Here is a 115,343-nt window from a genome sequence, read left to right on the forward strand (position 1 = left end):
CAGTCGCTGGGCTGCGAAGTGTCGGAATCCGGAAGCATTGTGGCCGATCGGATCGGCAAGACCAATATCCCCGGTGTATTCAGTGCCGGAGATGCCGCTTCTGACATGTATCAAGCCATTGCTGCGGCTTCCATGGGCGCGTTGGCAGGCATGGGCATCAATGCCGAACTGTTGGATGAGGCATGGAAATCGGTTCGCTGAATCGCAGCCGATGGAACCATTCTTTTGCCAGGTTTGTGAAATCGGAATTTTTTTGCGAAAAAAGGTTTACGTCAGGCGTAACTTCCGATATTATAAGCGTAATGTAAGAACCGTTAATTTGAAATGCGATGAAGAGAAGAGTAGGTAAAGGAAGCATTTCCCAGAGAGCTCCGTCCGCTGAAAAGGAGCATTGAGTCCTTTATTGAATAAAGCCTCTGAGCAGCACGCCGGAACCCGATGTTCAAGGAGAGGATGGTGTGCCAGGAGCTCCTGTTACAGAGCTAGAGTATATGCATCAGTTGACTGATGCCGTACTCGAAGAGGCTAAAATGGCGACATTTTAGCGAATCTGGGGTGGTACCACGAGTATGATATCTCGTCCCTAAGACGGCAGTCTTGGGGGTGGGATTTTTTATTTTTTCGTCATGATCCTGTAAATATCGCTGCTCACAGGCGGAAGGGCACACCAATTCAAACGGTTTGAATAGTGTCTAATAGACGGTTTAACGAGCCTTGCCTGTCACCATAGTATTTGTTTAGCAGACAACATCTCATACTCTACTTCGAAAGGATTGGAATCACTCATGTCACAAAAACTTAAAGTCGGTATTGTCGGTGGAACCGGCATGGTTGGCCAGCGTTTCGTACAGCTCTTGGATCAGCATCCTTGGTTCCAAGTGACCGCGATTGCGGCAAGCAGCAGTTCCGCCGGTAAAACCTATGAAGAATCGGTGCAGGGAAGATGGAAACTGGCAACGCCGATTCCCGAGGACGTCAAGCAGATTGTCGTTCAGGACGCTTCGAAGGTCGAAGAGGTTGCTTCGGGAGTTGACTTTGTTTTCTGCGCCGTGGATATGAAGAAGGACGAAATCAAAGCGCTTGAAGAAGCGTATGCCAAGACGGGTACGCCTGTGATATCGAACAACTCCGCACACCGGTGGACGCCTGACGTGCCTATGGTGATTCCGGAAATTAATCCAGGCCACATCGGCGTAATTGAAGCGCAAAGACAGCGGCTCGGTACCAAGACCGGGTTTATCGCGGTCAAACCGAACTGCTCGATCCAGAGTTATGTGCCGCAGCTGAACGCGCTGCTTGATTTTAAACCGACTCAGGTCGTTGCGTCGACTTACCAGGCGATCTCCGGCGCAGGCAAAAACTTTACGGACTGGCCGGAAATGCTGGATAACGTCATTCCTTACATTGGCGGTGAGGAAGAGAAGAGCGAGCAGGAGCCGCTGCGCATTTGGGGCAGCATCGACAACGGGCAAATCGTTAAGGCGTCCTCTCCGATCATCACGACCCAGTGTATCCGCGTTCCTGTGACAGACGGACATTTGGCGACCGTGTTCGTCTCTTTTGAGAAAAAGACGTCGAAGGAAGAAATTATTGAGCGCTGGCGCGCGTATCAAGGAAGACCGCAGGAATTGGGCCTTCCAAGCGCACCGAAGCAGTTCATTACGTATTTTGAGGAAGAAAACCGGCCGCAGACGAAGCTGGATCGCGATATTGAACGCGGCATGGGCGTTTCGGCAGGCAGACTGCGCGAGGATTCCATTTATGATTTCAAATTCGTGGGTCTTTCGCATAATACGCTGCGCGGCGCCGCAGGCGGGGCAGTGCTGATTGCCGAACTGCTGAAGGAAGAAGGGTATATTCAAGCCAAGTAACAAGTCCAAGGGATCGGATCGGGGTATCCGGTCCCTTTCTATTTGTTTTCACGAACTTTAGGACAAGTTCTCAAAATCCCTGACCGTATCTGTCAGTGATTATCGTCTATACTGATGATAGTTGCGAGGGAATGAATTACATGTACGAGTTGTGATGAAGGGGAGGACGAGAATGGAAAAATACGCTATGTTCGGCAAACTGACAGCAAAGCCGGGACAGCGCGATGAGCTCGCGAGAATGATGCTGGAATCCAGCGGGACGCTGGAGGATATGGAAGGCTGCATCTATTATATCCTGCATGAAGCGGAGGACAATCCGGACGATCTTTGGATTACGGAACTATGGGAAAGCAAGGAAGCTCACGCGGCCTCGTTGAAGAATGAGAAGGTGCTGGAGCTCATCGGACGCTGCAGGCATCTCATTGCTGAAGCCGGCGGCATCAAGGTCCGGCCGATCGGAGGCAAAGGATTCTGATTCCTGATACAAACCATGTATGACAGGCAAACCGCGGATGCCGCGGTTTTTTTGTTATCTGGGGAGCGTGATGAATAACACCGCATGCCCCCGTACATAGTATAAGCGAACTCTACTCAACATTTGGAGGCATTACACAATGAACGTTCAAAGAGCGCAGGAAATCGCATCCTCGCCAGTCATGGCAAACGTACTGCTGGATGGAACCCCCATCTATATACAGCATGTGGACGAGCTGAGCGAAACCGCACGCGTCTATCCGCTCGACAATCCGGAAGCTGAGCGGGAAGTACCGCTGTATTCGTTAGAGGAGCAGGATCATTTTCTGGGATAAAAAGGAGAGAATTGCGATGAAAGAAGTGCCTAAACAAAATGAAAAAGAGGCGGATCGGTTGAACGACTATGACGTCACCGATGATGTGGTACGGGAAGTTCCCGCCACGACCGATGCCAGTGATGCCGTCGCGGCCATGACTTCGCATATTAATAAGTATGATGTCCCCGATGAGCTGGAGGAAAAATAATCGACAAAGCTGTTAAAGCGTACAGGCGAACCTGTGCGCTTTATTGTTGTTCCCGATCGAATGTATTCACTTTTTATGCAAGTTTAGCAATCGGGAATAAATCCGGCTCGTGATGATTTGATAGAATCAGCAAGAGAACGAGTGTTTCTGATCACATTTCAAAAGGGAGAGATGGACGATGAATCAATGGGGAGCTAAAAACATCGATGTCATCACGTTGTTTGTGGAAGATCTTCCGGAGGCCAAATCATTCTATGAGCGGGTATTCGGCCTTTCCTCCGTCTACGAGGACGACAACTCGGCAGTATATAACTTCGGGAACATGAGTGTCAATCTGCTGAAAATAACCGAAGCGGACGAGCTTACGCATCCGGCTCCGGTGGCAGACCGCGGGGCAGGAGCGAGGTTTGTGTTCACGATCCGTGTTGATGACGTAGATGCATTGTGCAGAGAGCTGAATTCAGCCGGCGTTGCGCTGCTGAACGGTCCGATGGACCGCCCATGGGGAATCCGTACGGCAAGCTTCCAGGATCCGGGCGGGCATATCTGGGAAATCGCGCAGGAGCTGCGTTGATTTCTACGGAAATGGATTGCAGGGAATTGTGGAAGACGGACAGAGGTTTAAAGATGATGATAAGCTGAACCGCATACGCTGAACCCAATGGGTTCGGCGTATTTTTTTCATTGACTAACCGTTCAACCAATAGTAATATAATGACATGATCAGGTAAATGATGGATGGAGGGATCCGGGATGGATTTGTATTATGAGATTCATGGCAGTGGAAAGCCCGTCATTTTTATACACAGCGGAGGCACGGACAGCAGGCTGTGGTCTTTCTTGGCACCATTAGTCGCCAAAGAATACCAGGTCATTACTTATGACGGCCGTGGTGCAGGCAAATCTCCTTCTCCCAAGGAACCGGCGAACTACGTCGAAGACTTGCATGAGCTGATGGATGACCTTCACCTGGATACCGCCGTCCTCATCGGCCATTCAGGAGGCGGCCAAATCGCCACCGACTTCAGCCTTCAATACCCGAATCGTGTTTCGAGCTTGGTGCTCATTGGCCCATCATTGACGGGCTATAAGCCATCACCAGAGTTTGAGCGCTGGATGAGTGAGGTGAACGCGGCCGCCCCGGATGCCGATAAAATCATGGAGCTTGCGTTCAGCGCTCCGCTGTACCGGGTCGTGATGTCCAGTCCGCAGCGCCGCTTGATGATTGACATGTTCAGGCATCACCTGGCCAAAACGGCCGAGTGGGGGAGCTTCGAATCCGTTTGGCCGCAGCCTCCGGCCATCGGTCGATTAGAAGACCTTCACATACAAACCCTGTTTATGATCGGCGATAATGAGATCCCGGATAATGAACGCGTCGCAGAGCTGTTCCGGAGCTTGCCGAATGTTCGTTATGTCCAAATTCCGGGGGCGGACCATATGATGCCTTTAACCCATCCGGAGATGATGTACAGCTATATTGCCGAGTTTTTGAAGGAGAGACGTTAAATGCCTCGCACCCAGGAAGAGAATGAACGGATACGTCAGCAGGCCAAGGCGAAGATCCGGGAAGCAGCCATAGAGCTTTTTATGAGAAAAGGTTATCATGCCACCTCGATCGATGACGTCTCCAAACACGCCGGTGTGTCCAAAGGGCTTCTATACAACTACTACAAAGGGAAAGAAGAATTGCTCGGGGCCATGGTCGAAGCGAGAATCGGGGAATTGATACAGGTCATGGAGAAGGCAGAGGCATTGGAGACGCCGGCAGAGCAGCTGAAACATATCGTTGAAGGGGCCGTCGATAATGTGCGGCGTTCTCCTGAGGTGTTCCGGTTCTACCTGCACCTGCAGACCCAGCCGGAAGATGATGAAACCGTCGCCAAATACGGCAAGCTCCTAATTGAGGAAAGTGCCCGCCAGTTTCAAATCCAGTGCCGCATGTTCGAAAAACTGGGTGCATCCGACCCGGTAGCGAGGTCATTGTATTTTTCCTCCGCACTGCAGGGAATCATGCTCATGATCTCGACATATCCGGATCAATTTCCGGTCGAGGCTATGAAACGGCAAATCATAGAGGATTTCTGCCAAGTTTAGCGCAAAATGTAAGACGGCAATCACCCGCCTTTTATAAATCCAAATGAACAGGGAACAGCTGCTGATGCAGCTGTTTTTTTGCTGATCGAGGTCGTGTCTTAGGGGGCGTTTAAAGGATAAAGTTTATTGATATAGGTGGTAACTATCGGACAAAACGAGTAGAAATACTTCATGAAAGCTTTTTTGCCAGCAGAGGTGTTTTTCTCTATCAATCTATTGACTTCTACGATTAATGACCATATAATCAACTAAAGTGACCCGACGTGTAAGGAGACCTGACATGGTTATTATTGATGAAGTGTACCGCAATATCAGTTTTGATATGCCGGAACAGGAATTGTTTATTTTACTCGAACGCGTTAAAGCGAAGAAGGAAGAAGACATAGAAGAGTTGAAAAACAAAATCGATAAATACGAGCAGAAACGCCGGGCGGAAGAGGCACTGTATCAATCCATGTCCCCGATCCGGCGCTTGTTTACAGGGCGGCCAGCCAGCCATCATCAGGCAGTTGAGTATATGGTCCATGTCAAAGAACGGTTCAAGAAGATCGACGCGATAAAGCGCAGTATCCGGGAACTGGATCAGGTGCTTGATAGGCTGCGTTTACCGATAAGGGATTCAAACGAGGTATTTCTGTCTCCTGAACTGATCCGGGAAATCAGACTGCTTCAGGAAATGGAGGCTTCACAGGAATGAATTTAACGCTTGAATCTTTAGGTACGGGAATGGATACCGTATGGGTCGTTCTCAGCGCCGCCATGATTCTGCTGATGGAGGGCGGGTTCGCCCTGCTTGAGGCAGGATTTGTACGTTACAAAAACAGCGTCAACATTATTATGAAGGTGTTCGCTGATATCACGATCGGCACGTTGGTTTTTTATGTATTCGGATTTGCGCTCATGTACGGAAAGGACGCCGGAGGGATCATCGGGACGAGCGGATTTGTCCTTGGGGGCGATTTATCCCACCTCCAGCTGCCAGTGTCGCTGGATACGTATTGGCTGTTCCAGGCGGCCTTCACCATCGCCGTCATCTCGATCGTATCGGGTGCTGTGGCCGAGCGGATCAATTTTAGAGCCTATTTGCTGTACATCGTCCTGATGACCGGCCTGATCTATCCGATCGGCGGCCACTGGGCCTGGGGCGGCGGATGGCTGACGAAGCTCGGCATGCAGGATTTTGCCGGCTCTGCCGTCATTCACGCGCTCGGCGGCTTCTCGGCCCTGGCGGCTGCGCTGATCGTGGGTCCCCGGAAAGGCAAATTCAATAAAGCGGGCGCCAGCACGATCGCCCTGCCCAGCAACCTGCCGCTCGCTTCGGTAGGGGCTTTCCTTCTCTGGTTCGGCTGGTTTGGCTTCAATGCGGGCAGCACGCTCAGTGCAACCGATGTCCGCATCGGACATATTGCGTTGACAACGATGCTGTCTGCCGCTTCCGGCGGCGCGGTCACACTGGTGTATACGCTGTTCCGCTACCAGCGCTCCGACGCGCCATCCGTGATTAACGGCTCCTTGGCAGGTCTGGTCGGAATTACGGCCGGATGCGCTTTTGTCAGCGACAGCGCCGCCATTCTGATCGGTGCGATCTCGGGACTGCTTATGATGGCGGCAACGAGCTGGCTGGAGGGACGACGGATTGACGATCCCGTCGGCGCCTTCCCGGTCCACGCCGTATCCGGTGCGTGGGGAACCCTTGCCGTTGGTCTGTTCGCGACAGACGGGGGCCTCTTTTACAGCGGAAGCTGGCATTTGCTTGGCGTTCAGGCGCTAGGACTAGCTGCGCTGGCGGCATGGGGATTTGTCCTTACTTGGGTCGGCCTTAAGCTGATTGGTCTCCTCGTCCCTGTTCGTTCCAGCGAGGAGGAAGAGGAAATTGGCCTCGACATCAGTTATCACGGCATCATGGCAGCGGACCGGTCCCACGAGTTTATCGATCATGAAGTCCGCTATTCGATGAGCGAAGAACATCGGAATGTATAGCTGTTTGTATTGTTCAAAAGGAACACTTCGAATCACCTTCGAAGTGTTCCTTTTTATTTTGCAGCATTTATTTAGATTCCGGGATTGCGTCTAAGCATCACACCGCCATATTCCAAGTTAGCAATCAGTAAGAAACGGAAGGTGATCCGCTGTGATACGCTGATCTGGAAGAGTTAACAATCCACAGGGAAAGGAAGTATTCAAGATGGGCGTATTGAAACCTTTTATTTACTCGGAAGACGCAAGAAGTCAGGCGGATTTCTATATCCGTTCGCTTGGCGGCAATCTGGAATCCGTTATCACTCATGGGGAGTCGATGGGAGTACAGAATGACTTGCAGGATAAAGTGATTCATATGTGCTTATCGGTAGCTGGAGGCAACTATATTTTTATGTCGGACTCCATGGAATCGAATCTTCAAGGCAACAATATGTCGCTGAATATAGACTACCCTTCGTCAGAGGAAGCCCGTGAGGCATTCTCGAAGCTTGCGGATGGAGGTCATGTCATTTATCCGTTTGAACAGCAGCCGTTCGGGTTGTACCTGGGCGAACTTACGGACCGGTTTGGTGTCCGTTGGATGATTACTGCACCGTCGGTATCTACCCAATCCTAAGCGTTCCACAATTCAATAGGCCGTATCCGGAAACCCCGCTTGAACCTGTAGGTTTAAGCAGGGGTTATTTTGTTGTTCCGGCAAATTCCCGCTGGTGGGTGCTTCTGTTATTTTAATGAGCGGAGCTCTCTATCGGGCTGTAGAGTTATGCCTGTAATGTGAAGGAGTCAGGCCGACAATCTGTTTGAATTTCCGGTGAAAATGAGGCATACTGTCAAACCCGCAGGCCGGGGCGATGCTGCTGATGCTGTCGTCGGTGTGAAGCAGCAGCTCTTTGGCCCGGATCACCCGTTTGACGTTGATGTAATCCGTTACACTCATCCCGGTCAACTGTTTGAACACGCGGCTGAAATGGGCGGAGCTAACGGAAGCGAGACGGCTTAAAGAGCTTAGGCTGATCTGCTCGCAGTAATGCCCATCGATATACAGCAAGCTTTGCCGCATCCAGTTCGGACCAACGAACGGGCTGCGGGAGCCGCTGCTCCCGGCACTTTGTTCCCGGTGGATCAGCAGCAATAGGTACTGAACGTACAGCACGATCGAGTGGCGATAGGCCGGGGGTTGCCCCGTGAGCTCGGACTGAATGGCGGCCAGCTTGTCTTCGAGCTGCGACTCCAGCGCAGCAGGGCATTCCAGCTTATAAGCATGGTTCGAACTGCAGCTGTCAAAGCACTGTAAGTAAGAAAAGGATTCTCCCAAAGAAGACTGCCGGACGAGTTCGGGACTAAAAAACACAGCAGTGGACGTGACCGGATCGTCTTTGTCCGGGAACGCCTGATGGATCGTGCTGCCAGGGATGATAAACAGATCCCCGCGGCGCATTTCGTAAATCGTCCGGTCGATAAAAAAGGAACCCTTGCCTGAGTGGACATACACCAGCTCATGCCAATCGTGAAGGTGGTGCGGCAGTTCCAGCTGCGCCGTCTTGCGGTCGCGGTAATTGAATGAGAAAGGAAATTCCGGCTGCGCGTCAAATTGTTTGCGAATGGGATTCATAACGTTGCCCCTTGAGCTTATTGGGAACCATCAGCCGAACCTTCACCTTCCGTAAACGATTCATAACAGAAGAGGAGGGTCAGCAAATGGGTTCGTTGTCTTGAAGATATCAAAATCGGATATGATTGTGCAAGATTTCGTTCTTTTAGAACCGATCCATAGTTGTTATATTGAGAAAAGAACTTCGGTCTACAAGAATGGAGGGAATTGCAATGCGAATAGACGCTCACCAGCATTACTGGAGTATCGCCCGGGACGACTACGGCTGGATTACGCCGTCCATTCCTGTCCTGTACCGGGATTATCAGCCGTCGGATCTGCTTCCGCATCTGGCAGAACATCATCTCGACGGAACGATCCTCGTGCAAGCTGCGCCAACGTATGAAGAAACCGATTATATTCTTGAACTCGCGGCACACGATGATCGGGTTCTGGGCGTGATCGGATATATGGATCTCGCGGATGATGATCACAAGGACCATTTTGAGCGCTTCGCGCAGCATCCCAAATTCGTCGGCTTCCGCCTCATGATCCAGGATATGGAGGATGCAGATGCGATCCTGGAACCTTCATACGCAGCTTCGCTCAAACACTATGCGAGCCTTGGTGTTCCGGTCGATCTGCTCGTCCGGTCCGATCAATTGGATACGCTGGTCCGGCTGATCGAGCAAATTCCGAATCTGCATGCGGTGATCGACCATCTGGCGAAACCGCGCATCGCAGCAGGGGAAATGGAGCCTTGGGCCGGATCCATGAAAAGGCTGGCATCTTACCCAAACCTGTACTGCAAGCTGTCCGGCATGGTGACCGAGGCGGAACATGACGGCTGGAAGCCGGATCAGTTTACGCCTTATGTCCGTCATGTTCTGGACAGTTTTGGCGCAGACCGGGTGATGTTCGGCAGCGACTGGCCGGTATGCCTGATGGCTTCGAGCTACGACGGTGTCGTGGATGCTCTTATGAAGACGCTTCCACCTACTTGGGGGGCAGAGGAGAGTTTGAAATTGTTCGGGGGCAACGCCGCAGCATTTTACCGGCTGAAGAATGAGACAATATGACACGCATCGCTGCGGGAGAAATGACTGAATAGAAGGGTTGGGTGAAACCGGAATGAAATACCGTAAACTAGGAAAAACGGGTCTGGAAGTATCGGCGCTCAGTTTTGGCGCCTCCTCGTTAGGCTCCGTATTCCGCGATACGGATGAGCAGGAGAGCCTGCGAACCGTCCACGAGGCGATCGACAGCGGGATCAATTACATCGATGTCTCGCCTTATTACGGATTGACTAAAGCCGAAACGGTACTCGGCAAGGCGCTTAAGGACATTCCGCGCGACCGGTACCTGCTGTCAACCAAGGCCGGACGCTACGGGGAGCACGAATTCGATTTTTCCCATAACCGGATTCTTACGAGTCTGGATGAAAGCCTGAAGCGGCTGAACGTGGATGAAGTGGATATTCTGTTCCTCCATGATATCGAGTTCGTCCCGGCGCAAATCATCCTGGAGGAAGCCCTACCTGCGCTTGAAAAGCTCAAGCAGGCGGGCAAAATCCGGTTTGCGGGCATATGCGGACTGCCGCTAGCGCTGTTTGAAACGCTGCTGCCGCAAATCGATGTCGACGCGATCATTTCCTACTGCCATTATTCGCTGAATGACACCAGTCTGCTGGACTTACTGCCGCTTCTTGAGGAAAGGAATACGGGGCTCGTTAACGCCTCCCCTATCTCCATGGGACTGCTGAGCACCCGGGGAACGCCTGCCTGGCATCCGGCCGATCCGGAAATCAAGGAGGCCTGTTTGAAGGCGGCACAGTTCTGCGCGGACCAAGGGGAGGATATCGCGAAGCTCGCGGTACAGTTTTCCACGTCCAATGAGCGCATTCCCACCACGCTGGTGAGTACGGCCAATCCGGAAAATATCCGCAGGAATGCTTCCTGGGTGGAGGAGCCGGTGGATGAACGTCTGCTAAGCGAAGTGCTCGCCATTTTGGAGCCCGTGCATAACCGGACCTGGACCAGCGGAAGGCCAGAATATAACACGAAAATAGGGGAGGCGTGAGATGAAAGGCATCATATGTTCAGCCGTCGGCCGATTTGACATGGCGCTGGATCTGCCGGAACCCATGATGGAGCCGGGGCATGCGGTGGTTGAGATCAAGCGGGTCGGGATTTGCGGAACCGATCTGCACGCATTCCGCGGCAACCAGCCGTTTTTTACGTATCCGAGAATCCTAGGCCATGAGCTGGCAGGTATCATTAAGGAAATCGGCCCTAACCGTGATGGGCTTGAAGCCGGCGATCAGGTGAGCATCATCCCTTATTTGCACTGCGGGACATGCATTGCCTGCCGAAGCGGGAAGACGAACTGCTGTACGGATATGCAGGTCCTTGGCGTTCATACGGACGGCGGCATGCGTGAGCGGATTGCCGTTCCGGTGACCCACTTGATTCGCACGAACGGGTTGACGCTGGACCAGACCGCGGTCATTGAACCGCTGGCCATAGGTGCCCATGCCGTGCGAAGATCGGGGCTGACGGCCGGCGAGACGGCGCTCGTCATCGGGGGCGGGCCGATTGGGCTCGGGGTCATGGCCTTTGCAAAGGCCAGCGGTGCCCATGTGCTCGCGATGGATGTGAATGACGAACGCCTTGCTTTCTGCAAGCAATGGATTGAGGCGGATGCGCTGGTGAACGCATTGCAGAATCCCGATGAACAAATTGCGGCGGCCTGCGGCGGGGAGCTGCCTTCGGTGGTGTTTGACGCTACGGGAAACGCACAGTCGATGACTGACGCGTTCCGTTATACCGCCCATGGCGGAAGATTGGTCTATGTCGGATTGGTCAAAGCGGATATCCGGTTCCACGATCCGGAATTCCATAAACGGGAGCTGACGCTGCTGGCCAGCCGCAACGCAACGCGCGAAGACTTCATGCACGTGCTGCATACGATCCGGTCCGGCGGGATCGACGTCGCTCCATACGTCACGCACCGGACTGCATTTGACGATATGATTGAACAATTTAACCATTGGCTGGACCCGGCTGCCAAGGTCATCAAAGCGATGGTAGATATGTAGGTTCATAGCTGGATGAAGCACTAAAGAGAACGGCCGTCTTCAAAGACGGTCGTTTTTCTCAACTTAGCGGTGATTGGCAGGAACAAGCCGCACGCGGCTGACTCATTCGATATCCATGAAAGGTCAGGTGGTTCCATGAAACAGGTGTGGCTGAACATTTCGCCGGTATTTCGCAGATTCCTTATGTCGTATCTGATCGTGCTGATGATCCCGCTGATTGCGGGATATGTGTCTTACCGGACGTCGATCGATGTAGCGGAGCAAAGTTCCCTGAAGACCAGCATCATGACGCTGCAGCAGAGCAAGGATCTGATGGAGCGCAGGCTCGCAGAAGTACAGGGTTTTACCAAACAGCTCGCCATTAATCAGGATTTAGCCAGGCTCATGACTGCGCGTTCGGACGAGCAGAATTACGACGTATACGGTCTGTGGAAAATGATGCGGGACATCGCAAGCTACAGCCAGACCAACGACTTCCTTTCGAATTTTTACATCTACCTCCGCAACAGCCATCTGGTGCTTACGCCAAGCACGGTCTATTACCGGCCGGAGCTGTTTTACGAATCGAACCATTATGAAGGCATGACCTTTGAGACTTGGAAAAAGAACTTTCTCGAGAAGAGCAACCTCAGCATGGTCGTTCCCCAGCACGATTACGTGACAAAGACACATCAGCAAACGGTGGTTACCTTCGTGCAAGCCCTGCCCCTGAACAGCTTCGATACACCTCTCGCTTCCGTCGTGGTCCTGATCGATACGAAGAAAATGTCCACATACCTATCAGGGATAACCGATCAATATGGAGGTTGGGCATTCGTCAGGAACCATGATGGGGAAACCGTCCTGTCTGAGGGGATCACTGGCAGCGACATAGCCAAAATCCGAAATATTCCTTCAGGTAAACCCGGCGATATCAGCCGTGCGGTGGATGACATGCTGCTCATATCCATCCGGGATGAATTAAGCGGCTGGGTCTACACGGCCGGCGTCCCGAAATCTGCCCTCATGATCAATGCGAACCGAATCAAGAACATCACCGGAATACTTACCGCGATTTCATTAATTTCCGGACTTGTCATCGGACTTGTGCTGGCATACCGGAGCAGCGCTCCGATCAACAATCTGATAAATTCACTCAAGAAACAGCTTGGATTGGAACTCAGTACAGGTATCCAAGACTACGATTTTATCGCGGGAAACATCTCAAGCCTGATTGCGAGCAACAGACAGCTGGAACAAGAGCTCCACAACCAGGTGCCGTTGATCCGTGACGCTTTCATCAAACGGCTGTTGGTCGGAGAATTTTACAACGGAGAAGAACTGGCCGCTGCTTCCGCGCAAGCGGGTGTGAACATTAAGGGTGACGCAGGTTACGCCGGCCTGGCTAAAATCAACACCTATGGGGGTTCTGACAGCCGCGAATCGCTCGCAGAATCCAGTGTGGCCCGCCTTATTGTACGTCAGTCTCTCATGGAGGCTGAGCCCGATATGCTGGTAACGGATTGGGGGCAGGATAAGCTGGCCTTTTTGCTGCTGCGCACAAGCAAGCTGGCCCCGGATGAGGCTTTGGTGATACAAAGGCTGCAGGATCTAGCAGGCACGCTGTTCAGCCATTATCACATGCCCGTCCAGTTCGGAATGGGGAGGCCCTTCGAGGCGCTGGCGGATGTCGGGCGTTCGTTCGGTGAAGCGGCGGAGGCTCTGGACTATGCGGCATTCACCGATGAGGGAGGCGTCATTCGGTATGAGGATTCAAGCAGGGACGCGTCGCTATTCTATTATCCGATCGAAACGGAAACGCGACTGCTGAACACGATCAAATCTGGAGATGGCAAGGAAGCGATGCGGATCCTCGAACACATTGCCGTACGGAATTTTCAGGAGAGGGAGCTGTCCCGTGAAATGACAGAGCAGCTGATCGGCGAACTCAAGGGAACGCTGCTCAAGCTGCTGGATCAAAAGGCGGGAGATGATCCCGAGTTCACAGAGAATCTCCAGTGCCGGATCGCTCAAATCCAGCCGTTCGAAGGGACCGACAGGCTGCTCGGACAAATAGGCGAAATGATCGGCCTCTATTGTTCGATGATCGAGGAGAAAAAGAACGCCCTGCATCATCAGACGGTACGGCAGGTGAAGGATTATCTTGAGTCTGCGTACGGGGATGCGGACTTGACGCTGTACCACATCGCGAAGCAGGTTGGAAGGCCGGAAAAGTATGTCTCCACGGTATTCAAGGAAAGCGAGGGGGAGCCTTGGTTCGATTACCTGGAACGGCTGCGCATCGATAAAGCGTCCGAGCTGCTGCTGAACCGGGCTTTGAAAATCGACGATATTGCCGAAAGGGTCGGCTATAACAGCGCACATTCATTCCGGCGGGCATTCAAGCGGGCCCGGGGGATCTCCCCGAGCATGTTCCGGGAGGCTGCCGAATTAGGGGACTCGCATTGATTCAGTACTGATAGAATGCGCTTTCATCGCAAAATGTACGCTTGATCGCGGATTGTACGGTCGGGTTGTGGATGCATCCGCCGCAATTGTACCTTTACGGTCGTGGAGCGGAGATTTTACCATGAATTCTGTAAGCGCTACCATTACAAACGGCTCCGGAGTCGTAACGTGAAGGGGGAATATGCTTGTGAAGGCTGTATCGGTTCAGCCGCAGACGGGAACCCGGGAGAGGAGCACTTCCAAAAATTATTGGAAGGAAGCCAAGAAAAGTCTGAGGAAGCACTGGCAGCTGTATTTACTGGTGATACCGCCGGTGCTGTTCTTTATTCTTTTCAAATACCTCCCGATGGCGAACGCGGTGCTTGCATTCAAGAACTATCAGGTGACCAAGGGAATATGGGGAAGCCCATGGGTGGGGACGAAGTACTTCGACATGCTGTTTAACAACCCGCAATTCTGGATGCTGATCAAAAACACGTTGTTTCTGTCTCTGTATCAGCTGGCAGCCACTTTTCCGATCCCGATCATTCTGGCCCTGCTGCTCAATGAGGTGCGAAGCCTCCGTTTCAAAAAAGCGGTTCAGCTGATTACGTATGCGCCGTTTTTTATTTCGACCGTCGTCATGGTCTCCATTATTATGATCTTTCTGGCTCCGCGGCTCGGACTGCTGAACGTGATTCTAAATGCAATGGGCATGGAATCCACGAATTTTCTCGGCGACCCGACCAAGTTCAGATCCGTTTACGTATGGTCGGAAGTGTGGCAAACCACCGGATACTCTTGTGTCATTTATTTGGCGGCATTGGCTGGCGTGGACCCGTCGCTCTATGAAGCGGCCAAAGTAGACGGGGCTTCCAGGCTGCAAAAAATCATCCATGTGGATATTCCGGGCATTCTGCCGGCCGCCGTCATCATCCTGATCCTAAGCGTCGGCAATATCATGTCGCTGGGCTTTGAGAAAGTATATCTCATGCAGAACCCGTTAAACCTGCAATCTTCAGAGATCATATCCACGTATGTCTACAAAATCGGCTTGCTGAACGCCAATTACAGTTTTGCCACAGCCGTGGGCTTGTTCAATTCGGTGATCAACCTGATTCTGCTCGTGGCGGTCAATGCCGTCTCGCGGCGGATATCCGAGAACAGCCTATGGTAATTCCAATGAACAAGGAGGGGAGGCCATGGCTGCTGTACAGACGACCGCTTCCATATCGACAAGGGGGAAAATTCGCGAATCCGCGGGGGACCGCATTTTCCTCGGTATCACCTACGTCCTGCTCAGCTTGATCCTTGTTGCCGTACTTTACCCGCTCATTTATATCGTCAGCTCATCGATCAGCAGTCCGCAGGCCGTCGCATCCGGCAAAGTCTGGCTGTGGCCGGTTGATATCTCATTTGCCGGATATAAAACGGTCTTCAGCAACGACCAGATTCTGGTCGGCTACGGAAACTCGCTGTTCTATACCTGCTGCGGGACCTTGATCAGCGTCATCCTGACGGTGGCGATCGCTTATCCGTTATCGAAAAAGACGTTTTTTGGGCGCAATGTGCTCATGATGTTCATCACGTTCACTTTTCTGTTTTCCGGGGGCCTGATTCCAACGTATCTCGTCGTCAAAGGCCTGCATCTGATCGATACAAGGTGGGCGCTGCTGCTGCCGAATGCGATCTTTGTATTTCAGGTCATTATTGCCCGCACCTTTTTTAAAGCGTCCATTCCGGAAGAGCTGAACGATGCCGCCGAAATCGACGGCTGCAGCGACATTCGCTTTTTGCTCAGCGTCGTCATTCCGTTGTCCAAGCCGATCCTGGCCGTGTTGACGCTGGTGTATGCGGTCGCGCAGTGGAACGCCTTTTTCGACGCGCTGATCTATCTGAAGTCGCAGCATTTGTATCCGCTCCAGCTAACGCTGCGCAGCATTCTGATTCAAAATTTCTCCGGCGGCAATATGGACGCAAGCGAGCAGGTCAAGCGGCAGGAGCTTGCCTATTTGATGAAATATTCTCTCATCGTGGTCGCAAGCCTGCCTGTGCTGATCCTGTATCCCTTTATCCAACGGTATTTCGTTCAAGGGATGCTGATCGGATCGATTAAGGGCTAAACCGCATAACAGTGGATGAATTAGCAGGGGAGCTTTTCAATTTTTGAGGAAAAGGGGCGTGTCGTGTTCATGAAGAAACGTGTTTACCGAGGCTGGTTCAGCTTGATTGCACTGGTGCTTGTCCTTGCAGGCTGTTCCGGGGGGGCATCACCGAATGATTCAGGAGCGGAGGGCGGATCTGCGGGTACAGGCGGGGACAGCGGAACCGTTCCGATCAGCGTGTTCGTCAATACTGACGGCAACATCGACTATAAAACAAACCAGTTCACCAAAGTGCTGGAGAAAAAAGCAAACGTCAAGCTGCAGTTTACCGAGGTACCATATGACGGCGCAGCGGAGAAACGCCAAATTTCCCTCGCCAGCGGCGACTACCCGGATTTGTACATGCTGATCCCGTGGGTCGACAAGTTCTCCCAATCGGATCTGGTGAAGTTCGGGCAGCAGGGCGTGATTCTTCCCCTGAACGATTTAATCGATCAATACGCCCCCAATATCAAGAAGGCGCTGGACGACCATCCGGACTATAAAGCGATGTCCATCGCTCCGGACGGCAACATCTACGGGTTGACCATGCTGAACGAGTGTTTTCACTGCTCTTACCCCAACAAAATGTGGGTTAACACCAGCTGGCTGAAGAAGCTCAATTTGGAGATCCCTAAAACGACGGAAGATTTCAAGAAGATGCTGGAAGCCTTCAAGACCAAGGATCCAAACGGCAACGGCAAAGCCGACGAGGTTCCTCTGAGCGGTTCCATCGAAAATTTTGGCGTGCACATTCTACCTTTTCTAATGAACGGCTTTATCTATGATGACGATAAATACTATCTGACGGTGAATGGCGATAAGGTGGACATCGCGGCCAATAAGCCGGAATGGAAGGAAGGACTTGCCTATGCCAGGTCGCTGTATGCCGAAGGCTTGATTGACCCGGGGGCATTCACACAGAACGCCGACGCGTTCAAGCTGATCGGCAACAATACCGCAACCGAGCTTCTGGGTGCGGGAGCATCAATGCATCCGGCGATATTCACGGATACCGGGGAGGGCAACAAGTACAGCTCCCATTACGATGCCATTCCTCCGCTGCAGGGACCCCATGCCGCATATGCCACGTTCAATTACCCGGTCGAGCCGGGAGCTACCTTCGTCTTGACCAACAAGGCAAGCAAAGAAGTCCAAATCGCTGCTATCAAAATGCTGGACTACATTTATACCGAAGAGGGACAGCTGCTGGGCAACTATGGCGAGGAGGGCAAGGATTGGGTGAAGCCGAAAGAAGGAGACGTGCCATTGAACGAAAAGGCGAGACCGATTTTCAAAACACTGGAGCAGCCGGCGGGCTCCGAGCCGCGAAACAGTGCGTGGGGAGCCACCGCCCAATACGACCATACCCGGGAGTTCCGCGATGGCTGGATTCAGGAAACCGATATTTATAAAAATTCGGGTTATGAGCGCAGATTGCAGGAAGCGACCTACCTGTACGAGAATAAACAACCTAAGGAGGTCTATCCCAATTGGTCGGTCTGGATCGATCCAGCGGCTGCCGACGAGCAAAGCATGCTTCAGCAAAATATAAAGGACTACGTGGATCAAAATGCCCTGCAGTTTGTGACCGGCGCCAAGAACCTGGACAAAGACTGGGATGCTTACGTCAAAGGGCTGGACGCATTAAATTTGAAGCGGTATTTGGAAATCATGCAGCAGGCGTATGACACGACCAAAAAAGCAGAATAATACGAACCTTTTTATCGAACCGGAGGGGAAGCATGAAACTTCAATATGACAAACCTGCTACAGTATGGACGGAAGCGCTTCCGATCGGCAACGGCCGGATTGGCGCCATGGTGTTCGGAGGCGTGGCCGAAGAGCGGATCCAGCTGAACGAAGACACGCTGTGGTCGGGATATCCGCGGGATACGAATAATCCGGAGGCTTTGGAGGTATTGCCCCGGGTGCGCGAGCTGATCCGCAGCGGGCAATACGAGGAAGCCGACCGCGCGGCGAAAGGGATGATGGGGGCCTACAGCCAGTCCTATCTTCCGTTCGGTGATCTGCATATCGAGTTGGAGCAGGATCGAGAAGCTACATTCACCGGCTACAAAAGAGAGCTGGATCTCGCTGATGGTATTACTCGTGTTGAATACACGGTTCGCGGCGTGGTATATACCAGGGAGATGTTTGTATCCCATCCGGACCAGGTGCTGGTCGTCCGCTTGACTTCCAGTGAGGCAGGGAAGCTGAATTTTCGGGCAGCGCTCAGCAGCCCGCTGCGCAGTGTGACGGAGGCGGAGAGCGACGCCCTGGTCCTCCGAGGGACCGCACCGGAACAAGTGTGGCCCAATTACTACCGCAGCGATGATCCCATTATCTATGGTGATCCGGATACGACGGAAGCGGTGCGTTTTGAAGGACGCCTGGCAGCTGTAACGGAGGGCGGCAGCGCAGCGGTCAGCGAATCCGGCATCCGCGTTCAAGGCGCAACGGCGGTAACCCTTTATTTCAGCGCCGCAACGAGCTTTAGCGGTTTCAACAAACTGCCCGGAAGCCAAGGCAAAGATGAGAAACGGGCCGCCAAGGACGATTTGGACAGAGCTATTCAAGGCAATTATGAGGGTCAGCGCCAGACGCATATTGCCGATCACCGCTCGTTGTTCGACCGCGTCCAGTTGTCGCTTGGGGCAAGCAAGGCAGGAGAAGAACTATCGACAGAGGACCGGATTGTCCGCTATGGAGCCGGTGACCCGGGGCTGGTGGAATTACTGTTCCATTATGGCCGATACCTGATGATCGCAAGTTCGAGGCCCGGAACCCAGCCGGCGAATCTGCAGGGAATATGGAACCAGGAGATGCGCCCCCCGTGGAGCAGCAACTGGACGCTGAATATCAATGCAGAAATGAATTACTGGCCGGCCGAAACGGCGAATCTGTCCGAGCTGCATGAGCCGCTGCTTCGCTTTATCGGCGACTTGGCCCGGAACGGCGGGACAACGGCCCGGACTCACTATGGCGCCCGCGGCTGGACCGCCCACCACAACTCGGACATTTGGGCGATGTCCAATCCCGTAGGCGATTACGGGCATGGCGATCCGGTATGGTGCATGTGGCCGATGGGCGGTGTCTGGCTGTGCCAGCACTTGTGGGAGCATTTTGCATTCAGCCGTGACGAGAAGTATTTGCGGGAACATGCCTACCCGGTGATGAAGGAAGCGGCTCTGTTCTGCCTGGATTGGCTGCATGACGACGGCAGCGGTCGGCTTATCACTTCGCCGTCAACGTCGCCGGAGCATAAATTCAGAACACCGGCGGGCGGTCTGGCTGCGGTCAGCGAAGCATCGACGATGGATCTGATGCTGGTCTGGGACCTGCTCACGAACTTAATTGAAGCGTCCGAGACGCTGGAGGAAGACGAAGTGCTGCGGCAGGAGTGGCTGGAGGCCAGGGAGCGTCTCCTGCCGCTGCAGGTCGGAAAGTACGGACAGCTTCAGGAATGGTCCAAGGATTTCGAAGACGAGGATGTCCACCACCGTCACGCGTCTCACATGTTCGGCGTGTATCCGGGCCGGCAGCTCACCAAGCGGCAGTCGCCGGTTTTCTTCGAGGCCGCCCGGCGTTCCCTGGAACGGCGGGGCGATGACGGAACAGGCTGGAGTCTCGGCTGGAAGGTCGCCCTATGGGCCCGGTTCGGCGAAGGCGACCGTTCGCTTGCTTTGCTCTCCAACCTGCTGCGCCTCGTCCGCGAAGATGAACCGGATAATTATCACCATGGCGGGGTGTATGCGAATTTGTTCGACGCCCATCCGCCGTTCCAAATTGACGGCAATTTTGCGGCGACGGCCGGCATTGCCGAAATGCTGCTTCAGTCGCATCAGGGATATTTGGAATTCCTTCCGGCTCTGCCTGCTTCATGGCCGAACGGATTTGTGAAGGGCCTTCGCGCGCGCGGAGGGTTTGAGGTCAGCCTGGATTGGAAAGATGGAAGGCTTGCGGAAGCTGAGATTGTCTCCCATGCCGGAGCAACCCTGTCCATCTATTCGCTGAATCCGCTGACGATTTCGGCGGATTCAGGTGAGATTCCTGTTCAACAGATTGAAGAGAACTTGTACTCATTCCCTACGACTGCGGGTATGACGTACCGTTTAGTGCTTGAGCCATCCGTTCAACAAGGAAGGCTCTGATTGTTGAAGCTCTGCCGAAGGTTCGGCAGGGCTTTTTCATTTGGAAATGGAGCTGGTCAAGCGAGGGATGCCTTCGTTTGAATGCCAAAGATCCAGTCTGCTTCATTCCCTGCGCCGAAAACCGGCGCGGTAGCTGCGGGCAGACATCCGCGTGACCGACTTGAATACTTTTTCAAAATGCGAAAAGTTCTCGAACCCCACATCCTCCGACACCCGAATGATGCGTTCGTCTGTTTCGCGCAGCAGACGCTGGGCCTCCTTGATCCGGGTAATGCCGATATATTCGATCAGGCCAAACCCGGTATACTTCTTGAACGACCGGCTCAGATGGCTGGGGCTCAAGTAGAACTGTTCACTCAGGCCGCTCAGGGTCAGGGGCTCCCGGTAATGCACCGAGATGTAGCTGGCGATGGCGTTCATGCGAGCTGCTGCGGGAGAGACCGTATCTTCGGGCGCCCCCTGCTTGTACGCTGCGGACTGCCTGGCCGCAAACAACAATGCCTGTCCCGCAGCATGCCGGACGGCCATCCGGTAACCGGGCGCCTCGTCCTGGATTTCCCGGAGCATTTCATAGAGCAACTGCTCGATCCGAAGCTTGTCCTGATCCGGTAAATGCACCACGCGGTGGGGACCGTGAAACGGAGCAAGCAGCAACTCGGCCTCATCCGGGCGGAGGGGCTCGAAAAACGATTCGTTGACATAAATGACGATGCGTTCATGGTTCGGCACACCGGTGTCCGAGGTTTTATGCACTTCATTACCCGGGATGAACACCAAATCTCCGGATCGGACCCGATACACCCGGTCTTTAATAAAGTAAAAGCGTTCGCCGCCAAACAAATAATACAGCTCGTAATGTTTGTGCATATGATCCTCCGACATGGAGAAGTGTCCTTTGCGGCGGTTATATTCTACAGAAAACGGATCGGACGCGTTTCCGTACCGCAGCTCCTGGTGTAAAGGCATAATCGTTCCTCCAGATGCGCAATAAATGCGGGATTTTCATCATTCTAGCATAAAATGCGGGGACAATAAGCGAATTTTGCAGTAATCTGCAAATAAACAGATTCATAGAAGGTGAGGGAATGATATGGCCAAAAAAACATATGTGCAGGTCGGAGCAGGCGGGAGAGCGGAATTCTTTTATGGTGCGATTGCCCAGCGTTTCCGGGAGTCGGCGGAGCTGCTCGCTTTTTGCGACGTGAACCAGACTCGCATGGATTATGCCAACAAGCTGCTGACGGAGAAGTACGAATATCACGCGGTACGAACGTATAAAACCGAAGCCTTTGACGAGATGATCCGGACCGAGAAGCCGGACTTCGTCATCGTAACCAGCGTGGACCGAACGCATCACCGTTATATTATCCGGGCGATGGAGCTCGGCTGCGACGTGATCACGGAAAAGCCGATGACGGTCGACGCGGCCAAATGCCAGGACATTCTCGACGCGGTGGAGAGAACGGGACGTAACGTTCGGGTCACCTTCAACTACCGTTATGCGCCTCATCATACGAAAGCCCGAGAGCTGATTGCAGACGGAACCATCGGGGATGTGACGTCGGTTCACTTCGAGTGGCTGCTAAATACGCAGCATGGCGCGGATTACTTCCGCAGATGGCACCGGGACAAGCGCAACAGCGGCGGACTGCTTGTACATAAGTCGACCCACCACTTCGACCTGGTTAATTTCTGGATCGGATCTGAGCCCGAAACCGTCTATGCGATGGGAAACCTGCTGTTTTACGGACGAGAAAATGCCGAGAAGCGCGGAATCACCAAGTTTTATGATCGGGCCACAGGCCATCCGAACGCTAAGGACGATCCGTTTGCGCTGTCGCTCGACAGCAACGCGCATCTGAAAGCAATGTACCTCGACGCGGAGTGGGAGGACGGCTATCGCCGGGATCAAAGCGTATTCGGCGACGGGATTTCGATCGAGGATACGATGAGCGTTATGGTCCGGTACAAAAATAAAGCACAGCTGACCTATTCGCTGAATGCTTACATGCCGTGGGAGGGATACCGGATCGCCTTCAACGGCACCAAGGGCCGGATCGAAATGACGGTAATCGAGCAATCCTATGTCAATTCCGGCGGAGACAAAGCGCTGGAAGGAGCGGTCAAGGGGGTCAATATCCTGGTATTCCCCATGTTCGGCGAGCCTTACAAGGCGGACTTCGAGGAAGGGGCCGGCGGGCACGGCGGCGGCGATCCTGTGCTGCTGAACGACATTTTCGGCGTGCCTGTGGAAGATAAATTTCACCGGGCAGCAAACCATATTGACGGCGCGCGTTCGATCCTGACGGGCATTGCCGCCAATCAGTCGATCTCCACCGGACTTCCGGTGAAAGTCGACGATCTGGTAAGGTTTTACGGGGCAAAGTAATATGCTCCACGGACAAGGGGGGAGGCCACCTGAGCGGCAGCTAGGGTGGCTTTTGGCTTCCCGATGCGGTAAGAGTTACAAAGACACTGACCGGTATAGATCAGTGTCTTTGTCATTTTCGCCGATGGTCCGGGGACATACTGCTGCCGGAAATGGAGTGCAATAGGTGGCTTCCCTAACGGTTTGATGCCGTGGTCACAGAAACGGGGCATGGACCCTAGGATCATACGGAGCGCAACCATGCGGATTGGAACCGAGCAGATGTATTATTTATGTGCTAATAGCGACCTCCCACCGGGACACGTGGAGTTGTATTGGATTGCAAACAAAATCGGACTCCTCATTCTATCGAGTCCAATCTTCAGATATCCAATAAAAGATAAATGTGTAACATTAAAGAAAGACTCCGCCAGTCATGCTGGCAGAGTCTTTATGAATGAACCGATTGAACGCGTTTGACGGTCCAAAAGGGGACGATGACAGGCTTACGGTCATTAGAAACGATAACGAATGTCCGGGGGTCGTCGGTTCTATGGCAAACTCCGGTATAGAACTCTCCGCTCACCAGATGAATCGTAATTTCTGTATTCGTTTCCGCTGCAGAAAGAATCATTTCCTTGTTCAAATTGGAATGGTCACCCCCATACACAATCGTTAATCAACTATAATTAAACAGAATTCCAGAAATTAATCAAGATTTTTGTCGAATTATTAGAAAATCTTTTAACAATGTACATTTAACGGAGCCAGACCGCATTAACAGGTATTTTTCTGGCGAATTTTGCGATCAGAGGCAGCCAAGTCCCGGATATATTTTAAAAAAAGAGCCGACTACTTCCTGTAAAGGGAGCAGCAGCTCATAAGAAATTACTTCACTTCGGCAATCTTGTTGAACAAATCGCGGAATACGGCATCCCGGTTCACATGGTAAATATAACGGATCTGATGCCGCGTAGGGTCATTTACCCAACGGAAATCTTCGGAAATTCGCGGGCTGGGAATCAAAATGCTGGGGCAGGCTTCCGGAACAGCCAGCCAGGCGATGACAGAGATGTCCCAAATGACGCGGGAATACGCGTAATGATCCGGCGAACAATTCAGGTACGTGTCGTAGAGATATTGTCCCACTTCACCCTTATGCTTCATATGGGTTTCCAGTTCCGAGAGGGTCGTCAGGAGATGAGATGCCGTTCCCATGCACGGCACGAGAATAAGAGGGACACCGCAGCCGAGCAGCAGTCTTGAGCCATGCAGATCCTGTGCGAGGTTGAACTCGCGCGTATCCGGCCAATGCAGCGAATGGCCGCCCAGCCATACAACAACGATCCGGTTGATAATCTCCGGTTCCAGCAGAATGGCCGAGGCCACATTTGTGATGGCTCCGATCGCAACGACGTACAGCGGATCGTCCGGTGCAGAGGCCAGAGCCCGTTGGACCAGATCCCGTGCCGCATCGCTGTCCACAGGCACATCAGCGCCGGGAAGATAGCTCCCTGATCCCCGGTGCACGGGGATATCCTCCCGCTGGGCAAGCTGACGGATTTTCAAGATCTCCTGGTAGCTTTTTTCCATGCCGTCCAATGGGCTTTCCGACAGTTCGTTGTAAAAAGGTGCGGCATACAAGGCCTCAACAGTAATGCTGGTGCTTGATTTCATGGCATAGATGACAGCGAACTGATCATCGATTTCGTTAAAGGTGTCCGTATCCAAAACGATTCTTACCGGTCTTCCGGGATGCTGCAGCCGCCTGATTCGCTCATCGTCTGTGATCTGAGGAAATGTGGTCACGCTTTACGTCCTCCTATTCTCCACTGCATGATTTGGACTTCCAGCTTTAACCTCAATATATCACAGAAACGGTGGGGCAAGCCGGTTAAATGCAGCTAAATTTTCAGCTCTTTAGGTGACGGATCATCCCCGGAACTTACAAGTGTGTAAGATAGGTGTAAGTGAAATCAATAGGTGGCAAGCTGGTTCACATGTATACTTTGAATAAATAAGGAAAGGGAAAGTGAAGGTGAACCGTAATGGAAGACAAACAAGAAAACCATCTATTGAATATCGCACTTTACGTCATGCTGTTTATCATTCTGATTTCCTGCTTCGGGCGGCTGATCGATCACTCGGTCTACTTCGCAGAGAATGCTCTAAGTATGCTGGTACGAATCATGGAACGTATTTTATCCTTTTGAGTCCTAGAGCTTGAATCATTGGAATCAATAATCTACAGCTGCGATCCGTCGCAGCTTTTTTGTGCAGATCATTTTAAGGTGGAATAGGGATTGGGGAAATAGAGACCGGGGTCAGCAGGGCAGTACACCTCCGTTAAAAAAGGGTAAGCCTAATGGCTTACCCTTTTTGCAGAGGATTCGAGTTATACCCGGAACTTGCTGATGATTTGCGACAGGTTGCGTGCCATCGTCAGAAGCTGCTCGGAAGAGCTCGCGATTTCTTCCATCGATGCGAGCTGCTCCTCGGAAGAAGCCGCAACGCGCTGTGTTTGCATGGCAGAGGAGGTGGTGATGCGCTCCAGCTCTTCCAGCGAAGCCGCAATTTCCTCGCTGCCCGCGGACATCTGCTCCGAGGCAGCAGATACTTCCTGAACCTGGGCGGAGACTTCGCGGATGGCCTGCACGATGGCGCGGAAACTGTCGCCGGCCTGCAGCGCGATCTGCGTGCCCATGCGGGCCTCGTCGGAAGAACGCTGGAGGGAAGCTACCGCCTCATTCGTCCGGTCTCCGATGCCTTCGAGGATTTCTTTCACCTGTTCGGAGGAATTTTTCGACTGCTCTGCCAGCTTGCGGATTTGCTGGGCGACCACGGCAAATCCGCGGCCGTGCTCGCCAGCCCGGGCCGCTTCAATGGAAGCGTTAAGGGCCAGCAGGTTCGTCTGGTTGGCTACATCCGCAATGAGGGCCAGAATTCCCCCGATTTGCCGGCTCAGTTCTTCCAGCTCCCGCATGGTTCCAACGGAATCGGACAAATTGTTCTCGATCGTCTGCATCTGCTCCACTGATTTCATCATGACGGATTCGCCTTCAACTGCGCGCTCGGTCGTATGCGCAGCAAGATCCGAGACAACGCTGGAGGACTCGGCGATACGCTGGATGCCCACGGCCATTTCGGACATAGCCCGCTGGCTTTCCGTCGAGCTATGAAGCTGCGTCTCCGAATCGGCGGCGACCTGGCTGATCGCTTCGGTAATTTCGTTAGTGGCCTGTGCCGTCTGCTGGGCACTTTCCTGCATCAGTTTGGCTTCATCGGTCACTTCGAGGGAAGTATGCTGAACATTGCCAGCCAGCTCCCGCAAACTCGAAACCATACTATTAAACGCATCTGCCGCTTGGCCGATCTCGTTTCTGCTCTTGACCGGGACACTGACGGTCAAATCGCCTTCGGCGGCCATTTGGGACACTTCCGCCAGTCGGCGAAGGGGTTTAAGGGCATATCGGACAGCTACCGATACGATAATGATGGCTGCGACGAGGAACACGGCTCCACCTGCCAGGCTTGTCCATAGGATTTCGGAGAGCCGATTCTGAATTCCATCATAGTCGAAATCGATGCCGAAGACCGAGACGATGTTCCCTTGTTCATCTGTCACGGCTGAAAGATAGGTCACCCAGGTCCCCAACTCATCGTCGTAAGGCACGGTTACGGCAGAGCCTTCTTTTAGCGTCTGATCAAAAGCATGCTCAAAATAAGCAGGCATCACGTATTCCGTTCCCGGCTGCAGCATCTGATCATCGGGGCCTTGCAAATTGATAACGGCTCTGTTACCGTTGCGTTCCATTTTTTCCGTGGCCAGAATATAGGCGTTGCCAATGCCTTGGTCTTTGCTAACCATCGCCTTCAGCTGACGGCGGATGACCTGAAAAGGCTCCGTATCCGTCGGCCCATGATTGGCCACCGCCTGGGTAATCTGCTTCACTTGGCTTATATTGGTATCCAGCTGGGACTCGAGGACGCTTCCGAGCCCCATAAATCGTTCCTGGAACAGACTTTTCTGCTCATTATAGGAGATCCACGTTTGAGCGCTGATGACGACGACGAACAGAACGGCCAGCAGCAGCGTGCTCAGCGCCATTAAACTCCGGAATCTGAATAACTTCTTTGACTTCACGTATGTGCACCCTCTCGGATTGGAATAACCAATATATCGGTACTGTGCACTCGTTTATTTAGCAGAGAAACCAGCGAAAACGGAGGTAATATATTCCACCCGAGAAACAGTTCAAAGTCCGCATTACTGAACTTGTCAGGACTTCGAAACGGCTGAAGGAGGATAACCTTTGATCGACTTAAATACGTTGCTGAAATACGATATATCATGGAATCCGCAGCGGTCCGCAACCTGGGTCACCGTGAAGCCCCCGGTGGACAAGAGCATTTCCGCTTGATTAATCCGGATCTGGTTCACATATTCCTTGAAGGAATATCCCGTGACTTGTTTGAACAATTTGCCGAAATAAACGGGGTTCAGGTTGACGATATCCGCCATCCCGGTTAAATGCAAATCCTCCGGATAATGGTCGATAATATATTCGAGCACCTTGTTGACGCGTGGATCAACAGGGTGATGTCCGGCGCTGCGGTAGGTATTGGTGATGAGGACATGATGGACGATAAGCATAAACAGCGCTCTTGCATGCATGATATAGCCCGGATGCTTGCGCATCCATACCTGGGTGAACTGCTTGATGTAACCCAGAATTTCGCTCGTGATGAGATTTTTCGTAACGGTCTGAAGTGGAAGCGCTTCCGATCTGCCAGGCGCAAGCCATTTGAAGTTGAATGCGTAAGAGTGCATGGGACAGTCTGCAAACGTGTAAGCTTCGCGAACGCTGCCCACGGGTATGTAAATCACATCCCCGGCTTCCACCGTATATTTAACGCCATTAATAAAATAATTGGATTTTCCTTCGACAACAAACGTCAAATCCTGAAAATTGATCGTCTGGCGAATAATTTCCCATTGTGGGAAACAGCGCCTGTCAACGAAGAAAACAACGTCTGGAACGAGATTTTGCAGCCTTTTCAAATCCATGCGGAATCCCCCTTGTTCCGTTTTATCCATATCCGGACGGCATGATGAAATCTATACTTAATAATTTAATAATTACAAATAATATTTAGTTGCTCTATGGATTCTAAAAATGGTTTACTTTTATAATAAGCATAGTTGTAATGAAGAAATTCAGTCATCATTAATTATTGCAAGCCGGATCACAGGCTTATGGATGTGAAAATTCCTGTTTACTTGTTACAAATTTTATTATAGTTTAGTGGAGCATACTTGAGTACCATATCATGAATGGTGCGTTCGATTCAAACCGTTTTTGTAAGCGATTACCGAAATATTCAGCTCTCTGGCTTGCTGCGGTCGCTTGCCGGAATTGTCATGTTCAGAAAACGTTTTTGGTGAGACAGCGTCAATAAATTTTTTATGGATAAGGGGTTCGCATGACAAAGGATACGATGCTACAGGAACTATTAAATTTGGAAGCCCATTTGAAAGAAATCACCCATGGCCTTCGGCAGATGGACAGCACGTGGAGTGACCATTTTGACCCGGCTGATCCGGACGATATGTATCTGTGTTCGACATTCGCCAAAGTGGAAGACAAGCTATCCGCCGTCCGCCGCCTGATTCAAGGCATTGGGGCACAAGTGATTGCCCAAGGCACGCTGATAAAAAACGCTGATGGACAGTATGCCATCGGAAACACAGGTATCATGTTAACTGCGGGTTCTGCCGTCGAGGTCTTGTTCCGCAGTTCGGAGCAGGATGCCGAATGGATTGAAAGCGGTATCGAATTGTGCGGTGAGGAGTATGCATTAACGGGTTTTCCCAGACTTGATTTAGAGGGTCTAACGGTAAGGGTCAAGCAGTATCCCTCCGAATAGAGAGCGGTGCGGTGTATAACACGCCCACGTTTGTCACGTGAAGATCGGATGTGCTAGAATGGCAGCAGCTTTAAGCACTGGGAATGAGGGGGCAGCGTGAGTGGAAGTTATGTTAACTCAAGTAAACACCGAAGAGGAGATTGCAGCACTGGCTGATCTAGCCTATGGGATTTGGCACGAGTACTTTATCAGCATCATCACACGGGATCAAATCAACTACATGGTCGACAAATTTCAATCGGTTCCCGCGATAACCGACCAAATCCAACATCAAGGATACGAGTATTATTTTATCAATGTTGACGGGTCCCATGTTGGGTATATCGGCGTCAAGCAGGAAGAGGGCAAGCTGTTCCTGAGCAAATTGTACATTGCCAAGGAGTACAGGGGGCATGGGTACGCAAGCCGGGCTATGGAGTTTCTGACAACTCTGTGCAAAGATCGGAACTTAAGCGCCATTTGGCTTACCGTGAACCGACATAACGACTCGACGATTGCGGTCTATGAGAAAAAAGGGTTTAGAACCGTGCGCACGCAAGTGGCCGATATCGGAAACGGTTTTGTCATGGACGATTATGTGATGGAAAAGCCGATCGTGTAAAACAAATGAAAGCACCCTGCGGGTGCTTTTTTGCTGTTCACAGCATCTTGATATACCAGGCGTCACAGGCAAAATGCTCGGTCGCACTCAGCGGCTTGTCCATCGGAACAAACCCGTGTTTGAGATAAAATTTGTTGGCCGCCGTCATGTTGTGGAATGTTTCCAGGTAGCACTGCTCGTAATGCTCTTTAGCAAAATCGAGCGCAACCCGCAGCAGCTCCGCCGCGATCCCCGTTCCCCTGGCTTCTTGATAGGCGTACATTTTCTGCAGCTCGCAAATGTGCGGGAAACCTGGCACCGGTCCAATGCCGCATCCGGCGGCAATACGGCCCTCATTTTCGGCCACCCAATATTTTGATCCTTCAGGGCGATATACGTGATAAAAGTTACCTAAATCGGGATCGGCCCAGGCGGTTCCGGGCTTGTTCGCACCAAACTCAATCAAGCATGTCCGGATTAGCTGCTCGACCGGCTTATTGTCTTTTTCCTCGATTTCTCTGATGATCATGATGACAAACCTCCAATACTGAAAAAACCAATCTACCGTACTATCATACGACCTAACTGGAGATTCTGTATACCCCGCTAAAAAGAGTGGATCAGAATTTTGAATTAGCAATCGAATTTATTAATCCCTACTTGTTGAATCGGATTTAGAATGATAAAGTGCTGTCATATATCCAAGTAAACGGGTAGGAAAATATTGTTTCTTGTCGGCATCATTTGATTTCTAAAGGGAGGCAGAGCATATGGCGGAGACTTTGCTAAACATCACGGCGCTGAGTAAAAGCTTTGATACAGCCAAAGGACGTGTTGAAGCACTGCACAAAGTGGATTTGAACATCCGGGAAGGAGAGTTCATTACGGTCATCGGTCCGAGCGGCTGCGGGAAAAGCACGCTGCTGCGCATCATCGCGGGGCTGGACGGACAGTATTCCGGCACCATTACACTAGCCGGCCAGAACATTACGGGACCGGGAATCGACAAAGGTTTTATTTTTCAGGAGCATCGTCTATTTCCTTGGCTGACGGTGGAGAAAAATATTGCTGCGGATTTGTCACTGCGTAATCCCGAGGTTAGGCGCAAGGTCGATGAACTCATCGAACTGGTCAAACTTGGGGGCTTTGAAAAAGCCTATCCCAAGGAGCTGTCCGGGGGAATGGCCCAACGGGTGGCGATCGCAAGGGCGCTGCTGCGCAATCCCCGGGTACTGCTGCTGGATGAACCATTTGGTGCACTGGATGCCTTCACCAGAGCGCATATGCAGGATGTGCTGCTGGATATTTGGCGCAGAAATCAGACGACGATGATTTTTGTCACCCATGACATTGATGAAGCCGTATTTCTGGCCAACCGGGTCGTCATTCTCAAGCCGCGGCCGGGTCAAATCAAAAGCATCGTGCCGATCGATCTTCCCTATCCCCGGAAGAAAACGACGTCATCCTTTCAAGAGCTTCGGCTCCGCGTACTTAAGCTGCTGGATTCCTTGGATGAGTTAGAGCTTACGGATGGGGCCGGTATATAAAATTGTTGTACTCATGTCAGAAAGGCAGGTGATTGTATGAGTCACGAAATTTCAGCAGCAGGACCATCCCTGAGAGCGGGCTTCGGAAGGTGGAAGCTTCTCGGACTGGGACTGATTCTGCCGGGAGCCGTCCTTGTTTTGTGGCAGATCTTCGGACAGCTCGGGTATATATCCGATTTGCTGTTTCCGACACCTCTCGTCATTCTGAAAGCCTTTATCGGCCTCGCCCAGTCCGGTGATTTATGGGACCATTTCCGGATCAGCGCCGTGCGGGCACTTGCAGGATTTGCGCTCGGGGGGAGCTTGGGACTCTTGTTCGGAATACTGGTCGGTCTGTTTGCGAAAGTCGAAAAGATGCTTGATCCTACGCTTCAAATGATCCGCATGATTCCGAGCCTTGCCGTCGTGCCGCTGTTTATTCTTTGGTTCGGAATTGGCGAGGAATCCAAAATTCTGTTGATCGCCAAAGGGGCCTTCTTCCCACTCTATATCAATACTTATCTCGGTATCCGTAATGTGGATAACAAATGGTTCGAAGTGACCCGTGTGCTCGGGTACAGCCGCATCCAGCAGATCAGAAGGCTGGTGATCCCGGCGGCGCTTCCTAACATTCTCCTGGGGATCCGGTTATCGATCGGGTTATCGTGGCTGGGTCTGGTCGTAGCCGAATTGATTGCTTCGACTTCCGGGGTCGGTTATATGATGTCCGATGCCCGCCAATTTGCCGATACACCGGTCGTTTTCGTAGGCATTATCGTGTTTGCGGCCGCGGGACTCATTACGGATTATATCGTTCGGCTGGCGGAGCGCAGGTTGTTAAGGTGGAAGGAAAGCTATACCAGGTAAGGAGGTATTCAAATGAGCCTGCAAAGCGAAATACCGATTCTGCAAACAACGGTTAAGCAAGATCATGATATCCATTCACCTCCGCATTCAAATCCCGCGGCTGGGGAGGCTGCAGTTAAGGTTACAGCGGACATCGTACAAACAAACAGGCGGCCGAGGAGCTCCAAGAGATGGTGGGCCGATCTGTTGTGGGCATCTATTATACCGGTTGTGGTGGTGGTGTTATGGCAATGGGCAGGCGGCGCAGGCTGGATATCGCCCGAATTTATGCCGACGCCGTGGGTCATTCTGAAATCGTTGATTCATCTCATTGCCTCGGGTGATCTTGCCTACCAGATTGGAGTGAGTATACAGCGTACGCTCCTCGGATTTGCGATCGGAGGGTTGCTTGGACTGGTGTTCGGATGTTTGACCGGTATGTTCCGCAAGGCAGAATATTTGCTCGATCCCAGCATCCAGGTGCTGCGGCTGGTTCCACATTTGGCCATTGCGCCCTTGATCATATTGTGGTTTGGCTTTGGCGAAACCTCCAAGATAGCCATCATCATTTCCGGTTCTTTTTTTCCAATGTATATCAATACATACGCTGGGATTCGCCAAGTGGACGGTAAATGGTTCGAAGTGGGCAAGGTGCTCGAATTCAAGCCGTATCAACGCTTCACGCGGCTGATTGTTCCCGGGGCACTGCCGAGCATCCTGCTTGGCGTCAGATTGTCGCTGGCTGTATCGTGGATCAGCCTTGTCGTTGCGGAACTCGTAGGTTCTACGGCCGGGATCGGTTTTATGATCAATGAAGCCAAGCAAAACTCGGATACCCCGGTTATTTTTGTCGGCATTCTGATCTTCGCGGTTGTAGGCAAGCTGATCGATTCGCTGGTTCGCCTGCTGGAGCGCAGGTGGCTTCATTGGCGTGATTCCTATCGTGGTTAAATCCCATTCCGAAAAAATAGGAGGCGTGGCAAATGGCAATTCAGGAACAGGCGCAGCATTTGAAAACGGACGTATTGGTGATCGGCGGGGGACCGGCGGGTACTTGGGCCGCCGTTACGGCAGCAGCCAAGGGAGCCAGAGTGGTGCTGGCCGATAAAGGATATTGCGGCTCCAGCGGGGCAACGGCGCCCTCTGGAACGGGAGTGTGGTATGTAAAGCCGGATGAACGGCTGAGGGAAGAAGCCAAAGCCAGCCGCTATGACATGGGCGGAAGATTGGCGGAACACCGCTGGATGAACCGGGTGCTCGACCGCACCTATGCCAATATGAATCAGTTGGCAGGCTGGGGGTACCCGTTCCCGCTGGATGACGAGGGCAATCAGCACCGGCGCAGCCTGCAGGGGCCCGAATATATGCGCCTCATGCGCAAGGTCGTCAGGAAGGCGGGCGTGACGATTCTGGACCACAGCCCGGCGCTGGAGCTGCTGGCCGACGAGCATGGCGTGGGAGGTGCTGCGGGAGTCAATACGCAGACGGGTATCCCGTGGACGGTGGAGGCCGGAGCGGTTGTGATCGCCACAGGCGGCTGCGCCTTTCTCAGCAAAGCGCTCGGCTGCAACGTCCTCACAGGCGACGGGTATCTAATGGCCGCTGAGGCCGGGGCGAATCTGTCCGGCATGGAATTTTCCAACGCCTACGCGATTTGCCCGACATTCTCGTCCGTGACGAAGACGGCTTATTACAGCTATGCCAGCTTCTATTATGAAGACGGCACGATTGTCGAAGGAGCCGGTTCCAAGCGCGGGCGCTCCGTGATTGCGCGTAATCTTATGGAAGGCCGGCAGGTCTATGCCGTCCTCGATCAGGCGCCAGAACACTTGAAGCCGCTGCTCCGGGTGGGCCAGACCAACTTCTTCTTGCCGTTCGACCGCCGCGGCATTGATCCGTTTACGGACCCGTTCCCGGTTACGCTTCGCCTGGAAGGGACGGTCCGTGGTACCGGCGGCATCCGGCTGGCGGATGAGCTCTGCGCAACCGATGTGCCCGGACTCTATGCTGCAGGAGACGCTGCCACCCGGGAGCTGATTTGCGGCGGGTTTACCGGAGGAGGGAGCCACAATGCAGCTTGGGCTATGTCCTCCGGCTCCTTCGCCGGAGAAGGTGCGGCGGCCTACGTCAAGAAGCTGGGTGCCCGTGATGGAAGCCGCAATTTAGAGCGAAAGTCCACCCAGCCCATCGTGGAGGAAGGCAAGGGCAGCGTTACACCAAGCCGGGCAGCGGAATGGGTGCAGGCCGTCCAGGATGAGGTCAAACCTTATGACCGCAACCTGTTCCGGACCGGTGAGGTGATGACCCGGTCTTTGAACAGGCTGAACGGCTTGTGGAACGAGCAGCGGGAGCAGGCTATTGAGCACACCGTGGATGGCGTCAAAGCAAGGGAAGCGGCCGCCATGACGGCAACGGCCCGTTGGATGTACACATCTGCCTTGGCGCGGACGGAATCGAGGGGCATGCATAAGCGCAGCGATTTTGCCGGGATGGACGACAATCAGCACTACCGCCTGATCACAGGCGGATTGGACCAATTGTGGGTTCGTCCGGAACAAGTCCGTAAGGAGGTCGTCGTCCATTGATCGAAGTTATCAGTGAAAGCAAATGCATTGCCTGCAATCAATGCGTGTCTGTATGTCCTACCAACGTATTCGATCGCGTGGCTGACGGGATTCCCGTGATCGCTCGGCAAAGCGATTGCCAGACCTGTTTTATGTGCGAGCTGTATTGCCCTGTCGACGCCTTGTATGTCGCCCCGGAATCCGAATCGGTCATCGGTGTCACGGAAAGCGAGCTGTCAGAACAAGGTCTAATGGGAGGATACCGGGAGAAGGTTGGCTGGGGTAAAGGCCGCAAGCCTGTCGCCAGTCACGAATATATGTATCAGCTGTCCAAGCGGAGCGGATTTTAATTATCGACTGAAGTGGGGGAGCCAATCATGAAGACAACGCATCGTAAAAACACCAAACACGGCCGCTTTTGGAAGTCAGCTGTCATTCTTGCAGGTCTGCTAGCCGTCATCGTGGTTCAGGGCTGCTCGCCATCCAAGCGGACCGGGGATGCTGCCGAAGCTGCCGCGGATAAGCCGACGGTGCTCAATTATGGCTACATCGGAATCAATAAATTAAATGTGCCGTCAAGCGGAGCTGAAGGCTGGGGATTCCATAAAGGGATTATTCAGGAGGAACTGAAGAAGCATGGGATTGCGCAGGTGAACCTGACCGGCTTTCCCAACGGACCCGACCAAACGGAATCGTTAGTCAGCGGCCGGCTGGACGCGGGCAGCCTTGGCGATACACCGGCGATCATCGCTTACGCCTCCGGTGCGAAAACACGATTGATTTCCCAGCCATCGACCTATTCCATCGGGTACTTGTTTGCCAAAAAAGGCGGAGCTAAGTCCATCAAAGATTTGGAAGGCAAAACGATTGCCATTCAAAAGGGATCTTTTATGCACCGCTATGTCGTTGGCTTGCTCAAGCAGGAGGGCGTGAAGGATTATAAGCTGGTTCACATGCTGATTCCCGATGCGCAGGCAGCTTTGGCAAGGGGGGATGTCGACGCGTTGACCAACAATGGCGTGCAGGCGATGAAGCAGATTGACGAAGGTTATCCGCTGCTTGACGATGCTACCAAACATCCCGATCTGATCGGTACGAGTGCTACCGTCGTTTCGGACGCTTTTCTGGCCAAATTCCCCGACTTTCCGAAAATATGGAACGAAGCGCGCAAAAAGGCGCTGGATGACTTAAAGCAGCACGAAGACGAATACTACCAGTTTGTCGCGGATGCGCAGGGAACGACTCCGGAAGTTATCAAGAAGATCAGTCCGATCAGCGAGATCAAGGATACTCCGTTTACCGATGACGGCTTAAAGCTAATTGAAGGAACGAAAGACTTTCTGGTTGAAGAAAAGCTTGCGAAAAAAGATTTTGATATGAACGACTGGGTGCTGAAATAACCACGTACAGGACGATAGGGGGATTGCAGAGGATGGCACCCAAAATGGATATTCAATTAACCACGGATGTACTGGTTCTTGGTGGCGGGCCAGCTGGTGCCTGGGCGGCATGGAGAGCCGCGTCCAAGGGAGCAAGGGTTGTGCTTGCGGATAAAGGCTTCTTGGGCAGCAGCGGTGCGACGGCGCCTGGAGGAACAACCCTGCTGGTGATTCCTCCGATTGCCGAGCTGCGGGAAGATGCCGTGCAGAGCAGGCTCAAGGCAGGCGGCTATCTGTCGGAGAATGCCTGGATTCACCGGGTCCTGGATGAGGTGGAGACCTATTTGGAAAAAGTCGGAGAATGGGGATATCCCTTTCCGAAAGATGATAAAGGGAATACGCTCCGCACGCATTTGCACGGCCCCGAATATATGAAGCTGATGCGCCGGGCGGTCCGGCAGGCCGGTGTGCGCATCTTGGATCAGTCCCCTGCACTGGAGCTGCTGCACGATGCGAATGGCGTCGGGGGAGCAAGAGGCGTGAACCGGCTGACGCGCCAAGAATGGGAGGTGCGCTCCAATGCGGTCGTTCTGGCTACTGGGGGCTGTGCGTTTCTGAGCAATGGATTGGGCTGCAACGTACTGACCGGCGAGGGGCTGCTAATGGCTGCCGAAACGGGAGCCGAGCTTTCCGGGATGGAATTCAGCCGCCAATATGCGCCGAGCGTCGCCTTTGGCAGTGTGACCCGGGGGAGAATGCTGGCTTGGTCTACGCTCTATGATCAAGAAGGACGCGTGATCGGCCGGGGTGACCGCGCCTTCGGCAGTCTGCAGCAGCATCTCCTGAAAGGACCGGTGTACGCCTCGATCAATTTGGCCGACACAGAGGAGAAGCGGCGGTTTCTTCGTCATGCGCATCCGATCTTCTTTATGCCGCTCGAGCGCGCGGGCATCGATCCGTTCCGGGATAAGTTTCCGCTCACGCTGCGGTACGAAGGGACGATGCGCGGGACGGGCGGGCTGCGGCTCACCGGGAATGACTGCCGCACGAGCGTTCCGGGTTTATACGCAGCGGGCGATGCCGCCTCGCGAGAGAAAGTAACGGGCGCCATTTCAGGCGGAGGAGCGTATAACGCTTCCTGGGCGATATGCAGCGGAAACTGGGCGGGCGAAGGTGCTGCGGAGTATGCATTAATCCAATCCGTGGATGCCTGTAAGCGGGATCTGACGCCGGCAGGACGATACGGCTTGGTGCAGCACTCGAACGCCGACCGGCTGATGGACGTCCCGCAAATCATCTCGGCCGTTCAGCGCGAGGTGTTCCCCTTGTCGATCAACTTTTTTCGCAGCGAACCGGTCATCCGGGCGTCTCTCGACCGTTTGCACGGGCTTGTTCCTTTTTTGCGTGACAGCGTATCTGACGATCACCGTCATCGTGTGCGTGCCCGGGAAGCGGCAGGCATGGTGGCTACGGCGAGATGGATGTACTCGGCCGCCCTTGCGCGCAAAGAGAGCCGCGGGCTGCATGCCTTTGCGGAATATCCCCAGCTGGATCCCCGCCAGACCCACCGTCTCCTGGTGTCGGGGGTCGACCGAATCCACATCCGGGCGGAAAAGGTCCCTCATGCGTCCGAACTCACGCCGGAGGAGGGGATGGTCTTATGATCGAGCTGGTCAGCCGGGAGCGGTGCATCGGTTGTTCCATTTGCGTAAAGGTCTGTCCGACCAACGTGTTTGATATGCAGGATGGACAGCTTGTGATCGCCAGGCAGGAAGACTGCCAGACATGTTTTATGTGCGAAGCGTATTGTCCAGTTGATGCTTTGTATGTTGCGCCTTATGCAGACCGATCCGTAGAGGTCAGCGAAGAGGCGTTGTTGCACCAAGGAATGCTCGGCAGCTGGAGGGCAGAAATCGGATGGACCACGGGCAGTGAAACGACGATGGCCGCCCGGGATACTACGCCGTTTTTTGAACAATTTACGAAAACCCACCGGGCAAAGGAAAGCTAGTGCGAAGTGCTGAAGCATATGGATGTGTAAAGCCACCCTTATTTCAAACAAGGGTGGCTTTTTTGGCGCGCTGATCGGCTGCCGGCGGATGGGTGAGTTACAAATTTGTTCTAGAGTCCTCAGTTTTCACTCAAATGTTGAGGTTTTAAATATGTCTTGGGTACAAGGCAATACACAATCACAAATTTTTCCTGATTATCTATTGCGCTATAAAGTAAAATAAATTACTATACAAAGTAAGGAGGTGCTAAAAAATGGATGAGGAGTTACAGCTTAACGTTCCGCTGCTGCGCCGACGCGTACCCAATCTAACGACGGCGGCACGGGAGGCTGGTCTAAGAGCGGCAACGGTTTCCAATCTATGTACAGGTAAAATCCCCGTCGGCCGCGCTGAAGTAAGGACGTTGGTGGCTCTTGCTTCTTTGGCGGGATGCAGTCTTGATGAACTCATAATTAGAGGGAGTGGTGTTCGTATGATCGAGACAGGTGTAAAAGCGTTGGATTTGCTCGCCCCGGTAGTTCGCGGGGGAACCGTTGGATTTGTGGCACGGCCGAACATGGGGCAGCTCGTTATGCTCGCAGAGCTGATGCTCCGCATGAAGAAACGGGGATTCGCAACCGTGTTCTGGGACCCGCAATCGGACATTTCGGGCGTCGAGCTGGTTCAGGAGCAATCCGAGTTTTCCCATTCGGCCAAAGAGGACGTTTATCAGCAAATTGTGGAGCTGCGCGGGGAAAAAGATATTCTCCTCGGCGTTGATCGGAGCAAAGTTTTATCCGGCGAGTTATTATCCTTGCGAGATCGACTTAAAGAGGTCGGAGCACGGCCCATCACGATCGCCCTTGTAGATATTAAGTGTGAAGCGGCTGACGATGATAATGCGTATGGACCTTTGGACACCCTGTGGAGATTTGACACCGATCTGATCAGCAGAGGCATTTATCCGGCTATCGATCCGATCGGATCGACCTCTACCGTTCTGGAGGGAGCGCATCTGGATGCCGTTCATCTGACCACTCAGCAATCGGCACGAAAACTGCTCCGCCGTTACAGAGAGCTGAGATCGCTGGTGACCGTATTGGGCGTGGAGAAAATTTCCGATAGTGATTTGCAGCTGTACCAACGTGGCGAAAGGCTCGAAGCTTATCTTGCACAACCTTTCTACGTATCCGAGCCCTATACCAAGAAACCGGGTGAATGGTTGACGCTTTATGATACACTGGCTGATGTAAAACGAATCTTGGATGGCGAAATGGATACGACCGAGCCTTCCGAATTGTTTTTTAAAGGGCGGCTGGAAGTCACCAGCTGAAGCGGGATGATTGAGATCTGGTAAACGGTTGCATGGGGCCGGTCCAGCTGACCGGCTCTTACGTATCGTATCGAATGGTTATCGAAAGAGGTGAACGGCTTGATTCGCGGCGTCATACTTGAGGGCTTATCCACAACTGGGAAAACATCCGTATTTTCTGCATTAAAAAGAGTACATAGTTTAAGTTCGCATGCCGAGCGAACGATGGTCGCGCTAAGTGAACATTATTCGCAAATCCTGCATTCCGATCACGGCGTGCTGAGGTCCTTGGATCAAAATGAACATATCCAGCTGTTAAATCAGCATATCGCTTATCTTGAACAGCTGTACGGTTGGATTGAATCTCTGGGTCAAACGAAACCGTCTAACGGAATTTTTTTCATCTTGGAGAGATTTCATCTTAATCATCGTGCGGCATTCGCAGATCATTCAGAAATTGAGGCTTTGGAACAGCGATTGCTGCGTCTCAATGGAAAATGCGTTCTTTTGACCTTATCTCCGGAAGCTGTTCCGACCCGATTTGTTGAAAGCCGAGGTGAAGCCTGGCGGTCCTATGTCATGGCGAATCATCCGTCTGCAAACGATGCTTGCCGCAAGTTTGTTGAGGATCAGGAAAGGCTGCGCACATGTATGAAACAATCGCTCATTTCTGCAATAGAAGTCAACACCGACGAAGCAGCGTGGGATGATTATGCGAATCAAATTTTGAAGGCGTTGGACGAATAAGCACTATAATACATACCAGGTGAAACAAGCTGCAGGCTGCCGAACAACGGCGGCCTGTTGGGGTTATAAAGGGGGACATTCCTGAACAAAAGGAGATGTGGTGCTTCGTAACGAAGTAATATTATGGAAACGGTATAAAATCGTGGCAGAGAATGGATTTACCAAAGGAGAGAATCGACAATGAAGAAAAAAATAATGGTTATATTCGGCACTCGGCCTGAAGCGACGAAAATGTGCCCAGTGATTCAAGAATTGCGCCGTCATCAAGAATGGTTTGAGACGAAGGTGGTAGTTACCGGCCAGCACCGAGAACAACTATCTCAAGCTCTTTCACATTTTAATATTCAACCCGATGTCGACTTGGCTTTGATGAAAGAAAATCAATCACTGGCCTATTTGACTTCAGCTGCGATTGTTGGACTCGACAACATCATTAATGAGGATAAGCCTGACATGATACTGGTTCATGGAGATACGCAGACTGCGATGTGCGGAAGCTTGACAGCATTTTTTCATAAAATCCTGGTTGGGCATGTCGAAGCAGGCTTACGTTCTCATCAAAAATATTCGCCTTGGCCCGAAGAAGTAAATCGCAGAATTGTCGATGTTGTTACAGATTTACTATTTGCGCCGACATCTGTTAGCAAGAACAATTTGAATAGAGAGGGTTATGATTCCGAACATATTTTTGTTACCGGTCAAACTGCCGTCGATGCAGCAATTCTAACCAACAAAGCTGATTATAAATTTCATAATGAACAATTAAACGATCTTGTCCAACTTCAAGGAAGATTGATTACTGTAACGGCTCACCGCCGTGAAAATTATGGAGAACCTATGCAGCAAATGTTCAAGGCGATCCGACGTGTGGCTGATGAACATCCAGATGTCCATATCGTTTATCCGGTTCATTTGAGTCCTTATGTCCAGGATACCGCATTTGCTATGCTGTCCGGTCATGATCGGATCCATTTGCTTGATCCCATTGAATACCCTGATATGATCAATCTGTTATCCCGTTCTCATCTTGTATTAAGTGATTCAGGCGGACTTCAAGAAGAAACACCCGTTTTTAATAAACCGTTGATCCTGATGCGAGATACTACAGAACGGCCAGAGGCTGTTGAGGCGAATGCCGTTTTCCTGTCCGGAACCCAAGAGGATTCTATTTTTAACATAGCCAATAAACTATTAACGGACCCGGATCTCTATCATCAGATGGCAAATGCGAGAAACCCATTTGGGGACGGGCTCGCCTCCAAAAGAATCGTACATATTATTGCCCATCATTTCGGATTAACTCAAGACCTGCCAAATGAATTCGAGGAGTAAGCCTAATGACTCAATACTACTATATCGCTTCAAGCCATGAGCTTCCTACTGGCTCCTTCGGGAAGAACAAAACGGTAATGACCATTCGGGATTACATTGAAAAAGTGAACCCATCCGCGAAAGATCAGATTGTGATGCAAGCGCTGCTGGAAAAGGACCCGGAGGGGGATCAGCTGATGGATATCTACGAAACGGAATTGGACGCAGCCGGCTTGTATGTAGCGGGTCCTATGAAATCAGTAGACGCTTCGTGCCCGTTCCGGCAGCCATTCATTTATCAGGTAGACCCTGATGGAGGATCTTTCGAGAAATGAATGACGAGAAGAAGCTGTCTTCGCCTGAATACTACCAATGCAGTAGAAAATGCATAACCGAGCTGTTCGAGTATATGGGACGTCATTTAGAGATTGGTGAAGAGCTGGAGCTGTACTCATGCACCGCATATGGGTGTGAAAGGTTTAGTGACTTGCCTAACCAGGATGATCTTATGATTGATTTGTCCACTTTCGAATTGGAGGACAATTTTGAGTGGAAAGAGCGCCAAATGATACGCGTAAGAAAGTAAAGTGTCTGACGAAAAGAACATGCCAATTTGTCCTCCATCCACTGGGATATCGTGCTGAATCAGTGCGGGGAGTGGGGTGGCGGCCGGCTTTGGTTTAATGACGTCTTAGTCCGGGAGAACGGCCGGTTTGTATTGGATGAGCTGCAGGGTTTAAATCGTGAATAAGGCGGGATAAAGAAATGGACAAAACAAATCTGGCGAATTCGTATGATATCGATTCACACCGAAGAGCAAACGCGCATCCGGCGGATTGGAAGGTGATCGAGAGGGACAGGTTTCTTAACCACCTACAGGATTCAGATGAAAGAAAACTTCTGGAAATCGGTGCCGGGACAGGGATAGACAGCCTATACTTTAAAGATCATGGTCTAAAGGTAACCAGCATTGATTTATCCAGTGAAATGGTGCGTTACTGCAGAGAAAGAGGGCTGCAGGCGTATGTGATGGATTTCTATCATCTAACATTTGAGGACGATTCGTTTGATGCTGTCTACGCCTTAAACTGTCTGCTGCATGTGCCCAAAAATGAAATCGGCGGCGTGCTGTCGAAATCAAACGGGTGATGAAGCCTGGTGGATTATTTTATATGGGACTATATGGAGGTACTGATTCCGAGGGGGTTTGGGAAAACGACTGGTGTGAGCCAAAACGATTTTTCGCTTCTTATTCAGATCGTTCCATCCGAGCGCTAACCGGGCAATATTTTAAGGAAATCAGCTTTCAAACCGTTCCTTTAAAAGAGGGTGAGCCCTATTTTCAGGGACTCCTGTTACAGAAATAAAAAATGAAATCCAAGGTGGGCAGTAACTCGGTTCGAAAACATGAAGATACGGAGGTTTCAAATGCTCACAGCGGATATTTTGTCCAAAGCTGCCGCATCGTTTGACTTTGATGTGAATACGCTCGAGTTTGTTAGCCATTCAACGAATGAGGTTTACCGGTTTTCGAAAAACAATGAATATTATTTCCTGCGGATATCGGTTAAGCCTCTCGCCTACGCAGAAAAGTTACACGCCGAATTGGAATGGGTTCATGATTTGGTACACCATGGCGTAAACGCCTCTTTGCCGATCTTAACGAAGGATCAACAGTTAACCGCCGTGTATGAAGAAGACGGACTATGTTTTATTGCCGCTGTTTTTCGCATGGCACCGGGAAAATTCTTCGAGAAAGACAACCCTCACTTATGGGGGACGGACATCTATCATGCATGGGGAGAAACCATGGGGAAGATGCACAAGCATTCAAAATCCTATAAACCTTTGGTGAAGGGCAGCCAAAGAGATCACTGGAGCAAGAGCGAGTTCAGCAATCCGAATTTGCAGCATGGGATGTACAGGGTGCTTCTCGATAAATTACAAAGCCTTGAAGATCAAATCGATTCGCTCCCTCGGGAGGACAATGCTTATGGGTTGATCCACAATGATTTTCATCCCTACAATTTCATGATCGACGGAGATACGATTACGGTATTTGATTTTGACGACTGCATTTATGGCTGGTACTCGCTGGACATTGCCATTGCGGCAGCACATGCGGTTTGGTGGGGGTCCCCTGGAGAAGACCGGAAGTCAAAAAATGAATTTGCCCGGAGATTTTTGGATGATTTTCTTGCAGGGTACTTCAAGCATCATCCGTTGGACTCTCATTGGATTCAGCGGATTCCCCTGTTTATGGATTACCGAAATATATGTTCCTTCTTCTGGTGGCTGCAGGATTGGGATGGTGATGAAAGTAAACTGAGTGATTTTCAGAAGAATGCAATAACGGAGGCGGTTAAAATCATCGCGGATGGCCGCTCCTTTGACGGCTGTGAGATTGAAATGTAGCTTTACCAATTTCAAAAGCCGGATATTCCCGTTGAAGGAATTCCGGCTTTGTTTTGCTACCTTGATTTATGCTTAGGCTGTGAGCTCCTTCAAGATTTGTTTCGGCAGAATCCCGGATTCCTGGTAAACGAGCTTGCCATCATTGAATATAAGGGTGGTCGGTATGCTCATAATCTGAAATTGGGAAGAGGTCACCGGGTTATCATCTACATTCACTTTAATCACGTGAACCGAACCGCTTGTTTCCCTTTCAAAATCCTCCAGAATGGGAGCAAATATTTTACAAGGACCGCACCATGATGCCCAAAAATTCACGACCGTTACGCCTTCTGTCTGCATCATATTTTTAAACGTTGCGTCTGTTGCATGCTGGATTGCCATCGTTATCTTCCTTTCAATAATAGATTTCCCGACTCAAATCTCTCTGGTGTACATGTTCTGATCCTGCAGTCGAATCAGTACTTTGCCAAAACGCCCGCCCTGTTGGAAGGTTACTTGTCCAGACGGATATGCTTGGTCCAGATAGTCTGCAACGATGGTTTGGTTGCGCTCATCGACAGGAAGACCATGTCTGCGAAGCCAGCTCATCATCTCCTGCAGCGCCTCTTCTTTCGACATCTCTACCGTTTTCGTTTCCCGGGTGACCAGGGACTCATAGGAATAGCCTTTGAGATACAGCAGATGGAGCAAATATCCCATTTCCGCTGGTTTGGACTTGTAAGGTTCGCCAGTGACGAGCGGCCAAATTTCGTTGACCAGACTATGTTCTGCGGAAGAAACAGGCAGACTGATATAACAGAATTTTCGGGCACATTGGAGCACTTTCTCTACGCTCTCCCAGTCGCGAATGACCGGGCACATCGAAACGAAGACGAGATCGAAAGCCTGGCTCAAGCCTTTTTCTTGAACGTCGATTTCCTCAAACGGTACGGGGATAATCTTTATTTGGCCTACGTCAAACTTGGCTATGTGTTCCTTCAGCAATTCAACTTGTGGTGGAGAGGACTCGACGGCCGTTACACGGGCTCCCCGCTCTGCAAACGGCACCGAAAATACGCCCGAAGCGGCGCCGATGTCCAGCACAGAGGCATTTTTAAATGATACCCCTTGTCCCTCAATCCAGTTCAGGATCCGATTAGTTCGTTTTCTTCCCTCCGGGCTAAATGACTGCTCATGGAAAGCCTTGGCTTTATGATCAAAATCTCGAGACGGGTCGATGCCGGCCTGTTTGGACCTGTTTATATAGGTGTCAGGATCTTCTTTCCACGCTTTTTCCCAGCGGGCTTCATTAAAAAAATCGCTCATGATCTTTTAAACCTCCATAGATCTGTTATATCCATAATTGGAGCAAAAAAATAAATTTGGCTGTATGTTTAAAACACTAAGGCTCTTGCTTGACCGAAACCATCGTAAACCTCACAACAAAGTACCACTAGAGAAGAGGGATGGTTCAAGTGAGATCCTCCTTTCTGTTCGGAAACATTATAGACCTACAATATCCATAATAAAATATACTCCAAGGATTTGCAATGCCTACTTCGGAAAAATTCATTGTATAGCTGTTCATATCCCTTCATAATTTTGATACGAGAGACTAAGATCTTAATTAATGAACGTTAATGTTTGACAAAGGAGGAGTCATTTGATGTACAAGGCTATAGTCAATGATGATACATACATTTCGATTCTGGAAGACAGGCATGCTAACGAGCTTTATCATTTAATTGACAGCAGTCGTGAATCTATACGGCAGTGGCTTCAGTTTCCTGATCTTACGCATAAAGTCGAGGACACAAGAGCCTTTATAAGCAGGTCATTAAAAAGATTCGCCAATAACGATGGGTACTGGGCTGGGATATGGTATAAGGAACAGATTGCAGGGTCCATAGGTTTTCTAGGGATCGATTGGGAAGCGGGTCGGACAGAAATAGGCTACTGGCTAGGCTCATCATTTGAGGGGAAAGGTTTAATGACTTCTGCATGCAGAACGTTTGTCGCTCATGCATTCCATGATCTGCGGCTTCGTAAAGTCGAGATCGGCGCAGCTGCAGGCAATATCAAGAGCCGAGCGATTCCGGAACGATTGGGCTTCACGCAGGAAGGGATTATCCGGAATTACGAACGTTTACATGACCAATATTTAGACAGAGTCGTTTACGGTCTTATGCAACAAGAGTGGTTAGACCAGCAAGCCATGTCCTAATTGGCTATCCGATCATTGGTAACCACCAAAACGAATATAAACGAATGTTACCAAATAAGTGTAACGTAAAATGGTAAAATCAACCTGTTAGAGTAGTGTTATAGATCATAAAAAGTGAGGTTCGTGAATGACACTGATTGAAGTCCGCCAACAGGGCATTGCCAAGCATTTGCTGCACCAAGCGCTGATCTATCTCAAAAATATCGGATGTGAGTCTGCCGAACTGCAGGTTGAAACGGCCAATTCATCGGCCTTATCCTTGTATCATGCCGTGGGGTTCAAAGAGGTGTTGGAGGAAGTACGATATGAGCGTGACTTGTAATTAAAAAACTATCAGGCAGCCCGATCGTTTTGTCGACCGGCTGCCTGATTCGTCATTAGGATGCTTAATTTTTATTTATGCATCGTATCATCCAAGCCGGGCTGTGGGGCGAACCACCAGCTCGTTCACATCGACGTCCGCCGGCTGCTCGATCGCATAGGCGATGGCTTGGGCAATAGCGGAAGCAGGAAGAGCGTTACGCCGGTACGTTTTCATAAATTCCCTTGCCCCGTCATCCGTAATGCTCTCAGCGAGCTCGGATTCCGTTACGCCGGGAGAAACGAGCGTTACCCGAATGTCTGCATCAATTTCCTGCCGCAAACCTTCCGTGATGGCGCGAACGGCGTATTTGGTTGCACAGTATACCGCCGCCGTCGGCGTCACCGAATAAGCCCCGATGGAAGCTACGTTAATCATATGACCGAATTGCTGCTCCTTCATTACGGATAAACCTGCGGCAATACCGTGCAGAACTCCGCGGATATTGACGTCGATATCCGGTTCCATTCGTCGATTTTCAAAGCTTCCAACGGTGATAGCGGCATCACGCCGGCATTGTTTACGATGACATCGACCCGTCCGAATCGGCTTTGCGCCAAGCGGATGATAGACTGCATTTGCTCGATACTCGTCACATCAAGCTGTTGATATAAGGCGGACCCTCCTTCTGCCTGAATGAGGGAAGCCAGTGCTTCCAGTTTTTCTACGCGTCTGGCCCCCATGACGACATGGGCGCCCCGGCTGGCGAGAAGCTTCGCTGTAGCTTCGCCGATCCCGCTGCTTGCACCAGTAATCACAACGACTTTTCCATTGATTTCGGACATTGAACATTTCTCCTTTGGATTTGATTTATGCTAAGTTGCTCGATTCGAACTCTTGTGATGAAAAAGGGGCATCTCCCCGCTAATTTTCACGATAGAGAATCATGCCGGCGTGGTAGAGCACCGAATCGCGGAAGTCGCCGTCCGCTGTAAACCCTGTATCATCCACATATTCGATATGGTCGCCTACAATGGTGTACCTGCCTTGATATGCGCTCTTCCGATCACCGCGCGCTTCGTCATACCGCCCGTTCGGCAGCAGCTCATGCCGGATGTAACCGTCTTTTGTCACCCACATGCCGATATACGGATGGGATTGTTCGTTTTGTGCAGTCATTGAATATTCTCCTTTCCTTTGCGAAAGCCGGATTGAATCCTGCCTTGTCATCGTTTTCTACAGTAAAGTTATCCGGACCATGTTTCGCATTTCTTACATGTTCATTATCGTTCCTTCGGGAAGAGAGACGGTAGCCGGATCATACAAGATGATTGCCTAATCCTCCAGAAGCGGATAAAGTTAAGCTAATCATGTAGATCAAAGGGGGAAGAAAAGGATGGATGAATGGTTCGAGAAACAAAGGAAAGAACTGCTCCGGATCATCGAGAAGTTCACACCGAAGGACGGTACGCATGATACGGAAGTTCCCGGTTTGCGCTTCATTCGCTCTTCCCGGTTATCCGAACCGGTATATTCTGTCTATGAGCCATCCCTTTGCGTCGTAGCGCAGGGTTCCAAGGTGGTTATGCTGGGACAAGAGGTGTATCAGTATGACCCGAGCAGTTACCTAACCGCTTCAGTCCAATTACCGATTACAGGGCAAGTGATGGAGGCATCGAATGAAACGCCGTATTTAAGCCTGCAGATCCTTTTTGATATGAACCAAATTCTTGATGTGATTCAAGCATCCGATGATGCGATCCGAGCTGGGAATGAGACCAGCCGGGGGTTGAAGGTAAGCCAGCTCAACGATACGCTTTTGGATGCCGTGCTGCGGCTTGTGAAACTGGTTGAGACACCACGTGATATTCCGGTGCTTGCTCCTTATGCCATGCGGGAAATTATTTACCGGGTGCTTCAGAACGAGCACAGCGCATCTCTGATGCAATTTGCCGTGATCGGAAGCCACGCCCAGCGTATCGCGGGGGTGGTTGAGAAGATTAACCGCGATTTTGCCCTTCCTCTTCGCGTAGAAGAATTGGCTGCGGAGGCCCGTATGAGCACTTCGTCTTTGTACGATTATTTCAAGGAAGTCACAGGGATGAGTCCGATCCAGTACCAAAAGCAGATCCGTTTGCAAGAGGCACGCCGGCTGCTCTTCTCCGAATCGATCGATGCGGCGGAAGCTGCGTTTCAGGTCGGATACGAGAGTCCGTCGCATTTTAGCAGGGAATATGCCCGGATGTTTGGGATGCCGCCGGTCCGGGACCTACGCCGATTGCGGAGCACGATTGTTGATGAAATGACGATTTCGGCGGAAATCAAATGAAAGGAAATGAATTTATGGATTTTAAGTTGTGCCCTATTCCTTATGAAGATAAGACACTGCTGTACAATCTCATACAGCTATACCGCTACGACAGCAGTGAGTTTGATGGGCATGTGCTGAACAGGCACGGTCAATACTTATACAAATACATTGATCACCAGTGGACGGATGAATACAGAAGACCCTTTATGGTAACTGTGGACGGGGAAATCGCGGGATTTGTTCTGGTCAGTCTGGATGTACCACAGGAGCATATGAAATTGAGCAAGGCTGAGAAAACAAATTTAATCAGCGACTTTTTTATCATGAGAAAATACAGGCGGAGAGGGGTAGGTAAAAAAGCTGCCTATACCCTATTCGAGGAGTTCAAAGGGACATGGGAGATCAGGCAAACGGTTGGCAACAAGCCGGCGTATGCTTTTTGGAAACATGTGATTTCAGAGTATGCACAACACGATCGTTATTGCGAAGAATTTCTTCAAAACGAGCAGTGGCATGGTCCGGTCTTTGTCTTTAATTCTGATACAGCCGAGTCCGATGAAATACAGTGACATGAGGTATAAGTGTAATCAAAATAACAAGTTGTTGGCTTGCAGATCGTAAGGGTTTAACAATACTTTTATCATCGTGTTGACATATCGGGAATTATCGATATAATAAAAATCATGAAATCACTTGAACCTATTGAAGTGTTTAAAGCATTGTCTAATGAAGCGCGTTTACAAATTTTAGAGTGGTTGAAAGATCCTCAAGCCTATTTTGGCCCCCAGGGAGGGGTGGAACTGATCGAAGTTGGGGTTTGCGTAAGCCAAATTACAGCCAAGCTGAACATGACTCAATCGACCACATCCCAGTATTTGTCCGTGCTGCAGCGGGCAGGTCTGATCCATGCAACCCGAATTGGTAAGTGGACCTATTACAAAAGGAATGAAGAAGCGATTCAGGCCATCGCCTCGTACATCCAGAAAGACCTGTAATGATAGAGACTGGATTCAATTCAATGAATTCAGTTTTTATATACAAAACAAATCGATAATTCGAGATATGTAATATCAATTTTATTTTTTATCCAATACATCGACATATCCCGAATTATAATTTAAAAATAAGGAGATGTTTTCATTGACCAACCCTTCCATCTTGACCAACGATACACATTCCAGCCAAACGAACCGATCCTCAAGGACAGCCACGCTTGTGATCGTTGCTCATCCCGATCTGGAGCATTCCCGGATCAACAGGCGACTGGCCGAAGAGCTGGAGCGGCGGGGCAATGTGACCGTACATCGGCTCTATGAAGCCTATCCGGACGAAAAGATCGATATTGCAAGCGAGCAGGCGCTGCTTCTGGCGCACGACCGAATCGTGCTTCAATTTCCTTTTTTCTGGTACAGCTCGCCTTCCCTGCTGAAGAAATGGATGGATGAAGTGTTCGAGTTTGGATGGGCCCATGGACCAGGCGGGGTCAAGCTGAATGGAAAAGAGCTAATCATCGCCATCTCTTCCGGAGGTTCTCCGAGCATGTACCAGGCCGGCGGCTTTCATAATTACTCTTATGGCGAGCTGCTCCGTCCGTTCCAACAGACGGCAAACCTGACCGGGATGATCTATCGGTCGCCGTTTGTTATTGGCCGAATCCGCGAAGTCAGCGATGAGCAGCTGGAGAAGTATGCCGCAGAATACGCGGACTATGTTGAAGGCGAGAAAGCCTTATCAGGCACAACAAGTGCTTAACACGGTAAAAGATTAGTTCTCACGAATAGGTTAAAGCCCCTTCCAGGCGCCAAGCGCTGCTGTGAAGGGGCTTCTTTCGTTTAGCTGGTAGAACTTCCGCTATGAGGCACATTTTTGCGCGAATGCAATCCGTTTTACAAGAAAGCCGGCTATTGTACCGCTTTTTGCTGGCTCGTAATCGTTCCCAGGTGGATAGCTTCGTGCATCAAGGCGAAGTTGAACAACTCGGCAGCGGTCGTGAATTCAAAGGGTCCCAACACGAACGGGGACTTCAGATCCTGCTGAAGCATATCCGGCGTAATCTCCGAAATCTGGGACAGCTGATTGGCAAGCTGCTGCACCAATTCTTCTTGGGATGGCGGAGCAATCGTCCAGTCGGCCGGCTTTGTACCGCTGTTGAACAACGTTTCGTAGGATGCTGGAATAGTCGACGCTGAACCGAAGCACAGCTGCTGATATCGATCGAGCCAAAATACGATATGACCGACGTTCCAGCGGATCGTATTTCGAAAACCTGCCGGCGTTATGTCGAAGAGCGATTCAGGTATGCCCTGTACCTGACCGATCACCAATTGATGCAGCACCTTGCCCGTATTCACGATAGATTGTGTACTCATTTGTAATTCCTCCTTAGTGGTTTGTGGGGTGGTTTATTTCGTTCTTGTTACCAAGTTTACCGGTCCAGACCATAAGCAACAATCACGTAATTCCGATGGTATGAATCGTTTTCACTAATGGATCTTTCATCGTATGGGAAATCCTTCCGTCCTCCGTTATACTGGATATAGAACTTAACATGGCAGCATACGAACCAATGGGAAGGAGACGTCCATGGAACTTCGACAGCTTGAATACTTTGCAGCGATATGTAAAGAAATGCATTTCTCCCGGGCCGCCGAGAACCTCTGCACGACACAGTCGAATTTGAGCCAGCAAATCAAGTTTCTGGAAAAGGAGCTAGGGATGCCTCTGTTTGACCGGATCGGCAAAAAGATTGCCTTAACCGATGCCGGCCGGATCCTGCTCGAACAGAGCCAGCTGATCTTTGAGAGGGTGGATTACATTCAAGGGGCCATCTCGGATCTGAAAAAAATGGAGGGCGGCAAGCTGGACATCGGCATTTTGCCAGGGGATGGGGACCTGCTGTTCGACGCGTTACTGCTTGATTTTCACCGGGCTTATCCCAAACTGTCCATTTCGGTCAGCGAAACGACGAACGTATATGAAGAGGTTTTGGCCGGGAACAGAGACTTGGGCGTCACGACGATGCCTGAGCGGCCCGACGACCGTATGGCCATCATCCCGCTGTTTCATGAGGAGTTTGCGCTTGCCGTCCGATCGGATCATCCCGCTGCCCGATTAAAGGCCATCCCCTTTGAACAGCTAAAAGAGCTGGATATGGTCACATTCGGCCCCGATCACCAGATCACGAAGCTGATTCGATCCTGCTGCCAGGAAAAAGGGATGGAGCTGCATCACGCGATGGTGACCTCGACGCTTTCGACGCTTATCTCTATGGTAGAGCAGGGAATTGGAGCATGCATTCTTCCCCGGTTGCTGCTCGACAACCTTGGCCGGGAACAAATCACCGCAGTCACGCTCTTGCATCCAACACCGAGCCAGGAGATCTGCATCATTTACCGGACGGATAAGTACTTGGGGAAGGCAGGCCGCATATTCATTGAGGCATTACAAGCTTACATACAACGCGTGATTGAAAGCGCAAACCGTTCACTTGGGTAGATGGGGTATCAAATGAAGTAGGGGGAGTCCCATTGGAAGCCTTTCATAATCAACCACAATCGGATTTTACAGGGATCAAGCTAGTGTTGATTTATGTTCTGAATGTGATGACAATGAACAAAATTCCTTGGACACGCAACACGCTTGCGGCTATGAAAATGAAGTTGGATCATCAGAAGCGAATTCATATGTACAAGTAAACGATTGTCACTATGCTTACCAAAGAGGAGAGACGACATATGCGCATCCAATTGGACCGTTTTCCTAACGGTGTGAATAAGGCGGTGACGCTCAGCTTCGACGACGGGCGGGACCATGACCGCAAATTAGTCGGTCTGCTGAACGACTATGGCCTCAAAGGGACGTTTCATCTGAACAGCGGTAATCTCGGCAAAGCAGGACATATTGACAAAACGGAAGTCGCGGCATTGTTTGAGGGGCATGAGGTTTCGGTTCATACGGTGGACCATCCCTTTCTGGAACAGACGCCCCCGGATCAAGTGCTGGAGCAGGTGGTGGCAGACCGCAAGGCATTGGAGGAGCTCGTCAACTATCCGGTCAAAGGGATGAGCTATCCGTTCGGCACCTACAGCGATCAGGTTGTGAACATATTGCGGTCCATCGGTATCGAATACGCCCGTACGGTGAACAGTCATGGCGGCTTTCATAAGCCGGAAGACTGGCTCCGCTGGCATCCGACCTGCCATCATAAGCAAATGGTCGAATACGTCGATCAATGGATTCATACGGAGCAGCGATATTCAAGAATGTCGCTTTTTTACGTCTGGGGCCACAGCTATGAATTCGACAACGACAATAACTGGGACTTGGTAGAGAGGTTCGGTGAGATGATCGGCGGCAAGGACGACATTTGGTACGCGACGAATGCGGAAATTTACGCCTATTGCAAGGCCGTGGAAGGACTCCGGTACTCTGCCGATTCACGCCTCATTCATAATCCGTCGGCCCAATCGGTATGGATCAGCGTAGATGGGGACCCGATCGAAGTCCGTTCCGGAGAAATCGTCCGTTTATAACCAGACTATATGAGTCAGACCCTTTTACGAGGAAGCCGTTAGGTACGGCTTTCTTTTTTGTTGCCACTCCAGGTTGGCCCGGATTGTCGTTTCGTAACAAATTCCATGTCCATCGTAACTTATTCATACTGGCAGCATCCCGCACACGATTAAGATAGACATGGATTCACCATTAGCCGTGATAGTTTAAGGCTATCACACACGCAGGGAGTGCAGGCCAGTGAAAAAAGCAGTGGGATCTCCAAACATCAGCATGCGTGAGCATGTCTCACGGGCGGATTTGCATTACCGTCATACCGTGGAGCGAAGTGAGGGCGGCCTTCCGCTCGGAAACGGCCGGATGGGCAGTCTCATCTGGACTTCCCCCTCAGCGCTCAAGTTTCAAATCAACCGGGCCGATGTGTATGCGAACGACAGCCGTACCAACAGCTTCAACCAGCGGCACTCGGATTATGCTTACGGCTGCGGCTTTGTCGATATCGATCTTGTGGATTATGGCGAAGATGTATTTAATGACAAAGGAATTCGCCAGCATCTAAGCCTGTATGACGCGACAGCAGCGATTTCGGGGATTGGGGTGGCGGCGGAGGCCTTTGCTGCGTCAGGGCATGATGTGTTCGGCGTCCGGATCCATGATCGGCGGCCGGTGCCTCAAGTGGTCAACATTAAGCTCAAAATGCTGCGCCCGGCAGAGGTCGTGACCAAAAACCACTCTGCTGTGTCACGCCTCATGATAAGGGACGGCATGATGGTGCTTCATCAGCAATTCCGCGAAGGCGACTATTTCTGCGCTTCAGCGGTCGTTATTGCGATAACGGGAAGGGACGCGCAGGTAAGGATGAACGACGAGTACGGCGGCCGGAAGCCAGTAGGCGCTTATCGGGAAAGTCTGGTCATCGGGCAGCCGAATGAGACGGAAATGCGCCTATGCGTCCAACCGGGAAACGGCAGTTTTGATATTTTTATGAGCAGCGCAGCCAGCTTTGATGAGCAGGAAGATGTCATCGGGGAAGCGATCCAAACGGTGCGGCATGCCATGCAAGCGGGATATGACGCGCTGCTGGCGGAGCATCGCAAGTGGTGGCATTCCTTTTGGGACAAATCATATATCCGCCTTCATAGCGAGGACGGGCGTGCCGAATTTGTCGAGCAGCATTACACGTATTATGTATACCTGATGGCATCCAATTCGCGGGGTTCACAATATCCTCCGAATTTCGGCGGCATGCTGCTCAGCCCGCGCGGAGATCTCCGGCATTGGGGAGCCATGCATTGGTGGAACAACATGAATTTGTATTATAACGCCGTGCTGCCAACCGGGCATAATGAACTGTTCCATCCGTATTTCAACATGTATTCAGCCATGTACGATTCGTGTGCAGCCGCCGCAAGGCAGCAGTGGGGAAGCCATGGCATTTATATTCCGGAAGTCGTGTCCTTTGATGGCGTTGAGGAGCTGCCGGAAGACATTGCCGAAGAAATGAGGGACCTCTATTTGCTGCGCAAGCCGTGGGAGCAAATGACCGATCGGTTTCGCGAGTATGCTTACTCCAAGCGGCCGCATGAGAGCCGTTGGAACTGGAAGTATCACGAAAAATATGTGGATGGCAGATTTACATACAAGGAACGAGGTTACGGCCCCTTTGGATTCACGACGCACATGTTCGCCACCCAGGTCGGGATTGCATACCACTACTGGTTGTACTATGAGTTCACCAAGGATGAAGAATGGCTGCGTGAGCGCGCATATCCGATCATCCGGGGCGTCGCCGAGTTTTTCCGCCACTATCCCAACCTGCGGAAGGATGAGGACGGACTGTATCACATGTATCATACGACCAGCGACGAAAAATATTACGGCGGCAAAGACACGATGGATTCGATGGCGGGCATGCATACAATCTTCCCGATCGTCCTGAGGGCTTCGGACCTACTCGGATTGGATCGCGATATCCGGCCGGCGTGGCAGGAGCTTTACGAGCATCTGGCCCCGCTTCCGCGAAGCGATCAAGCAGACGCCGTCCTGAAAACGGGAGAAGGGGAAGCGGCCGTATGGGTCGGCGCTCTCGGTCCGGTATTGGATCAGAAAAGCCATATCGACGTGAAGCCTGCCTATTTCGGCAGCCTGTGTTCACTAGAAACTGCCGTGAGTAACCCAGACATGTTTAAGACGACTATGGCGACGGTTCGGTACCAGGAGGAGCTTCTCGATCACGACTGGAGCCGGGCTGCCTCTGAAATGTCGGGGATGGCACGCGTCTTGGCCAATATGGGGCTTGCCGAGCCTTTTAAGCAGGTCGTGCTGGCCCAGTTGGAATGTGTCAACGCGGAGCGGGATTACTGCTATTTCAACGATACGGGCCGAATCAAATCGTTTGAAAACCGCTTGACCGTCAGGGAAGGGGTGAACTGCATCAGCATTCAGCGTCTTGGTAACGCCGCAGCTGCGCTGCAATCGGCGCTGTGCCAAAGCCAGCCTGCAGGCCCAGGCCAGGATTCGGTTATCCGTCTGTTCCCTGCATGTCCTGTGGATTGGGACGCCGAATTTTCGCTATGGTGTCCTGGTGGATTTAACGTCAAATCGGCTGTTCAGGGCGGCGATATACCATATGTAAGGATCACGTCTTCCCTGGGAGGAATATGCCGTATCCGGAATCCATGGGGAGAAGGCGAAGTACGCCTGCAGAAGGTAGGAGGCGAGGTTCACATGCTGGAAGGTTCGCTGCTCCAGTTTGAGACGGAGTTAGGTGATGAATTCGAACTGTATCCGAATCGATAAATGAGTTGGAAAAGGCCGATTCACAGCGATGTGAATCGGCCTTTTTGGATGTGCTGCTGTTACTTTTACTATCGAACGGTTCATAGGTTCATGAATTCCTTACGCCGTGCCAAGCATTCCCATCGTTTGGGTTGGGCCTGACAAGCCTTATGCTCCGGTAATTCTCGGCATCGGCATGGACTCTTTGCCGAGCTCCGCCCAGGCATATTTAAGCAGAAGTTCGGTTTTGAGCGGCGCATGCTCCGGATCGTCCCATAAATTGTTCAGCTCTCCGGGGTCTTCCTGCAGATCGAAGATTTCACCGTAGGTCTGGTTGTAGTAGACTGTGATTTTATAACGCTCGTCGACGTACGTTTTTTGGTGGATGGTGGTCGGTTCATGCCTGAACTCACAGATAGCGTGATCCCGCGCCTGTGCGGTTTCGCCGAGCCATACCTTTTTCTGGTCGATGCCCGTCATGGCATAAGGAACCGGCAGATCGCACAGGGACAAGAAGGTCGGAGCCAGGTCCACCAAAGATTGAATGGCGCTGCTCCGCTTGCCGGCCGGCACTTCACCGGGATACCGGACAATAAACGGCAGCTTGATCAAGTCCTCGTAATGAAACCCGCCCTTGGCCTGCAGACCGTGCTGTCCGAAGAAATGCCCGTGATCCGTCGTAAAGACGACGATCGTGTTATCGGCCATTCCCAGTTCCTCCAGCTTATCGAGAATATGCCCGATGTACTTATCCATCATGCTGATCATGCCGTAATAGACGGCGACCAGCTTTTTCTTGTCATACTCCGTCAATCGCTTCCTGCTGCCGTACTCGTAATAATGATGCGAACGGTAACCGTGGATGCCATGACCCGTTTCCTGCAGGTCCGTGAAGTCGGGTTGCTCTTCCTGCGTTTTGGCAAAATGTGGCGGGTTACGGTCATGTTCGCCCGGAACCATCTCGGGAATGGTGAGCTGCTCGGGATCGTACATCGTATCCCATGGCTGGGGAACGAGGTATTCCGGGTGCGGGTCGAAGAAGCTGGACCACAGGAAAAAGCTTTCGTCGTTTTCATGATATTGTTCCAGTAAAGCATTGGTCCGTTCGGCGATCCAGGTGTTGTAATGGTACTCTTCGGGAATCGGCCATTTATATGTTTGATCCCGGTCCATGGTACCTGTCGGCGGCAGGAAATAGTCTCTCCAGTTATGGCAGCCTTTTTCTTCCATCCACAGCGCATAATGCTGCCCGACATGGGCTTCATTGGTGTGATTCCGTGCCAGCTCCACATGCTCAAAACCGTAGAAACCGTCTTTGTAATTTTTCCAATACTCCAAATCCTGAAGAACGGGATAGGCTTCAAGCGACGGAAATTCCTCGGTCGATGTGAGCGGCTGAAAATGTGCTTTACCGATCAGCCCGGTCCGGTAACCGGCTTGCTTGAAATCTTCGCCTACCGTATGGCGGTCCTCCAGCAATTTGGTGCCGAGCGTCCACGCGCCATGCTGGCTCGGGTACATGCCGGTAATGATCGAGGCACGGCTCGGCGTGCAGGTCGGATTGGGGCAATACGCCCGGTCGAACGTCGTCCCTTCCCGGACAAGCCGGTCCAGATTCGGGGTATGTATTTCAGGATTAAAGGCGCCAATCGTATTCCAGTGCTGCTGATCGCTGGTAATTAACAAAATATTAGGTTTCTTCATCCGTCAACCTCCTCGAACTGATTATATGTAAAGGGGTGCCCAAAGAGAATGGCGTATTGTATGATAGATTTATCATTTTGTCAGTTCATGTAAGGAAGATGGGGAGGGTGAGAACGTTATGCTGCAGGAGTATGACCACGAATTCGCGGAGTTTTTATATTACACGCCGACCAGGATCGACAAAGGTACCCCGTTCTGGCTGGTCAGGGCGGGTCAGAGTACAGCCAAGCCGGGATACCGGATCGGTCCGCGCAGAATTGAATGTTACAGTATTCATTTTGTCAGGGCAGGCAGCCTGATGGTTGAATATGAGGGGCACACTTACAGGCTCAAGACAGGGGATGCCTTTTGCATGTATCCGAACCGCACCTATATGTATTACAAGCCGGAAGACGATCATTCTCTGCAGTTAACATGGCTGGCCATGGATGGACCGGGCATGGAACCGATGCTGAATCTGGCAGGCTTTCATCCGGATGTACCCTGCTCCAGAGGGCTGTGGAGTCCAGAGGTAGCGAACTTGATCCGGCGTCTGTTTGCGGAGTGGAAGGATGGGAAGACGGATCAGGTCGCCGCCGCCCTGAACCTGAAAGGACTGCTGTACCAGGTGTTATCCCAGCTGATCGCAAGCGCCAAAGCCGTGGACGAGCCTCATCGTCCTGCTGCGACAACGATAAAAAATAGTAAAGCATCCCAATGGACCGAGTACATCGAATGGCATGCCGCCGAGGGGATCACCGTACAGCAAGTAGCCGAGTATGCTGGCCTGAACCGTACCTATTTTTCGACACAGTTTACGAGGTTTGTAGGCATGACGCCAGCCGAGTATATTGCCAAGGTCAAGATGGACAAGGCCAAGCAAATGCTGTCCGGGACGTCGGCTGCCGTTACGGAGATCGCTTATTCCCTTGGGTATCCGACCCTGTTTGCATTTACCCGTGCTTTTAAAAACTACTGTTCGATGTCCCCGTCAGCGTACCGGAAGCAGCACTGAATTGAAGAACGGATGATGCGTTAAAGGACGCCATTTGCATTGGCGTCCTCTTCACCTTGCTCTTACTATTGTCTTACACCCGGCTAATGAACCACCTCGATAAATCTTGTCGCCGCCGCCGATATCGGCATGTTACGCATCACCATAAGGCCCACCTTGGAAGGAGGGATCTCCACATCCAGCTCAATTTCAAAGAGAGAGCCTTCCTTCAGCTCTTTGGCTACAAATTCCCGCGTGACATACGAAATGCCCAGTCCACGCTTGGCGAATTCGATCAGCAAATCGACGCTTCCCACCTCGATGTCGGGCTTCAGCTCGTGTCCGTATTTTTCAAACAGCTCTGTGATGGCCATACGCACCCGGCTGTTCCGTGAGAACAGAATAACGGGATATTCCATCAGCTGTTCCATGGACAGCGCCTGCCCTTTCAGCTCCTCATACCGTTCGCCCGCCACAAAGCAGTCCTGCAGCTCAATGCTTTCCGTTACCTCCAGCTGCGAGTCGAAGATCGGCATTCGGACAACGCCAAGGTCGATCCGTCCCTCCTTTAGATAGGAGATCACTTCCGGTGTCGTGCCGTGATTCAGGTGCAGCTTGATTCCCGGATACTTGACGTGAAAGTCCTCGAGAAAAGGAAGCAGGTAGTGCTTGAACAACGAATCGCTTCCGCCGATCCGCAGCTCGCCGCTGTCCAAATTTTTGAGCGCCACCATTTTTTCTTCAGCGAGCGTAATGAGAATTTGCGACTGCTCTATATAGGAAAATAAAATCTTGCCTTCCTGCGTCAGGCTTACACCTTTGGAGTTGCGGTAAAACAGCGTAACGCCGATCCGCTCCTCCAGCTGTTTGATGGCATGGCTGACGCTTGGCTGAGTCAGGTACAGCGCCTTGGCGGCCTGCGTTAAACTTCCTGTCTTTGCGGCCCAATAAAACACTTTATACAACTCGTAATTGTTAGTCATAGATATGGTCTATATCTCCTCAGAAATATATTGATTACATGTATGGCACATATTTGTATTATAGTGAATCCAAGACACAGAAACCAGAGCTTTTTCGACAGAATGAGAAGTGGAAGTCGCGGAGCTTTGAAAGGAAGGAGCAATTGAGATGAATCCTACAACTTTTGTATTGTTTGGAGCGACTGGCGATTTGGCCAAGCGCAAAATATACCCTGCTCTGTATCATTTATATATCCACGGAAAGCTTCCGGAAGCTTTCTCCGTGATCGGCCTCGGCCGTAAAGAAATGACGGATGAAACGTTCAAGGCTCACGTCAAGCAGTCGCTGTACGATTTTTACCGGCTGAACGTGAAAGAGGACGATTCCCTGCAGTCCTTCCTGGGACTCTTTGGCTTCAACATCCTGCACATCGATGACACGGATCATTTCGTCCGGTTAAAAGACCGGGTAGAGGCTTGGGAGCAAGGAATCGGCGGAGCATCGAACCGCTTGTTCTACTTGTCCGTTGCGCCGAACTTCTTCGGCACCATCGCCTCCCAGATCGAAAACAGCGGCCTTGGCAGCGTAACGGGCTGGAAGCGCCTCGTGATCGAGAAGCCGTTCGGCCATGACGTCGCTTCGGCCCGTGAGCTGAACGACCAGCTGAGCCAAGCTTTTGCGGAAGAAGAAATTTACCGGATCGACCATTACCTCGGCAAATCCATGGTGCAGCGGCTTGAAGCATTGAAGCAGGCGAATCCTGTTATTCAGGCGCTGTGGACGAACCGCTTTATCGCCAACGTCCAAATTACGGCTGACGAGACCGTAGGCGTTGAGGAGCGCGCTGGATACTACGACAAAGCCGGTGCCCTGCGGGATATGTTCCAGAACCACATGATGCAGCTGCTCATGATGCTGACCATTCACGCGCCGCACAACATGGCTTCGGCAGAGAACGTCCAGCTCAAGAAGAAGCAGGTGCTTGAAGCACTGGACCCGCTGCAAAAGCAGGATGTGTTTACCAACATCGTGCGCGGACAATACACAGCCGGATCGATTCAAGGCAAACCGGTTCCTGCATACACAGCTGAGCCCGGCATTTCCGAAGGTTCGACGAACGATACGTTTATCGCGGCCAAGCTGCACATCGATAATTACTACTGGCGCGGCGTTCCGTTCTATATCCGGACAGGTAAACGTCTGGCATCGAAGAGTACGCGCATCGTGATCGAATTCAAGGAACCGCTCACCACGGCGACTCAAGCAGAGCAGGCAACCGCACCGAACCTGCTGGTCATCGAGATCGGGCCAAAAGAAGGCATCACGCTTCAGCTGAATGCGAAGGACCCGGATCATCCGAACGGCTTTAAACCGGTATACATCGATATGTATCCGGACCGCAAAGAAGCCCAGGAAGCGTACGAAACGCTGATTCACGATGCACTGAACGGAGATTCGACGTTCTTCGTCCATTGGGATGAGGTCGACCTGTCCTGGCAGTGGGTGCAGCCGATCCTGGAAGCCTTCGCTGCTAATGAGGTGCCGCTGCATCCTTACGCTGCCGGTTCGCACGGTCCGGAAGCGGCCCATGAGCTGCTTGCCGCAGACGGATTCCACTGGTGGTTCGATGAGGAAGACGAAGCCGGAAAGGCTGCTTCCGAGCCGCTTGTCGAGCAAGTTACCGCCAGCTGATTTTGGGTTCTATGCTCGGTTTACCGAGCCAATCATATATTGAACATTCACAGGAGGTTGTAAGATGAAATTTTTTATTGATACTGCCAATCTGCAGGATATTCAATCCGCCTACAAAATCGGGGTTCTGTCCGGAGTCACCACGAACCCGTCCCTGGTTGCCAAGGAAGGCGTGAAATTCGAAGACCGGATCGCCGAGATTTGCCAGGCTGTGCCGGAAGTGGAGTCCGTGTCGGCGGAAGTGACGCCGGATGCGGAAACCGCTGAGGAAATGATTGCCCAGGCGAACGAGCTGATCAAGATCAACAACAACGATGAGAAAATCACGATCAAGCTGCCGATGACCCTTGCCGGTCTGGAAGCCTGCCGTTATTTGTCCCAAAAAGGGGTCAAAACGAACGTGACCCTGATCTTTACCGTGAATCAGGCGCTGCTGGCCGCCCGTGCCGGGGCAACATACGTATCGCCGTTCCTGGGTCGTCTGGACGATATTTCTGAAGACGGCGTCCTTCTGGTGGACAAAATTGCGCAGCTGTTCCGCACGCATAACCTGGACACGCAAATTATTGCAGCTTCGGTACGCCACCCGGATCACGTCACCCGCGTCGCCATGGCCGGCGCGCACATTGCGACCGTTCCGTTCGGCGTGATTGCACAAATCGCCAAGCACCCGTTGACGGACCAAGGTTTGGTTAAATTTGCAGCCGACTGGAAAAGCAGCGTCAAGTAAAAAGAGAGAGATCTGGAGGAGAGAGAAACGATGAGCAAACAGCAAATCGGTGTGGCCGGTCTTGCCGTCATGGGCAAAAACCTGGCTTTGAATATGGAAAGCAAAGGCTTTGCGGTCGCTTTATATAACCGTTCGCCGGAAAAAACGAAAGAACTGCTCGCCGAAGCCGAAGGAAAAAACTTTGTCGGTACATTCAGCATCGAGGAGTTTGTGCAGTCGCTGGAAACCCCGCGCAAAATCATGATGATGGTCAAAGCCGGCGGACCGACGGACGCGCTGATCGAGCAGCTCGTTCCGCATTTGGAAGAAGGAGACATCCTGATTGACGGTGGGAACGCCTTCTTCCCGGACACCGAGCGAAGATACCGGGAGCTTCAGGCGAAGGGCATCCGCTTTATCGGAGCCGGGGTATCCGGCGGCGAAGAAGGAGCCCTGAAAGGACCGGCTATTATGCCTGGCGGCCAGAAGGACGCCTACGAGCTCGTTGAACCGATTCTTACGGCCATTTCGGCCAAAGTCAACGGAGATCCTTGCTCAACGTACATCGGCGAAGGCGGGTCCGGCCATTATGTAAAAATGGTCCATAACGGCATCGAGTACGGCGATATGCAGCTGATCGGCGAAGCTTATCACCTGCTGAAGGATGTGCTGGGACTCGGCACGGAAGAGCTGCATGACATTTTCACCGAGTGGAATCGCGGGGAGCTGGACAGCTATCTGATCGAGATTACCGCTGATATTTTCTCCAAGAAAGATCCGGACACCGGCAAACCGATGGTTGACGTCATCCTGGATGCGGCGGGACAGAAGGGAACTGGGAAATGGACGAGCCAAAGCTCGCTGGATCTCGGCGTGCCGCTGTCCATCGTGACCGAATCGGTATTTGCCCGCTTCTTGTCCGCAATGAAGGAAGAACGCGTGGAGGCAAGCAAAATCCTCAAAGGGCCGCACACTGCTCCGTATGAAGGGGATGAGCGGGAGTTCGTGGAAGCCGTACGCAAGGCGCTGTATGCCAGCAAAATCAGTTCGTACGCCCAAGGCTTCGCGCAGCTCCGTGCTGCCTCCGAAGAGTTTAACTGGAATCTGAACTTCGGCAGCATCGCGATGATTTTCCGAGGCGGCTGCATCATCCGTGCCCGCTTCCTGGAAAACATCAAGCAGGCCTATGATAAAAATCCGGAGCTGAAAAACCTGCTTCTGGACGATTACTTCGGCTGGGTCGTTACCAACTACCAGGATGCTTGGAGAAACGTTGTGTCCGTTGCCATGCAGCGCGGCATTCCGGTTCCGGCCTTCGCTTCCGCACTGGCTTACTACGACAGCTACCGTACGGAGCGTCTGCCGGCCAACCTGCTGCAAGCGCAGCGCGACTACTTTGGCGCGCATACGTTCCAACGTGTCGACAAAGAAGGCACCTTCCATTTCCAATGGATCGAGTCCGAAGAATAACCGGTTGTGGATAATAAGAAAACGTTCCGATGCGAGAGCATCGGAACGTTTTTTTGTTCAAAGGAGCGAAACCCTATTCATCGAGCGAGCCAGTATCATACACGACTTGCCCTTGAGCGTTATATCCGGTGAATCGCATTGGCGGGTTTTGCGGTTCATCCAAAAGCACATACCAGTATACGGTGCCGTCGGATGAATGGATCAACTGGGCTTCGGTTTTTACTTTGCGTGTCTCCACGACGACGCTCAGAATGTCCTTGTTATTGACAGTTCCGACAAACATCGGGCTAAGCTCATTCAGGTTGCAGTAGCTCCAGTCGATATCCTGCTCAGGATCGATATCTGTGTATGTGCCGACGATCCAAGTCCAACTTTGACGGTTGTGCTTCAGAAGGCCGACGTTATATTGATTGTCATTACTATAGAACACCACACTATGCTTATTGTCTGTATCAAAGGTTTTTAAAATGTCGTCATAAGGGATGTTTGATTTGTGCATCGCTTCTTCTATCGTTGATGGGGAATTTGAACAGCCCGCAATCAGTACGAAACATAACAATAGGATACATCTGATTTTCATTCGTCACGTCCTTAACCCGAGATCACAGTGAACACACATTTTTCACTTCAATAGTAAAACGCAGTATTTCGCGGTTTAGTTGGAGCGATAAATACATATTTTTGTTTAAGCATCCGATTTCTGTTCGCCCAGCATCTCCATAAGTTGAAACATTCATTTTATTTATTGTAAGTGGCTCGGTATAATGCAAATAGAATGATGGATAAGGGGAGAACGAGGATGGGAGCTATTGCAAAAACGCCGCAACCGCCGTATTATGCGGTCATTTTTACTTCGGAAATGTCTGAAGGAGAGAATAGAGGGTACGGTAAAATGGGAGATAAGATGGTCGAGCTCGCTTCGAACCAGCCGGGTTTTCTCGGAGTCGAAAGCGTTCGGGGAACGGATGGGGTCGGAATTACCGTCTCGTATTGGGAGTCACTTGAGGCGATCAAGGCCTGGAAGGAGAATTCCTTGCACAGGGTAGCTCAGGATAAAGGGAAGAGCGAATGGTACGCACGGTTCGGTCTGCGGGTGAGTAAGGTCGAGAGGGACGATTTTATGAATATCTAATTTGTAATTAACCCGGTCTGAATGGCAGATCCCATTGCAAAAACTCTCATAACTTTAATGTATGATTTCGCGGTAAAAATATATTTTTAATATACAGCGGATTAACATACAATGAATTTAATTAAGCGACAGAGTACGAGTGGGGGGATTCAAATGGGCAAACAATTTCCGGCTATGCTGCCTGAGCATATGGATTTTATCCGAAAGCAGCATATGTTTTTCGTTGGTACGGCGCCGTTATCACAGGAAGGGCACGTCAACTTGTCGCCAAAAGGTTATGACACGTTCCGGATCTTGTCCGAGAACCGGGTCGCGTACCTGGATTTGACCGGAAGCGGCAATGAAACGAGTGCCCACCTGGAAGAAAACGGCCGCATCACGATCATGTTCTGCGCGTTTGAGGGACCGGCGAACATCATGCGCCTGTACGGAACCGGGGCGGTGATTTTACCGGAGAGCAGGGAGTGGGAGACATTATACCCTTTGTTTGATCCGATGCCCGGAGCGAGACAGATCATCACGATCGATGTGCATAAAGTGCAGACGTCCTGCGGTTATGCGGTTCCCTTCATGACTTATGAAAAGGAAAGGGACACGCTGAATCGGTGGGCAGAGCATAAAGGCGAACAAGGGCTTCACGACTACTGGCAGGAGAAAAACAGGAGCACGATCGACGGACTGCCGACTCCTTTAGGCAGACGGCTGGGGTTATAGCCTAGTATAAAAACGCAAAATCAAATAACCGATAACGCAAAACAAGCCGCGATGGATCCGGGCTTGTTTTTTTGTATAGGCCGTTTTGTTGTATCGGGCATCATCGTTCCATTTTCATACCCGTAATCAATCAGCAAGGCCGTCGCCGGAGGGCAAACTAAGCACAGGCACGTTCAGAAAACGGGAAATCGCCAGTGCACAGGCACCCATGACGCAGGATTTCCGCCCCATGCCCGACAGTGTGATCTCCCGGTAATGGCTGATTTGGGAGTGGAGTTGATGATGGATCCTCTGCAGTGCATCGGGAACCATTCGCAGCAGCTCACTGTCGATAACGATAACGTCCGGATTGTACATATTGATGACATTGTTCAGCCCGATCGACAGGTAATAGACGAATTGATTCAACGCGTCAAGCACTTGTTCATCGCCTTCGGCAATGCGCCGGCTGATCCACTCCATATCCGAGGCGTCACCAGGTTCGGCCGCAAGGATGTTCCGGAGCACGCTTGTTTCCGAAGCATATTTCTCCCAGCAGCCGCGGTTGCCGCAAGCGCAGGGCTCTCCGCCGGGAACGACGATCATATGGCCGATTTCGCCGGCAAAGCCTTCATGGCCGCGAAAAAACTTGCCGTCCATGATCATGCCGAGCCCAATGCCGGAATACAGCGTTACACAGAGCAGGTTGTCGGTCGTATGGTGAGCGTACGCCCGCTCGGCAAAAGCGCTGAGGTTCGCGTTGTTTTCCAAATGGACAGCCGCACCGACTGCACGTTCCAGATCCCGCTTCAAGTCAACGTCCTGCCATTGGAAGCGGGGCACGAATTTGATTGTCTCTTCATTGGAGACGAGTCCGTGGATCGCCAATACGATGCCGACCATCCCGTAGCGGCTGCCCGCGCATCGGCTTTGATAACCGCGGATCGCGGAGGCCAGCAGCTGTACGATATCCTCATAGGCTTCCGATTGAATTGGAATGATTTCGGTTGTGACCGGATGACCGGTTAAATCGGATAACATGAATGTCGCGTGTCCTGCGTCCAGGTCAATGCCGAGCGCATATCCTGCCTGGGCGTTCAGGGAGAGCATAATCGGTTTGCGTCCGACAGGGTTGTGCTCCAGCTCGGTTTCGACGACCAGTTCTTCTTCCAGCAAATCTGCGACCTGCGCGGAGATCGTTGCCCGGGTCAAGGCCGTAATCTTGGACAGATCCGCTCTGGAAATTTTTCCCTCCTTCATTATTTCCCGTATAATCAACGCCCGGTTGATCTTTTTAATATAAGAGGCGTCTCCGGTTACCATTTGTTTCCTCCAATTTTAGAACGTCATGAAAATTCAGCATAAACCATATTGTAACACGAACCCGCCTCGCCCGCTCATAAATTACCCGATTGACAAAGGCGTGGGGAGTTGGTACAGTACGAATATATTTTGTAAGTTTAATAAACAAATTAAAAAATGTAAAGGGTTTCATACCAATTAACGATCCTTGGAGAGGAGAACAGGATGAGCCAATTTCTCGATTCGGAATTTTTGCTGGATACCCCTGCGGCGGTTCGGTTATATGAAAAGGCGGCTGCCGATTTGCCGATCTTTGATTTTCACTGCCATTTGGACCCGAAGGAAGTATGGGAGAACAAGCCATGGGCCAATATTACGCAGCTGTGGCTGGGAGGCGACCATTATAAGTGGCGTACGATGCGGATGCACGGCATCGGTGAGCAGCTGATTACAGGCGATGCGGAGGATTGGGATAAATTTATGGCCTGGGCGGAGACGGTTCCGCACCTGATCGGCAACCCGCTGTACCATTGGACGCATTTGGAGCTCAAGAACGTGTTCGGCATCGAACAAATCCTGAGCCCAGCCACGGCCCGCGATATATGGGAGGCGTGCAACGCCAAGTTGCAGCAGCCCGATTTTCTGCCGAGGGCGCTGATTGCCAGAGCCCGGGTGAAATTTATCGGCACGACCGACGACCCGCTGTCCCCGCTGGAATATCATGAGCGGCTGGCTGCCGATGGCAGCTTTCAAACCATCATCGCCCCGACGTTCAGACCGGACGGAGCATTATATATCGAGCGCCCCACATACACCGAATGGGTACATAAGCTCGGGGAGATTACAGGCCAAACCATCGGTTCCCTGGATGCCTTCCTGAACGCGCTTCAACGGCGCGTGGATTACTTCGATGAGCATGGCGGACGTGCGTCCGACCATGATATCCCGTACCTTGATTTCGCAGACGTCACAAAGGAAGAAATCGTTCCTATTTTTAATAAAAGATTGAACGGTGAAGAATTGTCAGGCGCTGAGATTAACGCATACCGCTCTTTCCTGCTGAAGGAGCTCGGCAAAATGTACGCCGGCAAGCAGTGGGTCATGCAGCTGCATATGGGCGCGCTCCGCAACACCAATACAAAGATGAAAAACCGCATCGGTGCGGATACCGGTTTTGACTCTGTGGGAGAAACGAACCTTGCGCAGGGTCTCGCTCGCTTCCTTGATGCATTGGATCAGGAAGACGCCCTGCCGAGAACGGTGCTGTTCAATTTAAATCCGAAAGACAATGCCGTCCTGGCCGCGATGACAGGCAACTTTTATGAGGAAGGGGTGCCGGGCAAAGTCCAGTTCGGGTCTGGCTGGTGGTTCAACGATCATATAGATGGTATGGAAAAGCAGATGAAGGACCTGGCGAATGTCGGTCTGCTCAGTCATTTTATCGGCATGCTGACCGATTCGCGCAGTTTCCTATCCTATGCCCGGCACGAATACTTCCGGCGCATTCTTTGCAATCTTCTCGGAGCTTGGGTGGAGAAGGGGCTCGTGCCGGATGATATGGAGGCTCTGGAACGGATGGTTCGAAACATCGGTTACGGCAACGCTGAAGCCTATTTCATGAAACGATAACGGGGGAGGGGAAAGCGCATGGGTATTTTGCAGGAGCTTCTGAAGGACATTCCGATTCCGAAAATGGCCAAGGTCAACGTGCGGTTCAACGATGAACAGATCGTGGACCTGGGCAGCGACCTTGGAGCCAAGCTGCGTGAGCCGCACATTATGGAGAAGGTCAAGCCCGGCATGGAAATCGCGATCGCTGTCGGCAGCAGGGGTCTTGACCGCATTGTGGAGCTAACCGCCGTGACCGTCAAAGTATTGAAGGAAGCGGGGGCTAAGCCGTTTATTGTGCCGAGCATGGGCAGCCACGGAGGTGCCACGGCGGAAGGGCAGCGGGAGGTGCTGGCGCATCTGGGCGTCACGGAAGAGAGCGCAGGCTGCGAAATCCGCTCCTCGATGGAAGTCGTTCAGCTCGGCGCACTGCCGAACGGACTTCCGGTGTATTTGGATAAATACGCCGCCGCGGCGGACGGCATCGTCGTTATTAACCGCATTAAGCCGCATACGGCTTTTCGGGGACCGGTGGAGAGCGGCATCATGAAAATGATCAGCATCGGCCTTGGCAAGCAGAAAGGGGCGGAGGCCTGCCACCAGCTAGGGTTTAAATATATGGCTGAGAATGTTCCGGCCATGGCCAAAATGATCATGGAGAAGAAACCGGTCCTGTTCGGGGTAGCGACAATCGAAAATGCGTTCGACAAGGTTGCGGTCGTTGAGGTACTTACGCCGGAGGAGATTACCGACAAGGAACCGCAGCTGCAGCTTCAGGCAAAGGAACTGCTGCCAAAGCTGTTTTTTGACCAGCTGGAAGTGCTGATCATTGACGAGATCGGCAAAAACATCAGCGGCGACGGCATGGATCCGAACATCACGGGCCGATATCCGACGCCTTATGCGCACGGAGGGCCCGATGTCAACAAAATGGTCGTTCTGGATTTGACGCCGCAAACCGAAGGGAATGCAAACGGGGTGGGCACGGCGGACTTTACGACGCAGCGGCTTGTCGACAAGATGGATTTGGAGGTTACTTACGCCAACGGGCTGACGTCCACCGTCGTCGCGCCGACGAAGATCGCCACGACGCTGCCGAATGACAAGGAAGCGATTCAGGCGGCGGTGAAAACGAGCAATGTGCTGGATTTTAACAAGGCGAAAATCGTCCGGATCAAAAATACGCTCGTTCTGAGCCAAATCGAGGTGTCTGAAGCGCTGTTCGAATATGTGAAGCAGCATCCGCAAATGGAGCTGGCCTCGGAGCCGTATGATCTGCCTTTTGACGAGCACGGAAATTTACCGAAAACGGAGGAGAGTCACTAGATGACGACGAGTTTGTTTGATTTAACGGGGAAAACGGCGGTAGCCGTCGGCGGCAATAGCGTGCTCGGCTCGGCGATTGCCGAGGGCTTTGCCGAACACGGCGCCAAGGTGGCAATTGTCGGGCGGAACCTGGACAAAGCGGAGGAAGTCGTAAGCGTCATCCGGAGCCAAGGCGGGGAAGCGAAAGCATTCCAGGCGGATGTGGGCTCGCGCGAGTCCCTGGTCCAAGCGGCTGCGGACATCGAAGCATGGTCTGGCGGATGGGACATTCTGCTCAACGCTCCGGGTACGAACAGCACCACTCCCTTTTTCGAGCTGGAGATGGAAGAATGGGACCGCATTATGGACGTGAACCTGAAGGGCATCGTGCTTACCTGCCAAATTTTCGCCAAGCGCATGGTCGAGCAGAAACGGAAGGGGAGCATCATCAACATCTCGTCGGTGTCCTCAACGACGCCGCTCTCCAAGGTGTTTACGTATTCGGTATCCAAAGCCGGATTGAACAGCGTCACCCAATTCCTGGCCCGGGAGCTTGCGCCGGAGGGGATCCGCGTGAACGCGATCATTCCGGGATTTTTCCCAGCTGTGCAGAACCAGAAAATATTAAGCCCGGAACGGGTCGAATCGATCATGCGGCATACGCCGATGAACCGATTCGGTACGCCGGATGAATTAAAAGGGGCAGCGATCCTGCTTGCTTCAGATCAGGCTTCAAGCTTTATTACCGGTTCGATGATCCGGGTGGATGGCGGGTTCGGCAGCATGACGATTTAATGGCCATACGGGAAGGAGGCAGGACAATGCTAACCGAAAAATATGAGAAACTGCAGTCCATCCTGCGGGAACTAAATTCAGTTGTCGTGGCATTTTCAGGAGGGGTGGACAGCACCTTTCTGCTTAAAGCGGCTGTCGATACGCTCGGCCCGGATCAAGTACTGGCGGTGACCGCAGATTCGGAAACGTATCCGTCAACAGAGCTTGCAGAAGCGAGGGAACTGGCCGAATGGATCGGAGCGCGGCATCAGGTCATTGAAACCTCCGAGCTGGCGATTCCCGGATATGCTGAAAACACGAAAAACCGCTGCTATTTTTGCAAAAGCAGTCTTTTCGACCATTTGGTTCCCGTACTGACGGAGCAATCCTATAAAAATATCGTTTACGGCGTCATTGCCGACGACATGAATGAGTTTCGGCCCGGCATGCAGGCGGCAAAGGAAAGGGGCATTCGCGGACCGCTGCTGGAAGCCGGACTGTATAAGGATGAAATCCGCGAGCTGTCCAGAGGCTACGGCCTGCCCACTTGGGATAAGCCTTCTTTTGCCTGCTTGTCCTCGAGAATCGCTTATGGGGAACGGATTACCAAGGAGAAGCTGAGCAAGGTTGAAAAAGCGGAGGCCTATTTGAAATCGCTCGGCATCCGCCAGGTACGGGTACGCACGCACCAGGACACGGCGCGGATCGAAGTGGAACCGAAGGACATGCAGACCGTTCTGGAGCAGCACTCCCAAATATCCGGCAGGCTGCAGGAGTACGGCTACAAGTACGTAACGCTTGATCTGGTGGGCTATCAGAGCGGCAGCATGAACAAGGTTTTGGCATAACGAAAGCTCTGGAAGGGGATGAGAACTTTGTTGGACGACGTTCTGGAGCAAGTACGCAGCGGAGCCCTGAGCGTGGAGGAAGCCAAAGCGCGGCTGGCGGCATTTGAGGATCTCGGCTTTGCCAAGGTTGACCACCAGCGCAGTAAACGGCAGGGTTTCCCTGAGATCGTCTATGGGGAAGGCAAAACGGCGGATCATATCATTTCGATTGCCTGCGCTCTGCAAGCCCGTGGCAGCAGCGTCCTGGTCACACGCGTGGACAAGGAAAAAGCCGAGACAGTGCTGCGGGCGTGTCCGGATTACAGTTATCACGAGGCGGCAAGGGTCTTGTACTGGAAAAAGGAACAGATGCCCGCTGACGATTCGCAAGGGTATGTCGCTGTGATTGCGGCGGGAACCTCGGATCTGCGCGTGGCGGAGGAGGCGGCGGTAACGGCCGAAGTGCTAGGCAGCACGGTCCACCGGATCTATGATGTGGGTGTTGCGGGGATCCACCGCTTGTTCAGCCATTTGGAGGAAATCCAGCAGGCGACGGTTTCTGTCGTGGTGGCCGGGATGGAAGGGGCACTCCCCAGCGTCGTAGGCGGCCTGGTCTCCCATCCGGTCATCGCAGTACCTACCAGTGTAGGGTATGGGGCTCATTTTCAAGGCTTGTCGGCGCTGCTGACGATGCTGAATTCGTGTGCCTCAGGCATCAGCGTGGTGAATATCGACAACGGATTCGGCGGAGGTTATAACGCCGCGCTGATTCATCAGCTTGTACATAGAGGGGGAACACGAATTTGAAAACGCTATACCTTGACTGCTTTTCAGGCATCAGCGGGGATATGTTCATCGGTGCGCTGCTGGATGCCGGCGGCGATGCGCAGCGGATGCAGACGGAGCTGCAGAAATTAAACATCGAAGAAGAATATACGCTGCAGTGGAGCAAGGTGAACAAGAACGGGATCACCGCGACCAAATTTGACGTGCATTTGCAAGAAGCGCACGAGAAAGATCACGTTGAACATCATCATGTGGATGAACATTCCCAAGCGGATCTTGAGGCAGAGGAAGGTTCAGGCGAAGTTCATCTCGAGCATGATGTAGTGCATTCCCACAGCCACAGCCATAGCCATGAACATGGTCACGACCACAGTCACGAACAAAATCATCGACATGACCACAGCCACGATCATGTGCACGATCACCATCACGACCACGTGCACGATCATCACGAGCATGTCCACCAACATCATGCCCACCATCCTCACGACCATGCACATCACCATCATAGCCATGATCATTCGCATAGTCACAGCCATCATCACCATCATCATCGGGCATACAAGGATATCGTTCAAATGATTGAAGCGGCCGGTTTTGAGGAGCCAGTACGCGACACGGCGCTCCGTATTTTCAAGATCATTGGGGAGGCTGAGGGAAAGATACATGGCGTTCCGTTAGACGACGTTCATTTTCACGAAGTAGGCGCAGTAGACTCCATCGTCGATATTGTCGGCGCCTCGATTTTGATTCATCAAATGGGTATCGAAGCGATCCATTCCTCGCCCGTGCCCGTCGGTATGGGCAAAATCCGGATCGACCACGGTATTTACCCGGTGCCTGCGCCTGCGACGCTGGAGATTCTGAAGGGCGTACCGCTGGAAGCGGCGGATGTCCGCTTTGAGCTGACGACACCGACCGGTGCGGCGATCGTATCGGTGCTGGCGCAGCAGTACGGGCCCATTCCGTCTATCAAGGTGACCGCCGTCGGTTACGGAGCAGGGACCAAAACGTTTGCCGACCGGCCGAACGTGCTGCGTGTCATCGTAGGCGAATAACGCTCTTGATCCGAAAGGAGTCTGTCTTATGAAATCCGAGCTGCCCCCAAATCATGAACATGTCGATCAAGACATGGTAAAGATGGAAGTCAACTACGACGACGTTTCGGGTGAATGGCTGGGCTACGTGATGGACCTTCTGCTCGAAAATGGCGCAAACGACGTGTTCTATACCCCCATTTATATGAAAAAAAACCGGCCGGGAACGATGCTTCAGCTTCTATGCGCCAAAGAAAAGATCGACCGGATGAAAGAAATCATTTTTCGCGAGACGACAACGCTTGGCATCCGGTATTATCCGCTCACGGTGCATCGTCTGGAACGAACGTTTACTCAGGTCCCAACAGAATGGGGAGCCGTTACCGTAAAATTGGGTATTCATAACGGGGAGACCGTTCAATGCGCCCCGGAGTTTGAGGATTGCAAACGAATAGCCAAAGAGAACAGGATCCCGATCAAGTCTGTTTACGAGCAAGTATGGAAATCCGCCGGGTTCCTGCCTACCAATTCGTGATGTTTAAGAATTACCTTTTATTGGCAAAATCCCCATACGTTCTCTAGCATTTCCGCATAGCTTAGTAGAGAACTGGACATGAAAGCTTCCCGAAAGGGAAGTTTTCGTTTGTCTGACTAAGAAAGGAGAATGAATGATGGGGAGAAAAACGATTCAGGAAATTCAATCCGGGTACAAAACAGGCTCTTGGACGACGCTGGACATAACGAAGTATTATTTGAAACGGATTAAAAAGAAAGATCCTGCACTCAATTCATATATTACGGTAGCTAAGGATCGGGCCACGGGAGAAGCCAAACGGCTCGAAGCCAAATCCTCATCGGGAGAGCAGACCGGTCTCCTGTACGGAATTCCGCTTTCCTATAAGGATAATATCGATACGAAAGGCATCCGCACCACTTACGGCTCCTCAATTGACGCCAATCACATACCAGACAAGAATGCTGCCATCGTCCAGCGGCTGCTGCTGCAGGACTCGATCCTCCTGGGTAAAAACAATCTGCATGAATACGCCCTCGGCGTCACATCAAATAACCCGCATTACGGTCCTGTGCACAATCCATGGAATCACGAGTACACGCCGGGTGGCTCCAGCGGCGGATCGGCTGCGGCGGTAGCCGCTGATTTGACGGCAGCTTCCATCGGGACCGATACGGGCGGCTCCGTTCGGATTCCGGCGGCATCCTGTGGCGTTGTCGGGTTAAAACCTACGTATAACAAAGTACCCACTGAGGGCGTATTTTACGTTTCTTGGACTCTGGATCATGTTGGGCCGATCACGGCCAATATGACCGACTTGGCAATCCTGTTCGGTGCCATGACGAAGCAGTCCTATCTGCCATATCTGAATCAAGACATCCGGGGGCTTCGTGTCGGCGTGCCGACCAGCTACTTTAACGAACACATCGACCCGGAAACCTATGCGTTGTATCTTCAATCACTGGAGGCGCTGGAGTCGCTCGGTGCCATTCTCATTGATACGGACGTCTCCTTTGTGGAAGGGAACAGCGAGGTTTCGTTGACCATCGCCGCTTCGGAGGCCGGTTATGTCCACAAAAGCCGGATGGAATGCTGCTTATCGCAATATGGAGCGGATGCCAGAGCCTTTTTGGAATCGTCCCGGGATATCACCTCGCTGCAGTATATCGAAGCGCTGAAGACAAAAGAGATGTATATGAACATGTTCGATCAATTGTTCCGTGAACGCATTGATGTGCTGGCCACACCGACGATCCCGATCCCTGCGCGGAAAATCGGCGTGGACGAAGTCCATTTTGGCGATTATACGGAAAGCGTGTTTGACGCAATGACCCGTTATACAGGCCTGTTCAACATGGTGGAGGTTCCGGCTCTGTCCATTCCTTGCGGGCTGACAAGCGAAGGGCTTCCCGTCGGACTGCAGCTCGTGGCCCGAAAGGATCGGGAAGATTTGCTGATTCGAGCCGGATACGCTTATGAGCAGGACCAGCTGAAGGAATTCTACCGTCTCCGGGATCAGATCTGCGCAGGATACTAATCAAGCAATTGAGTGGGGAACACTGTCTGCACTGCCGTGCAGCGGTGTTCCTTTCTTATTTTCTGTTCATCCGTAATTCCGGAAATATTAGAAATCTCTCGTTTACCGAATTTTTCAAGCTGTTCTGACCATACTAAAAACTGTATCGATGAAATTTCAAAGTAGTCAGACCGCGTTTAGAGGAAGTTTTTAGTGCGATATAAGGGAGTCGATCCAACGAAGCCAACACTGTTCTTATATCTAACTAAAACTGTATCGATGAAATTTCAAAGTAGCCAGACCGCGTTTAGAGGAAGTTTTTAGTGCGATATAAGGATGCAAGTCTCTGATGCCTACACATTCTTATATCTAACTAAAAATGTATATTGATGTACCATCTAAGAAGCCAGACCGCGTTTAGCGGAAGTTTTTAGTGCGATATAAGGATGCCGAGTCTCTGATGCCTACACATTCTTATATCTAACTAAAACTGTATCGAAGTAACTCCTAAGGAAATTTATATTGCGATACTAAAAAAATTATATTTTGCCACCAGTATGGACTTTTGCCGGTTGGGGGTGTGGACATGCAAACCAATGAAGATGTGATCTTCTCAGCTCGCTTACAAGAAAATATCTCTCATCTGAAAGAGCGGTATGCGGATTGCTTTGATGTCGTGTTCCACGATTTCAGCTGCGGCCAAACTCCTGCGGTGATCGTCTACTTTATGGGTTTGACCGACAGCGACATGATTAACCGTTACATTCTCGAACCCACTCTGAAACAATTGTCAGAAGACGGGGGCATCACCTTAGGGGATTTTTGCAAGTGCTTGCCGGTGTCCTCCTATACCATGATCCAAACGATGGATCAGGCGGTGATGGAGATTGGTGACGGCAATGTCGTCCTGCTAATGGATGGGGAAGAAAGGGCTATCTCTCTGTACCTGTCAAAATGGGAGCAGCGCTCGATCACGGAACCCGAGGCGGAATCCGTCGTCAGAGGCCCACGTGAAGGGTTTATCGAAACGCTGATGGTCAATGTGTCCATGATCCGCCGCAAGCTGAAGTCGCCTGATTTGAAGATGAAGTCGATCCGGATCGGACGTTTTTCCCAGACCGAAGTCGTCGTCGCTTTCGTCAGCGGTATCATAGATTCCTCGCTGGTCACTGAAATCGAAAGCCGTCTTTCCCGCATCAACATCGACGGGATCTTGGAAAGCGGGATGATTGAAGAGCTTATCGAGGATAATCCATATTCGCCTTTTCCGCAATTACAGACGACAGAGCGGCCGGATGTGGTGGCAGCCAATCTGCTTGAGGGCAGAGCGGCCATACTCGTAGAAGGAACTCCCATTGCCTTGATTGCTCCAGCAACGATTTTTACCTTTCTGCAATCGCCGGAAGATCATTACCAGCGTTATTACATCGGCACAGCCATCCGTTGGCTGCGATATTTTTTCGCGTTTATTGCTCTCATCGGGCCCTCATTCTATGTCGCTATCGTTACCTATCATCAGGAAATGATTCCAACGACGCTGCTGCTTAATATGACCAAATCTAGGGAGCAAATACCTTTCCCGGCTCTAGTTGAAGCGCTGCTGATGGAAATTACGTTCGAAGCTTTAAGGGAAGCCGGTGTTCGACTTCCCAAACAGATTGGTGCTGCAGTCAGTATCGTCGGAGCGTTGGTCATCGGTCAGGCGGCCATAGCGGCCGGTCTCGTCTCTTCGCCGATGGTCATGGTCGTTGCGATCACTGGGATCGCCTCATTTCTGATCCCCCATTTTGCCTTTGGCATAACGATCCGGCTGCTTCGTTTTCCGATGATGCTGCTGGCAGGGTTTCTGGGTTTTTTCGGCCTGATGATGGGGATCACCTTAATTTTGACCCATCTGTTCGCACTTCGTTCTTTTGGCGTTCCTTATGTTACGTTGTCAACGGTCAGCAATCTGAGTCAGCTGAAGGATATTCTGATCCGCGTCCCAACTTGGAAAATGAATACAAGGCCGCGAATCGGCGTTTGGAACAGGTATCGACAAGGTACCAATCAGCGTCCGGGACCCGGAAGGGGAGGCCGAAGAAGGTGAAAAGCGCAAGACTTGCCGCTGCATTTCTTCTGTTTACGATCATCCCGCTCGTTACAGGGTGCTGGGACCGCACCGAGGTGAATGATCTGGCTTTAATTATGGGAGCTGGGATGGATACTGCGCCAAACGGGAAAGTAGAGCTGTCCGTTCAAGTCTACACGCCCAACCAGACCAGCACGAGCAGCGGCGGCGAGATGACGAGCAGTGGAAACGAAGGAGACATGGTTATCGTGAAAAGTGCAGTCGGGACGGATTTGGCGGATGCGGCCCAGCGGCTGCAGGAGGAAATGCCCCGCAAAGTCTTTTGGGGCCACAGCGAAGTATTTATCGTGGGGGAGGAGCTCGCCAAGAGGGGGATCATGGATCAGGTCGATTTTCTCTTTCGCCATCCCCAGCCGAGGGAGCATGCTTATTTTTTTATCAGCAAAGGAAGGGCTAAGAGCATTTTGAGCATAAACACGCGCATGGAGCGGGACAGCGCGGAAACCCTTCGCGAATTGACCGTTCTAGCCGGAGGCATGGGAGTTACGCTTAAAGATTTGGGAGGGATGCTGGCAGGGCGGTCGAAGGCAATTATCGTTCCTCTCATCGAGAAAAAGGAGGAATCTGGACAAAGCAATGCTTACCCGTACATTAATGGGGCGGCGGTTTTAATGAAGGGGAAAATGGAGGGTCAATATCAAGGAGAAGTCAAACGATACGTTCAGATCATCCGCAACGAGCTGGAATCAACGACGGTAACATTTCCTGTACAGGAGAGTAAGGGAGAAGATGGGGGCGTCATGTCCGTCCGGCTGATCAAATGCCATACGAAGCTAATTCCGTTGATTCGCAGAAATCAATGGAGTGTCATGATCCGGATTGAAGGTGAAGCAAGTGTGCTTCAGAATGAAACCCATGTCAATGTGATGCTGCCCCAAGAAATGCCCCGGTTGGAACAGCAGCTGAACAAGGAAATCGAGTCCAAGGTAAAAGAGACGTTTCGGCAGATCCAGGATGAGACTGGCGCCGATGTTTTCGGGACGGCCGATGCGTTTTGGCATAAGTATCCTACACGTTGGACCAAGGAACAGGCCCGATGGGATGAAATATTCCCGGAAATCAGCGTTTACGCCCATTCCGGTGTACATATTATTTCGCCTGGTTTTTCCGGTAAAACCTTTAAATGAGGGATAAGCGATGATTGTTCTCAAACTGCTCGGCATTACGCTGCTCTTTGTGGCCGTGTTTATATATGATTTTTCGAGTGTGGAGCCCAAGAAGAAAAAGGAACGGGCAGCCATTGCCGTCATTACCTTCGCCGGGTGGGGAGTAGCAGTCATGCTGTTATTTGCTCCCGGCTTGCCCGGTCCGACCGAATGGATCAATCAAGTGACCAAGCCGATCTGGGTTATCTTTTATCCCGAAGGCTAAGAGGGGGACGGCGGAATGGATAAAGAGAAAGTTTCGAATCTCCAACTGTGTTTGATGATGTACCTGATGATCGGCGGGACCTCCATACTCGTCGTGCCTTCTTTTACAGCGATGTATGCCAAGCAGGATATGTGGATTTCGCCGATCATCGGCTCTGTCTTCGGTTTCTTCAGCGTGACTGTCGCTTGGCTGCTGTATCGGAGAAATCCGGGGCTTACGATGATCGAGCAGGCGCAGCGCCTTTTTGGGAAGTGGGCCGGAAGCATTCTGGGCATGGTCGTCCTCTTATTCCAAATCGACGCGATCGGCTTGATTACCCGGGAATATGCCGAATTCATCGTACAGGCGTTTCTGCCTAAAACTCCGCTGGTCATGATTATCGGGTGTATTGTATTGACATGTTCATTTGCCGTCCGGTCCGGTGTGGAAGTGATTGGACGATTCGCGCAAATTTTCGGTCCGATTTTTTTGTGCTTTGTCCTGGCGATTTTTCTGTTTCTTCTACCGGAATATCGCTTTTCCAACATGCTCCCCATTCTGGGGACCGGAATCAAGCCTTCGCTCAAAGGTTCTTTAGAGCCTTCGGTTTGGTTTATGGAATTCATCTTTATTTCATCGGTCTACCCGTCCGTCCAAAAAGGAGACAACGGCCTAAAGGGTGGGCTGTTCGCCGTATTTCTAATGATGATCACGATGGTCATCACGAATTTTACTTGTTTGTTTTTGTTTGGGGAATCGACTGCCAATCTCACCTTCCCGTTCCTGTCTGCTTCGCGCTTTGTGAATATCGCTGATTTCTTTTCGCATGTGGAAGCCATCGTGATGGCGCTGTGGATCCTCGGGGGCTTTGCGCAAATTTCGATGTGGTATTACACGCTTGCTCTGGGAACTGCACAATGGTTAAAGATAACGGATTTCCGTCCACTGGTATTTCCGGTTGGGCTGCTGATCGGTGTGTTCAGCATCTGGGTGGCCAAAAATTTTCAGCAAATGCTTCATTATTTTCCCACTGGGGGAACGGGCAGTTCCATCATCGCTTTGCTGCTGCTGCCGATCCTTTTACTCTTGGTCAGCCTTATTCGCCGAAGCGGAGCTCGAAAGTAAATTTTTCTACAGCCCTTCGTAAAAAGATGTCGATACGGGAATATCTCTCTCGTCGTCTTATATAGGCAGCGTTATAATGCTGTATATGACAATGAGGAGATGAAGTCATGAAATATTTGTGTTTGGGTTACCTGAAGCCGGATCTGATGGATGCCAGACCCCAGGAGGAAATCGACGGAGTGATGCAGGAGTGCAAGCCCCATCTTGAACAGTTGTATCAAAGCGGGAAGGTGCTTCTCGACGCCGGCCTGGACAATGCCGCGACGACCCTGCAGCGCAAGAACGGAAAGCTGAGAATGATGGATGGCCCATTTACCGAATCAAAGGAGCTGATTGGCAGCGCGTTTCTGATCGAAGCTGAGGATCTTGAAGATGCAGTCCGTGTGGCATCTCTTCATCCGGCCGTTCAGGTGAGCGCGGGCGAATCGTTTGGCTGGCGCATCGAAATTCGCCCGGTTCATCATTTTGAATTGTTCAGACCAGAGGGGTAACTTTCGATTTCATTTATTTGTTTAACTTCACTCTTACAAAAACGGCGCCCGCGACCGAAACCGCCGCCAAAACCGCTGCAAACAGCGAGGCACCCAGGGAGATGCTGGTCATATCGATCACAAATCCTGTTCCGATCGGCAGCAGTGCGGCAGGTACATAACCTCCGATATTCAGTACCGCGTTGGCTTCGGCGCGGCGGTGTGCGGGAACATGCAGGCTGATCAGCGTCAGGCCTCCGAGCTGCCCTAATCCCTGTCCTGCGCCGGCGAATACAGCGGCTATGACCAGCAACACGGGTGCCGAATCAAGGACAGCAGCAACCAGGCATATCATGGACAAAAGGGTTGCCGCGCTTCCAAGGAGAAACAGGCTGCGAACTGGCAGCCTTTTGACAGCGAATTGTATTCCCGTCGCCGCCAAGAACATAATACAGGCCGTTCCTCCAGCTACCAAGGGACTGGTCACATGAAGCAGTTTGGACAGCAGCGACGGACCCAGCGACAGCACAAAGGAAGTCGAGGTAATGCCTGGAGCAAACGCGGATATTCCTAAAGCTAAATGCAGGCGATTTTGCTTAGGAACTGTTGGGAAGCGCAGTTTCCATCCTTCGCGTGCAGAATGCTGCCGGGAGGGGAGGCGGGCTGCCACCATGAAGGCTGTTGCCAAAATGATCAATTGAGTGGAAAACACCGTGACAACATGATGCGCAAGAAATTGGGCCATCATTCCGGCCAGCAAAGGTCCTAGCCCGGCTCCAAGGACCATGGCCACGGAGGCGGCAAGGGATGCCAGCTGTTTTTTACTATGTCCGCCGGAGTCCACTACAGCAGCCATGCCTGCGGAGACGATGACGCCGACGGCTATGCCTGTCAGCAACCGCGCCGCCAGCAGCATGCCGACCGAATCGGCCGAAGCAAACAGCACACAAGCCGCCACCGCTGCTAATAGACCCGGATACAGTACGGCCTTGCGTCCGAAGCGGTCCGATAATTGGCCGGCTGCGAGCAGAGTGCCGAGCAGGCCCAGAATATAAGCGGCAAAAATAACCGTCAACGTTCCATTCGAAAATCCCATCGCCGTCTGCCACTCCACATACAACGGTGTTGCTGAATTGGACAGCATAAATACGGCTGTTACGATCCAGGCAGTAGTCCAGATGCGGCGTGTTGATACGCGGGAATCCTCCGATGCCTGAGGAATTTCCGCGTTTTTTGCATGATCGATCAAGGTAATCTCCTCCTATTCAACCAACTCTTTGAATGTGTGTAGGGCATCCGTGTTGTCATGCATTTAGAATACGTTATAATAGTTCATAACTGAAATACACATTTGTAATAGGAGATATAACCATAAGGTTATGTTGAAGAGCGATGAATTTAAACTTGAACCATCTGAATGTCTTTGTGGCAGCCGCCGAGAAAATGAACATTACCGAAGCGGCGAAAGCGTTGTATATTTCCCAACCGGCTGTGAGCAAAACGATTAAACAGCTGGAAGATGCGCTGAAGGTGAGGCTGTTTGTGAGGGATAAGCAGAAGGGGATCATTCTGACCGATGTCGGCAGGGAGATTCTGATATTGGCCAGGCAGATGCAGTCCATTGAAAATCGTATTTTCCAGGCGGCCAGCAGGGAAAACCAGCTGTTAACCGGGAAAGTCAAAATCGGCTCGTTTCCAGCGGCGTCGACCCTGTTGCTCCCGGAGGCCATCTCCAGGTTCCGGGCCAAGTACCCACAAGTTCAAATCGAGCTGAGTGAGGGGGTATCTGACCAGATCAAGGAATGGGTTACCGACCGTACCGTGGAAATCGGGCTCGTCGCTTCTCCGTTTGCGGGATTTGAGCATCATAGCCTGGTTCAGGATCACATGGTGGCCGTCATTCCGGTCGATCATGAGCTGCAGACTACAGAGATTGTGGATCTCGGAAAATATGAGCAGGACATGATTTATTGTAAAGGCGGACATGAGGCGGCGTTGAACAGTGCAATACAACAGCACCATTTTAATCTCGAAAGCAACTTGACCGTCCAAACCGCCGAAACCTTGATCCAGATGGTCCGCAGACGACTCGGGATCGGTCTTGTTTTCGATTTTACGCTGTCTTCCGTGTCCCATGAACTTATCGTAAAGCCCATTACGCCGGTCATCACCAGGGAGATCGGGATCATCGCGCTCTCATTTGCGGATATTTCACCAGCGTCCATGGAGTTTGTTCGAATGATGAAAGAATCATGAAACAAGCCGCTTCCGGTGATGCCGGTGCGGCTTGTTTGTTGATCTATATTCAAGGCATACTAAACTGGACGATAACTCCTTAACGGCTGCTCTGACGATTCTCAACAGACTTCATGCGGTTTTGTTCATCGGGCGCCCGGTCATGGCCAAATTCCTGGCCGGCTTCCATTTCGGTGTGTCCCGACTGGCTGCGGGCAAATTCAGTGAATTCCGCCTTTTGCTCATCTTGCTCATGCTTTTGTTTCAGTATCTTTTTCGGATCTTGGGTTGTCATGGGGAAAGCCTCCTCGATTCAAATTCACTTTCTTATTATTACCCGCCTCGATGTTTGCCAAACTTACGCGTCCTGTATGTATAACGATGTGGCGCAGGAATTGTTATATGAAAAAAATAAGCGAAACAAAGGTTTTAAATATTTTGCATATGGAGTAGAGCGTGTTAGCATGTCGTTGAGTAGGAAAAAGGGGATTTGATCTATGATTCGTCTCTTTTTGTGTATCGTTTGCATACTTTGGCTCAGCTCATGCGACATCATGCCGGGCTCTTCAAGAGAACAAGCGAAGGAACAATTGTCATCAACGGGGGTGGAAACGGTGACTCAGCAATTTATACAAGCGGCGGAAGCAGGTGATCTTGAGGCGGTACAGAACCTGCTTCAGGACGGAATCGATATTAACGCGCAGGATGAGCGCGGCAGAACGGCCGTCATGGCTGCGACCTATCATCACCAGACGGAGATGGTCCGGCTGCTGATCAGCAAAGGGGCGGACATCAACATCAGGGATCATCTGCTCAACAATGTATTTCTGTATGCCGGAGCTGAGGGAATGCTGGATATCGTCCAACTGGCGATCGACGCTGATGCAGACACCAAACTGACCAACCGCTATGGCGGGACGGCGCTGATTCCCGCATCCGAACGGGGCCATGTCGAAGTGGTCCGGGAGCTGTTGACCCGCACCGATATCGATGTCAATCATATCAACCGCCTGCACTGGACTGCTTTGCTGGAAGCGGTCATATTGGGAGACGGCGGGGAGAAGCATCAGCAAATCGTCCGGCTGCTGGTCGATCATGGCGCGGATAGGGAGATCGCGGATGCGGAAGGCATCACTCCGCTGCAGCACGCCCAAAGCAAAGGTTATCACGAAATCGCCGCAATACTGGAACGAGCAGGTTCGTAACGATCAGCATATCCGCAAAAATAAAGCATGTGCTAATCCATGCGCTAAAAAGCGAACGGTCAGGACCGTTCGCTTTTTCTGTACCTATCAAAGACGGAGGTGAGCAAGTGTCCATCCGCATCAAGCTTTTATTATCCTATACCGGCATGCTGCTCATCAGCCTGTTGGTCTTCGCCATGACGGCGAGCCTGTTTACGATCGCGGCGACGGGCGACGTGCACAGCCTGCGCGATTTTTACAAAGTCCACTATCAGCTCAATCCGCTGACCGAACAAGAAGAATCCATTTTTTTGGAATTGAAGTATCTTGCCAAAAATGAGCCGGATCGATTGCAGGATCAGCAGCTGCTGAAGGATTTCGATTTCAAGCTCAAAACGGTCAGAGCCGGGCTGTATGTACGCCGTGAGAGCGGACGCATCTACCAGTCGTATACGTTCAACCAGCCGGAGCTGGAACGGCATCTGCCGCCTTATGACCTCAACAACAACCAAATTCGCAGTACGTTTAATATCGGTGAGCGTTTTTATGCGTACGCCAAATACGACTTCCAGTACTCGGGCGGCCAGAAAGGCAGTGTGTTTGTCATCCGCGAGCGGAGTCCGTTCGGCGAAGTCACGAGAAAGCTTCTCCCGGCATTCGTCATTAGTTTGGCAGGCATCATCGTGATATTCAATGCGCTGCTTTTCCGCTGGATTACGCGCAGCGTTGTTAAGCCGTTGGACCGGCTACGTCACTCGGCAGAGCACATTCAGCGGGGCAATCTGCAGTTTTCGCTTGAACCGAGCACACAGGACGAAATCGGACAGCTGAATGCAGCTTTTGAAAACATGCGGAAAAGGCTTCAGGAGTCGGTTCAGCTGCGGCTGGAGGATGAGGCGAACCGGAAGGAGCTCATCTCGAACATTTCCCATGACCTGCGGACACCGATCACCAATATCAAAGGCTATATTGAAGGCATTCGAGATGGAGTGGCAGATACGCCCGAGAAAATGAACAAGTACGTCAACATCATTTATTCCAAAGCCGTTGACCTGGACAAGCTTGTAGATGAGCTGTTCCTGTACTCCAAGCTGGATCTGAAACAGGTGCCGTTCACGCTTGTGGCGGTCGATATCGTTCACTTTCTGGACGACTGCATTGAGGAGCAGCGATACGTTCTGGAAGAGAAGGGAGTGGTCATCGGATGGGCTCATCGGCCAATTCCGCCGTTCAACGTATTTGCCGACCTCGAAAAAATAAAGCGTACCGTGCTTAATATGATCGGGAACGCTCAGAACTACATGGATAAAGAACATAAGAACATTCATATTTCCGTTCATCCCGGACGGGAATGGGTAACCGTCGAAATTCGGGATAATGGGACGGGGATTCCGCAAGAAGCGCTGCCGCATATTTTCGAACGATTCTACCGCGCCGAAGCTTCGCGGAATTCTTCAACCGGAGGCAGCGGTCTGGGACTGGCCATAGCCAGCCAGATCATTGAGGGGCACGGGGGCAGGATCTGGGTGGAAAGCGAGGTAGGTGTTGGTACACGCGTGTTCTTCACGCTGCGGCGTACCACATACGAAGGAGGGGAAGGCAGAGATGGCCGGCAGCATTCTGATTATTGAAGACGAGACGACTATCGCGCAGTTGGAACGGGATTATTTTGAATTGAACGGATTTCATGTGGATTTGTGCCATCATGGAGACGAAGGGCTGCAGCTTGCTCTTGAAACGGATTACCATCTTATCATTGTCGACCTGCAGCTGCCGGGATTGAACGGTTTTGAATTGTGCAGCAGGATCAGGCAGGCGAAGGAAGTACCGATCCTGATCGTCTCCGCCAAAAATGAAGAAATCGATAAGATCCGGGCGTTTAACCTGGGAGCCGACGATTATATTACGAAGCCGTTCAGCCCGAGCGAGCTGGTAGCCAGGGCAAAGGCGCATTTGGCCCGGTATGAACGGCTCATGAGCAGGCATGAAGCGCCCCACAAAACCGAAATCCATATCCGCGGCCTCGTTATTGACCAGGCGGCACGCCGGGTATACATCCGCAATAAGGAGGTTATATTTACTTCCCGTGAATTCAGCCTGCTCGAATTTTTGGCCAGCCATCCGAACCGGGTATTCAGCAAAAGCGAGCTGTTTGAACGGATTTGGGGCATGGACTCGAACGGGGATATCGCGACCGTCACCGTACACGTACGGAGACTGCGGGAGAAGATGGAGGTCGATCCGTCCAACCCGCAGTATATCGAAACGGTATGGGGTGCGGGATACCGGTTCACCGTGTAACCGATTTAATAAATTGTTAATATAAAGTTTCGATTTTGTTTATGCCGGGTTTCTTGGCCGTTTATCTGTCTCGTTTACGATAGAGACATGACAAACACCAATCCATCTAAGGGATTGAAGGAGGAACCATCGATGAATAAACATGCTAACAAACTGGCCGGCCTGATGCTGGCCGCTGCTTTGGGAACAGCCGTCTTGCCTATCGGAGCCGTGCATGCCGCAGACGATTCAAGGGCGCTGGGAGATGGAGATATCAGCCAAGCAGTCCGTCAGTTATCGCAGCTTCATATTATGCAGGGGTACGTGGACGGTTCACTCGCCGTAGAACAGCCAGTCACACGTGCGGAGCTGGCCAAATTGCTTGCCCTGACGTTTAATCTGCAGGGCGCGGATCAGGCACAGCAGGGATTCACGGATGTCAATCCGCAGGCGTGGTTTTCGAAATATGCCGCTGAAGTGGCAGCACAAGGGATCATGATGGCAAACGATGGCCGTTTTGAGCCCCACGGAACCGTAACGAAAACGGAACTCGTACAGATTGTAACCAAAGCACTTAAGAGGGATGCGAAATCCGTGGAATACTGGGCTGAAAGCCTTGACCCAAGCAGCGGTCCGGTCACTCGCGGAGAAACTGCGTATTTACTGAATATGGCGCAGCGGGCGATCCCGTCGGACAAAGCCAAAATCACCAGCATCCGTTCCTTGAATGCGATTACGCTGATCGTGACGTTTGATGCGCCTTTGACGGCAGACAACGAGGCATTTGCGAAAGCAAAAGAAGACTTCGCCTTCACCGACGGTCTTACGTTAACCAATCTTCCGCGGCTGAAAACGGGTTCCATCGCTACTTATATTGTACCAACCTCCGTTCAGCAGCCGGGTGTCCAATACTCCCTGACCTACAGAGGAGCAAACGCTGGTACTTTTACCGGGAATGCGGACAAGCTGAACATGACCGAGGCCAGACAGGTAACGAATGATACGTTTGAGCTGGAATCCCTGCAGGCGAACGGCGTGGTTGACTACGGATATGTCATTTCCGCGTACAGTGCCGGCCGGGGAGCGGATGCCTTCGTCCTGGACGAAAACAACCGCGCCAATGGCCAAACCTATCAGATCATTTCCTCCGGACAAGCCAGGGAGGTAACGATCACGCCGGAGGGCGGACAACCGATGGTAGCTAAATATGTACCGTTCACGCAGTCGACCGATGGCAGACAGGAACCGAAATTCCGCCTGCCTGAGGGCAAAACCCTGACTCCGGGCGTCACCTATACCGTGACTTCAGATTGGGCGCAGATTGGACGCCCGTCTTTCGTAGCGCAGAGCATCGCGCCGCTTGACATCGTCGGTGCCGAAGCCGTGAGCGAGACTTCCATTACGGTTACGCTGTCGGAAGACCCGGGAGACGAGCTGTTCTCGGGCCGCCGTGTCGAGCTGACGGATGCGGAAGGGCATAAGCTGACCGCCGCCTATAAATACTCCAGCCGCAAAGGGGCCGTGGGTATCTTCGATCTTGCACCAGACAGCAAACTTGTGAAAGGCACGACCTACACCGTCACGCCGGTGGGGGAATGGGCCGGTTCTTCCCGGACTCCATTGACAGCGAATTAAATCTTATACTCCTTTTGCTTGTTTCGGCTGCCGGATGTCCGGCAGCTTTTTACTTTTCTTTAACGCTTAAGTTAAATAGGATCATCGTTATCTGAGGATTATATAATGTGCAATGGTTAGTCAGTTGACACATGATAATCCTGTAACTATAATAGTTACATAATTGATTTGTTACTAACATGGTTACAATTAAGATCATCATGTGACAATAAGATCATAACGTTACAATGGAGGAATCAGGATGAAATTATTAGTTACCGGAGCCACAGGGAAGCTGGGCAGAAAAGTAGTGGAGACCCTTTTGCGGACTGTCCCTGCCAGTCAATTGGCGGTCAGCGTGCGCAACCCGGACAAGGCTGAAGATCTTCGGGCCCGGGGCGTTGACGTCCGCCATGGTGATTTTGACGTGCCTGAAACGTTGGATAAGGCCTTTGCCGGGATTGACCGGCTGCTGATCATTTCCGCGGATGGAGACAACGAAACCCGGATTCGGCAGCATACGAATGCGGTGGAAGCTGCCGCACGAGCCAAAGTTGGTTTCATCGCCTACACGAGCTTGGGAAATGCAGCTGAGAGCAAGCTGTTTCTTGCGCCACCTCATCAAGCAGCAGAGCAAGCGATTTTGAAGACGGGTATTCCGTATTCGTTCCTGCGGAACAACTGGTACCTGGAGAATGAGATTCCGAGCATTCAAGGGGTTCTAGCTGGAGCACCATGGGTGACGTCCGCAGGATCCGGCAAGGTTGGCTGGGCGCTTCAAAAGGAGTATGCCGAAGTGGCTGCAGCTGTTTTAGCGGGGGAAGGTCATGAGAACACCATGTACGAGCTGTCTGGCAAACCGCTGACACAAGCGGAACTGGTGACTGCGCTGGGCGATGTGCTGGGTAAAGAGGTACCGCTCCAGCAGGTCGACGACGAACAATATGCTGACATCATGAAACAAGCAGGAGTTCCGGAGTTTGCCCTTCCGATCGTTGTAGGCATTCAGCAGGGGATCCGTGAGGGGCAGCTTGAGATCGAAAGCCAGGATTTTGAGAAGCTGCTTGGACGACCTTTAACGCCTATAGCAAAAGCACTGGATCAAATTGTAGGCGGGCTTAAATAAGTGAGCATCGATCGTTAGCCTAGATCTTGATATGGCAAGAAGAAAGCTGCAGAACCAACAGGTCTTTTATGACCCGGTCTGCAGTTTTTTTTCTGCTGTGAAATCTGGTGGTCTAACTCGTATTAATCTCTCTTAGTTTCCGTCTGTTTCATCGGGAAAGCTTCCTCTTTGGAAACGCGAATCCGGTCTGCGGGAAAGTGTTTTTTGAAGTACTTCAATACCCGAAGATGGATATCTCTGTCGTACCAAGGGGTTAATCCGTGCTCCTCAAAAAGTGCTGGCATACCCAGTCTGGCTGAACGTTTACCAAGCATACCGTCTCCTATCAGTAGTGTATCGATCCATACGTAATCTGCAATTCCGCTTAAAGTCTTGGGGAAATCAGGTGTGAACGGCAGTACCGGCGAGATGGAAGCCTGCGTTCGGATTCCTGCTTCACGAATTTCCTGTAAGGCACGAAGACGGAGGCGTATACCAGGTGCCTGCGGAGCAAAGACCCGCTTCATATCCTCCCGGTCGGTCTCCACGGTCATCGATACCAGCAGTTCGCATTTGTCCTTAAGCTGAGTCAACAAGTCAATGTCCCGTGTGATGAGCGGTCCGCGCGTTTGAATTTGCAGCGAATCCGGCGGATTGCTGATCATTTCCTCGAGAATTCCCCGGGTTATGCCCGCTTTGCGTTCTTTAGGCTGATAAGGATCGGTGGCGGATGACATAAAAATATGAACCGGTTTGTTTTTCTTCCGCAGCTTTAATATCTCCTTGCGGTAATTTTCAGCCGCGTTCGTTTTGACCTCCAGCCAGGTTCCCCAGGGCATGTCTTTAAATTTCTGGATAGGCATTTCCCTTACATAACAGTATTTGCAGGCAAAGGCACAGCCGCTGTATGAATTTAACGAGTGGGTGAACCCCACATCCAAGTATCCTTTTACTTCAGTGAGGATGGTTTTGGCCGTGATTTCCTTCGTTTCGATGTTCATATCCACAGCTCCTTTCCCATATTGTAACCGATGTGGCGGAGGTTTAGGGAGAGAACTCGTTATGGTTAACATAATAAATATTACGTAATTATCATTATAGCCATATAAAGCAGGTGAAGTCGCATTCGCAAATGATTTTACATCTAATTCATCTTTTTCGGTAAATAAGCCATCATCTGTCTTGTTTATTTCGTATCCTGAGCGTGTCTTCTCATTTGATTCGACGAGACGATAATACGGTCAATAAGGAGAAATAATGATGAGAATGGATATTGATTTCGGGAAGCCCATTACAGCTGCTTGGGATGCCAACACGACCTGCGGAAGGGCATTTGAAGCGTTTCGAACCGCATTTGAATACGGTGAAACGGCGAATTTTCTCGCGCTTGTGACAGACGATTTCCGTTTTTCCGTACCCTTGCCGTACGACGAATGGAAAGAGCCGCAGTTCGGAAGGCAGCGGTTCATCGAGTTGGTCCAATTTGAAAAGGAAGTGCTGCAAGTAGCGTTAACCCCGCAGTTTCAGCTCTTTGATTCTCAGTACGGAGTGGTCGTTTTTCGAGCAGAAGGTCTGCTCAGTAACCAACCTTATCACAATGTACTTACCGTCGTGTTTGAATTTGAAGACGAACGGATCAGGTCCTTCCATGAATTTGTCGGGATGCCGCTGAAAAACTACTGAGAGCTGAATCCCTGATCGGAATGGCCGACGTCTGTCGCATTACACCTCGCATGGCCTCATGACCCGATAAGAGGAATTCCCTGGTGAGAATCACAGATCGGCTATGCCGGCCTTGATGAACCGGGCGATCCGGATAGCGTCTGAAGGCGTGTAACGAAAAAGCTCTAATATGTTTTGAAAAGTCCGGCATGCGCCGGGCTTTTTTGCATTTATTACAGGTATTCGGCTGCGGCAATTCATGTTGAAGAAGCAGGATAATCGGGGGAGGCTGATGAAATCGTTCGTCGTATCCATTAAAATCGGTGTCAGCAACGGTATAATGGTTATAGAGTGTTGGAGTGTTTTAAGAAAGGATGCGATCTCATGAAGAAAATCATGAACAGACCGGAGACGCTCGTTGCGGAAATGTGCAGCGGTCTCGTATTGGCCCACCCTGAGCTTGAGTTTGTCCGTAAATACAACATCATCAAGAAAAAAGTGATCCAGCAGGGCAAGGTGACGCTGATCAGCGGCGGCGGCAGCGGCCACGAACCGGCACATGCGGGTTTCGTCGGCAAAGGCATGCTGGATGTGGCCGTCTGCGGCGACGTGTTTGCTTCCCCGTCCCAGATTCAGGTGTACCAGGCAATCCGCTCTTCTGCGAGCAAGAAGGGGACGCTGCTGATTATTAAAAACTATAGCGGCGACATCATGAACTTTAAAAATGCGGCCCACCTCGCTGCCGAAGACGGAATTCAAGTCGACTACGTGAAGGTGGATGACGATATCGCCGTTGAAGACAGCTTGTATACCGTAGGCAAAAGAGGCGTTGCCGGAACGGTGCTCGTACATAAAATCGCAGGAGCCGCAGCGGAAGCAGGCTTACCGCTGGAAGAAGTCAAGCAGGCCGCCCAGAATGCAGTCGATAACGTGAAAAGCATCGGGTTTGCGCTCACGTCCTGTACGGTGCCGGCCAAAGGCAGTCCGACGTTTGAGATCGGTGATCAGGAAATGGAATACGGCGTCGGCATCCACGGCGAGCCCGGCATCCGGCGGGAGAAGCTGATCACGGCTGACGAACTGGCTTCCCGAATGGTTGCCGAGCTGCTGGAAAGCTTGGGTATCAGCGACAGTGCACCCGCGGAGGTGGCCGTCCTGGTAAACGGATTCGGCGGAACGCCGCTGCAGGAGCTGTACCTGCTGAACCATGCGGTCATACGTGAGCTTGCCGCACGGAACGTCACTGTGTGTAAAGTTTTCGTGGGCAACTATATGACAAGCATTGATATGGCAGGCGCGTCGCTGTCGATCATGAAGCTGAATCCCAAGCTGAAGCAGCTGCTCAGCGAGGAGTGCGAGACGCCGGCGCTGACCGTCCGCGGACCATTCGAGCCGGTACAGTACATACCTGATGAAGGGACCGTCCGACACTCGCCATCCTTCGGCGCCGCTGCCGATGAAGCGCATGGAGTCATACACAACAATAAGCTTACATTGGAAAACCTGGTTTATCTGGTTGATCGAATGAGCGGCGTCATTATCGAAAACGAAATTCCGTTCTGCGAGCTGGATGCTCATGCCGGTGACGGTGACTTTGGGATGAGTGTGGCCAAAGGGTTTAGGCAGCTCAAATCCGAGTGGGAGGAACTCACATCCGAGGCGCAAGATATCGGAGGATTTCTTGATGCCTGCTCTCTAATCATTATGGAGCATTGCGGCGGTGCCTCCGGTCCGATCTGGGGTTCGGCCTTCCGGGCGGCAGGCAAATTTGTGGGGAACCGGAGGGAGCTGTCCGTTACGGACATCGCCGGCATGATGAGTGCTGCCGTGAAGGGAATTCAGGATACGGGTGAGCGTTCTTTTGGACGGGGTGCTGTCGTGGGTGACAAAACGCTGATCGATGCGCTTGTCCCCTATGCCGAAGCCTGGGCGAAGGCGGCTGAGCAGGGCACTGATCTGATCGGCGCAGGCCTGTCCGCGGCAGAGGCTGCCGTTGAGGGGGCCAAGCAAACCGAGCACATTGCGGCCCGGATGGGGAGAGCCGGAACGGTTGGTGACCGGAGCATCGGTTACCCGGATGCGGGAGCCTACGCATTGGGCGTGATATTTACCGAACTCGCGCATTCCCTTAAACCATCGGATCAGTGAGATTCTATGAACGCACAAAGGGGGCATGAAATTTTGAATAATGACCATTTTCACAAACCTTCCGCCCGGGATCTAATGGAACATCATGCGGAGGCTATGTTTACCCATGACCGCAGCGGACGCCTGCATCTGGTCAATGAACCTTGGCCTGGTTCAGACCCGGCTCCGCGATTGTTCCTGGGAAGAACCACGGAGGGAGGGAACGTTTGGCGTTTCCGTCACGACGTTCCTGACCAACTGGTGAAACAGCTGGAGAGCTGGTGTGCCGAAGAGGCTGTGGTCGTTGACTTTCAGGATAGGCCGAAGCATGAGAAGGATTATTGGAACCTGCTGCAAGGTAAAAAAATGACGATGGGGCCTTGCTTTTCTATTGAAAATGAAACGAGAGAGCCATCCGTAGATGTGCAGCGAATCACGCCGGAAAATGTAAGGCAGCTTACGCGGGATGGATTCGAATGGCTCGCTGACGACATCAGCTATGCGCAGCCCTGCGTTGCGGTGGTTCAGGAGGGCCGAGCCGTCTCCGTGTGCCGCAGCGTCCGCATCGGTGCGAAGGCGCATGAAGCCGGGCTGGAAACGTTGGAAGAGTTCCGGGGCAGGGGATACGCGGCTGCAGCGACGGCGGGATGGGCTGAAGCCGTCCGGGAGCTCGGCTGTATTCCGTTATACAGCACCTCATCGGATAATCTATCTTCGCAGCGCGTCGCGAGGAAAATGGGACTTTTTTTCTATGGCGTGAATTTTTCGATTTATTAATAAATGTGATTAGGACGTTTGATTCGCGGACACGATTGTGGAATTTCCAGTGTATTGAGTAACTGAAAAGAGCGTGTTTGGACTTGTTCCAAACACGCTCTTAGATTATAGAGACATTTATTGGCTAGCCGGCAATCATGTTTGCAGGCAGCATGTATCTGTTATTTGGAGTTTTACTCCAGCAGCGAACGGAGCTCCAGATCGGTTCCTAACAGCCGAAGAATCATCGTGACGGCTTCGGCCCGGGTCACGGGTTCATTTGGGGCAAAACGGGACTCATCTCTGCCTTCGAGAAGCCCGGATGCTGCGGCTTGCCCGATGATATCCTTAGCCCAATATGAATCGGTAATATCTGTAAAATGGCGCGCTTCACCGGTGGCCAGTTCAGATAAATCCGCCAGATTGGCCATCATTTGAGCCATTTCGGCCCGGGTCAGGCTGCGCTCGGCTTGGAAAAGCCCGCTTGCATTGCCCTTGACAATTCCATTCGAAGCCAGAATGCCTATGGACTCAGCTGCCCAATGATCATGCATATCTTTGAAGGTAACGACCTCATTCCCTTGCCGAAGCGCGAAAGCTCTGACAAGCAGTTCACTAATTTCCGCCCGGCTTATCGGAAGGTCCGGCTTGAAGCTTCCGTCACCATATCCGTTGACCAATCCAAGCCGGGAAGCCACCGCGATGTCTTTCGCCGCCCAATGCGTGTATGTATCGGCGAATCTCTCCGGATGGTTCATCGCCAAGGCGTGGCGGAAGGAAGCAGCAATATCCTCTGCCCGGATAAACTTCCGGAACGAAGGTTCCGGCATTTCCGGTATTGGCGTAGGAGTTGGAGCCGGTGTAGGCGTCGGTACAGTGGCCGGACTTGGTGTAGATGGTGTATCTGTCGGTTGAGAAGGGTTAGAAACGACCGGCTTGGCTGCGACCTTTAGATTTAGTGATTCGCTCTTGCCCCCATAGACTGCCGTGATCACAGTCATGCCCGCACTCTTACCGGTTATCTCGCCGTTGGTAACCTCGGCAACCGCTGGATCAGCGGTGCTCCATACTGCTGACTTCGTAACGTCGATTTCAGTCTGATTCGAATACAGAGCTTTCAACAAGACCGATGAACTCTGGCCAACCTCCACATGTAAGCTGCTTGCACTGACGCTCAAGCGTGTAAGGCCCTGAACCGTTAATCCTTTAACGGCTTGAATGCTTTCGTCGTTGCCGTCGCTTACCACAAAGCGGATGATTCGATCTGTTGGCTCCGATGCATTTTCAGAGCTGATGTAAGTTACGCTTCTAAAAGCTGACTCCCACTCAGAAACAGTGGCTGTTCCATTTTCTGATGTCAGGGTCAACATACCAGAAACGGGATCGAAGCGGCCGCTGATGTTGCCCATCGTCGCTCCATCGTTGGTGAACTGGAGCTCTTCCTTACCGGCATGATACGGGCTGACGATAGACACGCTGCCGGAAGCCAAAGTCTGATCATCGGGATCGGTGACAGATAGTAGGGGATCGACGGGTATGGCCCAGGCGGTATACGAGGTCGAACCGGCGCTTGTTGTCAGAACGGGCGGCTGGTTAGCTCCCGGAATGGATACCTTTACCGTCTTGGTGGCGGGGTTGCTGATTGCGATTCCGTCGCTCACACTGAACGTGATGGTTCTTATCGCAGCGGTATTCGGATTTTTAGATGTATTAACATAGGTCACTTCTCGCAGCGCTTGCTGCCACTGGGCAATCGTGGCCGATGCTCCGGATGACGTCAGAGTTAATGTCCCTGTCCCTGCATTATAGCTCCCTGTAATGTTACCCATGATCGAGCCGTCGTTTATAAAGGCAAGGATATCCTGATTTGAAAAAAAGTTTCCCGAAATCGTGACAGTGGCCGCTGACATCGTTTTGTTATCCAAGTCTGAAAGGGTAAGTCCGGAATCGATGGCAACGGGGATCCCTTTGAAGGTAGAGGTGCCGCTCGTGGTTGTCAAAATCGGCGTCTGGTTGACCGCTGTCACCGTCATCATTTTGTCTGCGGGATTGCTTGAAACGGTACCGTCATTCACCATAAACGTGATGATGCGATTCGCCGTATTGGGGGTGATGGCCGTATTCGAGTATGTTACCGCCTGGAGAGCATGAATCCATTGATCGACAGTCGCGGTATGACTCACAGATGTCAGGGTCAGTATCCCGGTCTCTGAATCATAACTTGCAGTAATATCCCCAAATACGTCCGAGCTGGTATTCACAAACTGAAGTAAATCTTCTCCGGGTTGAAAACCGCTCGAAATTTGAACTGTAGCCGAAACTAAAGTGAAACTGTCAGGATCGTTGATGGAAATATTCGAATCCACGGTGACAGGAGTGGCTGTTGTATTATTCCCTGCTCTAAAGCTTGTTGTTCCGTCACTGGTGGCAATCTGCAGCTGTGAGCTGGCATTCGTACTCAGGCTGGTATCTGTTGATGAATTATCCGCCGTACTTCCTTCGCTGACGATTGAAGCAGGTAGAGGGTCGTCCGCAGCGGATGCGGATTCGGGGAGAACCGAAGAGGTTACCATTTGAAATGCCCAGATCAGGGTAATGATTGCCGCGTACTTCGAGCGGTTGTTCATAAAATTCCTCCTATTTGCGTCATGAAATAAGTCGTGCTGTTTCTATATAGATTGAACTAAAGCTGAGCATAGCGCCTTCAGTTAGCCGCCAGTAAACTTCATTTCGATAGTTCATTCTATTTAGCTATAGAATATATCGGAATTCGCAAAGCTGGAGAGTATAGTTCGAAAAAAATAGGGCTCGCACACTCACAGCAACTACAGATAACAAATCTATAAATTCAGCTAGACGTATGATAATCTTTTGGTATTAGAAGGCATTCATCCCAATTCAACGAGGTACAATCCATGACAAACGAAGATTTGGAGCGGTTGGCACAAAGGTTTGGCATTGAGGGGGCATCATTCGATTTTATCCGGCATAACGAAAACGAAACATACAAGGTAAATGCGGGCGACGGCCGCAAATTTGTGTTGCGAATCCATCAGCCCTTCCAAGAGGGGATGACCGGTAAGCAGCATACCTATGAAGGACTGCTGGGTGAACTGCATATGCTGGAGGAGCTATCCCACAACAGCGGCTTTAGCGTCCAGACCCCGATCCGTAATTCGGAAGGGAACTTGATCACCGTGGTGGAGCATAATGGACGTCATCTGAATTGCTCCATGCTCTCATGGTTAGAGGGGAGGGACCTCAATAAAACGGATGTCAGCCAACCCGAACTGGTACGCAGGCTCGGCAGCCAAATCGGCGAGCTGCATACTTTTTTTCGCGGATACTATCACAAAACGCTGGAGAATCGGCCCAGCCAGGGGATGGCTTACAATCAATGGCTGGCCGAAACGGTCCGGAAAGGACTCAGACTAGGCCTGTTTACAGGATCCGATGTCGACATCATTGATGAAACCTTGCGGGAAATCAACAAGCTTTTAGCTGCATCAGCTAAGACGCCGTCCGGCCGGTTAGCGCTCATCCATGGAGATCTGGGATTAGGCAACGTAATAATTTCATCCGAAGGGATCATGAGCTTTATCGATTTTGGTTTTTTCGGAGAAGGTTACGAACTGCTGGACGTGGCGATGGGGGCCATCATGGTGCCGCCCGAACACAGGGACGTGCTGTTGGATGGGTATTATGAAGTGATAGGACGCAGTATAAGCACAGGTGATAGGGTCCTGCTGGAGGGCTTTGCGCTCGTGGCAATCATCGGGTATTATGCATTTCAAATGCCGAATGAAGCAGTTCATGGGTGGATGCGGGAGCGGATGCCGCGCTTATGCGCAGAATACTGCAAGCCGTTCCTGCAGGGTGAGCGGATCTTTTCCAAAGTGTAAACTATGAGCGGAAGCCGGAAACCTTCATTTATGCCTTAAAGCAGGGCCTCCGGCTAACTGCTGTAATCAGACTTATGGATGAGCTGCAGATTGCAGCACCCATGGGCCGATGTATTTGGCTGCATCGTTGAGGATGGTTAAATGCTTCTCGCCGGGCACCATCTGGATGAGGGACCGATCCTTGACCTGGGATGCAAGAGCTGCAAAGGCCACGACTTTTCGTGGTATCATGATTTCATCGTCAGTGCCAACCCAGAGCCCGAATGGCTGATCGATCCCGGCTACTTCCTCGGAAGGCTTCAAGGGATTGAGCGCCGATGCCATGTTGACGCTGTTGTACTGTATCAGCCCCAGGCCGGACTTCAACTGCTTATCCGAATAATTGTAGCGAACACCCGCAGCATGGCCTTTTGCCAATCCAAAGGTAAGTTCATGGGCTACCAAAGCTTTAATACATACGGTCGCGAAATTGCCGTTGCCTTCGTACATGGTATTGGATTTCGGACCGAAATCCGGCGCGACGAACAAATAGCCGTTGACGGGTTGATGCCCGGAAGAATGTATATAATTGATGATTAAACCGGCTCCGGCAGAATGTCCGCCGATAAATACCGGAAGGGAAGGAAACTGCCGATGCGCTTCCTCGATCATGGTGGTGACATCGTTGTAAACTTGCTGAACGCTTGGCGCATCTCCCCGCGGTCCATCAGACAAGCCGTGGCCTCTGATGTCAGGCAGGTACGCAGCAATTCCATAATTCTGACTAAGCTGCTCCCCGATCGGCTGATACCCAGCGCCGCTATTGGCCCCCGAACCGTGATAAAATAGGACCACCGCTTTTGGATGATCGGGAATATAGCTTCGGTAAGCCAGGCGTAAGCGGTCGGTGGCTTCTACGTATTGAACATGATTGTCCGGCAGCCGGCTTGTGGCGTCTGTGTCCGGGCCAACTCCCTCGGACGATACATTGGAGACGACATGGCCGGAGAATTGGCAGGACGAAAGCGGGGTTGCCGCAAAGGTGACAACGCCGGCCGTAACGATCATCAGGAGCACAAAAATCGTCAGCAGCAACCTCTTTATAGTCTTCATTATCCTTCCTCCTGCCCATATGTGATGGAATAGATCACCCCCATTAATGAAACCAGGCTTTAGCCTCCGGGCTGTTTATTCTCCATAGGACGATGACCGGCAAAATGATTCCAAGCAAAAACCCGGTGCTATGCCATGCGGCGAACTCGGCAATCCGCGTGACGATCAGGATGGTGCAAAGAACGTTCGCTGCATACCTGCTGAAGAGGGCGGGAATGCTCAGGCGATAGGCTGCATAAACCGAAGCAATTGCCGTGAGGATCATGATCACGCATAACGCTTTCTTGACCATTCCCGGGCTGCCCAACGAATAAATGCCATTAATCCCATTGATTACGGCTGTGGCATAAAACAGAATTTGCACGAACGTGACGATTGGGGGCTTGGTTGATTCGATTCTCCGATGATTGGACATCAGGGCTGCTCCTCCTCTGTTTGCGATTCTTTTAGCGATAAAGATAAAAGCTGGGATTCTGCTTCATTACACCAGTCCAGGACCATTTGGGCATACGCTGTTCCGTATTGCTTGAGCATAGAGGGAACTGGGAGTGACGAAACGTCCTCCGGACGATCCCATGAGCTGCCCGGCTGGATTTCCTGAATGGTTTTCAGCATCCATTCAAAGCTAGCACGGCGTTCCCGGATCAGATTCACGATCATTTCCGGTCCTTCCCGACTGGCAAATAAAAATTTAACGAGATTCTCATCCCTGATCTGAATGGGTGCAGACGGAGCTGCCAGCCATTGACGCAGAGCGATCCGGCCCTTATCCGTGAGATGCCACCGTTGACGGGCTCTTGGCCCTTCGGCACCTTGCGGCGCTTCAATAAGCTGTAACGACTCAAGTACCTTCAGCTGTGGATATAGCTGCCCGTCGCTGATGCCCCAGAACATGCGGACCGACCGTTTTGCCGCCTCCCGTATTTCATAGCCGCTTCTCGGATGCAAGGAGAGGAAACCTAAGATCGACCAGGCGGTTGGCGTAAGTTCGAGAGGCTCTATATCCGTCATTGCGGGGTTTGAGCCTGCTGTCCCATCTTCATTCTCTTGTCGATGCATTATCAAAGCACTCCTTTAAAGTAATATCTCTGCCAGAGATATTATGCGTCCCGATCCGCTTTTTGTCAAATCTCCGTTAGTTTGCTCAAAATGAAAATCCGAAATGTTGTGTATTCTAAAAAAATAGAGGATGATTATTTTCATCATGGCTGTTTTCTTACAAGTGATGGCAGAAATGATAAGGATTCATAGGGAGGTGCGGTTTTGTATTGTTTTGTTCATATGCCGTTCATCTCCTTTTGATATATTGATCGTTACGAATGTTGTATAAAGTGGGGGAGTTTCGATGAGACAACTGCTGATTGTGGACGATGACAGCCATATCCGTGAATTGCTGCGATTCGTCATGACGAGAGAGGGCTATCAAGTCTATGAAGCCGAGAACGGTATGGAAGCAGCCAAAATGATGGACAGGCATGACATGGACCTCGCCGTCGTAGATATCATGATGCCATATATGGACGGGTACGAGCTGTGCGAATATATCCGGGAAAATTACGATATTCCCATCATCATGCTGACGGCAAAAGACCAGCTAACCGACAAGGAAGAGGCTTACTCCCGGGGAACAGATGATTACCTGACCAAGCCTTTTGAACCGGAGGAATTGGTATTTCGCGTCAAGGCGCTGTTTCGCCGCTATCAGCGCACCTCAAGTGATACACTTTATTTGAACCGAATCGTGATCGACCGGAACAACGTTGAGGTTACCGATGGCCAGAGCGTCTTTTTGCTGCCGATGAAGGAGTTTGAGCTGCTCTCGCAGCTTGCCCAATATCCGGGAAGGCTGTTTTCGCGGGACGAGTTGATCCGGCTGGTATGGGGAGCCGATTACGAGGGGGATGACCGAACGGTCGATGTCCATATCAAGCGGCTTCGTCAGCGGTTTGCGGACTATACAGACGATTTCTCCATTCAAACGGTAAGGGGCATCGGGTACAAATTAGAGGTGACTAAACGATGAAATCGCTGTATTCGCGTGTGTTTCTTATCACCCTCATTGTGATTGTTGTCAGTAGCACGCTAGGCTTTTTGGCTTCCAATATGTATTACCATGTCAAACTCAAACCGTTCAACGACGAGAAGCTCGTCGGGATCGCCAGCCAAATGAAGCGGTTCTTGGAGAATGAGCCTGCGGATGTCGATGCCTACCTGCAGAATGCGGCAGCGCTTGGATATCAGATTTATTTGACGGACGGGGACAAGGATGACCGCTATTACGGCCGCAGTTTTCGCAAAATGGATTTGGGCGAGAGCACCATATCAAAGGTTCTGCAGGGAGACATCTATCATGGGGTAGCCCAATTCCCGAACAAGCCTTTTATCTCCGGGTTCTTCGATAACCGGTTAAGCAATACGGTCGGGGTACCCGTCGCGGCAGGCGGCCGTCAATTCGCTTTATTTATGCATCCTGACGTCATTTTGCAATTTGGGGAGCTGCGGATTTTTTTCGCTTTGGTCGGGATCTTAACGGTAGCTATCAGCGTCGTCCTGTTTTTGATCAGCACACGCTATCTCGTTAAGCCGGTGACCCGGTTGTCGGAGGCAACGAAGCGTATCGCGCAGGGGAATTACAATATCGTGCTGCCGACCAAACGGAGGGACGAAATCGGCAGGCTCGCCGAGCATTTTATGGTCATGAGCCGGGAGCTGGAGCGTACGGACGCGGCGAGACAGCAGTTTGTATCCAACGTCTCGCACGAAATCCAGTCGCCGCTGACGTCGATTCAGGGGTTTGCCAAACTGCTTGGGGGGTCCCGTCTATCTTCAGAGGAATCTGCGCACTATGCATCTATTATCGAACAGGAAAGCCGCCATCTTTCGATGCTCAGCAAGCAGCTGCTCCTGCTTTCATCCCTGGAACAGGGACAGGTTGCAGTTAACCGGAGAACATTTTCCCTGCGGGATCAGGTTCGTCAGGCGGTTCAGATGCTCAAGTGGCGTATCGAGGAGAAAGAGCTTCTGCTGAAAATATCTATACCCGAATCTATAACGTTAACCGGGGACGACGTGCTGCTCATACAGGTGTGGATGAACCTGATCGGAAACGCTGCCCAGCATATTCCTGCCGGGAGGACCATTACCGTTCATGCCGAACAAACGCATGCCGATATCAAGGTGGAAATCCGGGATACGGGCGACGGCATTGCCGCAGAGCATTTGCCCTTCTTATTCGACCGTTTCTATCGCGCAGATCGGGCGCATGAACGGGGTTCCGGAAGCACAGGCCTTGGCTTAGCTATTGTCAAAAGGATCGTGCAGCTTCACGAAGGCCACATCGAGGTAACCAGTTCACCCGAAGGAACCTGCTTTACCGTTACGCTGCCTGCGTTGTAATTTGCCATTCATGCGCCGTTCACATTCGCTTCCTATACTGGACTCATTCCAAAGGAGGGAAGCAGGATGTATTTAGCTTTACGGGAAATCAGATTCGCCAAGGCCCGTTATTCTTTGATTGCAGCCATCATGCTGCTGATTTCGTTTCTCGTGCTGTTCGTCACAGGTCTTGCCCAGGGCTTGGCCTATGATAATGCAGCCTCGATCCAAAATATGCCCGCCACCCATTTCGTGCTGGAGCAAGGATCCGATCATCGCTTTACCCGTTCACAGATCAGTGGGGAGAAGCTCGAACAGACCCGGTCCGTCGTGGGCGAATCGAATGCGGAGCCGCTGGGGGTGCAAATGACGAGCGTCGTTCTTTCCGGTGGCATTCAAAAAATCGACGTTGCGCTGTTAGCCGTTAATCCCAAAGGATGGCTGGCACCGAATCTAACCATGGGGGCTACGGAGAAACATGAAACAGGCGGTGTCGTCGTGGATGAGAAGCTGGCGGAGCACGGCGTCAGATTAGGATCCATCCTGGTCGATCAAGCTTCGGGAACCCGGTGGACCGTAACCGGTTTTGTCAAAAATGAGTCGTTCAGCCACGCTCCAGCCGTGTTCTTGAGTAAAGAGGAGTGGATGGGGCTTCATTCGCCATCGTCTGCGCAATCAGGGTCCGGCAGTTCCGAAGGGCAGGCCGCATATAACGCGGTTGCGGTTAAGGCTACGGAGGGTCAGGTCTCTAAGCTTCAAAGTGCGGTTCCGAACACAGAGATCATCAAGAAGGCGGATGCTGTGTCGGCGACTCCCGGATACAAAGAGGAACAGGGCTCCCTTTTGATGATGATTGCGTTCCTGTTTGTTATCTCGGCGTTCGTGCTGGCTGTCTTCTTTTACGTCATCACGATTCAAAAAACGAGCCAATTCGGCATCCTCAAAGCGATTGGTACACGCACTGCGTATCTGGCCGGAAGCGTGACGCTTCAAGTACTGCTCTTATCCGTATTCAGCTTGGCAGTCAGCATTTTTCTGGTGAAAGTGTTAGAAATGGCGCTTCCCGGGACGATGCCGTTTCAGTTAGGGGCGGACATGCTGGCGCTTACCTGCGCTGCGTTTATCGCGATGTCCTTGGCCGGCTCGCTGTTTTCGGTGTGGAAGGTAGCCCGCATCGAAGCATTGGATGCAATAGGGAGGGCAGCAGCATGAACAATCGCTTGGAAATGCACGACATCACACGCACTTTTGCAGACGGTGGATTTCAGCGGACGATCCTGGACCGTCTCAACCTGAAGGTAGCGGAAGGGGAATTGGTCGCCGTCATGGGACCGTCGGGCTCCGGCAAGAGCACGTTTTTGTCGATCGCCGGGGCACTGCTGCAGCCGACTGGAGGAGATGTCTTGATCGACGGCAAGTCCATAATCGGCCAGGACAAACAAGCCCTTTCAGAGCTGCGCCTGAGGAAGATGGGTTTTATTTTTCAGAACGCCAATCTGATACCGTATCTCAAGGTGGAGGAGCAGCTGATGCTCGTGGCTAAGCTGGCGGGGAGCGGTAAGGAGGTTTGCTCGGCGAGGGCTGACGAACTGCTTCAGAAGATGGGGCTGACGCATCGGAAGAATGCCTATCCGCATAAGCTTTCCGGGGGTGAACGGCAGCGGGTGGCGATCGCCAGGGCGCTGATGAATGACCCCGCCGTATTGTTCGCCGATGAGCCGACAGCAAGCCTGGACGCTTCGCGAGGGTTGGAAGTTGTCGCCATGATTGCGAAGCAGGTCAAGGAGCAGCGAAAAAGCGCGGTGATGGTTACGCATGACGACAGGGTGCTCCCATATTGCGACCGGGTATTTTATCTGGATAAAGGAAAGCTGACGGAGCATCCGGTGTGACATTCGATAAACGCACCTGATGACCCCGGAACCGATCGTCGACGAGAGGGTGCGCGAAGTTTGCGCTTTTATACAAAGATCGTATGCTGCTCCCATTAGACTTGGAGATTTGGCCAAGGTAGCCAATACGAGCGAGGGTCATCTGCGTCTTCTATAATGGTGTCTCCTTATCAATATTTGCTGCAGGTAAGAATCGGGAAAGCGCAGGAACTGCTGCTTGCCACCAACAGGCCGCTTGCCGATATCGCCGCTGAAGTTGGGTTCGAGGAGTACAGCCACTTCCTGGCCACCTTCCGCAAAATCGTTGGCATGTCCCCTTCACACTACCGGAAGAACAATTCGTTGTATCAATAAAACGCTTACCGTTACCGTATCCATCTATGATACAATGGAGCATATTGGTATTTATACAATGGTCAATTCAAGTACTTGGGAGAGGGGCTTTGCGTATGTCGAAAATTTTAACACGGGCTGAAGTGCCGGTGGAAACCACCTGGAACCTGGACGATATCTTTCCGTCCAAAGAAGCATGGGAACAAGAATTAAATGATATTCAGCGGGATATCGGCACGGTTACGAAATATGAAGGCGAACTAAGTCAAGGCGCTGACACTTTGCTGGCCTGCCTGCAGGCCCAGGAAGAGCTTTCCGGCAGAATGAGCCGGGCAGGAGCGTATGCGTACCTGCATCAGTCTGGCGACAGCATCAATCCGGAGAATCAGACGAACGCTTCGAAAGCGCGCGACCTTGCCTCGCAGGTCAGCTCGGCGTTGTCTTTTATCAAATCCGAAATCATTGCGCTTCCGGACGGTACGATTGACCAGTACATAGCAGATCAGCCCGAACTGCAGGAATTCGAGCGCAGCCTTCGCCTGCTCCTGCAAACGAAACCCCACCGCTTGACGGCGGAAACGGAGAAGGTGCTGGCCTCGCTGGGCGAGGTATTGGATGCCCCTTACCGGATTTACGAACGGAGCAAGCTGGCCGATATGACCTTCAAGCAGGCGGTGAACGGCGAAGGGGAAGAAGTACCGGTTTCGTTTGCCCTGTATGAGAATAAGTACTGCGAATCGCCCGATACTGAACTGCGCCGCAACTCGTTTAAAGCGTTCAGCGACACGCTGCATAAATACCGGAATACGTTTGCCGAGGCATACGGCACCGAAGTCAAGCGGCAGGTCATTGAATCCCGCCTGCGCGGTTACGAGTCCGTGACCGATATGCTTCTGCGGCCGCAGCAGGTCACCAAGGAGATGTACAACAACGTCCTGGATATTTTGCAGGAGGAGCTGGCGCCGCATATGCGCAGATATGCCGCCCTGAAGAAAAAGGTGCTCCAATTGGATGAGATGACGTTTGCCGACCTGAAAGCGCCGCTCGATCCTGATTACAACCCGGAAATATCCTTTCAGGAAGCCGGAGAATTGATCAAGGAAGCTTTGGCCATCCTCGGACCGGAGTACGGGGAAATCGTATCGGATGCCTTCCGCAACCGCTGGGTGGATTACGCGGACAACGCCGGCAAACGCACGGGGGCTTTCTGCTCGTCGATTCCGGGCGTTCACTCGTACATTCTGATCAGCTGGTCCGACAGCATGCGCGGGGCGTTTACGCTCGCTCACGAAGTAGGGCATGCCGGCCATTTGATGCTTGCAGCGAAATACCAGCGGCTGACGAATGCCCGTCCGTCCCTGTATTTTATCGAGGCACCGTCAACGATGAACGAGCTCCTGCTGGCGGATCATCTTCTGGCGCGGTCTAGTGAACCTAGAATGCGCCGCTGGGTGATTTCGCAGCTGCTCGGCACGTACTTCCATAACTTTGTGACGCATTTACTGGAAGGCGAGCTCCAGCGTAGAGTTTACGATCTGGCCATGAAGAATGTGCCGATCACTGCGGTAACCTTGTGCGAGCTGAAAGGCGATATCCTGTCATCGTTCTGGGGTGCGGACGTGGTCATCGACGAAGAAGCCAAGTTAACCTGGATGCGCCAGCCGCATTATTATATGAGCTTGTATCCTTACACTTATGCAGCCGGCCTCTCTGCATCCACTGCCGTCGCCAAGCTGATCCGGGAGGAAGGACAGCCTGCGGTGGACCGCTGGCTCGAAGTGTTAAAAGCCGGTGGCTCTATGAGCCCACTGGAATTGATGAAGCTGGCCGGCGTGGATATGTCTCAGCCCGATCCGATCCGCAGTGCGGCCGCTTATGTCGGTTCCCTGATCGATGAGCTTGAGAGTTTGTATTGATTTTTTCATGAAGAGACGAAAGGTCCGGATTTACCGGACCTTTCTTTTTTAGATCGATGATTGTTTGACGAGCGTACTACGATTGCTGGATGTGTGGAATAACGGCCATGTGAAGCTAATATTGTACATTTTCAAAAACGGAATACTTTCCCCCGGACTCTTGCACCCGCAAGAGTTTTTGTCGTTCCAGGTAACGTACGTGAGCTGCGGTTTCCCCAAGCGCAAACCGTGCGCTGTCGTTGTCAAAAACTTTGGAGAACAGCCTCATGCTAATGTCATATATCGTAGTACCAGCGCTTCCAGCCTCATGTACAATGCCCAGGACATGATCGAGCCGCTCCTTATGGTGGGCAATCACCGATTCAAAATAGTCCGTCTGCGGCTGAAACACCGGTCCGTGTCCGGGCAGAACGGTGCGAACCATCCGTCTTTGCAGCGCGTTCAATGTCGCGAAATATGACTCAAGCGGATTACCCTCATCCTCTTCGTACTGATATGTGATGTTGGGCGTGATTTTCTGCAGCAACAGATCCCCGCCAATCAGCGCCTGCCTCTCCGCATTCCAAAACCCCACGCTGCCCTCGGCATGACCGCCGCCAAGTACGATTTCATACGGCTCCCCGGCGAGCACGATCGAGTCACCTTCCAGCAGGTTTACCCTTGTACCCGTAATTGGGGAAATTTGATGGAGCAGCTGCGAATCCAGCTCAGCTACATCCTGAGCTAGAGTCTCCGGCATGCCGCTTTTTAAATAAAAATGGAGATTTCGCACCCCCTGCTCTTTGCTGAAATAACGCTCGGCCAAGGCATAAGTCTCACCACTTGCATTCACTTCGGCTCCCGTCCAGCGCTGCATCTTCCCGGCAAACCCATAATGGTCAGGATGGAAATGCGTGATGTAAATATTGCGGATATCAGAGGGCTTTACATTGAGCTGATGCAGCGTCTGCACCCATGATTTCTCGGTAACTAAGGTGTCCAGCCCGGGATCGATGACGCTCCAAAAAGACCCGTCCTGAACGAGATAGCTGTTCACGTGATTGAGTCGAAAGGGAAGCGGGATGCGAATCTGATAGATTTGCTTCAGCGGCGTCTCCATGAATTGGTCTCCTCTTTGTCGAAGTTTAGTGAGAACTATAGATCAATGTCGAGCCCTGCGTCAATGACATATAGATTTTATTTGATTTTATATAGAAAAGTTCAATTAGACTTTTAATTCCTACCGGTTTAGTATGATTAAAAATGTTTCACAGGCAAACAAAAAGGAGGTGAACCTCAAATGGCCGCCGTTTTAACTCGAGAAGAAATTGAGCCGGTTCTTACCGGTACGAAGTTTCATCAATTTCTGGGCATCCGGCTCGAAGAAGTGAACGAGCAGTCCGTTACGATCCGGCTGCCCTATAACGAGCTCTTTTATACCTCTGCCGACGGATACATCCACGGGGGGATTCTTGCCACAGTCATCGACATCGCCGGATATTTTGCCGTGTTCAGTCAGCTGAATCAGCCGGTTCCGACGGTCGATCTCAAAATCGACTACCTGCGTCCCGGGAGGGCGGGGGATCTGCTGTTTACCGGTTCCGTAGTCAAGCTGGGGAGGACCGTCAGCATCGCCGACATCGTGGCTGCCGATACAACCGGTAAAGCGATTGCGATCGGAAGAGGATTGTTTAGCTCAAAACAGGAGTAAGAAGCCAACAATATTAAGAATACAAAGGTGGAGCAGCGATGAACTCTTACAATTTTGCAGAAATCATTCGTTCCTCGGCAGCCCGTGCTCCTTTAAGTCCTGCGATCATTGCCCAAGGGAGAACGATAAACTACGGTGAGCTTCAAAGCCGTACAAACCAGGCGGGCAATTTGTTTGCCGGACTTGGTGTTGAGCCCGGAGACCGGGTGGCCGTGCTATTCATCAATGACTTCAGGTTTTTGGAAATCTGCTTCGGACTGATGACCATAGGAGCGGTCCCGGTGCCGATGAATTCGAAGCTGGGCGCAGATACGCTTGCTTATATTTACAGGGATAGCGGCAGCCGCTTGCTGGTGTACCACTCATCTATGGGGGACAAGGCAAGGATCATTCATCAGGAGGCTGATGTCGCGGCAAGCGTCATCTGCACGAAGGAATCACATCCGGACGATCTCGGGCTGAATTCATTGGTGTATGATGAAATACTATCGTCACAGAATACCCAGTTGGACCTGTATCCGACCCGCGGCGGCGATCTGTGCCTGCTTCCGTACACCTCCGGATCTACGGGAAATCCCAAAGGATGCCGCCTCACTCACAGCGGTCAGCTGTGGAACGTAACGGCGATTGCCGAAATCCGCGACCTGCATCAGGAAGACCGGATCGTGATATCCCTGCCTCTTTATCATAAGAATGCCATGCTGTCCATGAAGGCGGTGTTTTATTCCGGGTCATCTGCCGTTATCCTACCGGCGCCTGAGCCTGCGGCTATTTTTCATGCGATCGGGACGCATCGGGCCACTTATATTTCCGGCGTTCCAGCCCTGTACCGCATGCTTGTGACTCACCTGAAAGAGTCATCCGCTTCTTATGATCTCAGCTCACTGAAGTATGCGATATGCGGGTCGTCCGATACGCCGGTTGAACTCCTGGAGGACATCAAGCAGTGGATGGGCATCGAGGTGTATGAAGGTTACGGCCTTACCGAAGGAGGACCGGTTGTGCTGGAATCGCGTAAAGGCCTGCACAAGCCGGGATCGGCCGGCTTTCCGCTGCCGGGATGTTCGATTCGGATCGTAAATGAGACAGAAGCAGATGTCCCGGAAGGAACGATAGGCGAATTGTGGGTGAGTAACCCCGGCGTAGCGGACGGCTATTGGAATCTGCCGGACGTGACGCGCAAACGGATCACTTCAGACGGCTGGCTCAAAACAGGAGATATGGCGTGGCAGGACGATGAGGGTTATGTCTACATTGTTGGACGCAAGGACGACATGATCAACGTAGGCGGCGAGAACGTCTATCCGAAGGAAGTCGAAAACATCCTGCTTCAGCATCCGCATGTCGAGGATGCCTGTGTTCTTCCGATCCCTCACGAACTCAAGGGGGAGGTGCCGGCAGCATTTGTCGTGTTGAATCATCCCATCGATCGTGAGGAAATCAAGCGGTTCTTCATTGAGCGGGGACCGGCCTATGCGCATCCACGCGAGATTTACGAATTGGACGCTTTTCCGCTGACCGGTCCGGGGAAAGTGGATCGGACGCGGCTCAAACAAATGTTGGCCGAACAATTACAAAAAGGAGTGGGCAAATCGATATGAAAGCAGCGCTGATTCTTGAACATGGAGATCGAAACAATGTGGTGGTTGGGGATTATCCGAAACCGGAAGCCGGTCATGGAGAAGTTCTGGTCAAAGTCAAGGCGGTATCCCTGAACCATTTGGATATTTTCGTTAGGAGAGGGATTCCTGGAAGAAAACTGGACCTGCCCCATATTTCGGGCGGAGACGTCGCCGGCGTCGTCGAAGAGATCGGATCCGGGGTCACGAACGTTAATCCCGGTGACCGGGTCCTGATCGATCCGCATATCCCTGGCAAAGGGGCACTCGGTGAGGATACAACGGGTGGGCTGGCGGAATACGTAAAGGTTCCGGCAATCAATTTGATTCCTCTTCCGGAGGATATCTCCTTTGACGAGGCGGCTGCACTGCCGATCGCCTATGGAACGGCCTGGCGGATGCTGATTACGCAGGGCAGGCTTCAGGCCAACGAAACGATTGTCATCTTGGGGGCTAGCGGCGGCGTAGGGAATGCCGCGGTGCTAATCGCCAAGCTGGCAGGGGCTCGCATTATTGCGGCAGCCGGATCGGACAGCAAGGCGGAGAAGCTGAAAGAGCTTGGAGCGGATCATGTGATCAATTACAGCAAAACCGATTTTTCCAAGGAAGTATGGGCTTTAACGGACAAGCAAGGCGCGGATATTGTAGTGGACTATACCGGGAAAGCCACTTGGCCGCAGAGCATCAAAGCGACACGCAAAGGAGGACGGATTCTGACCTGCGGAGCAACGACGGGATTCGAGGCCGTTACGGACCTCCGGTACGTATGGGTCCGCGAGATTTCGATCATAGGCTCCAACGGCTGGGGAGAGGGAGATCTGCATACGCTGTTGGATTTAGTAAGCCGTAAAAAACTGAAGCCGGTCATCGACCGCGTACTTCCGCTGGAAGATATCAGGGAAGCGCACCGTTTGATCGAAGAACGGGAATTTTTCGGCAAGATCATCATTCATCCTTAAACAAGCCAAGGAGGAGCGAACCATGGGAGTCCAATTAACGTTTGATCATGCCGTACATTTTGTGAATAAACCTGAGCAAGCGCCGGAAGAACTTGCAGGGCTGGGGATTCATACGGTGAACGGCGGGAGGCACGAATCGGTAGGAACGTACAATGCGCTAACGTATTTTGATCTTCGCTATATCGAATGGATCGGCATTTTTGACCCGAAGCTGCTGCCTCCCCACCAGGATACCCAACGTTACGGGCTCGTGGATACGCTGGCAGGTGACGGTTATGTCGAAGGGCTCAGCCGGATCGCGCTGCGGACGGAGCAAATGGATGAGTTGGCGGAGCAGCTGGCTGCCGGGGGTAATCAGGTGATCGGCCCTGTGGATTGTTCCCGCAGAAGGCCGGACGGGAAACTGCTGGAATGGAAGCTGTTGTTCGCAGGTTTACCTGACGAAGGACTGCCGCTGCCATTCTTCATCCAATGGAATGATTCTGATGAAGACAGAAGGGCCGAACTAACGGCAAACGGCACCATTACGGATCATGCCCGGGGGCCCATGACTCTGGATTATGTGGCGTTTACGGTTCGCGACTTGGGAAAAACGGTCAGCCGTTGGGCGAAATGGCTCCACTTAGAGGCCGGAGAAGCCGTCTATGATGACTATTGGAAGGGCAAGAAACAAGTCATTGATCTGGGTTCGTTCCAACTGGTATTTCTGGAGCCCGATCAAGAGGGACCCGCAAGGGAGTACTTGCAATCAAGGGCAGAACGTCCGTTTCTAGTCGGACTGAACAGCGGTCAGGAAGGCTCACCAGAGCAGTACGTCAACATCCACGGTTCTTTCTATCATTTGAAGTAGTCGAAGGGGACGCCTGAAGGAAAGGAGAGGCATCGCATGGCGTTACGTACCAAAAAAGATACTAAAGCGAAAAACCTATGGATCCGATTTGTGCAAATTGTATTTATTGCCGCACTGCTGGCGGGCATGCAGCTGGCGGTGTCCAAGGAGTGGGTGAGCCGGGTATTCTTGGCTTCCCCGTCCCAGATCGTACAGGAGTTCGTATATATGCTCAAAGAAAACACACTTTGGCCGCATTTGTCCGTTTCCCTGCAAGAGGTTGCGGTAGGATATCTCATTTCGGCGGTGGCGGGTATCGGGCTTGGGGTGCTGTTCGTATCATTCCCGTTATTGGAAAAGCTGATCGACCCGCTGATGGCGGCGATCATGGCCATTCCAAAGACGGCGATCATGCCGCTGCTCATTGTATGGTTCGGCATCGGCTTCAAAAGCAAGGTCGTTCTGGTTATACTATTCTGTTTCTTTAACATTTTGTATAACACCGTAACGGGTTCCAAGCAGACCCGAACGGAGCATTTGAAGCTGGCCAAAGTATTTAAGGCGAGCCGGGCGCAAACGGTATTCAAGGTTTTGCTGCCTTCGGCGCTTCCTTCCATTTTCAATGGGCTGCGTGTGACGGCGGCGACGGCGATCACCGGTGTCGTATTTGCCGAGATGGCTGCGGCCAAGAACGGGCTTGGTTTCCTGCTTAATGAGTCTCAGGCTGTGCTGAATACGCCAAGATTGTATTTAGTCATCATCGTGGTGACGGTATTATCTGTACTGTTCGTCGGGCTGATCAACCTGATCGAGAGATTGGTATGCCGCCGGTGGATGCCGAGCCGCGTCGCCTGATTAAGATTTTTACATTAAATAAGGGGGGAGAGTCACATGTACTCAAATCAATGGTTAAGCAAAACAATTAGCGGAGTTATCTCATTGTCCCTGGTTTTCACGCTCGCCGCTTGCGGCTCGTCTTCCAAGGATGCTCCCGCTTCCACCAGCTCCACTGGTTCTGCTGAAGCTGGAAGCGGCACGGAGGCAGCTTCAAGTACACTGGACAATACAACCGTGGATATCGCTGCAGGAATTCCGCCATGGAAAGGGTGGGACAACAAGGAAGTCACCCTTACGGCCGGTTTTTCCAAAGGGATGACCGGAATTGCCAATCAGTTTGCCATTGACAAAGGCTGGTATGAGGATGCCGGCATTCATTTAAACTTTGTCGATACGATTAACCCGGTTGCGGCTTTCGGAGCCGGAGAGGTCGATATCGCCGACGGGGATCCCGGAACCTATATCCCTGCCATTGTGAACGGGGTGAAAATTAAAGTCGTCAGCAATATGTGGAGAAGCCGCGGGGCTTACTGGATTATCGCCAAGCCCGGAATCAAGTCGTTCGCCGACTTGAAAGGCAAAAAAATTGGTTCTGCGCAGCCGATCGGAGGTATGCCGCTCACCTTGATGGAGGTGCTCTCGCAGAACGGCATCGATCCGAAAAAGGATGTTCAGCTTGTGCCGAACGGCGTGTATCAATCCGCCTACGCGACGTTTGAATCGGGCGAAGTCGACGCCACGATTATTCACCAGCCGTTCGCAACGATGGCGGAGCAAGCAGGCAAGGGGAATGTGCTGGCCAAGACTTGGGAGTTTATGCCGAAATACCAAACCGGCGTGCTGGTAGCCAGCGAGAAGCTGATCAAGGAGCAGCCAGAAGTAGTCGAACGCGTACTCGAAGTGTATTTCTATGCCAACGAATACGCCAAGACGCATCTGGATGAATTCCTGCCTTGGGCAGCCAAGTATTTGAACCTTGATGAGAAGACGGCACGTACTGCAATCGAATCGGAAATCGTCCTCTGGGAGAACGACCCGATCGTCGATAAAAACCGTCTGCAAGTGACCGAGGATCTGCTGAATCAATACGGCATGCAGCGGGACAAAATCTCGGTCGACGGCACATTCGACAATACGTTTGCGGAGCGCGTCGCCAAAAGGCTGAAGCTGGGCAAATACAAGGCGAACAATTAAAAGGGGAAGCGGGAAAGGAGCTGATGTCATGCCGACAATCGAGCTTCGGCATATTACCAAGGAATACGAAAATATCGATGAAGAGCAAACCTATGCGCTGCACGACATTAACCTGACGGTGCAGGACGGGGAATTTGTGTGCGTGCTTGGTCCAAGCGGTTGCGGAAAAAGCACGCTCCTGGAAATTACCGCGGGTCTGCTTTCCCAGACGAGCGGAGAGGTGCTGCTGGATCAGGTTCCGCAAGCCGGAACCAGCCGCGACATCGGCGTCGTGTTTCAGGATTCCGCGTTGTTCCCTTGGCGGAGCATCCGCCGCAATATCGAATTCGGCTTGGAGATTGCCGGCGTCAGACGCGAGGAGCGGCGCGCCAAAGTTCAAAAGACGATCGAGCTTGTAGGCTTGGCGGGTTTCGAGGACAAGTATCCACATCAGCTCTCCGGGGGCATGAGGCAGCGCGCCGGGCTTGCCCGGACGCTGGTTGCCGATCCGCGGGTCATCCTTATGGACGAGCCTTTCAGCGCGGTGGACCATTTAACACGGTTGACCTTGCAGGACGAAATGATACGTATTTGGGAGAAAGAGAAGAAGACGATCTTTTTTATTACGCATGACGTGGCTGAAGCCGTCTATTTGGCGACAAGGATTGTCCTTCTTAGTCCGCGTCCCGGCCGCATCCAGCAAATCTTCGACGTTCCGTTCGAACGGCCTCGTAACCGGAACGATATGGAACTTTTGAGTATCGTGGAAAAGATTTATATGGCAATCAACAACCCGGTCCAGAGCAATGACACCGAATATTTTATTTAACCGAATGAAAGGGACTACAGGCCGGATGATATGGGGGGGATTTCGATGAGAGTCATCATTACGGGAGGGAGCCGGGGGATCGGACTTGCGATTGCCAGGCAGCTGTCCATCTCCGGTCATGAACTGCTGTTGGTGGGGCGGAACGGGGAATCATTGGCCGAAGCGCGAACCGCGCTTGGTGGGAATGCACTGGTTTTCACGGCAGACCAGACGAGCGAGGAAACACCGGATCGGCTCATTATATATATGAAGGAACATCAATTCCAACCGGACGTTCTCATCTTGAACGCTGCCGCTTTCTTCGATGACACCCGATCCGTTACAGAGCCAAAGGGTGAAGAGCTGGAGCGCATCCTTCTGGCCAATGTCGTATCCAACTACAATTGGGTGCGAACTTTGCTTCCGCTGATCCGCCAAGGTGAATACCCACGCATTCTGGTCATCGGGTCGACGGCCGGACTGCGGGCGGATACCTCGCTGTACGGCATTTCCAAAGCGGCGCTCCGAAATTACGCGCTCGGTCTGCGGGAGGAACTGAAGCCTGCCGGAGTCGGTGTGACGCTGATCCATCCCGGCGGCACCTTTACCGAGCGGCGTGTTCCCAATGAGCGAACAGCCCCGGACCGACTGCTGGAAGGCAGCGACATCGGTTTGCTGGTTGCAGCCATCTTGTCTTTAAGTCCACAGGCGGTCGTCGAAGAGCTAACGGTCCGACCGATGCTGGGCGACACTTTTTAGTCGAAATTAGCTGGCATTGGAAAAGGTTCATTTCATGATTTCACGATGGGGCAATACGTTTGATTGACGGATTTTGGAAGAACGGATAAGATGAGGTGAATGTTTCTGACGAACACAACAATTTAGAGGAGCGTTTGTATTGGATCAGTTTCATATTCAAGTGGACCTGGCCTTGGGACGGATGTTTGAAATTTATAACCTCCTGAATAAAAAACCAAAAGAATATGTGTCCGGCATGCTGCTGTATTATTCGGAAATCCATATGATAGAAGCCATTGGAAGGCATCAGGACTCCAATTTGACAGAGCTTGCCAGCATATTGAACATCACCAAGGGAACCGCCTCCAAGACGATCGCCAAATTGGGCTCCAAGGGGCTCATCTGCAAGTTCCAGCGGGAGGATAACAAGAAAGAGGTCCATTTCCGGCTGACGGAGCTTGGACAGCTTGCGTTCGAAGGCCATTACCGGTATCACGAGTCCCGAAGCTCGGATATCGATCGGGACTTCGACAGTTATTCCCCGGACGAGCAGAAGCTGATATTGCACTTTATTGAGCGTTATACCGAAGAATTAAGCCGCTACCTTGAAGAATGACAATGTATACTACATCATCGGAGTTAGAAGGAGGAATTCGCATGGCCAATCCCGGTTTAACGAATACCGGTTCCGCTGCGAAGCTGCATGAACGCTTGGTGGACATCCGCCGCAATCTGCATCTGGAACCCGAATTATCCAATGAAGAGTTCGAAACGACGCGCAAAATCAAAGCGTGGCTGAAGGAAGCCAATATTGAAATTCTGGATTTACCCAACCTGAAGACGGGGGTCATCGCCCAAATCGGGACCGGCCGGGAACCGATCATGGCCTTACGGGCGGATATCGACGCGCTGCCGATCGATGAAGAGACGGACGTTCCGTTCCGATCCAAGTTTGCAGGAAAAATGCATGCTTGCGGCCACGATTTTCATACAACCGTTGCCTTGGGAGCCGCCTATCTATTGAAGGAAAAGGAGCAAGAGCTTCAAGGAACCGTACGGATCATTTTCCAGCCGGCCGAAGAGACTGGACACGGAGCTAAAGACGTGGTGGACTCCGGTGGGTTGGAAGGCGTATCGGCGATCTTTGGCCTTCACAATTCGCCGGAGCTTGCGGTAGGAGAACTGGGCACATGCGAAGGCGCCATCACCGCCGGCGTTGACCGGTTCGAAATCGTCATTAACGGAATCGGTGCCCATGCGGCAACACCAGAGAAAGGGACCGATGCGATCGTCGCCGCCTCCCAAATCATCCTGGCTCTGCAAACGATCACCAGCCGCCGGGTCAGCGCACTCGATGCTGTCGTGGTCAGCGTCACCCGGATCTCTGGTGGGAACACATGGAACGTCCTTCCAGGGACAGTGGAGCTCGAAGGAACGGTAAGGACGCTCGATGTGGAGGTACAGAAACGCATTCCGGACACGATCCGGCAAATTATTGACGGAATCGGAGCATCGGCGGGGGTGTCAGCCGAGCTGAAGTGGTATCCCGGACCGCTAGCCACGATCAACGACGCATACTGGGCCAAGTTTGCCAGCGATGCGGCGGAGGAATCCGGCTATGTCACCAAAGTGCTTGGACCAAGCATGGGAGGAGAGGATTTCTCCTACTATCTCCAGCACATCCCAGGCGCATTTGTGTACGTA

The 115,343-nt window shown here is 51.9% G+C and carries 113 protein-coding genes, 1 pseudogene and 1 other annotated feature (2 of these 115 only partly in view); of the genes and pseudogenes, 91 read left to right on the top strand and 23 right to left on the bottom strand.

What is annotated here, in order from left to right; translation table 11 throughout:
• From ABID47_RS17240 to ABID47_RS17290, 11 genes are all read left to right on the top strand, one after another.
• On the top strand, positions 1–201 hold the end of the coding sequence (locus ABID47_RS17240; RefSeq protein WP_354498494.1) for an NAD(P)/FAD-dependent oxidoreductase. Its footprint begins 717 nt before the window's first position; only the last 201 of its 918 coding nucleotides appear in the window; the start codon falls outside the window, past its left edge; it ends in the stop codon at positions 199–201.
• Between the two features lie 119 nt (positions 202–320).
• Positions 321–588, top strand: a binding site (T-box leader).
• 197 nt (positions 589–785) lie between these two features.
• Positions 786–1,871, top strand: a complete 1,086-nt coding sequence (gene asd, locus ABID47_RS17245) for an aspartate-semialdehyde dehydrogenase (RefSeq protein ID WP_076166265.1) — start codon at positions 786–788, stop codon at positions 1,869–1,871.
• Between the two features lie 172 nt (positions 1,872–2,043).
• The gene (locus ABID47_RS17250) at positions 2,044–2,346 is read left to right on the top strand and encodes a putative quinol monooxygenase (protein WP_076166262.1); all 303 of its coding nucleotides are present in this window, start codon (positions 2,044–2,046) and stop codon (positions 2,344–2,346) included.
• Positions 2,347–2,485: 139 nt separating this feature from the next.
• Entirely contained in the window at positions 2,486–2,680 is a 195-nt protein-coding gene (locus ABID47_RS17255) for a small acid-soluble spore protein H (RefSeq protein ID WP_076166259.1), read from the top strand.
• 16 nt (positions 2,681–2,696) lie between these two features.
• A complete protein-coding gene (locus ABID47_RS17260; RefSeq protein ID WP_167372827.1) occupies positions 2,697–2,870 on the top strand; it encodes a hypothetical protein in 174 nt (57 codons plus the stop codon).
• A 178-nt stretch (positions 2,871–3,048) separates the two neighbouring features.
• On the top strand, positions 3,049–3,444 hold the full coding sequence (locus tag ABID47_RS17265; RefSeq protein WP_354498497.1) for a VOC family protein: 396 nt from the start codon (positions 3,049–3,051) through the stop codon (positions 3,442–3,444).
• 179 nt (positions 3,445–3,623) lie between these two features.
• On the top strand, positions 3,624–4,379 hold the full coding sequence (locus tag ABID47_RS17270) for an alpha/beta fold hydrolase (protein WP_354498499.1): 756 nt from the start codon (positions 3,624–3,626) through the stop codon (positions 4,377–4,379).
• Positions 4,380–4,967, top strand: a complete 588-nt coding sequence (locus ABID47_RS17275) for a TetR/AcrR family transcriptional regulator (RefSeq protein ID WP_354498501.1) — start codon at positions 4,380–4,382, stop codon at positions 4,965–4,967.
• A gap of 280 nt (positions 4,968–5,247) precedes the next feature.
• Positions 5,248–5,664 carry a hypothetical protein gene (locus ABID47_RS17280; protein ID WP_116230691.1) on the top strand — a complete coding sequence of 139 codons (417 nt, stop codon included), beginning with the start codon at positions 5,248–5,250 and terminating at the stop codon, positions 5,662–5,664.
• A complete protein-coding gene (locus ABID47_RS17285) occupies positions 5,661–6,947 on the top strand; it encodes an ammonium transporter (protein WP_089547113.1) in 1,287 nt (428 codons plus the stop codon). Before ABID47_RS17280 ends, ABID47_RS17285 begins: the two co-directional genes overlap by 4 nt.
• A gap of 205 nt (positions 6,948–7,152) precedes the next feature.
• A complete protein-coding gene (locus ABID47_RS17290) occupies positions 7,153–7,563 on the top strand; it encodes a VOC family protein (RefSeq protein ID WP_145020195.1) in 411 nt (136 codons plus the stop codon).
• A 129-nt stretch (positions 7,564–7,692) separates the two neighbouring features.
• Here the strand turns inward: ABID47_RS17290 and ABID47_RS17295 are convergent, their stop codons facing one another.
• Positions 7,693–8,559 carry an AraC family transcriptional regulator gene (locus ABID47_RS17295; protein ID WP_354498504.1) on the bottom strand — a complete coding sequence of 289 codons (867 nt, stop codon included), beginning with the start codon at positions 8,557–8,559 and terminating at the stop codon, positions 7,693–7,695.
• Positions 8,560–8,771: 212 nt separating this feature from the next.
• On the opposite strand from ABID47_RS17295, the gene ABID47_RS17300 reads away from it, so the two are divergent.
• The 8 genes from ABID47_RS17300 (at position 8,772) to ABID47_RS17335 (ending at position 20,360) form a co-directional block, all read left to right on the top strand.
• Entirely contained in the window at positions 8,772–9,617 is an 846-nt protein-coding gene (locus ABID47_RS17300; protein ID WP_354498506.1) for an amidohydrolase family protein, read from the top strand.
• Positions 9,618–9,669: 52 nt separating this feature from the next.
• The gene (locus ABID47_RS17305; RefSeq protein ID WP_354498508.1) at positions 9,670–10,617 is read left to right on the top strand and encodes an aldo/keto reductase; all 948 of its coding nucleotides are present in this window, start codon (positions 9,670–9,672) and stop codon (positions 10,615–10,617) included.
• A gap of 1 nt (position 10,618) precedes the next feature.
• Entirely contained in the window at positions 10,619–11,635 is a 1,017-nt protein-coding gene (locus ABID47_RS17310; protein ID WP_354498510.1) for a zinc-binding alcohol dehydrogenase family protein, read from the top strand.
• Positions 11,636–11,770: 135 nt separating this feature from the next.
• A complete protein-coding gene (locus ABID47_RS17315; protein WP_354498512.1) occupies positions 11,771–14,083 on the top strand; it encodes a helix-turn-helix domain-containing protein in 2,313 nt (770 codons plus the stop codon).
• Between the two features lie 301 nt (positions 14,084–14,384).
• Positions 14,385–15,239, top strand: coding sequence for an ABC transporter permease (locus ABID47_RS17320; protein WP_435530643.1), 855 nt, complete (start codon positions 14,385–14,387; stop codon positions 15,237–15,239).
• Positions 15,240–15,264: 25 nt separating this feature from the next.
• Entirely contained in the window at positions 15,265–16,185 is a 921-nt protein-coding gene (locus tag ABID47_RS17325; protein WP_354498516.1) for a carbohydrate ABC transporter permease, read from the top strand.
• A 69-nt stretch (positions 16,186–16,254) separates the two neighbouring features.
• The gene (locus ABID47_RS17330) at positions 16,255–17,919 is read left to right on the top strand and encodes an ABC transporter substrate-binding protein (protein WP_354498518.1); all 1,665 of its coding nucleotides are present in this window, start codon (positions 16,255–16,257) and stop codon (positions 17,917–17,919) included.
• 32 nt (positions 17,920–17,951) lie between these two features.
• Entirely contained in the window at positions 17,952–20,360 is a 2,409-nt protein-coding gene (locus tag ABID47_RS17335) for a glycoside hydrolase family 95 protein (RefSeq protein ID WP_354498520.1), read from the top strand.
• 102 nt (positions 20,361–20,462) lie between these two features.
• Here ABID47_RS17335 and ABID47_RS17340 read toward each other — a convergent pair whose 3' ends face one another.
• A complete protein-coding gene (locus ABID47_RS17340) occupies positions 20,463–21,326 on the bottom strand; it encodes a helix-turn-helix transcriptional regulator (RefSeq protein ID WP_354498522.1) in 864 nt (287 codons plus the stop codon).
• A gap of 124 nt (positions 21,327–21,450) precedes the next feature.
• Here ABID47_RS17340 and ABID47_RS17345 point away from each other — a divergent pair, with 124 nt between their 5' ends.
• Entirely contained in the window at positions 21,451–22,749 is a 1,299-nt protein-coding gene (locus tag ABID47_RS17345) for a Gfo/Idh/MocA family oxidoreductase (protein ID WP_354498524.1), read from the top strand.
• Positions 22,750–23,616: 867 nt separating this feature from the next.
• Here ABID47_RS17345 and ABID47_RS17350 read toward each other — a convergent pair.
• Positions 23,617–24,537: a nucleoside hydrolase gene (locus ABID47_RS17350; RefSeq protein WP_354498526.1), complete on the bottom strand. Its 921-nt coding sequence runs from the start codon at positions 24,535–24,537 to the stop codon at positions 23,617–23,619.
• 239 nt (positions 24,538–24,776) lie between these two features.
• On the opposite strand from ABID47_RS17350, the gene ABID47_RS17355 reads away from it, so the two are divergent.
• Positions 24,777–24,941 carry a hypothetical protein gene (locus ABID47_RS17355; protein ID WP_354498528.1) on the top strand — a complete coding sequence of 55 codons (165 nt, stop codon included), beginning with the start codon at positions 24,777–24,779 and terminating at the stop codon, positions 24,939–24,941.
• Positions 24,942–25,123: 182 nt separating this feature from the next.
• Here ABID47_RS17355 and ABID47_RS17360 read toward each other — a convergent pair whose 3' ends face one another.
• On the bottom strand, positions 25,124–26,872 hold the full coding sequence (locus tag ABID47_RS17360; protein WP_354498530.1) for a methyl-accepting chemotaxis protein: 1,749 nt from the start codon (positions 26,870–26,872) through the stop codon (positions 25,124–25,126).
• Between the two features lie 135 nt (positions 26,873–27,007).
• A complete protein-coding gene (locus tag ABID47_RS17365) occupies positions 27,008–27,796 on the bottom strand; it encodes an AraC family transcriptional regulator (RefSeq protein ID WP_251675483.1) in 789 nt (262 codons plus the stop codon).
• 416 nt (positions 27,797–28,212) lie between these two features.
• On the opposite strand from ABID47_RS17365, the gene ABID47_RS17370 reads away from it, so the two are divergent.
• Both ABID47_RS17370 and ABID47_RS17375 read left to right on the top strand, forming a co-directional pair.
• A complete protein-coding gene (locus ABID47_RS17370; RefSeq protein ID WP_354498532.1) occupies positions 28,213–28,656 on the top strand; it encodes a DUF5348 domain-containing protein in 444 nt (147 codons plus the stop codon).
• A gap of 109 nt (positions 28,657–28,765) precedes the next feature.
• Positions 28,766–29,257: a GNAT family N-acetyltransferase gene (locus ABID47_RS17375; RefSeq protein ID WP_354498806.1), complete on the top strand. Its 492-nt coding sequence runs from the start codon at positions 28,766–28,768 to the stop codon at positions 29,255–29,257.
• A gap of 37 nt (positions 29,258–29,294) precedes the next feature.
• Here the strand turns inward: ABID47_RS17375 and ABID47_RS17380 are convergent, their stop codons facing one another.
• Entirely contained in the window at positions 29,295–29,765 is a 471-nt protein-coding gene (locus ABID47_RS17380; RefSeq protein WP_354498534.1) for a GNAT family N-acetyltransferase, read from the bottom strand.
• A gap of 241 nt (positions 29,766–30,006) precedes the next feature.
• Here ABID47_RS17380 and ABID47_RS17385 point away from each other — a divergent pair, with 241 nt between their 5' ends.
• The 14 genes from ABID47_RS17385 (at position 30,007) to ABID47_RS17450 (ending at position 43,327) form a co-directional block, all read left to right on the top strand.
• Positions 30,007–30,783, top strand: coding sequence for an ABC transporter ATP-binding protein (locus tag ABID47_RS17385; RefSeq protein WP_354498536.1), 777 nt, complete (start codon positions 30,007–30,009; stop codon positions 30,781–30,783).
• A 36-nt stretch (positions 30,784–30,819) separates the two neighbouring features.
• Positions 30,820–31,629, top strand: a complete 810-nt coding sequence (locus tag ABID47_RS17390; protein ID WP_354498538.1) for an ABC transporter permease — start codon at positions 30,820–30,822, stop codon at positions 31,627–31,629.
• 12 nt (positions 31,630–31,641) lie between these two features.
• Positions 31,642–32,559, top strand: coding sequence for an ABC transporter permease (locus tag ABID47_RS17395; protein ID WP_354498540.1), 918 nt, complete (start codon positions 31,642–31,644; stop codon positions 32,557–32,559).
• A 32-nt stretch (positions 32,560–32,591) separates the two neighbouring features.
• A complete protein-coding gene (locus tag ABID47_RS17400) occupies positions 32,592–34,193 on the top strand; it encodes an FAD-binding protein (RefSeq protein ID WP_354498542.1) in 1,602 nt (533 codons plus the stop codon).
• Positions 34,190–34,522 (top strand): 4Fe-4S dicluster domain-containing protein, encoded by a 333-nt coding sequence (locus ABID47_RS17405; protein WP_076166160.1) that lies wholly within the window; start codon positions 34,190–34,192, stop codon positions 34,520–34,522. The genes ABID47_RS17400 and ABID47_RS17405 overlap by 4 nt, the downstream gene beginning before the upstream one ends.
• A gap of 27 nt (positions 34,523–34,549) precedes the next feature.
• Complete coding sequence (locus tag ABID47_RS17410) at positions 34,550–35,572, top strand: ABC transporter substrate-binding protein (RefSeq protein WP_354498544.1); 1,023 nt, start codon at positions 34,550–34,552, stop codon at positions 35,570–35,572.
• Positions 35,573–35,604: 32 nt separating this feature from the next.
• Entirely contained in the window at positions 35,605–37,215 is a 1,611-nt protein-coding gene (locus ABID47_RS17415) for an FAD-binding protein (RefSeq protein ID WP_354498546.1), read from the top strand.
• Positions 37,212–37,562, top strand: coding sequence for a 4Fe-4S binding protein (locus ABID47_RS17420; protein WP_354498548.1), 351 nt, complete (start codon positions 37,212–37,214; stop codon positions 37,560–37,562). The genes ABID47_RS17415 and ABID47_RS17420 overlap by 4 nt, the downstream gene beginning before the upstream one ends.
• Positions 37,563–37,816: 254 nt before the next feature.
• Positions 37,817–38,875, top strand: coding sequence for an ATP synthase beta subunit C-terminal domain-containing protein (locus tag ABID47_RS17425; protein ID WP_354498550.1), 1,059 nt, complete (start codon positions 37,817–37,819; stop codon positions 38,873–38,875).
• A 99-nt stretch (positions 38,876–38,974) separates the two neighbouring features.
• Positions 38,975–39,601 carry a hypothetical protein gene (locus tag ABID47_RS17430; RefSeq protein WP_354498552.1) on the top strand — a complete coding sequence of 209 codons (627 nt, stop codon included), beginning with the start codon at positions 38,975–38,977 and terminating at the stop codon, positions 39,599–39,601.
• A 180-nt stretch (positions 39,602–39,781) separates the two neighbouring features.
• Positions 39,782–40,933 carry a non-hydrolyzing UDP-N-acetylglucosamine 2-epimerase gene (gene wecB, locus ABID47_RS17435; protein WP_354498554.1) on the top strand — a complete coding sequence of 384 codons (1,152 nt, stop codon included), beginning with the start codon at positions 39,782–39,784 and terminating at the stop codon, positions 40,931–40,933.
• A gap of 5 nt (positions 40,934–40,938) precedes the next feature.
• Positions 40,939–41,247 (top strand): hypothetical protein, encoded by a 309-nt coding sequence (locus ABID47_RS17440; RefSeq protein ID WP_354498556.1) that lies wholly within the window; start codon positions 40,939–40,941, stop codon positions 41,245–41,247.
• 430 nt (positions 41,248–41,677) lie between these two features.
• Entirely contained in the window at positions 41,678–42,061 is a 384-nt protein-coding gene (locus ABID47_RS17445) for a class I SAM-dependent methyltransferase (RefSeq protein ID WP_354498558.1), read from the top strand.
• Between the two features lie 297 nt (positions 42,062–42,358).
• Entirely contained in the window at positions 42,359–43,327 is a 969-nt protein-coding gene (locus ABID47_RS17450) for a phosphotransferase enzyme family protein (protein ID WP_354498560.1), read from the top strand.
• Between the two features lie 72 nt (positions 43,328–43,399).
• On the opposite strand, the gene trxA is transcribed toward ABID47_RS17450, so the two are convergent.
• Positions 43,400–43,708, bottom strand: coding sequence for a thioredoxin (gene trxA, locus ABID47_RS17455; RefSeq protein ID WP_354498562.1), 309 nt, complete (start codon positions 43,706–43,708; stop codon positions 43,400–43,402).
• A gap of 33 nt (positions 43,709–43,741) precedes the next feature.
• Entirely contained in the window at positions 43,742–44,632 is an 891-nt protein-coding gene (locus ABID47_RS17460) for a class I SAM-dependent methyltransferase (RefSeq protein WP_354498564.1), read from the bottom strand.
• Positions 44,633–44,972: 340 nt separating this feature from the next.
• On the opposite strand from ABID47_RS17460, the gene ABID47_RS17465 reads away from it, so the two are divergent.
• A complete protein-coding gene (locus ABID47_RS17465; RefSeq protein WP_354498566.1) occupies positions 44,973–45,530 on the top strand; it encodes a GNAT family N-acetyltransferase in 558 nt (185 codons plus the stop codon).
• A gap of 127 nt (positions 45,531–45,657) precedes the next feature.
• On the top strand, positions 45,658–45,852 hold the full coding sequence (locus ABID47_RS17470) for a GNAT family N-acetyltransferase (RefSeq protein WP_354498568.1): 195 nt from the start codon (positions 45,658–45,660) through the stop codon (positions 45,850–45,852).
• A gap of 87 nt (positions 45,853–45,939) precedes the next feature.
• Here the strand turns inward: ABID47_RS17470 and ABID47_RS17475 are convergent.
• Both ABID47_RS17475 and ABID47_RS17480 read right to left on the bottom strand, forming a co-directional pair.
• A pseudogene (locus ABID47_RS17475) lies at positions 45,940–46,676 on the bottom strand (SDR family oxidoreductase).
• A gap of 79 nt (positions 46,677–46,755) precedes the next feature.
• A complete protein-coding gene (locus ABID47_RS17480) occupies positions 46,756–47,010 on the bottom strand; it encodes an Atu4866 domain-containing protein (protein WP_354498570.1) in 255 nt (84 codons plus the stop codon).
• 217 nt (positions 47,011–47,227) lie between these two features.
• On the opposite strand from ABID47_RS17480, the gene ABID47_RS17485 reads away from it, so the two are divergent.
• The 4 genes from ABID47_RS17485 (at position 47,228) to ABID47_RS17500 (ending at position 49,894) form a co-directional block, all read left to right on the top strand.
• Positions 47,228–48,160, top strand: coding sequence for an AraC family transcriptional regulator (locus ABID47_RS17485; RefSeq protein WP_354498572.1), 933 nt, complete (start codon positions 47,228–47,230; stop codon positions 48,158–48,160).
• Positions 48,157–48,711, top strand: a complete 555-nt coding sequence (locus tag ABID47_RS17490) for a GNAT family N-acetyltransferase (protein WP_354498574.1) — start codon at positions 48,157–48,159, stop codon at positions 48,709–48,711. Before ABID47_RS17485 ends, ABID47_RS17490 begins: the two co-directional genes overlap by 4 nt.
• 114 nt (positions 48,712–48,825) lie before the next feature.
• Positions 48,826–49,137 carry an ArsR/SmtB family transcription factor gene (locus tag ABID47_RS17495; protein WP_116230650.1) on the top strand — a complete coding sequence of 104 codons (312 nt, stop codon included), beginning with the start codon at positions 48,826–48,828 and terminating at the stop codon, positions 49,135–49,137.
• 145 nt (positions 49,138–49,282) lie between these two features.
• Positions 49,283–49,894, top strand: a complete 612-nt coding sequence (locus ABID47_RS17500) for an NAD(P)H-dependent oxidoreductase (RefSeq protein ID WP_354498576.1) — start codon at positions 49,283–49,285, stop codon at positions 49,892–49,894.
• 149 nt (positions 49,895–50,043) lie between these two features.
• Here the strand turns inward: ABID47_RS17500 and ABID47_RS17505 are convergent, their stop codons facing one another.
• Entirely contained in the window at positions 50,044–50,511 is a 468-nt protein-coding gene (locus ABID47_RS17505; protein ID WP_076166093.1) for a DinB family protein, read from the bottom strand.
• A 214-nt stretch (positions 50,512–50,725) separates the two neighbouring features.
• On the opposite strand from ABID47_RS17505, the gene ABID47_RS17510 reads away from it, so the two are divergent.
• The 3 genes from ABID47_RS17510 to ABID47_RS17520 all read left to right on the top strand — a co-directional run bounded on the left by ABID47_RS17510 (position 50,726) and on the right by ABID47_RS17520 (position 55,453).
• The gene (locus ABID47_RS17510) at positions 50,726–51,637 is read left to right on the top strand and encodes a LysR family transcriptional regulator (RefSeq protein ID WP_354498578.1); all 912 of its coding nucleotides are present in this window, start codon (positions 50,726–50,728) and stop codon (positions 51,635–51,637) included.
• Between the two features lie 239 nt (positions 51,638–51,876).
• Positions 51,877–52,674 carry a polysaccharide deacetylase family protein gene (locus ABID47_RS17515; protein WP_354498580.1) on the top strand — a complete coding sequence of 266 codons (798 nt, stop codon included), beginning with the start codon at positions 51,877–51,879 and terminating at the stop codon, positions 52,672–52,674.
• Positions 52,675–52,894: 220 nt separating this feature from the next.
• On the top strand, positions 52,895–55,453 hold the full coding sequence (locus ABID47_RS17520) for a glycosyl hydrolase family 95 catalytic domain-containing protein (RefSeq protein ID WP_354498582.1): 2,559 nt from the start codon (positions 52,895–52,897) through the stop codon (positions 55,451–55,453).
• A gap of 147 nt (positions 55,454–55,600) precedes the next feature.
• Here ABID47_RS17520 and ABID47_RS17525 read toward each other — a convergent pair whose 3' ends face one another.
• Complete coding sequence (locus ABID47_RS17525) at positions 55,601–57,136, bottom strand: sulfatase family protein (protein ID WP_354498584.1); 1,536 nt, start codon at positions 57,134–57,136, stop codon at positions 55,601–55,603.
• Positions 57,137–57,254: 118 nt separating this feature from the next.
• On the opposite strand from ABID47_RS17525, the gene ABID47_RS17530 reads away from it, so the two are divergent.
• Positions 57,255–58,130, top strand: a complete 876-nt coding sequence (locus ABID47_RS17530) for an AraC family transcriptional regulator (protein WP_354498586.1) — start codon at positions 57,255–57,257, stop codon at positions 58,128–58,130.
• A gap of 83 nt (positions 58,131–58,213) precedes the next feature.
• Here ABID47_RS17530 and ABID47_RS17535 read toward each other — a convergent pair whose 3' ends face one another.
• Entirely contained in the window at positions 58,214–59,092 is an 879-nt protein-coding gene (locus tag ABID47_RS17535; RefSeq protein WP_354498588.1) for a LysR family transcriptional regulator, read from the bottom strand.
• Positions 59,093–59,240: 148 nt separating this feature from the next.
• Between ABID47_RS17535 and zwf the strand changes: the two genes are divergently transcribed.
• The 3 genes from zwf to gndA all read left to right on the top strand — a co-directional run bounded on the left by zwf (position 59,241) and on the right by gndA (position 62,943).
• Positions 59,241–60,764, top strand: a complete 1,524-nt coding sequence (zwf, locus tag ABID47_RS17540) for a glucose-6-phosphate dehydrogenase (protein WP_354498590.1) — start codon at positions 59,241–59,243, stop codon at positions 60,762–60,764.
• A gap of 64 nt (positions 60,765–60,828) precedes the next feature.
• Positions 60,829–61,494 carry a fructose-6-phosphate aldolase gene (gene fsa, locus ABID47_RS17545; protein WP_076166067.1) on the top strand — a complete coding sequence of 222 codons (666 nt, stop codon included), beginning with the start codon at positions 60,829–60,831 and terminating at the stop codon, positions 61,492–61,494.
• A gap of 30 nt (positions 61,495–61,524) precedes the next feature.
• Positions 61,525–62,943 (top strand): NADP-dependent phosphogluconate dehydrogenase, encoded by a 1,419-nt coding sequence (gene gndA / locus ABID47_RS17550; protein ID WP_116230639.1) that lies wholly within the window; start codon positions 61,525–61,527, stop codon positions 62,941–62,943.
• A 73-nt stretch (positions 62,944–63,016) separates the two neighbouring features.
• Here the strand turns inward: gndA and ABID47_RS17555 are convergent, their stop codons facing one another.
• Positions 63,017–63,442 (bottom strand): hypothetical protein, encoded by a 426-nt coding sequence (locus ABID47_RS17555; RefSeq protein ID WP_354498593.1) that lies wholly within the window; start codon positions 63,440–63,442, stop codon positions 63,017–63,019.
• 300 nt (positions 63,443–63,742) lie between these two features.
• On the opposite strand from ABID47_RS17555, the gene ABID47_RS17560 reads away from it, so the two are divergent.
• Together ABID47_RS17560 and ABID47_RS17565 are read left to right on the top strand one after the other, a co-directional pair.
• The gene (locus tag ABID47_RS17560) at positions 63,743–64,075 is read left to right on the top strand and encodes an antibiotic biosynthesis monooxygenase family protein (protein WP_354498595.1); all 333 of its coding nucleotides are present in this window, start codon (positions 63,743–63,745) and stop codon (positions 64,073–64,075) included.
• Between the two features lie 153 nt (positions 64,076–64,228).
• Complete coding sequence (locus ABID47_RS17565; RefSeq protein WP_354498597.1) at positions 64,229–64,789, top strand: pyridoxamine 5'-phosphate oxidase family protein; 561 nt, start codon at positions 64,229–64,231, stop codon at positions 64,787–64,789.
• A 126-nt stretch (positions 64,790–64,915) separates the two neighbouring features.
• Here ABID47_RS17565 and ABID47_RS17570 read toward each other — a convergent pair whose 3' ends face one another.
• Entirely contained in the window at positions 64,916–66,091 is a 1,176-nt protein-coding gene (locus ABID47_RS17570) for an ROK family protein (RefSeq protein ID WP_354498599.1), read from the bottom strand.
• A gap of 204 nt (positions 66,092–66,295) precedes the next feature.
• Between ABID47_RS17570 and uxaC the strand changes: the two genes are divergently transcribed.
• From uxaC to ABID47_RS17635, 13 genes are all read left to right on the top strand, one after another.
• Positions 66,296–67,699: a glucuronate isomerase gene (gene uxaC, locus ABID47_RS17575; RefSeq protein WP_354498601.1), complete on the top strand. Its 1,404-nt coding sequence runs from the start codon at positions 66,296–66,298 to the stop codon at positions 67,697–67,699.
• Positions 67,700–67,717: 18 nt separating this feature from the next.
• Positions 67,718–69,004, top strand: a complete 1,287-nt coding sequence (locus tag ABID47_RS17580) for a nickel pincer cofactor-dependent isomerase, group 22 (RefSeq protein ID WP_354498603.1) — start codon at positions 67,718–67,720, stop codon at positions 69,002–69,004.
• On the top strand, positions 69,005–69,778 hold the full coding sequence (locus ABID47_RS17585) for an SDR family oxidoreductase (protein WP_076166032.1): 774 nt from the start codon (positions 69,005–69,007) through the stop codon (positions 69,776–69,778).
• Positions 69,779–69,804: 26 nt separating this feature from the next.
• Positions 69,805–70,605 (top strand): ATP-dependent sacrificial sulfur transferase LarE, encoded by an 801-nt coding sequence (gene larE, locus ABID47_RS17590; RefSeq protein WP_354498605.1) that lies wholly within the window; start codon positions 69,805–69,807, stop codon positions 70,603–70,605.
• Between the two features lie 27 nt (positions 70,606–70,632).
• Entirely contained in the window at positions 70,633–71,391 is a 759-nt protein-coding gene (larB, locus tag ABID47_RS17595; RefSeq protein WP_354498607.1) for a nickel pincer cofactor biosynthesis protein LarB, read from the top strand.
• Entirely contained in the window at positions 71,388–72,428 is a 1,041-nt protein-coding gene (larC, locus tag ABID47_RS17600) for a nickel pincer cofactor biosynthesis protein LarC (RefSeq protein WP_354498609.1), read from the top strand. Before larB ends, larC begins: the two co-directional genes overlap by 4 nt.
• A gap of 28 nt (positions 72,429–72,456) precedes the next feature.
• Complete coding sequence (gene larC2 / locus ABID47_RS17605; RefSeq protein WP_354498611.1) at positions 72,457–72,942, top strand: nickel pincer cofactor biosynthesis protein LarC2; 486 nt, start codon at positions 72,457–72,459, stop codon at positions 72,940–72,942.
• Between the two features lie 133 nt (positions 72,943–73,075).
• Positions 73,076–74,458 (top strand): amidase, encoded by a 1,383-nt coding sequence (locus ABID47_RS17610; protein WP_354498613.1) that lies wholly within the window; start codon positions 73,076–73,078, stop codon positions 74,456–74,458.
• A 565-nt stretch (positions 74,459–75,023) separates the two neighbouring features.
• Positions 75,024–76,526 carry a spore germination protein gene (locus ABID47_RS17615; protein WP_354498615.1) on the top strand — a complete coding sequence of 501 codons (1,503 nt, stop codon included), beginning with the start codon at positions 75,024–75,026 and terminating at the stop codon, positions 76,524–76,526.
• A complete protein-coding gene (locus tag ABID47_RS17620) occupies positions 76,523–77,695 on the top strand; it encodes a Ger(x)C family spore germination protein (RefSeq protein ID WP_354498617.1) in 1,173 nt (390 codons plus the stop codon). The genes ABID47_RS17615 and ABID47_RS17620 overlap by 4 nt, the downstream gene beginning before the upstream one ends.
• A gap of 10 nt (positions 77,696–77,705) precedes the next feature.
• Positions 77,706–77,939 carry a hypothetical protein gene (locus tag ABID47_RS17625; RefSeq protein ID WP_354498619.1) on the top strand — a complete coding sequence of 78 codons (234 nt, stop codon included), beginning with the start codon at positions 77,706–77,708 and terminating at the stop codon, positions 77,937–77,939.
• Between the two features lie 15 nt (positions 77,940–77,954).
• A complete protein-coding gene (locus ABID47_RS17630; RefSeq protein WP_354498621.1) occupies positions 77,955–79,043 on the top strand; it encodes a GerAB/ArcD/ProY family transporter in 1,089 nt (362 codons plus the stop codon).
• Positions 79,044–79,150: 107 nt separating this feature from the next.
• Complete coding sequence (locus ABID47_RS17635) at positions 79,151–79,534, top strand: YciI family protein (RefSeq protein WP_354498623.1); 384 nt, start codon at positions 79,151–79,153, stop codon at positions 79,532–79,534.
• 13 nt (positions 79,535–79,547) lie between these two features.
• Here the strand turns inward: ABID47_RS17635 and ABID47_RS17640 are convergent, their stop codons facing one another.
• A complete protein-coding gene (locus ABID47_RS17640) occupies positions 79,548–80,762 on the bottom strand; it encodes an MFS transporter (protein ID WP_354498625.1) in 1,215 nt (404 codons plus the stop codon).
• A 143-nt stretch (positions 80,763–80,905) separates the two neighbouring features.
• Here ABID47_RS17640 and ABID47_RS17645 point away from each other — a divergent pair, with 143 nt between their 5' ends.
• On the top strand, positions 80,906–81,769 hold the full coding sequence (locus ABID47_RS17645; protein ID WP_354498627.1) for a LysR family transcriptional regulator: 864 nt from the start codon (positions 80,906–80,908) through the stop codon (positions 81,767–81,769).
• A 79-nt stretch (positions 81,770–81,848) separates the two neighbouring features.
• Here the strand turns inward: ABID47_RS17645 and ABID47_RS17650 are convergent, their stop codons facing one another.
• Complete coding sequence (locus tag ABID47_RS17650; protein ID WP_105443075.1) at positions 81,849–82,043, bottom strand: hypothetical protein; 195 nt, start codon at positions 82,041–82,043, stop codon at positions 81,849–81,851.
• A gap of 319 nt (positions 82,044–82,362) precedes the next feature.
• On the opposite strand from ABID47_RS17650, the gene ABID47_RS17655 reads away from it, so the two are divergent.
• From ABID47_RS17655 to ABID47_RS17675, 5 genes are all read left to right on the top strand, one after another.
• Positions 82,363–82,953 (top strand): ankyrin repeat domain-containing protein, encoded by a 591-nt coding sequence (locus ABID47_RS17655; RefSeq protein WP_354498629.1) that lies wholly within the window; start codon positions 82,363–82,365, stop codon positions 82,951–82,953.
• Positions 82,954–83,060: 107 nt separating this feature from the next.
• Complete coding sequence (locus tag ABID47_RS17660) at positions 83,061–84,563, top strand: sensor histidine kinase (protein WP_354498631.1); 1,503 nt, start codon at positions 83,061–83,063, stop codon at positions 84,561–84,563.
• Positions 84,538–85,233, top strand: a complete 696-nt coding sequence (locus ABID47_RS17665) for a response regulator transcription factor (protein WP_354498633.1) — start codon at positions 84,538–84,540, stop codon at positions 85,231–85,233. Before ABID47_RS17660 ends, ABID47_RS17665 begins: the two co-directional genes overlap by 26 nt.
• Before the next feature lie 132 nt (positions 85,234–85,365).
• On the top strand, positions 85,366–86,847 hold the full coding sequence (locus ABID47_RS17670; protein ID WP_354498635.1) for an S-layer homology domain-containing protein: 1,482 nt from the start codon (positions 85,366–85,368) through the stop codon (positions 86,845–86,847).
• A 241-nt stretch (positions 86,848–87,088) separates the two neighbouring features.
• Positions 87,089–87,952, top strand: a complete 864-nt coding sequence (locus ABID47_RS17675) for an SDR family oxidoreductase (protein ID WP_354498637.1) — start codon at positions 87,089–87,091, stop codon at positions 87,950–87,952.
• Between the two features lie 122 nt (positions 87,953–88,074).
• Here ABID47_RS17675 and ABID47_RS17680 read toward each other — a convergent pair whose 3' ends face one another.
• A complete protein-coding gene (locus ABID47_RS17680) occupies positions 88,075–88,932 on the bottom strand; it encodes an SPL family radical SAM protein (protein WP_354498639.1) in 858 nt (285 codons plus the stop codon).
• Between the two features lie 256 nt (positions 88,933–89,188).
• Between ABID47_RS17680 and ABID47_RS17685 the strand changes: the two genes are divergently transcribed.
• The 3 genes from ABID47_RS17685 to ABID47_RS17695 all read left to right on the top strand — a co-directional run bounded on the left by ABID47_RS17685 (position 89,189) and on the right by ABID47_RS17695 (position 92,497).
• A complete protein-coding gene (locus ABID47_RS17685; RefSeq protein ID WP_354498641.1) occupies positions 89,189–89,614 on the top strand; it encodes a nuclear transport factor 2 family protein in 426 nt (141 codons plus the stop codon).
• Positions 89,615–89,977: 363 nt separating this feature from the next.
• The gene (gene dhaK, locus ABID47_RS17690) at positions 89,978–91,741 is read left to right on the top strand and encodes a dihydroxyacetone kinase subunit DhaK (protein WP_354498643.1); all 1,764 of its coding nucleotides are present in this window, start codon (positions 89,978–89,980) and stop codon (positions 91,739–91,741) included.
• Between the two features lie 33 nt (positions 91,742–91,774).
• Complete coding sequence (locus tag ABID47_RS17695) at positions 91,775–92,497, top strand: GNAT family N-acetyltransferase (protein ID WP_354498645.1); 723 nt, start codon at positions 91,775–91,777, stop codon at positions 92,495–92,497.
• Positions 92,498–92,670: 173 nt separating this feature from the next.
• Here ABID47_RS17695 and ABID47_RS17700 read toward each other — a convergent pair whose 3' ends face one another.
• A complete protein-coding gene (locus ABID47_RS17700) occupies positions 92,671–95,103 on the bottom strand; it encodes an S-layer homology domain-containing protein (protein WP_354498648.1) in 2,433 nt (810 codons plus the stop codon).
• A gap of 288 nt (positions 95,104–95,391) precedes the next feature.
• On the opposite strand from ABID47_RS17700, the gene ABID47_RS17705 reads away from it, so the two are divergent.
• The gene (locus ABID47_RS17705; RefSeq protein WP_354498650.1) at positions 95,392–96,378 is read left to right on the top strand and encodes a phosphotransferase enzyme family protein; all 987 of its coding nucleotides are present in this window, start codon (positions 95,392–95,394) and stop codon (positions 96,376–96,378) included.
• A 72-nt stretch (positions 96,379–96,450) separates the two neighbouring features.
• Here the strand turns inward: ABID47_RS17705 and ABID47_RS17710 are convergent, their stop codons facing one another.
• From ABID47_RS17710 to ABID47_RS17720, 3 genes are read right to left on the bottom strand one after another with little or no spacing between them, the layout of a single operon-like run.
• Positions 96,451–97,470 (bottom strand): alpha/beta hydrolase, encoded by a 1,020-nt coding sequence (locus ABID47_RS17710; RefSeq protein WP_354498652.1) that lies wholly within the window; start codon positions 97,468–97,470, stop codon positions 96,451–96,453.
• Between the two features lie 43 nt (positions 97,471–97,513).
• Complete coding sequence (locus ABID47_RS17715; protein WP_354498654.1) at positions 97,514–97,885, bottom strand: hypothetical protein; 372 nt, start codon at positions 97,883–97,885, stop codon at positions 97,514–97,516.
• Positions 97,885–98,529, bottom strand: coding sequence for a PadR family transcriptional regulator (locus ABID47_RS17720; protein ID WP_354498656.1), 645 nt, complete (start codon positions 98,527–98,529; stop codon positions 97,885–97,887). The genes ABID47_RS17715 and ABID47_RS17720 overlap by 1 nt, the downstream gene beginning before the upstream one ends.
• A gap of 286 nt (positions 98,530–98,815) precedes the next feature.
• On the opposite strand from ABID47_RS17720, the gene ABID47_RS17725 reads away from it, so the two are divergent.
• The 6 genes from ABID47_RS17725 to pepF all read left to right on the top strand — a co-directional run bounded on the left by ABID47_RS17725 (position 98,816) and on the right by pepF (position 104,986).
• Positions 98,816–99,493: a response regulator transcription factor gene (locus ABID47_RS17725; protein ID WP_354498658.1), complete on the top strand. Its 678-nt coding sequence runs from the start codon at positions 98,816–98,818 to the stop codon at positions 99,491–99,493.
• Positions 99,490–100,866: a sensor histidine kinase gene (locus tag ABID47_RS17730; protein ID WP_354498660.1), complete on the top strand. Its 1,377-nt coding sequence runs from the start codon at positions 99,490–99,492 to the stop codon at positions 100,864–100,866. Before ABID47_RS17725 ends, ABID47_RS17730 begins: the two co-directional genes overlap by 4 nt.
• A gap of 66 nt (positions 100,867–100,932) precedes the next feature.
• The gene (locus ABID47_RS17735; protein WP_354498662.1) at positions 100,933–102,057 is read left to right on the top strand and encodes an ABC transporter permease; all 1,125 of its coding nucleotides are present in this window, start codon (positions 100,933–100,935) and stop codon (positions 102,055–102,057) included.
• Entirely contained in the window at positions 102,054–102,737 is a 684-nt protein-coding gene (locus ABID47_RS17740) for an ABC transporter ATP-binding protein (RefSeq protein ID WP_354498664.1), read from the top strand. Before ABID47_RS17735 ends, ABID47_RS17740 begins: the two co-directional genes overlap by 4 nt.
• 156 nt (positions 102,738–102,893) lie before the next feature.
• Positions 102,894–103,091: a helix-turn-helix domain-containing protein gene (locus tag ABID47_RS17745; protein WP_354498666.1), complete on the top strand. Its 198-nt coding sequence runs from the start codon at positions 102,894–102,896 to the stop codon at positions 103,089–103,091.
• A gap of 95 nt (positions 103,092–103,186) precedes the next feature.
• A complete protein-coding gene (gene pepF, locus ABID47_RS17750) occupies positions 103,187–104,986 on the top strand; it encodes an oligoendopeptidase F (RefSeq protein WP_354498668.1) in 1,800 nt (599 codons plus the stop codon).
• Between the two features lie 115 nt (positions 104,987–105,101).
• Here pepF and ABID47_RS17755 read toward each other — a convergent pair whose 3' ends face one another.
• Positions 105,102–106,085: an MBL fold metallo-hydrolase gene (locus ABID47_RS17755; protein WP_354498670.1), complete on the bottom strand. Its 984-nt coding sequence runs from the start codon at positions 106,083–106,085 to the stop codon at positions 105,102–105,104.
• A 180-nt stretch (positions 106,086–106,265) separates the two neighbouring features.
• On the opposite strand from ABID47_RS17755, the gene ABID47_RS17760 reads away from it, so the two are divergent.
• The 10 genes from ABID47_RS17760 to ABID47_RS17805 all read left to right on the top strand — a co-directional run.
• Positions 106,266–106,676 carry a PaaI family thioesterase gene (locus ABID47_RS17760; protein ID WP_152404245.1) on the top strand — a complete coding sequence of 137 codons (411 nt, stop codon included), beginning with the start codon at positions 106,266–106,268 and terminating at the stop codon, positions 106,674–106,676.
• Between the two features lie 38 nt (positions 106,677–106,714).
• Positions 106,715–108,277, top strand: coding sequence for a class I adenylate-forming enzyme family protein (locus tag ABID47_RS17765; protein WP_354498672.1), 1,563 nt, complete (start codon positions 106,715–106,717; stop codon positions 108,275–108,277).
• Positions 108,274–109,254, top strand: a complete 981-nt coding sequence (locus tag ABID47_RS17770; protein ID WP_116230587.1) for a zinc-binding dehydrogenase — start codon at positions 108,274–108,276, stop codon at positions 109,252–109,254. The genes ABID47_RS17765 and ABID47_RS17770 overlap by 4 nt, the downstream gene beginning before the upstream one ends.
• A 22-nt stretch (positions 109,255–109,276) precedes the next feature.
• Positions 109,277–110,104: a VOC family protein gene (locus ABID47_RS17775; protein ID WP_354498674.1), complete on the top strand. Its 828-nt coding sequence runs from the start codon at positions 109,277–109,279 to the stop codon at positions 110,102–110,104.
• A 36-nt stretch (positions 110,105–110,140) separates the two neighbouring features.
• Positions 110,141–110,938, top strand: a complete 798-nt coding sequence (locus ABID47_RS17780; RefSeq protein ID WP_354498676.1) for an ABC transporter permease — start codon at positions 110,141–110,143, stop codon at positions 110,936–110,938.
• Positions 110,939–111,022: 84 nt separating this feature from the next.
• Positions 111,023–112,114, top strand: coding sequence for an ABC transporter substrate-binding protein (locus ABID47_RS17785; protein WP_354498678.1), 1,092 nt, complete (start codon positions 111,023–111,025; stop codon positions 112,112–112,114).
• Between the two features lie 28 nt (positions 112,115–112,142).
• Entirely contained in the window at positions 112,143–112,922 is a 780-nt protein-coding gene (locus tag ABID47_RS17790; protein ID WP_354498680.1) for an ABC transporter ATP-binding protein, read from the top strand.
• Positions 112,923–112,967: 45 nt separating this feature from the next.
• Complete coding sequence (locus tag ABID47_RS17795) at positions 112,968–113,660, top strand: SDR family oxidoreductase (protein ID WP_354498682.1); 693 nt, start codon at positions 112,968–112,970, stop codon at positions 113,658–113,660.
• A 139-nt stretch (positions 113,661–113,799) separates the two neighbouring features.
• Positions 113,800–114,255, top strand: a complete 456-nt coding sequence (locus tag ABID47_RS17800; RefSeq protein ID WP_089547191.1) for a MarR family winged helix-turn-helix transcriptional regulator — start codon at positions 113,800–113,802, stop codon at positions 114,253–114,255.
• 41 nt (positions 114,256–114,296) lie between these two features.
• Positions 114,297–115,343, top strand: the 5' portion of a protein-coding gene (locus ABID47_RS17805) for an amidohydrolase (RefSeq protein WP_354498685.1). 126 nt of this gene lie beyond the right edge of the window; the window shows 1,047 of its 1,173 coding nt (coding positions 1–1,047); it begins with the start codon at positions 114,297–114,299; its stop codon lies off the right edge, out of view.

The organism is Paenibacillus favisporus, assembly GCF_040545415.1.
Classification (GTDB): domain Bacteria; phylum Bacillota; class Bacilli; order Paenibacillales; family Paenibacillaceae; genus Paenibacillus_AQ; species Paenibacillus_AQ favisporus.

Coding starts and splice junctions, on each gene's coding strand:
- ABID47_RS17390 (WP_354498538.1), top strand. CDS start 30,820: ATGAGTCACGAAATTTCAGCAGCAGGACCATCCCTGAGAGCGGGCTTC.
- ABID47_RS17710 (WP_354498652.1), bottom strand. CDS start 97,470: ATGAAGACTATAAAGAGGTTGCTGCTGACGATTTTTGTGCTCCTGATG.
- ABID47_RS17665 (WP_354498633.1), top strand. CDS start 84,538: ATGGCCGGCAGCATTCTGATTATTGAAGACGAGACGACTATCGCGCAG.
- ABID47_RS17670 (WP_354498635.1), top strand. CDS start 85,366: ATGAATAAACATGCTAACAAACTGGCCGGCCTGATGCTGGCCGCTGCT.
- ABID47_RS17675 (WP_354498637.1), top strand. CDS start 87,089: ATGAAATTATTAGTTACCGGAGCCACAGGGAAGCTGGGCAGAAAAGTA.
- ABID47_RS17795 (WP_354498682.1), top strand. CDS start 112,968: ATGAGAGTCATCATTACGGGAGGGAGCCGGGGGATCGGACTTGCGATT.
- ABID47_RS17275 (WP_354498501.1), top strand. CDS start 4,380: ATGCCTCGCACCCAGGAAGAGAATGAACGGATACGTCAGCAGGCCAAG.
- ABID47_RS17770 (WP_116230587.1), top strand. CDS start 108,274: ATGAAAGCAGCGCTGATTCTTGAACATGGAGATCGAAACAATGTGGTG.
- ABID47_RS17440 (WP_354498556.1), top strand. CDS start 40,939: ATGACTCAATACTACTATATCGCTTCAAGCCATGAGCTTCCTACTGGC.
- ABID47_RS17775 (WP_354498674.1), top strand. CDS start 109,277: ATGGGAGTCCAATTAACGTTTGATCATGCCGTACATTTTGTGAATAAA.
- ABID47_RS17305 (WP_354498508.1), top strand. CDS start 9,670: ATGAAATACCGTAAACTAGGAAAAACGGGTCTGGAAGTATCGGCGCTC.
- ABID47_RS17760 (WP_152404245.1), top strand. CDS start 106,266: ATGGCCGCCGTTTTAACTCGAGAAGAAATTGAGCCGGTTCTTACCGGT.
- ABID47_RS17790 (WP_354498680.1), top strand. CDS start 112,143: ATGCCGACAATCGAGCTTCGGCATATTACCAAGGAATACGAAAATATC.
- ABID47_RS17580 (WP_354498603.1), top strand. CDS start 67,718: ATGGGTATTTTGCAGGAGCTTCTGAAGGACATTCCGATTCCGAAAATG.
- ABID47_RS17465 (WP_354498566.1), top strand. CDS start 44,973: ATGTACAAGGCTATAGTCAATGATGATACATACATTTCGATTCTGGAA.
- dhaK (WP_354498643.1), top strand. CDS start 89,978: ATGAAGAAAATCATGAACAGACCGGAGACGCTCGTTGCGGAAATGTGC.
- ABID47_RS17330 (WP_354498518.1), top strand. CDS start 16,255: ATGAAGAAACGTGTTTACCGAGGCTGGTTCAGCTTGATTGCACTGGTG.
- ABID47_RS17480 (WP_354498570.1), bottom strand. CDS start 47,010: ATGACTGCACAAAACGAACAATCCCATCCGTATATCGGCATGTGGGTG.
- ABID47_RS17365 (WP_251675483.1), bottom strand. CDS start 27,796: ATGGATTTGAAAAGGCTGCAAAATCTCGTTCCAGACGTTGTTTTCTTC.
- ABID47_RS17410 (WP_354498544.1), top strand. CDS start 34,550: ATGAAGACAACGCATCGTAAAAACACCAAACACGGCCGCTTTTGGAAG.
- ABID47_RS17720 (WP_354498656.1), bottom strand. CDS start 98,529: ATGCATCGACAAGAGAATGAAGATGGGACAGCAGGCTCAAACCCCGCA.
- ABID47_RS17495 (WP_116230650.1), top strand. CDS start 48,826: ATGAAATCACTTGAACCTATTGAAGTGTTTAAAGCATTGTCTAATGAA.
- ABID47_RS17780 (WP_354498676.1), top strand. CDS start 110,141: ATGGCGTTACGTACCAAAAAAGATACTAAAGCGAAAAACCTATGGATC.
- ABID47_RS17460 (WP_354498564.1), bottom strand. CDS start 44,632: ATGAGCGATTTTTTTAATGAAGCCCGCTGGGAAAAAGCGTGGAAAGAA.
- fsa (WP_076166067.1), top strand. CDS start 60,829: ATGAAATTTTTTATTGATACTGCCAATCTGCAGGATATTCAATCCGCC.
- wecB (WP_354498554.1), top strand. CDS start 39,782: ATGAAGAAAAAAATAATGGTTATATTCGGCACTCGGCCTGAAGCGACG.
- ABID47_RS17295 (WP_354498504.1), bottom strand. CDS start 8,559: ATGAATCCCATTCGCAAACAATTTGACGCGCAGCCGGAATTTCCTTTC.
- ABID47_RS17645 (WP_354498627.1), top strand. CDS start 80,906: ATGAATTTAAACTTGAACCATCTGAATGTCTTTGTGGCAGCCGCCGAG.
- ABID47_RS17265 (WP_354498497.1), top strand. CDS start 3,049: ATGAATCAATGGGGAGCTAAAAACATCGATGTCATCACGTTGTTTGTG.
- ABID47_RS17625 (WP_354498619.1), top strand. CDS start 77,706: ATGATTGTTCTCAAACTGCTCGGCATTACGCTGCTCTTTGTGGCCGTG.
- ABID47_RS17650 (WP_105443075.1), bottom strand. CDS start 82,043: ATGACAACCCAAGATCCGAAAAAGATACTGAAACAAAAGCATGAGCAA.
- ABID47_RS17765 (WP_354498672.1), top strand. CDS start 106,715: ATGAACTCTTACAATTTTGCAGAAATCATTCGTTCCTCGGCAGCCCGT.
- ABID47_RS17525 (WP_354498584.1), bottom strand. CDS start 57,136: ATGAAGAAACCTAATATTTTGTTAATTACCAGCGATCAGCAGCACTGG.
- ABID47_RS17490 (WP_354498574.1), top strand. CDS start 48,157: ATGAAAGGAAATGAATTTATGGATTTTAAGTTGTGCCCTATTCCTTAT.
- ABID47_RS17325 (WP_354498516.1), top strand. CDS start 15,265: ATGGCTGCTGTACAGACGACCGCTTCCATATCGACAAGGGGGAAAATT.
- ABID47_RS17730 (WP_354498660.1), top strand. CDS start 99,490: ATGAAATCGCTGTATTCGCGTGTGTTTCTTATCACCCTCATTGTGATT.
- ABID47_RS17565 (WP_354498597.1), top strand. CDS start 64,229: ATGGGCAAACAATTTCCGGCTATGCTGCCTGAGCATATGGATTTTATC.
- ABID47_RS17425 (WP_354498550.1), top strand. CDS start 37,817: ATGGATGAGGAGTTACAGCTTAACGTTCCGCTGCTGCGCCGACGCGTA.
- ABID47_RS17700 (WP_354498648.1), bottom strand. CDS start 95,103: ATGAACAACCGCTCGAAGTACGCGGCAATCATTACCCTGATCTGGGCA.
- ABID47_RS17255 (WP_076166259.1), top strand. CDS start 2,486: ATGAACGTTCAAAGAGCGCAGGAAATCGCATCCTCGCCAGTCATGGCA.
- trxA (WP_354498562.1), bottom strand. CDS start 43,708: ATGGCAATCCAGCATGCAACAGACGCAACGTTTAAAAATATGATGCAG.
- ABID47_RS17630 (WP_354498621.1), top strand. CDS start 77,955: ATGGATAAAGAGAAAGTTTCGAATCTCCAACTGTGTTTGATGATGTAC.
- ABID47_RS17415 (WP_354498546.1), top strand. CDS start 35,605: ATGGCACCCAAAATGGATATTCAATTAACCACGGATGTACTGGTTCTT.
- ABID47_RS17260 (WP_167372827.1), top strand. CDS start 2,697: ATGAAAGAAGTGCCTAAACAAAATGAAAAAGAGGCGGATCGGTTGAAC.
- ABID47_RS17395 (WP_354498540.1), top strand. CDS start 31,642: ATGAGCCTGCAAAGCGAAATACCGATTCTGCAAACAACGGTTAAGCAA.
- ABID47_RS17445 (WP_354498558.1), top strand. CDS start 41,678: ATGGACAAAACAAATCTGGCGAATTCGTATGATATCGATTCACACCGA.
- ABID47_RS17610 (WP_354498613.1), top strand. CDS start 73,076: ATGATGGGGAGAAAAACGATTCAGGAAATTCAATCCGGGTACAAAACA.
- ABID47_RS17555 (WP_354498593.1), bottom strand. CDS start 63,442: ATGCACAAATCAAACATCCCTTATGACGACATTTTAAAAACCTTTGAT.
- ABID47_RS17680 (WP_354498639.1), bottom strand. CDS start 88,932: ATGAACATCGAAACGAAGGAAATCACGGCCAAAACCATCCTCACTGAA.
- ABID47_RS17420 (WP_354498548.1), top strand. CDS start 37,212: ATGATCGAGCTGGTCAGCCGGGAGCGGTGCATCGGTTGTTCCATTTGC.
- ABID47_RS17400 (WP_354498542.1), top strand. CDS start 32,592: ATGGCAATTCAGGAACAGGCGCAGCATTTGAAAACGGACGTATTGGTG.
- ABID47_RS17280 (WP_116230691.1), top strand. CDS start 5,248: ATGGTTATTATTGATGAAGTGTACCGCAATATCAGTTTTGATATGCCG.
- ABID47_RS17755 (WP_354498670.1), bottom strand. CDS start 106,085: ATGGAGACGCCGCTGAAGCAAATCTATCAGATTCGCATCCCGCTTCCC.
- ABID47_RS17685 (WP_354498641.1), top strand. CDS start 89,189: ATGATGAGAATGGATATTGATTTCGGGAAGCCCATTACAGCTGCTTGG.
- ABID47_RS17385 (WP_354498536.1), top strand. CDS start 30,007: ATGGCGGAGACTTTGCTAAACATCACGGCGCTGAGTAAAAGCTTTGAT.
- ABID47_RS17370 (WP_354498532.1), top strand. CDS start 28,213: ATGACAAAGGATACGATGCTACAGGAACTATTAAATTTGGAAGCCCAT.
- ABID47_RS17340 (WP_354498522.1), bottom strand. CDS start 21,326: ATGCCTTTACACCAGGAGCTGCGGTACGGAAACGCGTCCGATCCGTTT.
- ABID47_RS17375 (WP_354498806.1), top strand. CDS start 28,766: ATGTTAACTCAAGTAAACACCGAAGAGGAGATTGCAGCACTGGCTGAT.
- ABID47_RS17270 (WP_354498499.1), top strand. CDS start 3,624: ATGGATTTGTATTATGAGATTCATGGCAGTGGAAAGCCCGTCATTTTT.
- ABID47_RS17615 (WP_354498615.1), top strand. CDS start 75,024: ATGCAAACCAATGAAGATGTGATCTTCTCAGCTCGCTTACAAGAAAAT.
- larC2 (WP_354498611.1), top strand. CDS start 72,457: ATGAAATCCGAGCTGCCCCCAAATCATGAACATGTCGATCAAGACATG.
- gndA (WP_116230639.1), top strand. CDS start 61,525: ATGAGCAAACAGCAAATCGGTGTGGCCGGTCTTGCCGTCATGGGCAAA.
- ABID47_RS17485 (WP_354498572.1), top strand. CDS start 47,228: ATGGATGAATGGTTCGAGAAACAAAGGAAAGAACTGCTCCGGATCATC.
- ABID47_RS17355 (WP_354498528.1), top strand. CDS start 24,777: ATGGAAGACAAACAAGAAAACCATCTATTGAATATCGCACTTTACGTC.
- ABID47_RS17250 (WP_076166262.1), top strand. CDS start 2,044: ATGGAAAAATACGCTATGTTCGGCAAACTGACAGCAAAGCCGGGACAG.
- ABID47_RS17530 (WP_354498586.1), top strand. CDS start 57,255: ATGCTGCAGGAGTATGACCACGAATTCGCGGAGTTTTTATATTACACG.
- ABID47_RS17310 (WP_354498510.1), top strand. CDS start 10,619: ATGAAAGGCATCATATGTTCAGCCGTCGGCCGATTTGACATGGCGCTG.
- ABID47_RS17380 (WP_354498534.1), bottom strand. CDS start 29,765: ATGATCATCAGAGAAATCGAGGAAAAAGACAATAAGCCGGTCGAGCAG.
- ABID47_RS17335 (WP_354498520.1), top strand. CDS start 17,952: ATGAAACTTCAATATGACAAACCTGCTACAGTATGGACGGAAGCGCTT.
- ABID47_RS17585 (WP_076166032.1), top strand. CDS start 69,005: ATGACGACGAGTTTGTTTGATTTAACGGGGAAAACGGCGGTAGCCGTC.
- ABID47_RS17510 (WP_354498578.1), top strand. CDS start 50,726: ATGGAACTTCGACAGCTTGAATACTTTGCAGCGATATGTAAAGAAATG.
- ABID47_RS17535 (WP_354498588.1), bottom strand. CDS start 59,092: ATGACTAACAATTACGAGTTGTATAAAGTGTTTTATTGGGCCGCAAAG.
- ABID47_RS17635 (WP_354498623.1), top strand. CDS start 79,151: ATGAAATATTTGTGTTTGGGTTACCTGAAGCCGGATCTGATGGATGCC.
- ABID47_RS17470 (WP_354498568.1), top strand. CDS start 45,658: ATGACACTGATTGAAGTCCGCCAACAGGGCATTGCCAAGCATTTGCTG.
- ABID47_RS17570 (WP_354498599.1), bottom strand. CDS start 66,091: ATGGTAACCGGAGACGCCTCTTATATTAAAAAGATCAACCGGGCGTTG.
- ABID47_RS17740 (WP_354498664.1), top strand. CDS start 102,054: ATGAACAATCGCTTGGAAATGCACGACATCACACGCACTTTTGCAGAC.
- ABID47_RS17725 (WP_354498658.1), top strand. CDS start 98,816: ATGAGACAACTGCTGATTGTGGACGATGACAGCCATATCCGTGAATTG.
- ABID47_RS17560 (WP_354498595.1), top strand. CDS start 63,743: ATGGGAGCTATTGCAAAAACGCCGCAACCGCCGTATTATGCGGTCATT.
- ABID47_RS17300 (WP_354498506.1), top strand. CDS start 8,772: ATGCGAATAGACGCTCACCAGCATTACTGGAGTATCGCCCGGGACGAC.
- ABID47_RS17735 (WP_354498662.1), top strand. CDS start 100,933: ATGTATTTAGCTTTACGGGAAATCAGATTCGCCAAGGCCCGTTATTCT.
- ABID47_RS17745 (WP_354498666.1), top strand. CDS start 102,894: ATGGTGTCTCCTTATCAATATTTGCTGCAGGTAAGAATCGGGAAAGCG.
- larE (WP_354498605.1), top strand. CDS start 69,805: ATGCTAACCGAAAAATATGAGAAACTGCAGTCCATCCTGCGGGAACTA.
- ABID47_RS17345 (WP_354498524.1), top strand. CDS start 21,451: ATGGCCAAAAAAACATATGTGCAGGTCGGAGCAGGCGGGAGAGCGGAA.
- ABID47_RS17505 (WP_076166093.1), bottom strand. CDS start 50,511: ATGAGTACACAATCTATCGTGAATACGGGCAAGGTGCTGCATCAATTG.
- asd (WP_076166265.1), top strand. CDS start 786: ATGTCACAAAAACTTAAAGTCGGTATTGTCGGTGGAACCGGCATGGTT.
- uxaC (WP_354498601.1), top strand. CDS start 66,296: ATGAGCCAATTTCTCGATTCGGAATTTTTGCTGGATACCCCTGCGGCG.
- ABID47_RS17515 (WP_354498580.1), top strand. CDS start 51,877: ATGCGCATCCAATTGGACCGTTTTCCTAACGGTGTGAATAAGGCGGTG.
- ABID47_RS17705 (WP_354498650.1), top strand. CDS start 95,392: ATGACAAACGAAGATTTGGAGCGGTTGGCACAAAGGTTTGGCATTGAG.
- ABID47_RS17715 (WP_354498654.1), bottom strand. CDS start 97,885: ATGTCCAATCATCGGAGAATCGAATCAACCAAGCCCCCAATCGTCACG.
- ABID47_RS17290 (WP_145020195.1), top strand. CDS start 7,153: ATGGGCGTATTGAAACCTTTTATTTACTCGGAAGACGCAAGAAGTCAG.
- ABID47_RS17315 (WP_354498512.1), top strand. CDS start 11,771: ATGAAACAGGTGTGGCTGAACATTTCGCCGGTATTTCGCAGATTCCTT.
- pepF (WP_354498668.1), top strand. CDS start 103,187: ATGTCGAAAATTTTAACACGGGCTGAAGTGCCGGTGGAAACCACCTGG.
- zwf (WP_354498590.1), top strand. CDS start 59,241: ATGAATCCTACAACTTTTGTATTGTTTGGAGCGACTGGCGATTTGGCC.
- ABID47_RS17285 (WP_089547113.1), top strand. CDS start 5,661: ATGAATTTAACGCTTGAATCTTTAGGTACGGGAATGGATACCGTATGG.